We start from the raw sequence: 115,343 nt of genomic DNA on the forward strand, positions 1-115,343 counted from the left end.
TATAAAGAATTACAGCATGATTTAGGTCTCGATATACCGAAAGAAGGATACTTGAAAAGTTGGGCAAAGCAAGGTGTCTTATTATTAAATACAGTACTTACTGTCCGTGATAGTGAACCAAACTCACATAAGAATAAAGGTTGGGAAATATTTACTGACCAAATTTTAACCAAATTAAATAAACATGAAAGACCGATTATTTTTGTACTCTGGGGTAAACATGCTCAAGCAAAAGAAAAACTTTTAACAAGTGAGCATCATTTTGTATTAAAATCACATCACCCTAGTCCTCTATCAGCTAGTAGAGGTTTCTTTGGGAGTAAGCCGTTTTCAAAAATTAACGAAAAGCTTGTTGAATTTGAAATGGAACCGATTGATTGGAAGATTAAATGAAAAAGAAGTCTATAGAAAACCTTTCAAACAGTCTGAGAATCTAATTTTTACACGGTTTCTACAAAAAAAGGTTGTCCTTAGGACAACCTTTTTAATTAAGTTAAATTGGCGATTTTATGTTTTCGAAAATAAATTTCTCAACTACTTTTGCTACGCCATCTTCATTGTTAGATGAAGTTACATAATCAGCTTGTTGCTTAATTTCATCTGCTGCATTTCCCATTGCTACACCAAGACCAGCAAATTTAATCATCGGAAGATCATTGTAGCCATCACCTATTGCAATCACTTCGTCTTGTCGAATTCCTAGAATTTGAATAAGGTGATTCAAACTTTTACCTTTGTCCACTTCATTATTTGTAAGTTCTAAGAAAAAAGGCTTCGAGCGCATTACGCTAATTTTACCTTCAAGTTCTTGTTGAAGTATTTTTTCAACCTTTACTAACTTTTCAGGGTCTTCTAACATTAGAAGTTTAACAACGTCGTTTTGCACATGCTCTGTAAAACTATTTACTTCTTTTATAGCCATTCCAGTAAGTTGTCCTTCAATATCTGTATATTGATTACCTTTTTCAGTGATAATATCATTCTCAACGTATGTATGAACAAATACATCATGTTTTTTACTAAGTTCATAAAGTTCATGTGCTTGTTCTTTCGTTAATGTACATTCATATACATTATTCTTAGTGCGATAATCAGTAATGATGCCTCCGTTAAAAGAAAGAACATAGCTTCCGTATTCATGTAATAAAAGATCTTCAGCCAATTTATGCATTGCGAAGGTCGGTCTCCCGGAAGCAAGAACAACTTTTACGCCCATATCTTGGGCTTTAAGCAAAGCCTCTTTTGTGGGGGGAGAAATAACATGTTCATCTGTTAAGAGCGTGTCATCAATGTCTAATACAATCATTTTATATTCCAATGTTTTACCTCCTGAAAATTAATTATCTTAGTATACCACTGTTCAATTATAATAGTGGTTATTTTGGTTCGTATTCGCTTTCAGAAAAAAGGCATAGTATAATAAACTTTATTGGATTGTTCTAAAAAAGCTTGGTGGTGATTTATCTGAATATTAGTGTAGAAAAAGTAATTCAGCAAATTGAAAATGAATTGCTAAAGGCAAAGGCAAATACGCAAAAGCCAGGACAATTTCGTGAACGTATAGCTAGTATTCGCGCTTTATGCGAGTTAATGCTTGAAGAAGAAAGTAGTATAGAAGTTTCTAGTCATTTAAGCAGTAGTAATATTGTTCAATCAATTCCTAGTCAACCTATTCAAACTCAAATGGCTGTGATGCCTAAATATAATGAGTCAGAACAAGGTGGATCATTATTAGATTTTTAAATAGTAGGGGGATAAAGTAAGTATGAAGCTATTTTTCTTATTAGGTAGCATATCTGCATTTGTATCGATTGCATTAGGAGCATTCGGGGCTCATGGACTTGAAGGGAAGATTTCTGAAAGATCACTTCAAATTTGGCAAAAAGCTGTCCAGTATCAAATGTTTCAAACGGGAGGACTATTCGTAATTGGATTATTAATTGATAAATATGGATCAACTCCGCAATTAACTTGGGCTGGTTGGTTATCAGTCATTGGTATACTGTTATTCTCAGGAAGCTTGTACATATTAAGTACCTCTGGTATTAAAATCCTTGGTGCCATTACACCTTTGGGTGGCTTATCATTTTTAATCGCTTGGATTTTAGTAGGAATTGCAGTGATGAAATAAAAAAAGTGTTCAATAAAAGTGCGATTTGCACTATATTGAACACTTTTTTTTAAAGTTCGTAAGGAAGACCTATTTGTTCATCAAATGTAACGTAATCTAAGTAAATTGTAAGTAAGATAAACGTTTTGTTTGAATTTACATCTCTAAGTACAATATGGTCTCGACCTGCCCCCATTACATACCCGACGAAAACTTGCTGTTGATTACCAGTGAAGGTCATATAAACCGTAGCAATTTTCCCCCGATTGTATCTAAGGATATTTTCTACATATGATTGTTCAAACATTGATGGTGAGGCTACAACTTGACCTTGTTGTGTAATCATACCACCAGATGGAGCTGCAAATCCTTGTCCTTGCCCCGTTTGTTGTCCTTGTTGTGGAGCAGGTTGTGTTGCTCGATAAATATTTTGATAATATTCGAAAGGATTACTCAAAGAAAAAACCTCCTTAATATAGGCTTTAATTCATTACTAAAAGACTTTTGGACAATCTTGAGGGCTTGGTTGATAAAAACAATGCGCCTTAAATCTTCCAGCTAATTTTTGGTTGTACCATGTTGGTGGACATGATCCTGAAGGTTCAAAGAACCATAAACAGAAATTCGCAGGCCAAAAACGCTGTCCTGCTATAACTCTTCTTGCCAATTCGATATCTTGGTCACGAGCGCGCTGATAAAAATATGACTTTTGTACAGCTTCGAATCCACCAGGACTTTGATACACCATATCAGTGATACTTCTAAGTTTTTTAAAATCTAAGCAATCGCATAATACCCTATTAACACAGACATTTCCTACCATCAGCATGCCTTCTTTTCCTTCACCCTCAGCTTCAGCACGCATTAATCGAGCCAATAGTAATACCTCTTGTTCTGTATGACGAATAACAGCCATAAGAAAGCCTCCTCATCCGAATAAAATTGTGTGTATTCATAGAAGATCGGAAAGCGAGGATTGAATAGTTCGTTCACTACTGTAACTATATTAAAATTTAGAAGAACATATGACATCTTTTCCAAATGCAAAATAAAAAAACTTCTCAGTTTGAGAAGTTTTTTTGGTTTCAATTAAACATATAAGTATTTTGCAAATGCGTCTTCTTTAAGGATTGTACCTACGAAGAATGAGCCGAACACGCCGTAACGTGCACTTACTTCATCAAAGCGCATTTCGTAAATAAGTTTCTTGAATTGTAGTACATCTTCTGAGAATAAAGTTACTCCCCATTCGTAATCGTCGAATCCAACTGAACCAGTAATGATTTGTTTCACTTTTCCAGCATAACCGCGACCGATTTTACTATGACTATACATCATATCTTTACGTGCTCCAGAAGGAAGCATGTACCAGTTGTCTTCGCCTTCACGTTTTTTATCCATAGGATAGAAACAAACATATTGTGCTTTTGGTAAAGCTGGGTATAGTCTAGAGCGTACATGAGGATTTTGATATGGATCTCCATCTTCTGCGCTTAAATAATTACTTAACTCAACAACAGAAACGTATGAATATGTTGGAATCATAAATTGAGAAAGAGTAGTTTTGTTAATCTCTGTTTCAATATGTAATAATTCATCCATCGTTGGACGTAAAACCATAAACATAATGTCAGCTTTCTGACCTAAAATATTATAAATTGCATGGCTACCTTCACCAGAATCAGCTACATGATTCCATTTTGAAAATACTTGTTGAAATTCTGCGATTGCTACTTGGCGCTCATCACTACTTAATTGCTTAAAAGCATGCCAATCCATACTTCTAAAGTCATGTAAGCAATACCAGCCATCTAAAGTTTTTGCAGCTTCACTCATTTTAAATCCCCCAAACGTTATCGTATTGATTTTCTTTTATATAGCATACTACAATTAAAAGTATTTTGTAAAAACATACAAAATTATACAGTAGTCAATTTAAGTTAGAAAATTACGAATAAACTTATTTTAAATGAGAGCGCTTTAATCGGAATATTATATTTTTCATTATTGTAAAAAGGTTTTATTCTTATTATTGTACATATAAATAACCGAGATAATTTGGAGGTCACAATGAGTAATCTATTTGAAGGTATTAAACAAAAAGTAGCTGGGAAAGGGATTTCGATTGTTTTACCAGAAGGAACTGATGAAAGAATTTTATCGGCTGCTGATCGTCTTGCAAAAGAAAATGTATTAAAACCGATTTTAATTGGTGAGGTTGCTAACGTTAAAGCTAAAGCAAGTGATTTAGGATTAGCACTTGAGGGAGTAGAGATATTAGATCCAAGTACATATGAAAATATGGAAGAACTTGTTGCTTCATTCGTTGAACGTCGTAAAGGAAAAGCAACTGAGGAACAAGCACGTAAAGCATTATTAGACCCAAATTATTTTGGAACAATGCTAGTTTACTCAAACAAAGCAAACGGATTAGTTAGTGGTGCAACACATTCTACTGCAGATACTGTACGTCCAGCGCTTCAAATTATTAAGACGAAGCAAGGCGTGTCAAAAACATCTGGTGTATTCATCATGGTTCGTGACGATGAAAAGTATGTGTTTGCAGATTGTGCGATTAATATTGCTCCTAATAGTCAAGACTTAGCTGAAATTGCAATAGAGAGCGCAAAAACAGCTAAACTATTCGATATCGATCCTAAAATTGCAATGTTAAGTTTCTCAACAAAAGGATCTGCTAAATCTCCTGAAACAGAAAAAGTAGCTGAAGCAGTAAAGATTGCAAAAGAATTAGCGCCTGAATTAACGTTAGATGGCGAGTTCCAATTTGACGCAGCGTTTGTTCCTTCTGTTGCGAAAAGCAAAGCACCTGAATCAGTCATTCAAGGTGATGCAAATACATTTATTTTCCCAAGCTTAGAAGCTGGAAATATTGGATACAAAATTGCTCAACGTCTAGGTAATTTTGAAGCAATTGGCCCAATTTTACAAGGACTAAACATGCCTGTAAACGATTTATCTCGTGGCTGTAATAGTGAAGACGTATATAAACTATCAATAATTACTGCAGCACAAGCACTATAAAAAAAGAGTACCGATTGGTACTCTTTTTTATTGTTCAAAATTTACTTGTAATGCTTCTATTTCCTCATTACGATCAATCATACGTTGTAAATGATGATTATATAAATCTATCTCATCGCCTTGGAGAGAGTTCGTCACAATTGTAGGGGTTAGTTTGACCAGCGACTGAAGAAGTCTTTTCATAACCTCAGAAACTGAAAGATTAATTGATAATAATTCAGAGAGAGAGGCCATTGTATTCGGATTGATGTTTGGGTATTTAAAGTTCGTTTCTTTATTATTTATCGCAATTTCATAAAAGTCCTTAATGATTGATGCTCGCTTTGCACCACTTTCATTTATGCACAAATAGATTTGTACCGCGACACCTTTACGAATTCTGCGTTGTGAAATACCAGCAAATTTTTTACCATCTATACTTAAGTCGTATTCCCCTGGACAGTATGAACCTACAATTTCCTTTGCTTCAATACCATTTGTTACATCCTTAAACATATCTTGAATAAGTGCATACATCGTTTCGTAGCCGTCATTAATTTGTAGCTTGCGTTCGATTTCAGGAAAAAGAATTGAAATATTAAGTACACCTTCATCTAACACTACAGCTAGTCCACCAGAATTTCTAACAATCGCCTTATAACCATGCTCATTCAGAAACTTAATCCCATTTGATAAGTTTGGTAATCTAGTATCCTGTATACCAAGTACAATCGTTTGATGATGCACCCATGTACGGACTGTTGTAGGTGACTCTTGCTTTCCAATCTTCGTACAAATTGTATCATCTAATGCAAAAGATTGAATGGCTTTAAAAGAAGGTCCCAAGGTTGATCCATCTATAAAACGTATTTCATTTTGCTTTAATCGTTCTAAATGTTGATTCATTGAGTAAGCCCCTTGCTTTTTACGTTTGATTTCCTATTTTAACATGAATCATAACAAATAAAAAAAATCCTATATCAACATAATACTATCTGAATTTTTCTGTAATTTTTAAAAAATGATTGACATCATACTGTAATCCAACTTATAGTTAATACGATAATAATAATCATTATCAATTAGACCTTTCTTTTTTAGATGGAAATTTTAAATGATTTTAGTAAATGCAAACGATTTTACCTTTTACTTCAGTGAATGTTATTTGGTTAAAATCCTATTTTCAAAATATCCATTCGTGAGGAGATGTGTCTCATGATGTGCTTTATATTGTTTTCAAGTTCGGGAAGTTGAGAGAAATTTTCTACGGACAAACAAACTATTGTCAATAAACGAATTAAAGGAGAAATACAAAATGAAAAAAGTTTTATTCCCATTGGTCCTAATCCTAATACTAGTGATTAGTGCATGTAGCAATAACAGTTCGGAAAAGAAAGACAGTGCTAAAAAAGAAGAGCCAAAGACGTTTACATATGAATCAGAAACTGGTCCGGTGGAAGTTCCATCAAATCCTAAACGTGTTATCTTATTATCAGGTTTTACAGGTAATGTTCTTTCGTTAGGTGTAAATGTAGTAGGTGTGGATGTTTGGTCAAAAAATAATCCTACATTTACTGAAGAAATGAAAGATGTTGCAGAAGTATCAGACGAAAACTTAGAGAAAATCATTGAACTAAATCCAGACTTAATCATTGGATTATCAAACATTAAAAATCTTGATAAATTAAAAGAAATTGCTCCAACTGTAACTTATACATGGGGTAAACTAGATTATTTAAGTCAGCACGTTGAAATTGGTAAGCTTTTAAACAAAGAGAAGGAAGCTCAAGCTTGGGTTGATGACTTCAAAGCAAGATCTGAAAAAGCTGGTGAAGAAATTCGAGCTAAAATTGGTGAAGATGCTACAGTAACTGTTTTTGAAGCTTATGATAAACAATTATACGTTTTCGGAAATAACTGGGCACGTGGAACAGAAATTTTATATCAAGCGATGAATTTAAAAATGCCTGAAAAAGTAAAAGAAATGGCATTGAAAGATGGCTATTACGCAGTTTCAGCAGAAGTTCTTCCTGAATATGCTGGAGACTATGTAATCATTAGTAAGTATGCAGGAGCAGACATTGCATTCCAAAAAACAAACACATATAAAAACATTCCAGCTGTGAAAAATAATCATGTCTATGAAATGGAAGGAAACGGTGCTTCATTCAGTGATCCAGTAACACTTGATAAGCAACTAGAATTCTTTAAAAAATCATTTTTAGGTGAATAATAATTATTGGAGGGATTCTTATTTTAGGAATTCCTCCTTTTTAGTTTCCCCTCCATTGCATATAAAAGCTCGTACATAAAAAAATAGAGGGACTATGATTTTGGCAGTTCATAGTATCCTCTATTTATGAGAGTCTAGTTAACTTAATAGAAGGTAGACATTCTATTCAGCAATTTTTTCTAAATTTCCGTTCTTATCCATTCTAAAAGATGTTGCTGCTGGCTTCTCTTCCTCTTCAAATAATACTAATTTTCTAGCTCGATTCATGATTTTCATCATTGTTTCATAGTCTTCTTGAACCGTAGTTGCATCTGTTTCAAGTTTTTCTACTTGTCTCTGTAATTGTGTATTACGCTCTTGTAATAGAAGAATCTCTCGTTTTAACTGATCATTTTCACGAACTAAGCGTTCACTACCGATTTGATTGCTAGAGAGACCTTGTAAAAACTGAATAACATCAAACATAGTAATTGAATCTTTTCTCGTGTTATAAGATGGTACTTGATTTGAATAAGTTTTTGAAACGGTTGGTACATTCGTTTGTACATTTGAAACTACCTCTGATTGCAACACTTCATCATCAGCTGTCGTCTCATGACTTACATCGCTAAATGTATTCGTTTCAACAAAAGAACCGAACTCTTGGTCAATTTCTACACCAAATTCTAAATCTTGTTCATCATTTAAATAACGATCAAAATTACTAGATACATCAGTTTGTATATAACTAGATTCAGAAGGTGTATAAAGTAATTTCTTTTTTGCATCTTCACCTTTAGCGTGGCGAAGTTTTTCTTTACGAAATTTTTTAGCCAATTGAAGTGCTTTTTCATAATTATAACGGACTACAGCATTCCAACGAAAACCACATGCTGCGGAAGTGCGTTCTAATATATCGCCAACTTCCTCAAATGCATTTAATTGGGTACTACCTTCTCGGACATGCCTTAAAACGGTTTCTGCCAATAACAAATCGTTTTCCTCAGTCCAAGCATCTTGTCTTAATTTCATCATTGAAATTCCCCTCAACTTTCTTTAATAGTTATGCAAAGTAAATTATTTCTTAGCTGATTAATAGAAGTTTGGACAAAAAAATAGAAAACTATACAAAAAATAGTAGAATACTATTTGAGTGCAATTTGAAGTGAATACTTGCATGTCTTTTTTGGAACGAGTAAAATACTGCATAGTATGTTCAATAAAGAACAGAAGGGATTGTAAAACATGTCAAATGAATTTAGAATATGTGACGATTGCCAGGCGACTAATATTAAAACACTAGTCCCTCGCTTAAAGAGAATAGATGAAGACGCAGAAATACAAGTGGGTTGTCAATCATATTGCGGACCTGGACGCAAAAAGTCATTTTGCTTTGTCAATAATCGTCCATTATCAGCTCCAAATGAAGACGAATTGATTGTAAAGATAAAATCAAAACTAGGTAAGAATTAAACGTTCCTTCATCGCAAGGAGCGTTTTTTCATATATATCTGTTATAATGGATAAAAGTGGAAGTGTTATTTCGCGCAATTATAATGAAGAGTTTGAAGGGGGGCCAACATATGTCTTATCGTTTACAGAAGCTATATGAAGAAAAGGTTTTTAAAGATCCAGTTCATCGTTATATCCATGTTAGGGATCAAGTGATTTGGGATTTAATTGGAACGAAGGAATTCCAAAGGCTACGTAGAATAAAACAGCTAGGTACTACATATCTTACTTTTCATGGAGCAGAGCATAGTCGATTTTCTCATTCTTTAGGTGTATATGAAATTATTAGAAGAATGGTTGATGATGTATTCTCTGGAAGACCTGAGTGGAGTGAAGAAGATCGTTTATTAGCGCTTTGTGCGGGCTTGTTGCATGATGTTGGTCATGGCCCTTTTTCACATACGTTTGAAAAGATTTTTAATTTAGATCATGAAGAAATGACAAGAGAAATTATTGAAGGTTCTACAGAAATAAATAGTATTTTGCAAAGAGTTGGGGTGGACTTTCCAAAGCAAGTTTCAGAGATCATAGAAAAAACATCAACTAATAAATTAGTGACGAGTATGATATCAAGTCAAATTGATGCAGATCGAATGGATTACTTATTAAGGGATGCCTATTACACTGGTGTAAGCTATGGGAACTTTGATATGGAACGAATTTTAAGAGTTATGAGACCACGTCCAGATGGTATTGTTATCAAAAAATCTGGGATGCATGCAGTGGAGCATTATTTAATTAGTCGTTTCCAAATGTATTGGCAGGTTTATTTTCATCCAGTTTCTCGTAGTGCGGAAGCAATCTTACTTAAAATCCTACAACGTGCAAAGTATTTAAATGAAACAGGCTATCATTTTAACTACGTTCCAGTTCATTTTGGCAATCTATTTGAAGGAAACGTTGAGTTAGATGAATACTTAAAATTAGATGAATCTGTATTATTATATTACTTCCAAGTATGGCAAGAAGAGTCAGATGAAATTTTAAGTGATTTATGTCAGCGATTTTTAAATCGTCATTTGTTTAAATATGTAGATTTTCAAGATCAAATTCATTCAGAAAAACTTGTTGAGCTACATCAATTATTTTTGAAAATAGGTATTAACCCTGACTATTATTTAGTGAAGGATACAATTTCAGACGAGGCTTATGATTACTTTAGATACGGTGAGGAAGATGGGAAGAAGCCGATCCTGTTACTATTTCCTAATGGAGAGTTAAAAGAGATTTCACGTAAGTCAGAATTGGTGGACGGCATAACAGGGAAAAAGCTATCTGATTCAAAATTATATTACCCACATGATTTAATCTATAATGAACCTGATGAGACAAGAAAGAAAATAATTGAAATCATAGAAGAAATTGCAGGGGCAAAAAGTAGATAATCGTAAAAGAAAACGGAAGAAATGATTCCTTCCGTTTTCTTTTACTGTATGTAATTAAGTATTTCTATTCGTCACTAAGTCTTTTACCAGCAACTGCGTAATGATTTTTAGACATTTCTTCGATAAAAACGACAACTTTTTCGACTGGAGCACCTGTCGTTTCGCTTACAGCAGAAGTTACTTTTTCGACTAATGCTTTCTTTTGTTCTTCAGTACGACCTTCTAGCATTTTTACTGTTACATATGGCATAATTTAGACCTCCTTTTAATTGTCATTTATATTATAACTCAATGCTTGGTATCGTAACGAATTAAATCAATTCTCATTGAACAATACATCATAAAACATTAAAATATTCTAAGAAAGAGATTAATATACCATTTACTGAGAGGGGCTAATAATGGAAACATTTTTTCGATATCCTTTACAAGAATTACCACTAGTATTATTAGTTTTTGCGATTTCTTTATCAGTCCACGAATTCGCACACGCATATGTAGCCTATAAGTTTGGTGATAGCACTGCACAAAGACAAGGAAGATTAACACTTTCTCCATTAAAACACTTAGATTTATTTGGAACGATTGCAATTTTAATTTTAGGTTTTGGTTGGGCAAGACCAGTACCTGTCAATCGTAATAATTTTAAAAATCCAAGGATAGCTGGTATATTAACAACAGTAGCTGGTCCAATCAGTAATTTACTGTTAGCTACATTAGGATTAATTGTCTTCTTATGTTTAATAAAGTTTAGAGTATTTGATTCATTTCCTGATGCTTTAGTGACTACATTAAGTACATTTTTTAATATGTTCATTCAAATGAACATTGTATTGTTTGTATTTAATCTAATTCCACTACCACCACTTGATGGTTATCGAATTATTGAAGACATCGTACCAAATAATGTACGTGCGATCATGAGTCAGTACGAACAATATGGAGCTTTTGTTTTTCTAATTTTAGTTTTAACTCCTTTAGATAGATATACTATTCAACCTATATTTGGCATTGCAATACCTTCAGTATTCCACTGGATTAGTTCTATTGTTACACCTATATTTATGTAATGGATTTTAGGAGGTAGAAAAATGACTGAACAACCAAAAAAGAAATCACTAGGATTTAATATTTTAAAGAATGACTCAACGAGCGGACATGGAGGATTTGGCGTTGGCGCAATTAGCTTAGAGAACGTTTCTCCTGTCTTTATCGATATTAATGAGGACGATGTATTTGTAGATGTAGGCGCTATGCATGCACGTAGTTCAGTAGAAAAAGGAATTAAATTTCTAACGAATGAGGAAGAAGTTCCAAATGGTAAGCCATATTGGTTAGTGTGGGTAGCTTCTGAGCGCAATGAAAATGGTCCATATTATGCTGGTGTGACAGGTTGTTATATGACTGTTGACCGAGAGGCTAGAAGAGGCTATAAACTATTACCTGACCATGTTAATAAGATGGATAAGGCAATGAAACGTAAAATAATGGTAGAACATATGGATGAAAAGTCTCGTAAATTATTAGCTGGTTTCTTGAAAACTCATAATGAAGAGATGTGGAACAATTCTTCTGAACAATTAAAAACTGAACTGTTAGGATAGTCTACTTTCTGTAAATTCAAATTGGAAAATAATATAAAAAAAATTACTGAAAACGTCGAATAATCTTTTTACATTTAGGACTAAATACAGTAAACTATTAATAGCTTGGACAAAGCTAGGACTAGGACAAACAAAAGACCTTACCAATTTGGTGAGGTCTTTTGTTTTTTTATGGTAAGTACTGTGAATACCACGGTTTTTTGACTTTTTTTAACGATACTTTCTTCATACAACTATTTTTTGGTTGCGTATTTTTAAGATAATATAGGGTAACCTTTCCACTGCAGCCGTCTTTATATAAAAGACCTGTTTTTTCATCTACTGAAACCTTTACTAGATTCTTAGGAATTGCCGATTTTATTTTTTCGTCAGGTAAGTATTCCATAACTGATGCCCACATTTCTTTCGCTAAACTTTTCTCATCCTCTGTTAATTTTTTTGAATGATCATATCCAACCCAAACACCCACCACATATTTTGAATCGAAGCCGACCATCCAATTATCTGTTTTTGTTGTTCCCGTTTTACCATAATAATCCTTGGATAACTCCGGTAAAATAACAGTACCAGTAACTGGTAGATAGCTAGAAAATGTAGTATTAAACATTCCGTTCATTAATTGTTTAAGAATCATTGTTTCTTCTTTTTTTAAGACTTGTTTCCTATTTTTTGATGGTTGATAAATTAAATTTCCGAACTTAGATCTAACCTCTTTCACAAAATGTGGCGTAACATCTTTTCCACCATTAGCAATCATTGCATAAGCTCTTGTAATATCAAGCAATGTTGCTTCCTGCGTTCCAAGTGCGAGTGACGGAACTTCCTTAGTTGGTTTTGGTAAATGAAACAGGTTTTGAGTTTTCATAAATTCATCTGTTCCTATGGCTTGTTGGGTTTTTACAGCATAGATATTGTCAGAAACTGCAATGGCTTTTGCTAGAGTGATTGAATCATTGGCATATAAATTACCACTATTTTTTGGACTATATTTTGCACCGTCTTCAAATGTAAACACTGTTGGTTCACTTTTTAATTTGGTAGAGGGAGTAAAGCCGTTTACAAGTGCACTATAGTATAAAATTGGTTTGATTGTACTACCTAATTGTCTTTTTGCAGAAGTTGCGCGATTAAATAAAAGCTGACCTTGCTCACGACCGCCAATCATACTAATTATTTCACCCGACTGACTATCTAATACAATGATACTAGCTTGTAAATTAGGAATTGGTTTAATAAATTTCTCAAAGGTGCTTTCAACTTTTTTTTGAATTGAAGCATCAAAGGTAGTATAAATTGAACTGCCATTATTATTGATTGAATGTCCAAGATTCGTTGAGATTTCTTTTAGCACATTTTGTTGAAAATAGGATGTGAACAGTGAATTAGTAGAATGATTAATCGGCTTAAGGTCAATTGGCTCTTTAACCGCCTCATTTATTGTTTTTTGACCGATTACACCATTTTGTTCAAGTGCTGATAAAATACGCGCTTGACGTTTTTTAACAGATGTAAGATGAGCATATGGATCATAAGTTGAAGGGTTGGCAGGAATACTTAATAAAAAAGTCGCTTCAGCAGTAGAGAGTTGCTTACTTTCTTTCCCTAAATATGTGTTCGCAGCAGTTTCTAACCCGTAAACACCATGGCCAAAATAAATTGTGTTTAAATAAGCTTCTAATAATTTTTCTTTATCGTATGATGACTCCAACTTCATCGTAATAAATGCTTCTTTTAATTTTCTACTTAATGTTTTCTCTTGTGATAAATAGAGGTTTTTAGCTAACTGTTGAGTTATAGTGCTTGCACCTTGAGCGTAAGAACCTTTTGAAATATTAATCAGAATAGCCGATGCCAAGCGCTTTACATCAAATCCATGATGGTGAAAAAATTGCCGATCTTCGGAGACTAGAACCGTATTGACAACAATTGGAGGAACATCCGCAATTTTTAAAGTCTTTCTATTTTGAAGTAATTGCGTTTTTCCAATTAACGTAGCATTAGAATCGTAAAAGTTAGAATTTGATTCAATAAATAATGAGGGTTTGGTTGTACGGCTAGCGATTAAGTAAACACTAGTAAAAAAAATAGTACCTAAAAGGGAAATGACAGTTAATAGAATGCCTACCTTTTGCAAGAAGCGCCAGTGGTATGAATAGGTGATTGTCTGCATTTTTTCCCCTCCTTTTCGACTAGTTAATGGTTATATTCATAGTATGGTAGATTGGAAGATTTTTTATACGAGGAACTTTTCATTTTTCATAAGAAAAAATATCAATTAAATCCCCTTAAAAATCTTGCATTTCATCGAATTTACTCTATACTTTTCTTTTGTACGGCAAAAAAAGTCGTAACAACACAAATCCGATAGGAATTAGGAAGAGTGGGGATAATACGAAACATAATCAACTAGACAAAAACTACTGTGTTATGTTTCAAACTAAATCTTGATAAAGAAGGGTAGATGCATTAAATGGAATTATGGTTTACTGAAAAACAAACAAAAAACTTTGGAATTACTGCTAAAATTAATAAAACTTTACATACAGAGCAAACTGAGTTTCAGAAGCTTGACATGGTAGAGACTGAAGAATTTGGTAACATGCTTATTTTAGACGGTATGGTAATGACAACTCAAAAAGATGAGTTTGTATATCATGAAATGGTTGCTCACGTACCTTTATTTACTCACCCAAATCCAGAAAACGTTCTAGTAGTTGGTGGAGGCGATGGTGGCGTTATTCGTGAAGTATTAAAGCACCCAAGTGTAAAAAAAGCTACTTTAGTTGAAATCGATGGAAAAGTAATTGAGTACTCTAAAATTTACTTACCAGAAATCGCTGGAAAATTAGAAGACCCACGCGTTGAAGTTAAAGTTGACGATGGATTTATGCATATTGCAAACAGTGAGAACGTATATGATGTAATCATGGTTGATTCAACTGAGCCAGTTGGACCTGCAGTAAACTTATTCACTAAAGGTTTCTATGCTGGTATTTCAAAAGCATTAAAAGAAGATGGAATCTTCGTTGCTCAAACGGACAACCCTTGGTTTACACCTGAATTAATCACGCAAGTACAACGTGATGTAAGAGAAATCTTCCCAATCACACGTTTATACATTGCAAATATCCCAACATACCCAAGTGGAATGTGGACATTTACAATTGGTTCGAAAAAACACGATCCACTTGAAGTAGAAGAGAATCGTTTCTTTGATATTGAGACAAAATATTATACAAAAGAGCTACACAAAGCAGCGTTCGTTCTACCAAAATTTGTAGCTGATCTTACGAAATAAGGGGGCTGTCATATGCGTTTTGATGAGGCATATTCAGGAAATGTATTTATAAAGAGTCACCCAAGCTTTGAAGAAAGTAAAGCGGTTATCTATGGCATGCCAATGGATTGGACTGTAAGCTTTCGTCCAGGCTCTCGTTTTGGTCCTGCACGTATTCGTGAAGTATCAATCGGTTTAGAAGAATATAGTCCATATCAAGATAAGGAACTTGAAGAAGTGAAATATTTTGATGCAGGAGATATTCCACTTCCATTTGGTAATGCACAAAGAAGTCTTGATATGATCGAAGACTATATTGATGGCTTATTAGCTCAAGGGAAATTCCCATTAGGATTAGGTGGGGAGCATCTTGTTTCTTGGCCAGTAATGAAAGCAATGTATAAAAAATACCCAGATTTAGCAATCATTCATTTTGATGCACATACTGATTTACGTGATTCATATGAAGGAGAGCCACTATCTCATTCAACACCAATTAAAAAGGTTTGTAATTTAATTGGCCCAACGAATGTTTATTCTTTCGGAATTCGTTCAGGAATGAAAGAAGAATTTGAGTGGGCTAAAGAAGTGGGTATGAACTTATTTAAATTCGAGGTTCTTGAGCCGTTGAAAAAGGTTCTTCCAACACTTGCTGGTCGTCCAGTATATGTAACGATTGATATTGATGTACTTGATCCAGCTCACGCTCCTGGTACAGGAACACTTGAAGCGGGTGGTATTACATCAAAAGAAATGATCGATAGCATCTTAGCAATTGCAAATAGTGATATTAATGTAGTTGGTGCGGACTTAGTAGAGGTAGCTCCAGTATATGATCACGCTGAACAAACACAAGTTGCAGCAAGTAAATTCATCCGAGAAATGTTATTAGGATGGGTTAAATAAAACCACTTTGTGAAAGGCGATTTTTCGTTCTAAATGACGAGAAATCGCCTTTTTTATATTGTTTCCTAATTAAATTAGTGAATTGGAATTTCTGTAACAATTTTTAAATTTTCCTAATAAGTGAAACTATTTATTGATAATGATAATCATTACCTTTATAATTGAGAACGATTATTATTATCATATTTTGGGGGAAGATTGATGAAAAAAGGGGTAAGGAAATTTATTTTGACACTACATTTGGTGTGCAGTTTAGTTTTTGGACTATTTATTATTACTGTTTGCGCAACTGGTAGTGTATTAGTGTTTGGGAATCAGATTGAACATGTATTAAATCCACAATATTTTAAACCTGCAAGTAGTGAAAGAAATGTTGGAATTAAAGAAGCAGAAAAGATTTTTCTTGATAATTACGAAGGGTTTCAAATTTCAAGGTTGGATGTTCCTTCAAAATTATCAGATGTATACCATGCAAATATGTCAAAAGGACATAATGAAATTGATGCTTATATAGATCCTAGCAGTGGTAAATTATTAGGCAATTTTGATAGAGAGAAATCAATCGTATCTTTTTTTAAAGAGTTACACACACATTTATTGTTAGATGATATTGGAGAAACAATTATTGGTATAGTTGCAATTGCATTTATCCTAATTCTTATTACAGGTATTTATTTATGGTATCCAGGTATTAAAAGAATGCTTAAAAGTCTAAAAATTAAATGGAATAAAAGCCAAATGGCACGAAATCTATCATTACATAATTTCATAGGGGTCATTACTTTACCATTTTTACTTGTTGTAGCCATTACAGGAATGCTATTTCCTTTTCAAGAGAAGATTGAAGAATCTTTGAAATTGAAATTTACATCGAATTATCCTGAAGAACTTAAATCAGTTGATAACGGTAAACACCAAGTTGGATTAGATATTATTACTGATGAAATTAAAAAATTACACCCTGATGGAGAGCTATACAAGTTGAGACTTCCATCTGATAAAGATGGAGTGATAGAAGTTCAATTGAGTGATGGAAGTTATGATCCTGAAGGTAAGGGAAACACAATTGAATTCTTTGATCAATTTTCTGGAAAGCATTTAGGTACTTTTTCAAAAAATACTGAAACTGCTTACGATAAATTTTTTGTTTGGAGAGAAAGTTTACATAGAGGTACTTATGGCGGTGTTTTTGTAAAAACTATTTATGCGTTAGTTGGAATTGCTCCACTTGGACTAGGAATTACTGGTATTACGATGTGGGCTCTAAAGCGCAGAAACAAAGTTAAAAAAGTGAGAAGGCTGCAGCAAACAGCATAAAATGAATAAAACTGAATACGGATGAAAGATTTAACTACATCGGTTGAATCAGTTGATTGGAACCCGAAAGATAAATGCTCTAAAACAGTATTTATCTTTCGGGTTTTTTGAATCGATCCTAAATAATTTAAGCTATAAATCGAGCATATGTAACATTTGTATAGTAAAACAACAATTTTGTAGAAAGATAAAAATAGAAAAATATACAAAGTTAACGTTGACGTTAACGATAGGTTAGGAGTAATATAGAAAAGTGATGAATTTAAGGATTGAGTATTTACTGAAAGGGGGATTAAATAATGCAATATAAAATTGATGATGTTGCGAAAGAGTGTGGATTAACAAAGCGAGCGATTCGATATTATGAAGAAATTGGATTGATTCCTCCGCCAGATAGAAGTGAAGGTGGATTTCGCTTATATACAGATCAGCATATTGAACGTCTGAAACAAATTATGAATGTACGTGATGTGCTTGGTTTTTCTTTGCAGGAGGTACAGGAATATATTTCAATAAGTGATGCTTTCGAGGAACGACGTCTAGAATATCGAGCAGCAAAGGAAACATTAGATGATGAAAAAATAAAAGAAAAGCTTGTTGAGATCAAGCCTATTTTATCTAAACAATTAAACATGATTGATGAAAAGCTTAAGAAGATGAACGATATTCGTAACAATATGGATGATATGTACCAGAGAGTACTAAAAGCTTTAGAAAAATTTTAAATATGGGGATGAAGAAAGTTATGTCAAATTTGGCTAAGAGTAAGAACCTAAAGACAGAGTCTAAACAAAAATCTAGTCTATTAGACCAACCAAAGGCTATATGGGCAGTAGGTTTTGCGTGTATTATAGCTTTCATGGGAATAGGCTTAGTTGACCCGATTTTGCCTGCAATTGCAGAAAAAATGCATGCTTCACATAGTGATGTAACATTATTATTTACAAGCTACAATTTAGTAATGGCTTTTGCTATGTTAATTACAGGTTTTATTTCTTCTCGTATAGGAATAAAATGGACACTTCTTTTAGGAATTATGATTATTGCAGTTTTCTCAGGACTAGGTGGTAATTCTAATAGTATTTGGGAGCTAGTTTGGTTACGTGGGGGTTGGGGATTAGGAAATGCATTATTCGTAGCCACTGCGTTATCGGCAATTGTTTCATTATCTAGATCAGGTGTAGCACAATCTATTATTTTATATGAAACAGCAATCGGACTTGGTATTTCTGTAGGGCCATTATTAGGTGGAGAACTTGGATCTATCTCTTGGAGAGGACCATTTTATGGTGTAGCTTGTTTAATGGTTATCGCATTTTTATTGCTTTCCTTTATGATGCCAAAAACAAATGTAGTAAAAAATACTAAAAAAGCTTCTTTTCTTGATCCATTCCGTGCATTAAAACATAGATCACTTTTAACTTTAGGGATTACCGCATTTTTATATAATTTCGGATTCTTTACACTATTAGCATTCTCACCTTTCTTTATGGGATTAGATGAACACGGTTTAGGTTACGTATTTTTAGGATGGGGACTATTACTAGCAATTACATCTGTATTTATGGCACCAAAACTACAACAGAAGTTCGGTACACTTAAATCGATGTATGCAATGTTAACGCTTTTCGCCATTACTTTAATCATAATGGGAATAGGAACTGAAACAAATAATGTTATCATTTTCAGTGTAATTATAGCAGGAGCATTTTTAGGTAATAACAATACATTAATTACAACCGCAGTTATGCAAGCAGCACCAGTTGAAAGACCAACAGCATCAGCAGCATATAGCTTCCTACGTTTTATTGGTGGTGCAATTGCTCCTTACTTAGCAGGTAAACTAGCTGAGTGGTTCAATCCACATGTTCCATTCTATGTAGGTGGATGTTTCGTTTTACTTTCAGTTATCTTCCTATTTATGAATAAGAAACATTTAATTCATATCGATAAAGCGGAGTCAGCACATTAATTTCTAGGAAACTCTTTAGACTGTCTGCCAAACGCATGCTTTCGCCTACTTGCTGTGCTGATTACCTTCTCAGGTAAAAGTGCTCCTCATCAGGCTTTCACGCCGCGAGAGACAAGTGTTTGATAATCTAAAACTTCACAAAAAAGGTATCGAAAAGATGCCTTTTTTTTATGTAATTAAATAGAAAGTATATTTTTCAATATTTTTTTCCTCCCTATTTTATTTTTTTTATTAGATTATGCTAAAATGGGAAAAGATGATTTTTGGATGTGATTCGTTACGTTCAGTGGAAAAGGACGTGTAAAAGTGAAAGAACAGTTAGGAATTCCTGTTTCAATTGATTTTGAGACATTGATTAAAGATCCAAGTGGACGTGAAAAGATCAGTTTTCAAGCAAATGGTCTATACTATAAAAAAGATGATCTTACATACTTGTTATTTGATGAAAATCATGAGGACCGAAAAGTTAAAGCCACGATGAAAATCGGTAAAGGTGAAGTAACAATCATTCGAAATGGTGGTGTTACAATGCGCCATCTATACAAGGTCAATCAGACTACTGAAGGTACATTTTCAAATGAATTAGGTGTATTCCACACGAAAGCATATACTAAAAAATGTCAATTTCTCGTATCAGAAGGTCCATTAAAAGGTGTCCTGCAATTAGGGTATAAGTTATTTGTAGGTGACGAAAATGCTGGTTCGTATAACATTACAGTATCAATTAAGGAGGCTACGACATGAATACTTTAGAACAAGTAAAAAGTCGTTTAAAAGATGAGATAGAAGCTGCAGTATTAAAAGCAGAATTAGCAACAGAGGATCAATTGCCACAAGTAGTTTTAGAGACACCAAAAGATAAGGCTCACGGTGACTTTTCAACGAATATGGCAATGCAATTAGCTCGAGTTGCTAAAAAAGCACCGAGAATGATTGCAGAAGAATTAATAAATGCTTTTGACCAAAGTAAAGCTAGTATTAAAAAAGTAGAAATCGCTGGACCTGGTTTTATTAACTTCTATATGGATAATAGTTATCTGACAGATTTAATACCGACTATCATTGAAGCGGGACAAGGTTATGGACAAACTACTTTTGGAAACGGTGAGAAGGTTTTAGTAGAGTTTGTTTCAGCAAACCCAACTGGTGATTTACATTTAGGACATGCTCGCGGTGCTGCGTTTGGAGATTCTTTATGTAATATTTTAAATAAAGCTGGTTATAGTGTTACTCGTGAATACTACATTAACGATGCTGGAAACCAAATTAATAACCTTGCACTTTCTGTAGAAGCACGTTACATGCAAGCACTTGGTATGGAAAAAGAAATGCCTGCAGATGGTTACCATGGTGCAGATATTATTGAAATTGGTAAAACACTTGCTGCTGAATTTGGCGATCGTTATGTAAACGAGCCAGAAGAAGCTCGTTATAAATTTTTCCGTGAGTACGGTTTAAAGTTGGAAATGGAAAAATTACAACGTGACCTACGCAATTTCCGTGTAGAATTTGATGTTTGGTATTCAGAAACTTCACTATATGAAAATGGTAAAGTATTAGAGGCTCTTGCAGATTTAAAAGAGCGCGGCGAAACTTATGAAGAAGAAGGAGCAACTTGGTTCCGTTCAACAACATATGGTGATGATAAAGACCGTGTATTAATTAAAAGTGATGGCTCGTACACATATTTAACACCAGATATTGCTTATCACCGTGATAAATTAGGACGTGGAGCGGATAAATTAATTGATATACTTGGAGCAGATCACCATGGTTATATTCCTCGTATGAAAGCAGCAATCCAAGCTTTAGGATATAATGCTGACACGCTTGAAGTAGAAATTATCCAAATGGTTCAATTATACCAAGATGGTGAAAAAGTAAAAATGAGTAAACGTACAGGTAAGGCTGTTACGTTACGTGACTTAATGGAAGAAGTAGGCGTTGACGCAACTCGTTATTTCTTTGCAATGCGTGGTTGTGATTCGCATTTAGACTTTGATATGGACTTAGCTGTATCAAAATCAAATGAAAATCCAGTGTACTACTCTCAATACGCACACGCTCGCGTGTGTAGTATCCTTCGCCAAGGTGAAGAAATGGGTATTGTTTTTGATGGTTCTGCTGATTATGGACTTGTATCTTCTGAAAAAGAGTATGAGTTATTAAAGAAATTAGGAGAATTCCCAGCTGCTGTTTCTCATGCGGCATCAAAACGTTCTCCACATCATATTACAAACTATGTATTTGAATTAGCGGGTACGTTCCACAGCTTCTACAATGCAGAAAAAGTACTTGATGCAGAAAATGTTGATAAGTCGAAAGCGCGTCTTGCATTAATGAAAGCTGTTCAAGTAACACTTCAAAATGCATTAGCATTAGTTGGCGTAGCTGCTCCAGAAAAAATGTAATATTAAATAGTAAATACCATGGCCTTTAATTAGTCCATGGTATTTTTTTTATTCTTTCTTGGTATGAAATGTTAAAACAAGAGGGTAATTAAAACGTGAAATCACAGAAATAAACAATTTTTTTCATGAAATGACAAATTTATTTATTTTTTTTTATTTTGACCCCCTTAAAATGAAAACTTCCTACGAATGTATATAGTGAGATAACTAAAAGGGGAGAAAATTCATGAAAAAATTATTAGTACATACAACTGCAACGGCTTTATTATTATCACAATTAGGAATGGCAAATTCAGCTCTTGCTGATACAAACGAAACAGCATTACCAACAGATGCATTAAAACAAGAAGATCCATCTTTAGTAAAAGGTGATTTCCTTTATTTTGTTAAAACAACAGTAGAAAAAATTCAACTTTTACTAACAACTAATAAAGTAAAAGAAGCTGAATTATTAGCAGAGTTTGCTGGAGAGCGTATTCATGAAGCACGCGTTTTAATTAAAGAAGGTAAAGAGGATTTAGCGAAAGAAACAATTAAAGAAGCTGTATCAAAAATGGAAATTGCTCAAAAAGAAGTTGATGTTGAGCTTCCTGCCATGGATGACACAACAACAAGCACAGAAACAACAACAAGCACTGAAACAACAACAGGTACAGAAATAACAACAGGTACTGAAACAACAACAAGCACAGACACAACAACAGAAGATAAAGAAACTACTACAGAAGACGATAAGACTGAAGTAGAAAAAGAAACAAAGAAACTGACGAAAGAACAAAAAGAAATTGCAAAAATCCAACATCACTTAAATAATAACTTACTAGTTTTAGCAAATGTGTTAGATCAAGTTAAAAATCCTAAAGCTAAAGCTGCAATCGCTAATAATATCGAAAAAAGCTTTAATAAAATTGCTGATAAGTTAGAAAAGTTAATGAAAAAATCAGAAGGTAACGAATCAGTACTAACACCGGTAATCGAAATTAAATATCCAGAAAGCACAACTGATACTTCTAAAGAAACTACACCTGAAGTTATTACTACAATTACAAAAATTGAAGATGTAGAAGAGCAAGAGAATACTGCTGTTAAAAATGAAGTGATTGAAGAAGAAAAAACAGTAGAAAAAAATGATGAAGTTGCAGTTGTACCGACAACTACTAAAAAAGAGCATCCAAACGCTGAGAAAAAAGCTTTAAAATTAGTAGAAAAAGAAGCGAAACGAGTTAAAAAAGAAGAGAAACGTGCAGCAAAACGTGCTGAAAAAGAAGAAAAACGTGCAGCAAAAGAAGTTAAAAAAGAAGAGAAACATAACGAAAAACACGGAAATAAAGCAAACCATGAGAATCACGGGAAACACCAAGAGAAAGAAAATGGTGGTCATCACGGTAAAGATAACAAATAAGATAAATAAGTAATTAATTACCATTAACCTTTCTATAAAAATCACATGAAACATTATTAAAGATGCGATATGCTTTAGTAATGAGGTTCATTAAAACGGTGCCTAACTCATTCATTTTATATTAATGAATGAGTGGCGCCTTATGTTTTGAGAACCAATCCAGGAATTTATTGAGAGGAGATGTGGTCTTGTTACTAGCAATTTTTCAAACGCTATATAAACGAAAAGAAAAAATAGAAGATATTGTTTTAACAATCCAACAATCTTCTTCAAAAGAGTTAGATGATTTTATCGTTCAATATGAGCCATTTATTTTGAATACTACTTCTACAATTTGTGGGAGATATATTACCAAGCAAGATGATGAATATAGTATTGGCTTACATGCTTTTCACGAGGCGATCAATTTGTACTCCTATAAAAAAGGAGCATTATTTTTATCATTTGCTAAGTTAATCATTAAAAGAGAGTTAATAGATTACTTTAGAAAAGAATCTAGGCATCAGCATGTTACAGCAACGCAACTAGAATCTGATGAACTACATAATGAATATGACCTTCATGCATATGATTCATATATTAAGAATTTTGATGAATTAAACCGCAAAGAAGAGATTATTCACTTTAATGAAATGCTAAACCAGTTTGGGATATCCCTAGATAGTTTAGTAGACGTTTCACCTAAACATGAAGATACGAGAGAGCATATATTCTCAGTTGTTGAAATAATTACTTCTGATGAAGAAATGCTAACCTTACTATATAAAAAGAAAAAACTGCCTATGAATCTACTAGCAAGTAAAGTCGAACTTAGCCGTAAAACGCTCGAGAAACATAGAAAGTTTATTATTGCCATGTGCATCATTGCAGCGAATGATTATATTTATTTACAAAGTTATTTAAAAAGGGGGGACTGAAGATGAACAAAGGAATCGTTTTAAAAATAAATTCTCATTCTGTTATTGTGCTTACACCGGATGGGGAATATTTAAAATGTAAAAGATTATTGTCATCATATACAATTGGTGAAGAAATTCAGTTCCCTAACTATGCAGTCATCGTAAATAATAAAGTGAAAAAAATTATTCCTAAATTAGTCCCTGTTATGGTTGCTAGTGCCCTAATTTTAATGTCTTTTGTACTTGTAGATTTTAATAAAAAAAGAGTACTAGCAGCAGGTTATGTAAATATTGAATCTAAAGCTAAAGTTTCATTGATTCTAGATAAACAATTAAAAGTTATTTCCCTGAAAGCAAAAAATGATCAAGGGAAAAAGATCATTGCTGAGTTAAAGGACTGGGAAAAAGAATCAGTAAAAGATGTGACTGAAAAACTGATTGTTGAATTAGAGGAAAATCAGATAATTCAGCATGATGAAAAGGTTTCTATTTCAGGTTCAATGGATAAGAAATTTAGTAATGAGCAAAAGAAATTAAGTAAAGAAATAGATCATATCAAGCAAAGTAATGCTCATTTTGAAAATGAGCAACCAGTTAAAGAGGTACCAAAAAATAAAGATGCAAAAAATAAAAAAGATAAGAAGAACGGTATAAGCAAACAACCGAGTAATAAGTTTAATACTATAAAACATGAAACAAAAAATGATTCGAAAACCGTTGTGAAACAAGTGAATCAAAAGGGTAATAAGAATAAAGAAAAACAGAATCATTCAAATTCAGGTAATGGGTCTAATAAAAATCATCAAGAAAACAAAAAGCAGCAAGAAAATAAACATAACCATGATGATAAGAAGAACGACTCTTCAAAAAAAAACAAGAAAAATGATAATAGATGGCATCAGATAGGTAAAGGGAATCATCATTCAAATGATCGTAAAAAAAATGCTCAAAACCATCGTATAGATGATTCCAATAACCAGCCAGATAACAGATATAACAAAGGTCATGATCGAGGACAAAAACAAAATAAATATCGAGATGATTGCAAAAGAAAACGCTAGGAAGCTATTCCAAGCGTTTTTTTGATTTTTAAATATGTATTTCGGTGCTCCATACATTAATTGAAAAGAGAGTACTTACAATCGTTTTAAACTTCAATAGTTCCTCCATCAATTCGTTTGTAGCCTCGGATTTTTGATAAATCATCCATTAATTGTAGCAATGCAATATCCTTCTTTTTGGCTTCAATCATTATATCAATATCCTCGCCGATTGCTTTTGCTAGATCAAAAAATGGTTTGATAAAATCGATATTGATTAAATCGGAGTGAGCTCGAAATTCTTTATCTGATTTTGGAGAAGAAATATGTATTTTAGGTGTTAAGCTAGTTGATTCCCAAGTATGATAAATTTTTGGTAATAAGCTTTCTAATGGCTCTTCACAGTTATTTGCAATGTGATGATGATAGTCAAATACTAACGGGATTTTTTCTTTAACACAAATCTCAAGCGTTTCAGCGGTAGTATATGTTTTATCGTCATTTTCAAGTGTCATTTGTTTCTTAATACGAGCAGGTAGTTTTTTTATATTTTCAAAAAACCGATTGACCGCAAGCTCCTTATTTCCATAAGCACCACCAACATGAATGTTAATCACACTCTGGTTAGCTATTCCCATAGCTTCTAGAACATTATAATGATATTCCATATCTATAACTGCATTATCAGTAATATGCGGTTTATCACTTGTAAAAAGCGTAAATTGATTTGGGTGAAAGCTGACTCTTAATTGATTTTTTTTTATAAATTCTCCAATTTCTTTAAATTGGTCTAGAAAGATATTGAGATAATCAAATTCAACTTCTGGATGAGTTGCTAATGGAACCATAGAAGATGACATTCTATATAAAGGGATTTGCTGGCTTACATTATAGTGAAGTGCTCTAAATGTATTTTTAATATTTTGGGATGTAACATCCATTAATTTATCTAATCTTTCATTCTGTTCCATTGCTTTATAACGAGTTAAAGTGAGCGTTTTTGCTGGTGAACAATTATATAAAGATAATGCATGTGACACATATCCAAAGCGAATTTTCATATTTTCCACCTCAAAATTGCTTTTTTACATTAATGGAGAAAGTAGTTTAGAAATCAACTTGCGACATTTCCATAAAAATGAAGTATTTTTATAATGATCAATCGGATATGTTTTCGTGTTTTCCAAATCTTTTATAAACATTTCTTTGATTTTTAATATAAATGGTTTACTTGAAAAAATACAGCTCCACTCATCGTTAATGCATAAGCTCCTACGATCGAAATTCACTGAGCCAACGTCACATCTACAATCATCAATTAATAAAACTTTGGCATGGAAAAAGCCTTTTTGATAATGAAAAACTTTACCCCCGCCCTCTAAAATGAGTAAAAGATGAGGGAAAGAAGCTTCTTTTACAAGTCTGTGGTCTTCTTTTTCAGGAACCATAACACAAATATCGACACCACGATGAAGTGCTGCTAGTAATGAATTCATTAGCTTCTTAGTTGGTATAAAATACGGAGTTCCAATATAAATATGCTTTTCTGCATTGTCTATAAGTTCCTTGTAAAGTAATTCTATACGAGTAAAATCTGAAGAGTAAAAATGGTGTTCTGTATCCCCTTTAATGACGTCATCCGATACTTCAAATGGAAAGTAAATTCCGCCACTTCTTACCCAATCGATTAAAAATTGTGCGTGGAGGTCTCTAACACCTTCACCAGTCATTCGGATATGATAATCTCTCCAATAACCTAATACTTCGTCGAATCCTATGTATTCTTTACCGATATTAAAGCCACCAAAGTATCCTATTTTAGAATCAATCACTGTAATTTTCCGATGATTACGGTGTTGCAATCGATAAAATGTATATGGGAAGCCTGCACGTCGATTAAAAAGAAATTCTACGCCGTTTTCCTTTAATTGCTTAATTCTTTTTCGTTTGAGACCAAAGCTACCAATCCAATCAACCAACAGCTTAACTTGGCAGCCTTCCTGCGCTTTTTGTTCAAGTAAAGTGAGGAATTGTTCACTAGTATCATCATTTCGGATAATGTAAAATAGCATCGTTATACTTGATGTCGCTTCTTTGATGTCGTCTAGAAGGTGCTTGTAAAGGACATTTCCGTCAGTAATTAATTTTGTATGACTGTCTCTACTTATAAATGGACATGGTTTTTCATGTTTATGAAAAGCTTTATAGCCAAAATAAAGATCTAGACCAGCAAGGAGTATAAGCAATAGCAGTGCTATAATAATACAAATAAAAAGAAACATATGATTAAACTCCTTTATCTTGTACGTGTTGATAGTATGACCATTTAAAAAGCGGAATATGAAAAAGGGCTCATTTATCATGAAAAACTATTGACTGAATACTCATTCATTATATAATAATAGTATATATTGTCAGAATATTAATATGGTTATAAATTTTTAAAAAGTAAGCGTTTTATTTATAACCTAATTTGGGGGAGGAATACATCATGGATCACGCTCTATATTTTTTAAATGCGTTAGGGTTCGTAGCCATTACTGGTTATGCACTATATTTATTCGTTTACCTAATTACAACTAGATTAGCTTACATTAAACTTGGTAAAAAAGAAGAGTTCGAACAAAATTTCAAAGAACGTTTCGGGAAAATTTGGGTGAATGTATTTGGACAAAAAAAGCTCCTTAAAGATAAAAAAAGTGGAATCATTCACGTATTGTTCTTTTATGGATTTATTTTAGTTCAAGCTGGAGCACTTGATTTTATTTTAAGAGGGCTAATTCCGGGAGTTCATTTGCCACTTGGTCCTTTATACGGTGCATTTACGTTTTTTCAAGAAATAGTTGCCTTGTTAATATTAGTAGCAGTTATATGGGCATTCCATAGGAGATATATTGAAAAACTAGTCCGTCTTAAAAGAGGATGGAAGAATGGTTTAGTATTAATCTTTATCGGTTTATTGATGGTATCTACATTATTTGGCAATGGGATGGGGTTAATTTGGGACGGCGAAGGAGCTACATTTCATGAACCAATCGCTTCTGTAATCGCGACAATTTTTGGTGGTATTAGCGAACCATTTGCAATCTCATTCTTTTATGTAGCATGGTGGATCCATTTAATCACTCTTTTAACATTCTTAGTGTACGTACCGCAGTCAAAGCATGCGCATTTAATTGCTGGTCCTGCAAATGTATTCTTTAACCGTTTATCTAAGCCTGGAAAGCTTGAGAAAATTGATTTCGAAGATGAAACTCAAGAGACATTTGGTGTTGGTAAAATTAGTGACTTCCGACAATCACAACTAATAGATTTATATGCATGTGTAGAATGTGGACGATGTACAAATGTTTGTCCAGCAACAGGAACAGGAAAAATGTTATCTCCGATGGACTTGATATTAAAATTAAGAAATCATCTAACAGAAACAGGGGCTGTTGTAACTTCACGTGCTCCATGGGTTCCAACTGTTGCCTTTTCGAATACAAAAGGAAATCAGTTAGCATTTGCTGCGGCTGGTAAAGGACAACAAGAGTCAGCTGCGACTTTGGTAGACTATAATCCAAGTCTAATTGGAGATGTAATAACAGAAGAAGAAATCTGGGCATGTACTACTTGCCGTAACTGTGAGGATCAGTGTCCGGTAATGAATGAACATGTTGATAAAATTATTGATTTACGCCGTTATCTTGTTCTAACTGAAGGGAAAATGCAGCCAGATGCTCAGCGTGCTATGACGAATATTGAGCGCCAAGGTAATCCTTGGGGATTAAATCGTAAGGACCGCGAGAACTGGAGAGAGCTAGACGAAAGTATCCACATTCCTACAGTAAAAGAAGCTCAAAAAGCGGGCGAAGAAATTGAGTATTTATTCTGGGTTGGATCAATGGGTTCATATGATAACCGCAGTCAAAAGATTGCTTTAGCGTTTGCGAAGTTAATGAATGAAGCTGGCATTAAGTTTGCGATATTAGGTAATAAAGAGAAAAACTCTGGTGATACACCAAGACGATTAGGTCAGGAGTTCTTATTCCAAGAGCTTGCAAACAATAATATTGCTGAAATAGAAAAATCAGGAGTAAGTAAATTAGTAACGATTGATCCTCATGCTTACAACACATTTAAGAATGAGTATCCTGATTTTGGTTTATCGGTAGAGGTATATCACCACACTGAGTTATTATCTGAATGGGTAAAAGAGGGGAAATTAAAACCATTACATCAAGTTAATCAAGTCATTACTTACCATGATTCATGCTATTTAGGTCGATATAATGAAGTATATGAAGCGCCTAGAGATATCCTGCGAGCTATACCAGGAGTAACATTGGTTGAAATGGAACGTAAACGTGAAACTGGCATGTGCTGTGGTGCAGGTGGCGGATTAATGTGGATGGAAGAGCATGTTGGAAATAGAATCAATGTAACACGAACAGAGCAAGCACTAGCGGTAAGTCCGAATGTGATTGGTACAGGTTGTCCGTATTGCTTAACAATGTTATCTGATGGAACAAAAGCGAAAGAAGTGGAAGAGAAGGTTCAAACACTTGATGTAGCTGAACTATTAGAACTATCTATATTTGGTTCAAAACAAACACAAGCTTCTTAAGAAAGTTCTAAATAAATTTTAAAAATCATAAAATATTAATGGAATGGTGTACATCTCGTACACCATTTTCTTTGTTAAAAGTATGATTTTTTAAAGGATTATGACAAATGAAGGTTGAAATAGATAAAAATCTAAGGGGGTAGATTGATATGAGTAAAACAGTTATTGTCAGTGCAGTTCGTACACCAATCGGTCGTTTTGGAGGGATGTTAAAAAGTTTTAGTGCATCTGATTTAGGAGCAATTGCTATTCAAGCAGCATTAAACGAGGTAAACCATCCTTTTTCATCAATAAATGATGTTGTAATGGGAAGTGTTTTACAGGGTGGACAAGGCCAGTTACCTTCAAGGCAGGCTTTGCGCAAAGCGGGGTTACCATGGGAAACAAGAACAGAAACAATTAATAAGGTATGTGCATCAGGTATGCGAAGTGTTATGCTGTCAGATTTACTCATTCGTTCTGGAGAAAGTAAACGTGTAATAGCGGGTGGAATGGAGTCAATGAGTAATACGCCGTTTTATCAATCTACATTAAGATGGGGAAATAAATTAGGTAACACTGAATTAAAAGATGGTGTTTTGTTTGATGGACTCACTTGCTCATTTACAGGTGTTCATATGGGTACATATGGTAATAATGTTGCAAAAATCGAAGAGATCTCTCGTCAGCAGCAAGATGAATGGGCATTAAGAAGTCATTTATCTGCTGTAAATGCGATAAATACTGGTAAGTTCAAAGATGAAATCGTTTCTGTAGAAATAAAAGATAGAAAAGGCGCTATCACAAAAATAGAGGTTGATGAATGTCCTAGAGAAGATACATCAATTGAAAAATTGACAAAGCTTTCCCCTGCATTTGACCGTGATGGCACAATAACGGCAGGAAATGCGCCCGGTATTAATGATGGGGCATCTGCTCTATTATTAATGAGCGAGGATGAAGCTAAATTAAATAACTACAAGATTTTAGCTAAAATTCTTGCAACAGAATCAATAGCAGTTGAAGCACAGGATTTTCCAAGAACACCAGGTTATGTGATTCAAAAACTACTTCAAAAGACAAATAAAAAAGTTTCAGATATAAGCTTATTTGAAATCAATGAGGCTTTCGCGGCTGTTGTATTAGCAAGTGCAAAGATTGCTGACTTACCACTAGATAAAATTAATGTAAATGGTGGAGCAATCGCGCTTGGTCATCCAATTGGTTCAAGTGGAGCTAGAATTATTGTTACGCTCATACACGCTTTAAAGGCACAAGGTGGCGGACTTGGTATCGCAGCAATCTGTAGTGGTGGTGGGCAAGGCGACGCAGTGTTAATAGAGGTATAGGAGGGTTTAAAGACACTTGGTTAGAAAAGAACAGGGTAATGGGATTAGTTTTTATAGACTAATCCTAACTTCTTTCTCTTTTCGAACCTTTTTGTTTTTTAATTTTTCAAAATTCTACAAAAAATAACAAGGGATTTTGAAGTTTTTGTAGAATTATTTAATATGTAGACTGCATATTAAAGCAGAATTCAAACAATTATGGTAACGCTTACAAATTTCGACGGTATTCTTGTAATATTGGGCTTCTTAAAGTACTGAAATAAGGAAAAAAGGTAAGAGATTGTGTATAGAAGAAGGATTAATGTCTTTTTCTAATTCTTAAAATCTTTTCGCCTTAACCCTACCCTATTAATGATAATGGAGGAAGAAAAGTATGCAATTTCGTCTAAGTGAAGAACATGAAATGATTCGAAAAATGGTAAGGGATTTTGCGAAAAATGAGGTTGCACCTTCTGCAGCTGAACGTGATGAGCATGAAAAGTTTGACCGAAATATTTTTAATCAAATGGCAGAGCTTGGATTAACAGGAATTCCATTTCCAGAAGAGTATGGTGGAATCGGTAGTGATTATTTAGCATATGTTATTGCAGTTGAGGAACTGTCTAGAGTATGTGCTTCAACAGGTGTAACACTGTCTGCTCATACATCTTTAGCAAGCTGGCCTATTTATAAATTTGGAACTGAAGAACAAAAACAAAAATATTTAAAACCGCTAGCACAGGGGACAAAAATTGGTGCCTACGGTTTAACAGAACCAGGATCAGGTTCAGATGCTGGTGGAATGAGAACAACTGCCCGAAAAGAAGGAAATGAATATATATTAAATGGTTCAAAAATTTTCATTACAAATGGTGGAGAAGCAGAGATTTATGTTGTATTCGCAATTACTGATCCTACGAATAAACATGGAGTATCGGCATTTATCGTGGAAAGTGATTCACCAGGTTTTTCAGTTGGGAAGAAGGAAAGTAAATTAGGAATTCGTTCATCTCCGACAACAGAAATTATTTTTGAAGACTGCCGTATTCCAGCAGAAAATCTATTAGGTGAAGAAGGGCAAGGATTTAAGGTTGCCATGCAAACACTTGATGGAGGAAGAAATGGGATTGCAGCTCAAGCTGTTGGTATTGCACAAGGTGCATTAGATGCATCAGTTGACTACGCAAAAGAACGAGTACAATTTGGTAAGCCAATTATTGCTCAACAAGGTATTGCTTTTAAACTTGCGGATATGGCGACTGGTGTAGAGGCTGCTCGTCTATTAACCTATCAAGCTGCTTGGTTAGAGTCTAATGGGCTTCCATATGGTAAAGAGTCTGCTATGTCGAAGTTATTTGCTGGAGATACAGCAATGAAAGTGACAACTGAAGCAGTTCAAGTATTTGGTGGATATGGTTACACGAAAGATTATCCTGTGGAGCGTTTCATGCGTGATGCGAAAATTACACAGATCTATGAAGGTACTCAAGAAATTCAGAAGCTAGTAATCTCTAGAATGCTATAAGAAGTGATAAGATTCTAAATTCTTTTATGTAGTACAAAAGGTGAAATTAACTTGGTATGAGGGATGAAAAGCCTTTTACCAAGTTTTCTTTCTGAACGAGGTAATGATAATAACGGAGGCTGATTAGTATGGTAGAAAAGTATCAAGCTAAATATAAGATTCGTTTTGTAACTGCATCAAGCTTATTTGACGGTCATGATGTTTCCATCAATATGATAAGAAGATTATTGCAGGAAAATGGTGTTGAGGTTATTCATCTAGGACATAATCGTTCGGTTGAAGAAATTATAAATGCAGCGATTCAAGAAGATGTACAAGGTATCTCTATTTCATCTTACCAAGGTGGACATATGGAATACTTTAAATATATGTATGACTTACTACAAGAAAGAGGTGCTTCACACATCAAGTTATTTGGTGGTGGTGGAGGAGTTATTCTTCCTCGTGAGCAAGAAGAGTTAGAAGCATACGGTATAACAAAAATTTATTCTCCTGAAGATGGGCGAACAATGGGACTTCAAGGCATGATTAATCACATGTTACAAAGTACAGACTTCCTTCCTCCTCTAAAGGATATTGAAAATGTGCAGCAAATTACAGCTTCAAATCATAAGGAAATTGCTAGATTTATAACTTTAGCTGAAAACAAAGGTTCTCTAGATTCAAGTTTAGAAATGGCCGCTACTTTAGAAAAATCAGAAGTTAGCAATAGCGTCGTAATTGGTATGACGGGAACTGGTGGAGCAGGAAAAAGTTCATTAACAGATGAATTAGTTCGCCGTTTTATCCAAGAGTTCCCCGAGAAGACAATTGGTATCGTTTCAATCGATCCGACAAAGCGTAAAACAGGTGGGGCATTACTTGGAGATCGTATTCGAATGAATGCAATCCATCATCCTAATGTTTATATGAGAAGCTTAGCAACAAGAAACAGTCAGTCAGAAATCTCAAATGCTCTTGGCGACTCTTTAGCAATTTTAAAATCAGCAAACTTCGATGTAATTTTTGTTGAAACTAGTGGGATCGGTCAAGGGGATGCTGCAATCACTCAATTTAGTGACATTCATTTATATGTGATGACAAGTGAGTTTGGAGCGCCTTCACAATTAGAAAAAATCGATATGATTGATTTTGCTGATTTAATAGCAATCAATAAATTCGAACGTCAAGGTTCTGAGGATGCGTTACGTTTAGTTCAAAAACAATATCAACGTAGTCGTCACTTATTCCATGATGATTTAGAAACAATGCCTGTGTATGGAACGATTGCAAGTCAGTTTAATGATGCAGGAACGAATAACTTATTTTTAGCATTAACAGGTGAGATTGAGAAGAAAGTGAATAAACAATGGAAAACAACATATATTCAACCTGGAAATGTCGAAAAACAACATGTCATTATCCCAAGTAAACGTCGTTTTTATTTAAGGGAAATCGCTGAAACAGTTAGAAATTACCATCAAAATACTGAGGCAGAAGCAATTAAAGCTTCTAAGTTATATCAAATTGAAGGAACATTGAATGAAATAGAGTCATTGAATGTTGAAGATGGAAAAGGAACTTTAGTAGAGTTAAAACAGAAATTTGAAGACTCTCTAGCACCATCATCAAAACAAGCATTAAACCATTTTAAACAAATCAAAGAAGCGTATTCTCAAGATCAACTGGTACAAAAAATTCGAGATAAAGAAATTAAAGTTGAATTAACAACTAAGACTTTATCTGGAACGAAAATACCAAAAATATCTGTTCCAACTTATCGCGATTATGGTGATTTATTAAGATGGGTAGCAAAAGAAAACGTTCCTGGCTATTTTCCATTTACTGCAGGCGTATTCCCATTTAAACGTCAAGATGAAGATCCAAAGAGACAATTTGCGGGAGAAGGACCACCAAGTCGAACGAATAAACGTTTCCACTACTTATGTGAAAACGATCCTGCTAAGCGTCTAAGTACAGCATTTGACTCGGTTACGCTATATGGAGAGGATCCTGCAACACGACCAGATATTTTTGGAAAGATTGGTGAAAGTGGCGTTAGCGTATGTACATTAGATAATATGATTGAATTATATAAAGGCTTTGATTTATGTAATCCGATGACTTCTGTGTCGATGACGATTAACGGTCCTGCACCAATTATCTTAGCGATGTTTTTAAATACTGCTATTCATCAGCAAGTTGAAATAAAAGAAAAGGAACTAGGGCGAATTTTAACTGTAGAGGAATTTACAGAAGTAAAAGTAACAACATTACAAAAAGTTCGTGGAACAGTTCAAGCTGACATTCTAAAAGAAGACCAAGGTCAAAATACTTGTATTTTCTCTACAGAGTTTGCGTTAAAAATGATGGGCGACATTCAGCAATATTTTATTGATCATAAAGTTCGTAATTACTATTCAGTATCAATTTCTGGATATCATATTGCTGAAGCTGGAGCAAATCCAATATCACAGCTAGCATTTACTTTATCTAATGGATTTACTTATGTTGAATATTACTTAAGTCGTGGAATGAAAATTGATGATTTTGCACATAACCTATCATTCTTCTTTAGCAATGGATTAGATGCTGAGTATTCAGTAATTGGAAGAGTTGCGCGCCGTATTTGGGCAGTAGCGATGAAAGAGAAGTATGGTGCTTCTGAGAGAAGTCAGAAACTTAAATATCATGTTCAAACATCAGGACGCTCACTACATGCCCAAGAAATGGCGTTTAATGATATCCGAACTACATTACAAGCTTTAATGGCTTTATATGATAACTGTAACTCGCTTCATACAAACGCTTACGATGAGGCTGTTACGACGCCTACAGAAGAGTCTGTTCGACGCGCAATGGCAATCCAGCTTATTATTCAAAAAGAAAACGGATTATCAAAAAATGAAAATCCAATCCAAGGATCATTTATTATCGAGCAACTTACAGACTTAGTAGAAGAAGCAGTTTTAAAAGAGTTTGAAAGAATTAGTGACCGTGGTGGCGTATTAGGTGCGATGGAGCTTCAATATCAGCGTGGTAAGATTCAAGAAGAATCTCTATACTATGAAACGTTAAAGCATAATGGTGAACTTCCAATCATTGGTGTTAATTCATATATCAATCCGAATGAACAAATGGATTCTATTAATTCAATGGAGATTGCAAGAGCTAGTAATGACGAAAAGCAATCACAGATTGATCATGTTGCTGGTTTCCAAACGAAACATGGTTCGGAAGCAAATGCTGCATTAGAACGTTTAAAGCAAGTAGCTCGACAAAATGGAAATCTATTTGAAGAGTTAATGAATACTGTAAGAGTTGCTAGTTTAGGTCAAATAACGCAAGCACTTTATGAAGTTGGCGGACAGTATAGAAGAAATATGTAAAAACTTATTCATTAAATGGGCGTCTTTTTGACGCTCATTTATCATTTTTTCATTAAAAAATAGGGTAATATCGAAAAATATAGTCTAGGTGCTAGCATATTTAATATACTTTTGTTTATAATGAAAGATATGTATTTTATAACTAACAAGTAAAATTTATACATAATGTGATTAATTTACGTTAAAAATATTATTTTTAAAGGAGTGCTTACCTTTGAGTTTAAAGCAATACTCGGAAGAGCAATTAAAAGAATTATCGTTAATTGAATTATCATATGAATTATTCTCTGAAACAAAAGAACCGTTTTCTTTTTATGATTTAGTAGACCGCATGGCGTCAGAATTAGGTGTAACAAGAGACGAGCTTTTAGAAAAGCTTCCTCAATTTTATACTGAATTAAACATCGATGGTCGTTTTGTATGTTTAGGTGAAACTCGTTGGGGCCTACGTGCTTGGTATCCGTATGATCAAGCTGAAGAGGAAGTATTACCAGTAGCGAAACCTAAGAAGAAACGTGCTAAAAAGTTTGAAGAAGATGATGATTTTGCTGAATTTGATTCTGCAGATGATGAAGATTTTGAAGAAGATGAAGATTTAGTTGAGTTAGATGAACTAGATGATGATCTTGTTGATGACGTTGTTGATGAGTTTGATGACGAAGAAATCGATGAAGATGAAGATATAGATTTAGATGACGAAGATTTAGATTTAGAAGATGAAGAGGAAGAATTAGAAGAACTTGATGAAGAAGAAGAACTATAAGTTCTTGACTTTTAGATAGTGAATAAGTACAATTCTTATTGGGCTCTTTAAAAAAGAACGAAATATATTTGACGCTCCCTATATTATATAGGGGGCGTCTTTATTTTTTTAACGAGAAACTTGATGTATCAACCTTTTATGGATGGTTTGTTTTGTTGTTTTTAAATAGATAAATCATGTTAACCTGCATGAAATAATCCTATTTTGGACGACAATAAAGCATACATAAAAATATGTTATTAATTAAATTTTTATAAATTTAGCTTTGTATTTCTACTAAAGAAAAATAAAATTACGAATGCTAAAAAAATGAAAGGGGCTCAATTATGACAAAGTATATTTTCGTAACAGGTGGCGTAGTTTCTTCTCTTGGTAAAGGGATTGTTGCAGCATCTTTAGGACGACTATTAAAAAACAGAGGATTAAATGTAACAATTCAAAAGTTTGATCCGTATATCAACTTAGATCCAGGAACAATGAGTCCTTATCAACATGGTGAAGTTTTCGTAACAGATGACGGAGCGGAAACAGATTTAGATTTAGGTCACTATGAACGTTTCGTTGATATCAATGTAACTAAATTTAATAATGTTACGTGCGGTAAAGTGTATTCTACAGTACTTCAAAAAGAACGTCGTGGAGATTATTTAGGGGGCACAGTACAAGTTATTCCTCATATTACAAATGAAATTAAAGATAAAGTTTTCCGTGCAGGTCGCGAAACAAATGCTGATGTTGTCATTACTGAGATTGGTGGAACAGTAGGAGACATCGAATCATTACCTTTCATTGAGGCAATTCGTCAAATTAAAGGTGATGTAGGTCGAGAAAATGTAATGTACGTTCATTGTACACTTCTTCCATATATAAAAGCAGCTGGTGAATTAAAAACGAAACCAACACAACATTCTGTAAAAGAACTTCGTAGCATTGGTATTCAACCAAATGTCATCGTATTACGTTCTGAAACATCTGTACCACAAGAAATGAAAGATAAAATCGCTCAATTCTGTGATGTTGATGCAAAAGATGTAATTGAATGTGTAGATGCAGAAACACTTTACGAAATTCCATTAGCTCTACAAGCTCAAGGTTTAGATGCGATCGCTTGTGAACATTTAAAATTAAAAACAAACGAACCAGATATGACAGAATGGATTGCTTTAGTAGATAAAGTTAAAAATCTAACTAAATCAACAAAAATTGCACTTGTAGGTAAATATGTAGAATTACAAGATGCTTACATTTCTGTAGCTGAAGCATTAAAACATGCTGGTTATTCTTTTGATAGTGAAATTGAAATTAAATGGATTAACGCTGAAGAAGTTACAACGAATAATGTAAGTGAATTATTAAGTGATGTTGATGGTATCCTTGTACCTGGTGGCTTTGGTGATCGAGGAGTAGAAGGTAAAATTCTAACTGCTCAATTTGCTCGAGAAAACAACGTACCATTCTTAGGAATTTGTTTAGGAATGCAAATTGCATCTATTGAATATGCTCGTAATGTACTAGGAATGAAAGGTGCTCATTCTGCTGAAATTGATCCGACAACTAACTACCCAATCATTGACCTTTTACCTGAGCAAAAAGACGTTGAAGACTTAGGTGGAACTTTACGTTTAGGTTTATACCCATGTAAACTGATTGAAGGTACGAAGGCATATGAGGCTTATGGTGATGAAGTAGTTTACGAACGTCATCGTCATCGTTATGAGTTCAACAATGAATACCGTCAACAAATGGAACAAGCTGGATTTGTATTCTCAGGTACTAGCCCTGATGGCCGTTTAGTTGAAATTATTGAGTTACCAAATCATCCTTGGTTTGTGGCATCTCAATTCCACCCGGAATTTATTTCACGTCCAAATAGACCACAACCATTATTTAGAGACTTCGTTGGAGCTTCTTTAAATAATAAAAAATAATCTTATGAATGAAACACCCAACACTTTGATTTGTGTTGGGTGTTTTTAAATTATTCAAAATCGGCCAAAATTTCATTGATTGTTAAAAGTATGCAATGATAAATAAATAATCCTGTTAATAAAATCGGTAAACCAATACGGTCGCCTTCTTCAGTAGGTACTAATTTACGAGTTAGTTCATAATTAATAAAAATATCAGCAAGATCTGATAATGAATCATTCTCAATTACTGTAGAAACGACAACAAAGCCAATTCCGTTTTTGGTTAGTGTATTTGCAATTTGAATAACTTCTTCATCATCTGCCTGCTTCGCAAATAAGAGGACACGATCGACTGAAGATAATGATTTCATTCGGCTTTCTTCAAATAAAGGTTCAAATGATTGGGGTGTATCTTCTCCGTATTTGATTTCAGAAACGATTCCTGAAAATTCTTTTGCACCGTGTACATAAACTTTTCCTTCGCCAACAATTGCTTGTGCTAAAAAGCGAGAAGCATCTTCAAATACATCTTCTTGCTTTAATATCTTTTGAAAAACACCATTTAGTTGTGTTGTAAAAATTTTTAACATTTTGTGTACTCCCTCTTAAAAAAGTATGTGCTAACCATTATACTGTAAAGTAGGTATCGAATTAAATCATTCAAAAAGTAATAATTTATAAAAATTACGAAAAGATGCAGGAAAATAGGACTTCTAAATAGAATGTAAAAATTTAGGGGAATATGTATTTTTTGCATGTAGTCAGATCTGGTTAAGAGAGGTGGTACTAATTTTGGGAAACAAGTTATTAATTGTAGATGATCAGTACGGAATTCGTTTACTACTACATGAGATTTTCAAAAAAGAAGGTTACGAAGTTTTTCAGGCTGCCAACGGTTTTCAAGCAATCGATATTGTCATTAAAGATTGTCCCGACTTAGTAATTCTTGATATGAAAATACCAGGCATGGACGGAGTAGAAATTTTAAAACGTATTAAAGAGATTAACAAAGAGATTAAAGTTATTTTAATGACAGCTTATGGTGAATTAGACATTATTGAAGAAGCTAAAAAACTAGGAGCACTTCGATATTTTCCAAAGCCATTTGATATTGATGAAATTAAAAAAGTGGTTAGAGAACATACTTCTCAACCTCAATCTCTTCAATAACACTAGCAGATGGCAAAAGACCATCTGTTTTTTATTTACACTGCGCTTTTTGAAAGCGTTTTCGGAAATAGCGTAAAAAAACTATATATATCATACATAATTGTCTAAAATGTTAAGATAATACGAACATTAATGGATAACTGTTGTATTTTCGTATCATTTTTTGTATTCTTAGTAAGTGATAGAGGTACCTATCAAAATACATAATAAAGAACAATTTGTTGCAATCTATTCTTGTTAGTACGATTATGGGTACAAAATTTAACTTATATAAAAGATTAGAAGGAGGGCTTATCATGCCTTTAGTATCTATGACTGAAATGCTTAATAAAGCAAAAGAAGGTAAGTATGCAGTTGGTCAATATAATATCAATAACTTAGAATGGACTTATGCTATTCTTACTGCTGCTGAAAGAGAACAATCTCCAGTAATCCTTGGTGTTTCTGAGGGTGCAGCAAAGTATATGGGCGGATTTAATACTGTTGTAAAAATGGTAGAAGGTCTATTAATTGATTTAAAAGTAACTGTTCCAGTTGCAATCCATCTTGACCACGGTTCAAGCTATGACGTATGTAAAGCTGCAATCGATGCAGGTTTCACATCTGTAATGATTGATGCTTCACATGATCCATTTGAGCAAAACGTAGAAACTACTAAAAAAGTAGTTGAATATGCACACTCAAAAGGTGTTTCTGTAGAAGCTGAATTAGGTACAGTTGGTGGGCAAGAAGATCATGTTGTAGGTGACATCATCTATGCTGATCCTGCTGAGTGTAAAGAATTAGTTGAACGTACTGGTATTGATTGCCTAGCTCCTGCTTTAGGATCTGTTCACGGACCATACAAAGGTGAACCTAAATTAGGTTTCGACGAGATGGAACAGGTTGGTAAAGAAACAAATGTACCATTAGTATTACATGGTGGTACTGGAATTCCTACTGAACAAATTCAAAAAGCGATTGCTCGCGGTACTGCGAAAATCAACGTTAATACTGAAAACCAAATTGCTTTTAACAAAGCTGTTCGTGAATTCATCGCTAAAGATCAAAACCAATATGATCCTCGTAAAGTGATCGGACCTGGACGTGAAGCGATTATCGCTACTGTTACTGGTAAAATTCGTGAGTTTGGTACAAGCAACAAAGCATAATTTAAAGAGTTATCGAATGAATTATGTTATATTGAAAATAATGAAACCGTCTAAAACTATTTAGACGGTTTTCTTTTTTAGCAATTTTTTATGAGAATACTTCATAGCCTAGTAGAAGGTTTTCGAAATAAAATAGAGAATATCTTAAAACAGGTTAAAGAAACCATTAAATTATTATTGGTATACATATTGTTAGGTCTCTGAAATTTTTTATATTAAATGTAGTAATTTATAATTTAAAAATGAATGATTTACTAGTTTGGATGGAAGAAGCAATAGAGCATTAATGTATTAACGTTCAAACAAAAGACTTTACATTAGAAGTTACGTCTCGTATAAACTAAGATTAGAGAGATAGAAAATTGGAGAAAATAGGTAGACAATAATTAGGGAATTAGAAGAGATATCTTTCTTACATCTCTCCCTGTTTTCTTCTGCTCATTTAGAAGGGAGTATACTATGGAAAAGCTTGTGTTAGAAGGCGGTATACCTTTAAAAGGAACAATTCGAGTTAGTGGTGCGAAAAATAGTGCTGTAGCATTAATTCCTGCAACAATTTTAGCAAGTTCACCTGTAACACTTGAAGGGGTTCCTTCTATTTCTGATGTACAAACTTTATGCGACCTGTTAGAGGAAATTGGTGGTCAAGTAGAGATGTCAGATGAAAAGATTATAATTGATCCATCAAATATGGTCGCAATGCCACTTCCTAGTGGAAAGGTTAAAAAACTACGTGCTTCTTATTATTTAATGGGGGCAATGTTAGGTAGATTTAAACAAGCAGTTATTGGTTTGCCAGGAGGATGTTATCTAGGTCCAAGACCAATCGACCAACATATAAAAGGTTTTGAAGCACTTGGTGCAAAAGTAACGAACGAACAAGGTGCAATTTATTTACGAGCAGAAGAATTAAAGGGAGCTCGAATTTACTTAGATGTAGTAAGTGTAGGGGCAACAATCAATATCATGTTAGCAGCGGTGCTAGCAAATGGTAGAACAGTTATAGAAAATGCTGCAAAAGAGCCTGAAATTGTAGACGTAGCAACATTATTAACAAGCATGGGTGCGAAAATCAAAGGTGCAGGTACGGATGTAATTCGAATAGATGGAGTAGAATCACTTTCTGGATGTACACATACAATTATCCCAGATAGAATTGAAGCAGGAACATATGCTATTTTAGCAGCTGCAACAGTTCAAGAAGGCGATAGCGTTGTTGTTGATAATGTCATTCCACATCATTTAGAATCTCTTATTGCGAAAATGAGAGAAATGAATATCCAAATTGATACAAATGATGACCAGATTATTGTAACTGGGACAAGTAAAGTTTTGAAAGCAGTTGATATTAAGACATTAGTATATCCTGGTTTTCCTACAGATTTACAGCAGCCTTTTTCTGTCTTATTAACTAAAGCTAATGGGACTGCAGTTATAACAGATACAATTTACGGTGCTCGATTTAAACATATCGATGAACTGAGACGAATGAGCGCTACAATCAAGGTTGAAGGTAGCACTGCAATTATATCTGGACCAACTTCACTACAAGGCGGTCGAGTGAAAGCAAGTGACTTAAGAGCCGGTGCCGCTTTGGTTATCGCTGGTTTGATTGCTGATGGAAAAACAGAGCTTACTGGTTTAGAGCATGTAGATCGTGGATATGAAGATTTAGTAGAAAAACTATTAGGCCTAGGTGCCAATGTATGGCGTGTTCAATTAACGCAGCAAGAGGTAGAGCAACTAAAAAATGCATAATGAATGGTTTTATTTAAGCTTCATTTTAATTTAATCAGACGGATACATAGTTTTCGTTGTATAATGATGACGGAAAGCTCTTACAGTTTCAAAATAAAAGTTAAAAAGAAAGCATGCTCTTTTCATGGATCGTTTTATCACATAGAGTTTGCTAGTGCGACTTCGCATTTCATCAAAGGGGGAGTTTGAAGTGGAAAGAAGTTTATCAATGGAGTTAGTTCGTGTTACAGAGGCTGCTGCACTTGCTTCAGCAAAATGGATGGGTCTTGGTAAGAAAGATGAAGCAGATGATGCTGCAACAACAGCAATGCGTGACGTATTTGATACGATTCCAATGAAAGGTACAGTTGTGATTGGAGAAGGAGAAATGGACGAGGCTCCAATGCTTTACATTGGTGAAAAGCTTGGAAATGGCTATGGACCAAGAGTAGACGTGGCAGTTGATCCTTTAGAAGGCACAAATATCGTAGCTTCAGGTGGGTGGAATGCATTAGCAGTTATCGCAATTGCAGATCATGGTAATTTATTGCATGCTCCAGATATGTACATGGAAAAAATTGCAGTAGGTCCTGAAGCAGTAGGGAAAATCGACATTAATGCAACAGTGCTTGAGAACTTAACTGCTGTGGCAAATGCTAAAGGTAAAAACATTAATGAAGTAGTAGCAACAGTTTTAAATAGACCTCGTCACGAAAAGTTAATTGAAGAAATTCGCGCAGCTGGTGCTCGAATCAAATTAATTAATGACGGAGATGTAGCGGGAGCAATTAACACAGCTTTTGATCACACTGGTGTAGATATATTATTTGGTAGCGGCGGCGCGCCTGAAGGGGTAATCTCAGCCGTTGCATTAAAATGTTTAGGTGGAGAACTTCAAGGAAAGTTATTACCACAAAATGAAGAAGAAATTGCTCGCTGTAAACGAATGGGTATAGAAGACCCAGACCGTGTATTATATATGGATGACCTAGTAAAAGGTGATGACGCGATCTTTGCTGCAACAGGTGTTACAGACGGTGAACTACTAAAAGGTGTTCAATACAAAGGGAATGTAGGAACAACTCATTCACTAGTAATGCGTGCTAAATCAGGCACAGTGCGCTTTGTAGACGGTCGTCACAGCCTAAACAAAAAACCTAACTTAGTTATAAAGTAAGGAACTTTTTAAATATAAAATTAGAAGTTGGTTGTAACGAAAGATTGCATGAATCTGATGGGATATGAGGCTTAGGCTCACGCCCCATGGAAAGCGAGCAACCTGGAACGGAGATCAACATACTTCTTTTATCAGATATATACATTTAAGAATATATTAGAATAACAACTCTTTCCTTTATTTCCCACAGGAAAGAGTTGTTAATTTATTAGATAGAAAAATAGTTGGCATAAAAAACCCTTTCGAATTATAATCTCAATAGATAGTAAACCTATTGATTCTAATTACTTAGAATATTTTTAGGGGAAAAGGTTACACTAAAGAATAAGTTACTTTATGTAAGTTTCCTTCAAAAAACCTTCTAAATAACCTTCCGAATTAAGATAATCCTTATATGATTGAATAAAAGTAAAGAGTGGTGTTGTATGAGTTTAACAATCTCTGCATTAGAAAACATGAAGTTAAAAGATTTGTATGAACATGCGAAAGTAATGAAGATTTCGTATTACAGCAAATTGACAAAAAAAGAATTAATATTTGCCATCTTAAAAGCACAGGCAGAAAAAGATGGATTATTATTCATGGAAGGTGTACTAGAAATCATTCCTTCTGAAGGATATGGATTTTTAAGACCAATCAATTATTCACCAAGTTCAGAAGACATTTATATTTCTGCATCTCAAATTAGAAGATTTGATATGCGTAACGGTGATAAAGTTTCTGGAAAAGTACGTCCACCAAAAGAAAACGAAAGATATTTTGGTTTACTACAAGTGGAAGCGGTTAATGGTGATGATCCTGAAAACGCAAAAGAGCGCGTTCACTTCCCTGGACTAACTGCATTATATCCAAATAGACAAATGAAGCTTGAAACAACTCCAGCGAAGTTTTCAACTCGTATTATTGATATGATTGCCCCGGTAGGATTCGGTCAACGTGGTTTAATTGTTGCTCCACCAAAAGCAGGTAAAACAGAACTATTAAAAGAAATTGCAAATAGTATTACAACAAATCATCCGGAAGCAGAATTAATTGTATTACTTATTGATGAACGTCCAGAGGAAGTAACGGATATTGAACGTTCGGTTAAAGGTGATGTTGTTAGCTCAACTTTTGATGAAACACCTGATAGCCATATTAAAGTAGCTGAGTTAGTTCTTGAACGTGCTATGAGATTAGTAGAACATAAGAAAGATGTTATCATTCTTATGGATAGTATTACTCGTCTAGCTCGTGCATACAACTTAGTCATTCCACCAAGTGGTCGTACATTATCTGGAGGTATTGACCCAGCTGCATTCCACCGTCCAAAACGCTTTTTTGGTGCAGCACGTAATATTGAAGAAGGTGGTAGCTTAACAATTCTAGCTACGGCATTAATAGACACAGGTTCACGTATGGATGATGTGATCTATGAGGAATTTAAAGGAACTGGGAACATGGAGCTGCATTTAGATCGTTCTCTAGCTGAACGTAGAATATTCCCAGCTATCGATATACGTAGATCTGGAACACGTAAAGAGGATCTACTAATCCCTAAAGATCATTTAGACAAGTTATGGCTAATGAGAAAAACTATGTCAGATATACCTGATTTTGTTGAAAGATATTTTAGAATGCTTCGTCAAACAAAAACAAATGAAGAATTCTTCAATACGATGACAGAAGAAAGTAAAAAAACACCAGTCACTAATAAATAGTTGGTAGATATAGGCATCCTTACTGAAAAATAGTGGGTTGCATTCTCCCGGGTTAGTTGCTATAATTTCATTTGTATGTTAAATGTAAATTATGTGGTATACACATGATTTGATAACTCTGATTTCAAGGATTTCAGGGCGGAAGGAGATGAAAAACATGAAAGCAAATATTCATCCTGATTACAAGAAAGTCGTGTTTATGGATATTAACACTGGCTTCAAGTTCTTAAGCGGATCTACAAAATATTCTAGCGAAACAATCGAATGGGAAGATGGTAACACTTACCCTCTTATCAAAGTTGAGGTTTCTTCTGATTCTCACCCATTCTACACTGGTCGTCAGAAATTTGCTAACGCTGCAGGACGTGTTGAACGTTTCAACAAAAAATACGGTCTTAAGTCTTAAGGTAATAAAGATGAAAAGCAGGCGAGTTATTGCTACTTTGCCTGCTTTTTTTACGCATTTATAGTCCTTTAACATAATAATTTAATTCATAAAAAGAATTTTTATATAAATAAATTGAATACTTACATGAAACATCTTAAAGATAAAAAATAATGTAATTAGACATAGAACTGATTTAGAAAGGTGAGACTCTTAATGTTTATGATGAGAAAAAATGGTTGGATAGAGATGATTTGCGGGAGTATGTTTTCTGGTAAATCAGAGGAGTTGATCCGCCGTGTTCGTCGTACACAGTTTGCTAAACAAAGTTGTGTAACATTTAAACCATCGATTGATAACAGATATAGTGAAGTTGAAGTTGTGTCTCACACAGGTATGAAGGTACCTGCTTATGCATTAACACACTCATCTCAAATTCTTAAGTATGTAACAGATGAGGTTGAGGTTGTAGCAATAGATGAAATTCAATTTTTTGATGATGAAATATTTAACGTTGTTCAGCAATTAGCCAATATGGGTAAAAGAGTAATTTGCGCAGGCCTTGATCAGGATTTTAGAGGGTTACCATTCGGAAAGGTACCTGAAATTATGTCCATTGCTGAGCATGTAACAAAATTAAATGCAGTATGTGCGGTTTGTAGTTCACCTGCAAGTAGAACACAAAGATTAATTAATGGTAAGCCGGCTTTATTTGAGGACCCTATTATTTTAGTAGGAGCATCTGAATCTTATGAGCCAAGATGTCGCCACTGTCACGAAGTACCTACAAATTCTCATCGAACAGAACCAGCATTCCAAAATCAAAACGATTAAGTTTGATCTTTCTCTATCTTATTTGTTATTTAATATGATTATTTGATAAATAGTCTTAAAAAGATAATGATTGGTTAGAAAATTGAGCATCCTTTAGTGAAAATCTACAAATATTATAAAGTAACTATATTAAGACGAAAATGTCGAGGTGAAAGTTATGTTTGATCGATTGCAAGCAGTAGAAGATCGCTATGATAAATTAAATGAATTACTAAGTGATCCTGAAATAATAAACGATTCAAAGAAGTTACGTGAATACTCTAAAGAGCAGTCAGATATTCAAGAAACAGTTGATGCATATCGTCAGTACAAATCTGTAAAAGAACAGATTAAAGACGCAAAAGCAATGCTTGAAGATAAGCTTGATGCTGATATGCGTGAAATGGTAAAAGAAGAATTAAATGAACTTGAAGCAGAATCAAAAGAGCTTGAAGAACAATTAAAGATATTACTAATTCCAAAGGATCCTAACGATGATAAAAACGTTATCGTTGAGATTCGTGGTGCAGCGGGTGGAGATGAGGCAGCATTATTCGCCGCGACACTATACCGTATGTACAGCCGATTTGCAGAGGTAAATGGTTGGAAAACAGAAATTATTGAAGGTAACTACACTGAATTAGGTGGCTTTAAAGAGGTTATCTTTATGATTAATGGTAAAGGTGCGTTTTCGAAGTTGAAATTTGAAAATGGAGCTCACCGAGTTCAACGTGTACCTGAAACGGAATCAGGTGGACGTATTCATACTTCTACGGCAACTGTTGCTGTTTTACCAGAAGCTGAAGAAGTTGAAATTGAAATCCATGATAAAGATATTCGTGTAGATACATTTGCTTCAAGTGGACCTGGAGGACAATCAGTAAATACGACGATGTCCGCAGTTCGTTTAACGCATATTCCTACAAATACGGTTGTATCATGTCAGGATGAAAAGTCACAAATTAAAAATAAAGAAAAAAGCGATGAAGGTTCTTCGTGCAAGAGTTTATGATAAATTCCAACGAGAAATTCAAGCAGAGTACGATCAAAACCGTAAACAAGCTGTTGGAACGGGTGATCGTTCTGAACGTATTCGTACTTATAACTACCCACAAAACCGTGTTACTGACCACAGAATTGGTTTAACAATTCAAAAGCTTGATCAAATCGTCGAAGGTAAGATTGACGAAATTATTAATGCACTTATTATGGATGATCAAGCAAAAAGAATGGAACAAAGTCAATAATGACAACAAAGATATACGAAGCCCTAAAATGGGCTTCTCTTTTTTTACAAAGACACGGACGAGATGAAAATGTGGGCGAAATAGCATTAAAGCATATTTTAGATTACAACCGAACGCAATTATTGAGTAATATGAGAGAAGATTTAAAAGATGAGCATTGGTTGCAATTTCAAGAATTGGTACAAAAACATATTGAAGGTGAACCAATTCAGTATTTAATTGGATACGAATATTTTTATGGTAGAAAATTTATTGTAAATAATGAAGTGTTAATTCCGAGGCCTGAAACTGAAGAATTAGTTGAAGGTGTCCTTGAACGTATTCATAAACTCTGGGACCGAACAGATCATTTAGAGCTTGTTGATGTAGGTACCGGTAGTGGAGCAATTGCTATTTCACTGGCTCTTGAAAATCCACAACTTACAGTTCATACTGTTGATATTGCGGAGGAATCAATTGAGGTTGCTAAGCAAAACGCACTTCATTTAGGGGCGAATGTTAATTTTCTTCATAATGATTTGTTAAATTATTTTATAGATGAAAACAAAAAAGTCGATATTGTCGTTTCGAATCCTCCATATATACCTCACCAGGATTGGTTGCAATTAGATGAGGTTGTAAAGGAGCATGAGCCATATCGCGCGCTAGTTGGCGGTGAAGATGGACTTGATTTTTATCGTCGATTTGCAACGGATTTACCTAAGGTTTTAAATCATAAAGCATTAGTCGCTTTTGAAGTAGGAATTGGTCAAGGAGAACCTGTTGCAAAGATATTGAGAAACATCTTTAATCATGCACAAGTTGAAGTTGTCTTTGATATTAATGGCAAAGATCGTATGGTATATATGATGAAATGAATTACTAAACTTACATTTTAATGATTTCGTTTAGAAAGTTGAGTGAGTATATGACAAGTTTAAATGGCTGGATTGTTTACAATGGGCATGTTACGTCCTCAAAATTTATGGATTTATTCTTTAATTTGCAAGATATTTGTGCAAGTAAAGGTCTAAATACAAAATTAGTAAAGCATCATGAGCTGGTCCCTGTTATTGAAAAGGGTAAGCCAATTTTAAAAGGAATATACAGTGAAGAAAAGCCAGATTTTATTATATACTGGGACAAAGATACAGCTTTAGCTCGTCATTTAGAGATTATGGGATTTAAGGTATATAATTCTGCATTAGCTATTAAAAACTGTGATAATAAGTCATTAACATATCAAATTTTATCTGAATATGAAGTGCCAATGCCAAAAACGATTAATGCTCCATTAGTCTATCCAAGCTGTAAAGTTACAGACTACTCTTTTTATGATGTCGTTGAGCAAGAATTAGGTTATCCATTTGTCCTAAAAGAATCATATGGTTCTTTTGGGATGCAAGTGTATTTAATCCATAATCGCGAAGAATTTCTTAAAAAAGTAGATGAATTACAATATGTCCCGCATCTTTACCAAGAGTTTATTGAATCTAGTAAAGGTAGAGATATGCGTCTATATGTCGTTGGAGATCGTGTAGTTGCATCTATGCTCCGTAGTTCTGATACAGATTTTCGTGCTAATGCTGAGTTAGGTGGGGAGGCATTTGCATACGAGCCGACAGAGTATCAAAAAGAACTTGCACTAAGATGTGCAAAAATTTTAGGAGTAGACTTTGCTGGCATTGACCTATTGTTTGGTGAAAATGACAAGGCGATAGTTTGTGAAGTAAACTCTAATGCTCACATGAAAGCAATCATGAAATGTACTGGAATTAATGTTGCAGAGCTCATTATTGACTATATTAAAAATGATTTAATCAAACCTAAGAAGAAATCTATTAGGCATGCAATAAGTTTAGATACAAAAAAATAGAATAGTAGTGTTTAAGAATTTATCATTTTGTCTAAACTGTTTCCTAGAGGGATGGTGGAGATAAAATGAGAAGATATAAAGCGAAATCAAAAATGAAAACTACTTATAAAATAATTTCTTTATTTATTATATTATTAATCAGTTCGTCTGTTTTAGTGCCACTTCAAGATACAAACGCAAAGGGTAATGAAATGGTTGTTATTCCTAAGAAGGCGGTACGTTTACGAATTCTAGCAAATAGTGATTCTAGTGGAGATCAGGCATTAAAACGTAAAGTAAGAGATGAAGTTAATGCTCAGATTAATACTTGGGTAAAGGATTTGACTAGCTTTGAAGAAGGACAAAAAGTCATTCAAAGCCATATTCCAGATTTAGAGAAAACAGTCCAACGCGTTTTAAAAGAAGAAGGTTCTAAGCAAACATTTACGATTACGTATTCTAAAAAAGTAAAGTTTCCAACAAAGCTATACGGTAGTTTTTTGTACCCAGCAGGTGACTATGAAGCTGTATTAATTAAACTAGGTGCTGGACAAGGTGCAAACTGGTGGTGTGTATTATTTCCTCCATTATGTTTCTTAGATTTTTCAAATGGTGATGCAACTGTTGATTCCCTTCAAACACAACAAAACGTTGAAAAGGAAACAATGATTGAAGAACCAGAGGAAGGTAAAGGATTTTCATATTTAAAAGAAGAATCTAACGAAAAAGAGCAGTCTACTGAAGTTGAATCTAGTATTAAAGAAGAATCGACTGAAGAAACTGTAGAGGTAGCTGCAGTACCGACAATGGAACAAGAAGAAGATATTAAAGTCGAAAGCTTTTTTGTCCACATGTTCAAACAATTATTTTAGTTCTAGACATCTCCCTATGTGCATAAGTTATTACAAGCATATTAGGGAGGTTCTTTCATGAAAATAAGATCATCTTTACCATCAGATTTTGAAACGATTTTTTCTTTTTTAGGACAAGCTGGACTTTCTACAAATGGACTTCAAGAACAACAGGAATCCTTTTTTATATTGGAGGACGAGGTAGGAACAGCTCAGGCTGTCATTGGTTATGAACAGTATAAAAATGAAGCACTATTAAGATCATTAGTAGTTGCACCTACCATTTATTCACAGCATATGGTAGTCTTTTTACAAAGTGTTCTTGATAAACTAAAAGAGGAAATGATCTCTCATGTTTATTTGTTAACTAAACAAAATGTTGTTCAGGATTTATTCCTTTTATTAGGATTTCAACCGACAGATGAGGAAGATGTTTCGCTTCATATTAAAGAAATGGAACATTATCAAAATACAATTAAGAATGAATATGTATTAGTATATCAAAAAGAACTATACACAAAGTTGTCCACAAATTAGCAAGTTTTATCCACAATTTGTGGATAAGACTTGCTTTTCATTCATTTTGTATTGTCTAAATTTGTAATATATACACTAATATTCACTTTTAAGCGAGGTGTTAATCATGGAAACGAAATGTTGGAATGTGGATAATTCTGTGAATAAAGATAAAATTTACCCACAGATTGTGGATGCAGCCAAAATATTGCAGCTTGGACAAGTTGTTGCTTTCCCAACGGAAACAGTTTATGGATTAGGAGCAAATGCTTTTTCAGATGAGGCAGTTCAACTGATTTTTCAAGCAAAAGGAAGACCCAGTGATAATCCGTTAATCGTACATATAGCAAACAATAATCAGCTAGATGAATTAATTGAAGAAATTCCAGAAGGTGCAAAAAAGTTAATGGAGGCTTTTTGGCCAGGTCCATTAACGATTATCTTAAAAAGTAAAAAGCAAGTTTCCAAATTTGTAACTGCAGGTTTATCCACAGTTGGGGTTAGAATGCCGGATCATCCGGTTGCGCTTGCTTTAATTGAAGCAAGTGGTTTACCAATTGCCGCCCCAAGTGCAAATACTTCTGGTAAGCCAAGTCCAACTTCAGCAAAGCATGTATTTGAAGACTTAAATGGTCGGATTGCAGGTATTGTTGATGGTGGAAGTACTGGAGTAGGATTAGAATCCACAGTTATTGATTGCTCACAAGAAGTATTCACTATTCTTAGACCTGGCAGTATTACGCCAGAAATGATAAAAAAAGTTGTTTCAAATGTAGAGGTTGATCCTGCAACCGTGAACGAAACTGAAGCGCCGAAGTCTCCAGGAATGAAGTACAAACATTATGCGCCAGATGCTCAAATGCACCTTGTAAATGGGAGTATGGAGTTTATACACAAACTTATACACAATGCTAAGTCAGAAGGAAAAAAGGTAGGTATACTAACAACAGAAGAAAACATTAACCAATATAAAGCTGATGTTGTACTTGCTTGTGGAATACGAGAAGACTTAACGACTGTTGCTGCAGCTCTTTATGATTGTATTCGTCAATTTAATGAAGAGAATGTGGATATTATTTTTTGTGAATCTTTCCCTTACGAAGGAATTGGAATTGCAATAATGAATCGATTATGGAAAGCTTGTGGACATTCTATCATTACGGAGTAAAAAGCGTAATTTCAATAAAAATGAATTAAATTTATTAATATCCCTCATATGATTGGTAGGACTTGCATATCTTTTAATAGCAAGTCCTAGGAGGGGAAGCATGAGTAGCACATTAATCGAAGAAATGATTACATTAACGATAATGGGATCTGCACTAGGTTTAGATGCGTTCTCTGTTGGATTAGGTATGGGTGTCATTCAACTAAAATTTAGGCAAATCTTAAATATAGGTTTTGTTATTGGACTATTTCATGTCATTATGCCTCTTTTAGGGATGATTATTGGATATGAACTATCAGATAAATTTGGAAGAATATCAGTACTGCTTGGTGGTGTATTGTTACTAGGAATCGGATTCCATATGATATATTCCACGCTATTTGGTAAGGAAGAAAATAAATTTTCTCCAACTGGAATTGGATTATTGCTCTTTGCCTTTAGCGTAAGTGTTGATAGTTTTTCAGTTGGGATCAGCCTTGGGACATTTGGTGCGAAAACATGGTTAACGATTCTGCTCTTTGGTATTATAAGTACAATTTTAACGTGGGCAGGCTTACTACTTGGTAGAAGGGTAGAGCAGGAACTAGGGAAGTTTGGTGAATTACTAGGTGGTTCTGTTTTGCTTTTATTTGGGCTTAAATTATTATTTTTTTCTACATAATGAATGATAAAAGGATGGTGCTACTGAATAACATTAGCTCCATCCTTTTATCTATTTATTGGACATAGTATAAAACAAGCAATAAGATTTGATACTTATGGGGAATAATGGTTTATTATTAAATAGAGATTGAAATGATAAGCAAACGATGTAAATTCAAATGTGTAAATAACGTGTAAGATATATTCATGAAAGTAAATGAAAGTGAGGAAGTTTATGAAAAACATATTGTTTATATGTACAGGGAATACTTGCAGAAGTCCAATGGCAGAAGCACTTCTAAATCATTATGGGAATGATGCGCATCGAGCACAATCCGCGGGTGTCTTTGCAATGCCTGGTGAGCCAGCTTCTAAGCATGCAATTACTGCGGTGAGCAATAAGGGTATATCAATAAATCATACCTCAAAACAAGTGACAGAGGATTTATTAAATTGGTCATCGCATGTATTAACAATGACTGCTAATCATAAACAGTTCTTAGTCTCGAAATATCCTAACTATGAAGAAAAAATATTTACATTACATGAGTATGCGAACGGAAATCATAGAGAAATTTCGGATCCGTATGGAGGTTCATTAATGAAATATGAAAATACATTGAATGAACTAGAAGGATTAATAAAGAAAATTGTAAATAAAAATGATAAAGATTGACTGATTAAAAGCATAATTAGTATCCCATATTTTGAACATAATAGTGTAATATAGAAGTGAAATATATTTAATGGTAAAAAGTAGTATAGAACATGAAGTCAATACGGGGGTAACTGTCATATGAAAGTAGCAATAGCATCTGATCACGGTGGAATTAACATACGCCAGGAAATTATGAATTTAATGGATGAAATGGGTATTGAATATAAGGATTTCGGTTGTGAATGTGGTACATCTGTGGATTATCCTGATTATGCTTTTCCAGTTGCTAAAATGGTTGCAAGTGGTGAAGTTGACCGCGGTATCTTAGTTTGCGGAACAGGTATTGGGATGTCAATTGCAGCAAATAAGGTTGAAGGCATTCGATGTGCATTAGTACACGATACTTTTAGTGCGAAAGCAACTAGAGAGCATAATAATAGTAATATGCTAGCGATGGGCGAACGAGTAATTGGACCGGGGTTAGCTAGAGATATAGCAAAAATTTGGTTAACAACTGAATTTGAGGGCGGACGTCACGAAAATCGAGTAAATAAAATTAAAGAATACGAAAAACAAATGTAATGAAATAAAACAAACCAGCCGTTAATCCGAAAAAGCTTTTGAAGATTATCGGTTTTTTTTATTCAAAAAATCAATAAACCTTAATGGTTGGAGGATTAACATATGATGGAAGAATTGAGTTTAGTAAAGCAACAAATGACAACGCTATTATCTGAGCTTAAGGAACAAGTTACATTAACTAGTGAACATATTTTGGTGATTGGTTGTAGTACGAGTGAGGTAAGTGGGAAAAAAATTGGCACATCTGGAACAATGGAGGTTGCAAAAGTATTATTCGAAACAATTAAAGCGTTTCAGAATGATACTGGAGTACAATTGGCATTTCAATGCTGTGAACATTTAAATAGAGCACTTGTTGTTCAAAAAGCTACGGCAAAACAGCAGTCATTAGAGGAAGTTACCGTAACTCCTGTTCGAACAGCAGGTGGTGCCCTAGCTTCTTATGCTTATAGAAACCTAGAAAATGCTGTAATAGTAGAGTTTATTAAAGCCGATGCTGGAATTGATATTGGCGATACATTAATTGGAATGCATTTAAAACATGTTGCAGTTCCATTAAGAACAAGTATAAAAGAAGTTGGACAAGCTCATATTTCTGTAGCGAAAACTCGTCCAAAATTAATAGGGGGAGAAAGAGCGATCTATTCCCTTGAAGAAGAAATTAATTTGTAATAGATAGTGAAAGAGGATTTAAGAACATCTAGGACGAAATGTTATATAGAATCAAAGATAAAAGATTTATTTCTATTGAAAATCATGGTAAGATATAATGGAATTCGGTCGTTTTTTCGAATGATATTGTTAATTTATACTTATAATGTTCGTGTTTTATTAAAAGGGGGATGTAGCCATGGAAAACTTAAAAAAGCAAGATCCATCATTGTATGAAGCAATTCAATTAGAATTAGGAAGACAACGTTCTAAAATTGAATTAATTGCTTCAGAAAACTTTGTAAGTGAAGCAGTTATGGAAGCACAAGGTTCAGTATTAACGAATAAATATGCTGAAGGTTACCCAAGTAAACGTTATTATGGTGGTTGCGAATACGTAGACATCGCTGAGAATATTGCTAGAGACCGTGCAAAAGAAATTTTTGGCGCAGAGCATGTAAATGTACAACCTCATTCAGGTGCTCAAGCAAATATGGCAGTTTATTTCACGATTTTAAAACATGGTGATACAGTATTAGGTATGAATTTATCACATGGTGGACATTTAACTCATGGAAGTCCTGTAAACTTTAGTGGACTTCAATATAACTTCGTTGAGTACGGAGTAGATCCAGAAACTCAAGTTATTAATTATGAAGATGTATTAGAAAAAGCTCGCGAGCATAAGCCAAAGCTAATTGTAGCAGGTGCAAGTGCATATCCAAGAGCGATCGACTTTAAAAAATTCCGTGAAATCGCTGATGAAGTAGGAGCGTTACTAATGGTTGATATGGCACATATCGCTGGTTTAGTAGCTGCTGGACTTCATCAAAATCCAGTACCTTTTGCTGACTTTGTTACAACGACAACTCATAAAACTTTACGTGGTCCACGTGGTGGAATGATTTTATGTAAAGAAGAGTATGCAAAAGCAATTGATAAATCAATTTTCCCTGGTATTCAAGGTGGACCATTAATGCACGTAATTGCTTCAAAAGCAGTAGCATTTGGTGAAGCTTTACAAGAAGACTTTAAAGTGTATGCTCAAGCGATCGTTGATAATGCGAACCGTTTAGCTGAAGCATTAAAAGCACAAGGAATCCAATTAGTATCTGGTGGTACTGACAATCATTTAATCTTAATTGATGTTCGTTCATTAGAATTAACTGGAAAAGTTGCAGAACATGTATTAGATGAAGTGGGTATTACTTGTAACAAAAATACAATTCCATTTGATCCAGCTAGTCCATTTGTAACAAGTGGAATTCGTATCGGTACAGCTGCAGTTACGTCTCGTGGATTTACACTAGAAGACATGGATGAAATAGCTTCTATTATTGCAGATACACTAAAAAATCATGAAAATGAAGAAGTACTTGAAACTTCACGCAAACGCGTTGAAGCATTATCAAGTAAATACGTATTATATCCTGCATATTAATCAATCAAAGTAGCCATTTATAGTGGCTACTTTTTTTATTTCGAATAGTAGGAATTGTACAATTTTAGACACAATAAGTTCAATATAATTTGTGAAACATTTCACAAATTGAGGGTTAAATTAGTTAAAATATAAATGTAATCATAAATAAATAAAATTGACGGAGGGGAAGTATATGTTTATTAATTTTTTAAGAACAAATAATATAGCGGCCGGTGTTTTAACGGTGCTTCGTCTATACTTGGGCTATTCTTGGATAACTGCAGGTTGGGGTAAATTAACTGGTGAGGGATTTGATGCGACAGGATTTCTAAAAGGAGCAATTGGTAGTGCGACTGGCGAGCATCCAGCAGTACAAACGTGGTGGGCTGACTTTTTAACTAGTTTTGCTTTACCGAATATAGATTTATTTAACTTCTTAGTACCAATTGGAGAATTTGCTGTAGGTCTTGGATTAATTCTTGGATGTTTTACAAAAACAGCGATGTTCTTTGGGTTAGTTATGAATTTCGCATTCTTATTTAGTGGAACGACAAGTACGAATCCACAACTAGTTTTATTAGGAATCTTTATTATTATTGCAGGTACAAATGCTGGTAAATTTGGTCTAGATACTTTTGTTGGTAAATATATTAATACAAAATTTCCTAATTTAAACACAAAAAATAATCAAATGATCTAAAGTGTTTGGAACTTATAAGTCAGTTGGCATATAAAAATGAAAAATATCTCTTTAAAGTATTCTAAGGATTTAACACTTTAAAGAGATATTTTCATTGTCTTATACTATTCTGATATACTTTTGAACATGTTAATAGGGACTGTATTTTGTAAAAGTGGCAAATGAAATGAAAACGATTTTAAGATGTGACTTGAATTATTTAAACTCTTTCGGTATTCTTTTTAAAGATAATATATTACTAAGTCTTTGCAAGGAGCGATATTAATGAGTAAAGTATACGTTTTTGATCATCCGTTAATTCAGCATAAAGTTACACTTATTCGTAGTAAAGATACGGGAACAAAAGAATTTCGTGCATTAGTAGATGAAGTTGCAGGGTTAATGGCATTTGAAATTACTAGAGATCTTCCATTACAAGAAGTTGAAATTCAAACACCAGTTGCAACTGCAAAATCAAAGGTAATCGCAGGTAAAAAATTAGGAATTGTTCCTATTTTACGTGCAGGTCTAGGAATGGTCGACGGATTCCTTCAACTTGTGCCTGCAGCAAAAGTTGGACACGTTGGCTTATATCGTGATCCAGAAACATTAAAGCCTGTTGAATATTATGTTAAACTTCCTACGGATGTAGAAGAACGTGATTTCATTGTAATCGATCCAATGTTAGCTACAGGTGGATCTGCTGTTGAGGCGATTAACTCATTAAAAACACGCGGTGCTAAAAACATTAAGTTTATGTGCTTAATTGCTGCTCCAGAAGGTGTTGAAATATTACAACAAGCACATCCTGATGTAGATATTTACATAGCTGCACTTGATGAAAAGTTAAACGATCATGGTTACATCGTACCTGGATTAGGGGACGCAGGAGATCGTTTATTTGGTACGAAATAACTAACGTAGCCCTGCCCGTCAAAGGCAAGCTTTTTAGCGTTGGTTCACATGCATACGGTGCTCATTACCTATTAGGGTAACTTCGCACCTCAAAAGACAAGTCGTTTCAATTAGTAAATAAAATGGGCTTTCCTTCATGGAAAGCTTTTTTATTTTATTAGTTTGAAAAAACTCTCAAAGAACAATGTTGGTATAAATTAAAATTAGAGTTATAATAATTAAAAATTTGTTTCGGAAATTGCTTTGGTTAAAAAGGGGATTAAAGTGGGATGTCACTAGAAAAACAGCGTTTAATAATAGATGCAGCAAGATTATATTACGATTCTGATTTTAGTCAACAAGAGATCGCCAATACTTTAGGTATCTCTCGTCCAACTGTTTCAAGATTACTTCAGCAAGCAAAGGAACTTGGTTATGTTCGGATCGAAATTATTGACCCACTAGAGGATAATCATGATTTAGCAAAAGAGTTAAAGAAAAAATATAATCTACAATCAGTCGAGGTTTGTTATTCTCCAATTGATGATTACAGTGAAGTCACACAGATTATTACAAAAAAAGCTGCAGATGTACTCGGTGATTATGTGAATGACGGTGATATTGTAGGGGTTACTTGGGGAACCACGATGTATCACATTGCTAAAAAATTAGAGAAAAAATCTGTAAAAGGTGTAGAAGTTATTCAGTTAAATGGTGGAATTAGTTATTCAAAAACGAATACATATGCATCTGAGACAGTAAACATGTTCGCTGAGGCGTTTAATACAATTCCTAGATATTTACCTTTACCAGTCATTTTTGATAATCCACAAGTAAAAGAAATGGTTGAATCAGACCGTCATATAGAAAGGTTAATTGAGCTTGGTAAACAATCGAATATAGGAATATTTACAGTCGGTACTGTAAAAAAAGACGCGTTGTTATTTAGAGTTGGATACTTTAATGAGGAAGAAGAACAGAATATACAAACTTATGCAGTAGGAGATATATGCTCACGTTTTTTTGATAACAATGGACAAATCTATTCAAATTTACTAAATAGCAGAACAATCGGTATTGAATTAGATGAGTTAAGGAATAAGGAAAAGTCCATTCTAGTGGCTGGTGGGGAGAAAAAAACTGATGCGATTAACGGCGCATTAGTTGGTAAATACGCTAATATATTAATTACAGATCAATTTACTGCTAAGCGATTATTAGAAATAAATAATGAATAAAAACCTATATTTTTTTAGTTGAAAGACTAATGAAATATAGGTTTTTTTATAGGAAAAACTAACCATGAACATAAGTTCAATTTATGTTTTACAAAATTTCACGAAGGTGATATAGTAAAACCATATTCAATAAGTTATTCAATAATGTGTTAAAAGTAGGGAATGACATTTTCATTTCCATTAAATTATAAAAATTAATTGAGGAGTGACCCGAATGAGTTACGCAAATTTAGTTGACCATACGTTATTACGTGCAGATGCAAGAAAAGAAGAGATTACAAAATTAGCTGAGGAAGCTAAAGAATTTAGCTTTGCTTCTGTATGTGTTAATCCTACATGGGTTTCATATGCTAGTGAATTATTAAAGGAATCAACTGTAAAAGTTTGTACAGTTATTGGTTTCCCTTTAGGTGCAAACACTCCTGAAGTAAAAGCATTTGAAACAAAGAATGCTATTGAAAATGGTGCAGATGAAGTTGATATGGTAATTAACATTGCAGCATTAAAAGATAACAATAACGAATTAGTTGAAAGAGACATTCGTGCGGTTGTTGAAGCTGCTAAAGGTAAAGCTTTAGTGAAAGTTATTATTGAAACTTGCTTATTAACAGACGAAGAAAAAGTTAGAGCTTGTGAATTATCAGTTAAAGCCGGAGCTGACTTCGTGAAGACATCTACTGGATTCTCAACTGGTGGAGCAACTGTTGAAGACGTAGCATTAATGCGTAAAACTGTTGGTGCAAACGTAGGAGTAAAAGCTTCTGGTGGAGTTCGCAACTTAAAAGATCTTGAAAATGTGGTATCTGTTGGTGCAACTCGTATTGGTACTAGCTCAGGCGTTAAGATTGTTCAAGGTGAAGAATCAAACACAGCTTATTAATATTAATTTCTAAATTTATTTAATTTACAAAAAAGTGTGTGGGTTATTGCTCTTTCTGAAATTCATTGTTAATATGTAAAAGCGAAGACAAAACTCACACACTTTTAAATGAATTGCCAAATTATTCATTAGAGGTGATAAAGAGATGAATACACAATCTTTAATAAATGAAGCTATCAAAGCAAGAGAAAATGCATATGCTCCTTACTCTAAATTTAAAGTAGGCGCAGCAATTTTGATGAATGATCAAACAGTGTTTACTGGTTGTAATGTTGAAAACGCTTCATACGGTCTTACAAATTGTGCTGAGAGAACAGCCATTTTTAGTGCAGTAGCTAATGGTAAAGGATCAGGTAAAATTGAAGCGATAGCAATTGTCGGTGATACAGAGGGACCAGTTTCTCCATGTGGCGCATGCAGACAAGTTATTGCTGAATTTAGTGATGAAAACACGAAAGTATTTTTAACAAACTTAAAAGGTGACGTCGCTGAAACAACAATTAACCAGTTATTACCAGGATTATTTAGCTCGAAAGATTTAGAAGTTTAATATATAGTAGATTAATAGTTGTCTGACATCTAACAAGCGTATTACTTGTCTGACATCTAACAAGTTTAAAACTGTGTACGTTTTGAAAGCGCTTATATAAAAATTAAAAATCTCGGGGGAGAGTAACATGAAATACATTATCGCACTTATTGGGCTATTAGTTGTATTTGGACTAGCTTTTATTGCTAGTAGCGATCGTAAAAACATCAAATATCGTCCAGTAGTAATCATGGTAGTTATTCAAATCGTTTTAGCTTTCTTATTATTAAATACAAATGTTGGTTTATTCTTAATTAAGGGTATATCAAATGGTTTCGGTAAATTATTAGAATATGCTGCTGAAGGTGTTAATTTCGTATTTGGCGGACTAGCAAATGATGGAGCGTTTCCTTTCTTCACAAATGTATTATTACCAATCGTTTTTATTTCTGCGTTAATTGGTATTTTACAATTTACAAAAGTTCTACCATTCATCATTAAATACATTGGTTTAATCTTAAGTAAGATTAATGGAATGGGTAAATTAGAGTCTTATAATGCTGTTGCTTCAGCTATTTTAGGACAATCTGAGGTTTTCATATCAGTTAAGAAACAATTGGGACATTTACCTAAAAATCGTCTTTACACATTATGTGCTTCAGCAATGTCAACTGTATCTATGTCAATCGTTGGTGCTTACATGACAATGATCGAGCCAAAATATGTTGTAACTGCTATTGTTTTAAATTTATTTGGTGGTTTTATTATTTCATCAATTATTAATCCTTACACTGTAACTGCTGAAGAGGATATTTTAGAAGTTCAAGAAGAAGAAAAACAAACATTCTTTGAAATGCTTGGCGAATATATTTTAGATGGATTTAAAGTAGCAATTATTGTTGCGGCAATGTTAATTGGTTTTGTTGCAATCATTGGAGCGGTTAATAATATCTTTGATATGATTTTTGGTATCTCATTCCAAGGAATTCTTGGTTATGTATTTGCTCCATTTGCGTTCATTATGGGTGTACCGTTTAAAGAAGCTGTTTCTGCAGGTAGTATTATGGCTACTAAATTAGTGTCAAACGAGTTCGTAGCTATGATGGATCTTGGTAAACAAGCAAAAGAATTTAGCCCACGTACATTAGGAATCGTTTCTGTATTCTTAGTATCATTTGCTAACTTCTCTTCAATCGGTATTATCGCAGGTGCGGTTAAAGGTTTACATGAAAAACAAGGTAATGTTGTTGCTCGTTTCGGTCTTAAATTATTATTCGGTGCAACATTAGTAAGTGTATTAACAGCGATTATCGTAGGTATCGTTTTAAATTAAATTTATCCAAGCGTTTGATTTTATATCAAGCGCTTGTACTTTTTTTCAGTTAAATCATATTTCTAGGAGGGTTGAGTTTAATAAGATCGTTTCTTTCTTATTAGATGAATCGCTATGGCAACTGTAGGATTACTTTTATCTGGTGCGACGCTATTTTTAAATAGTCTTGTATTATTAAATAAAGCTGATGCAAAAAGTGCATCACTTTTAAATATATTTGTTGGTGCATTACAAGTAATCATTCCTTTATATTTAATAACGAATATGGGGGATGGCAAGTGGGAATTATATAATCTAGCTTGTATTTTTTTCTTTGGAATTACTTATTTATATAATGGTTTTACTAATTTAAAAGGTTTTAGTGCTACTGGCTTAGGTTGGTTTTCACTTTGGGTTTCAATTATGTCTGTTTTATATGCATTAGTAAGCTTTATACTTATTCATGATATCGTGAACGGATTGTTGTGGGTTCTTTGGGCTTACTTATGGTACTTATTCTTTGCAGGCATAGTGTTAGGAAAGAAAATTGAAAGATATACAGGTATTGTCGCTATGATTCAATCTTGGATTACAATTACACTTCCTGCGTTCTTAATGATACTAGGTGTATGGCAAAATGAAGTTGTTACGAAAACTTGGATTGTTATTTTAGGCGCAGCAGTTTTATACTTTGTAATGAATGAAGTGAAATCTATTGTTAAACAGAAAAGATTTCAACTATTTAACCAGGCTGAATTAAAAAACTAATGAAGTGTTTCAAATATATATGTAGCTTGTAGACTAACTTTTAGGGATTAACCCGTTAAGTTAGTCTTTTTTTATTTTCTTGGTTAAACGATAATTCATAACCAATTGAGATAATGATAGATTTCTATTGATAATGCTCGCAAATCGTTCAAGTGTTGAACTGTTAAAATTATGAGTAGAAATTTATGTTTTCTTTAGAGAAAATTTCCTTTTTATACATGAATGAAGGAGTAGTGAGAAATGATATAGGAAAATAAATGTCTAAAAAGGAGAAAGTTCATTGAATGAAAAAGTATTATTTTAAAATAATTATATGTCTAGTTTTCTTCCTTGTTCCAATGAAAAATTATGCTGTTTTGGCAAATGATCAGCAGAAAAAAGTAGCGTTATTCTCGATTAAGGATGGGATGCTAACGCAAGCGCTAAAGTATATGGGAAAATATTACCCTGATATAAAGGTGAGGCAAAAGTTTACAGAAACATATTATGGATTTTCCGTATCTGGCTCACTGGAGGAACTGTCTCAAATAGCAAAGATGCCTTTAGTAAATGATTTTCATTTCGTCACTACCTACAAAGCACATGTGGAGGAAAGCATTCCTTTTATCGGTGCAGATGAAGCAGAGAATTATAAAGATCAACGTGGAAGAATCATTACGGGTGAAGGAATAAAAGTCGGCATAATTGATACTGGTGTTGATTATCGACACCCAGATTTAAAATCAAATTATAGTGGCGGATACGATACGATCGATCAAGATAAAGATCCGATGGAGACAAGGCTTGAAGAAAGAAGTACATTCCACGGAACTCATGTTGCAGGAGTAATTGCGGCTAACGGTAAAAGAAAAGGTGTAGCACCAAAGGCGCAAATCTATGCATATCGAGCACTAGGACCAGGTGGAGTAGGAACATCAGAAACGGTATTGGCAGCAATCGAACGCGCGGTAAAGGATAAGGTCGACATTATAAACTTATCTCTTGGCAACGAAGTGAACGGACCGGATTGGCCAACGAGTATTGCTTTAAATAAAGCAGTAGAAAAAGGCGTGCTTGCAATAACTGCAGCAGGAAACTCTGGCCCCGGATTATGGACAGTTGGGTCACCTGCCACTGCAGCAAAAGCTCTATCAGTTGGTGCGAGTTATCCACCTTTGTATTTCCCGTCTATTCATATTAAAGAAAAAGAACAAATTATTACCCCAATGATCGGATCTTCAAAGTGGGCAAGGGATTTAGAAGGTAAAATCGTTTTTAAAAAGTACGGAGATAAGAGTGAAATGAAGAGAGTTCGAAATAAATTCGTATTGTTAGAAAGAGGGAAACTTACATTTACGGATAAGGTTAAAAATGCAGAAGCAGCGGGTGCGAAAGCAGTTATCGTCTTTAATAATGTGGATGGTGATTTTGTAGGACAAATAAAAGGAAATACAAAAATACCTGCTGCTACTGTCTCAAGAAAAGTAGGATTAGCGATTCAAAAAGAAATAGAAAAGGGTAAAACGATTGCGACGACCGGGCAAGAAAAAAAGGTCGATGTGTTAGCGGATTTTAGTTCAAGAGGTCCAGTTACTGGGACATGGCAAATGAAACCAGATCTAGTTGCGCCTGGTGTGCAAATTAAAAGTACAATTCCCGGAGGTTATTTATCATTACAGGGCACGAGTATGGCTAGCCCACATGTTGCAGGTGCAGCAGCTTTACTCAAACAATTACATCCTAATTGGAGTATGGATGATTTAAAAAGCGTCCTTGTAAATACGGCGACACCATTATATAAGAATAATAAAACAATCTATCATTCATATGAACAAGGTGCCGGTAGATTGGATATTGATAAAGCTTTAGAAACTGAAACAACACTTTATCCTACCTCTTTATCTTTGGGGGTAACTAAGAAAGCGAGTGCTCCAATAGAGAAGGTCTTCACTGTTAGGGTTTCTAATAAATCAAATAAAGAAAAACAAGTAATGACGATAAATAATCAACAAGTTAACGGAATAAAATGGGTATTACCAAAACCTTTCACTATTCCAGCAAACACTTCTAAGTCCATCAAGCTCCATGCAACAGTGGACACAAAGGTTTTAAAAGATGGATTCTATGACGGTGCAATTACAATTAGTACGCCAGATGAAAGATTAAGAATGCCTTACTTATTGCTTCAAGGAGAACCGAATTTCCCGACTGTAATGGGATTTCACTTTGGTAGGGTGAAAGGAAAAGGTAAAGGTAGTTATAAATATGAATTATATTTACCGAGTAAAGTTGAGGAATTCAAAATTGCTGTGTTTGAAGCAGAGACATTTCGTTTGATAGATGTAATTGATCAACAAAAGAACAGTGAGCGTGGAATTATAAAGAAGGAGTTGGTATTAAAGAACTTTCCAAAAAGTGGCATTTACAAGTTTGTGATCTTTTATAAACGTAAACAATATGAGAGTGCAACTGAATCTTATGTAAATGTTTCTAAAATATATGTAGAAGACTAAAAATTGGTAAGCTATTTTTAATAGTTTTTTAATTTAAGTAATTGACACATTTTTGTAACATATTGTATGCTTAACATGAATGTTTAAAAGGGTTTTTATTGAATGTAAACCCTTTCTATTTAAATATTTTGAATATGTGAACATTTTGTGAACTTAGCTTTAATGTGGAGATTTTAATAAATATTTGTTGTATCATAAACCATGATAAGAATTTTGGCAATTTTTTGGGAAAGAATGAAAATTGACGAGTGGAGGGATTGGCTATGAAAAACAACAATCAACATCCTCTTAAAGCAATGGCACTCATGTCTTCCATTCTAGCTCAACTTGTTGGATCTATTCTAATAGGAATCTTTCTCGGAAGATGGATTGACACATATTTTGATTGGCCTGTTCCAGTATTTATGATAATCGGATTATTATTAGGATTATTCACTGGTATCTACGGCACACTTAAGCTAATTAAGCAATTTACTCCAGGGGACTAGTTACATGCAAAAAGAACATTTTAGACGTTTCGCACGAGATATGTTATACATTACTGCCCTTGCAGTTTTAGGATGGGCATTTACCGATTATAAAACAATCTTTACAGGTTATATTCTCGGTATCGTAACTAGCTTTTACTGTATATGGATTCTACACAGAAAGATAAATACCTTTTTTGATCGAGTTTTAAAGCAACAAAAAGTTCGTTCACTTGGTACTGTAATTTGTCTTTCAGCGGTGGCTCTAGCTATGGTCATCGCCCTTCGGTATGACGATTTTGTCAATATACCGGCATTAACGGTGGGACTAATGACAGGACATCTTGTCATTATGATAAATTTTGCATTACAACATACGTCTTTTGCAAGGAAGAGAGGTGAATAAATTGGAACACGGTACAATTCCATTACATTATTTTGGTTTAGATTTTACTTTAACAAATGTTCTGATGACAACTGTTGCTGCAGTAATTGTTTTTATCATCGCAGTTACATGTGCTAGAAGTCTTAAACTACGTCCATCTGGAAAGCAAAACTTTTTAGAATGGGTAATAGATTTCGTTAAAAACATTATCAACAGTACAATGGATTGGGAAACTGGTGGTCGCTTCCTTACATTAGGTGTGACATTACTTATGTACATATTTGTTTCAAATATGTTAGGCCTTCCATTCGATATTTCTATCGATGGAAAATCAGTTTGGAAATCACCTACATCTGACCCAGTTATTACGTTATCTTTAGCAATCTTTATTGTTGGGTTATCACATTATTATGGTATTAAAATGAGAGGCTTTAAGGCTTATGGAAAAGGATTTTTCCAGCCGATGGGATTCTTATTTCCACTAAAGATTATTGAGGAATTAGCTAATACGTTAACGCTAGGTCTTCGTCTTTACGGGAACATTTTTGCAGGTGAGATTTTATTAGGTTTACTTGCAACAATGGGAACACATGCTTATGCAACAAGTGCAGGAGAGGGTATTCTTTGGACAATCGCTGCAGCAGTACCAATGCTAGTATGGCAAGGTTTCTCTGTTTTCGTTGGTTCAATCCAAGCGTTTATCTTCGTAATGTTAACAATGGTTTACCTGTCACATAAAGTGGCGGACGAGCATTAATTGCTCATTAAATTAGTTAGTTCGTTAAAATTAAAATAAAAATATATTTCTTAGGTATAAGAAGGAGGAAATTTAAAATGGCTTTAATCGCAGCGGCAATCGCAATAGGTTTAGGTGCACTAGGTGCAGGTATTGGTAACGGTTTAATTGTATCACGTACAGTAGAAGGTGTTGCTCGTCAACCAGAATTACGTTCAACTCTTCAAACTTTAATGTTCATCGGGGTTGCATTAGTTGAGGCACTTCCAATCATCGCAGTAGTTATCGCTTTCATGGCTTTCGGTAAAGCGTAAGATTATACAATTATTTAAAAATGGCGAAGTTTGTGTTCACATTTACTTCGCCTTTCCTTTATGACACTCGTTATAAAGATTCCTTTTGAAAGTTAAGTTCGGTCAGTTAGAGACTCGAACTATGTTATAAAGAAAAAATCTATTAAATGAAACCCTTGAAGGGAGTGAAGGCTTGTGTTAAACGGATCATTATTCGTATTAGCTGAAGCAGGGCATGGCGGAGTACCTTGGGGCAATGTCGTGTATCAATTAGTAATCTTCTTAATTTTACTTGCTCTTTTACGTAAGTATGCATTAGGACCAGTAATGGGAATTATGAAACAACGTGAAGATCACATCGCTAATCAATTAGATTCAGCTGAAAAAAGTAATGCTGAAGCAATGAAACTAGTTGAAGAGCAAAAGCAAGAGTTAGTTGCAGCTCGTACAGAAGCTCGTGAGCTTCTTGAGAAAGCTAGAAAACAAGCTGATGTTCAACGTGAAGAAATCGTTGCAGCAGCAAAAGCTGAAGCTGAAAACATGAAAGAAAGCGCTAAGCGTGAAATTACTCGTGAAAAAGAGCTTGCAGTACAATCAGTTCAACAACAAGTGGCTTCATTATCTGTATTAATTGCTTCTAAAGTACTTGAAAAAGAAGTGAAGTCTGAAGACGCATCTGCTATTTTTGATCAATATCTTAAAGAAGTAGGCGAAGCGAAATGAGTAACGAATTAGTTGCAAAACGCTATGCAAACGCTCTTTTTGAATTAGCAACAGAACAAAATTTAGTAGAAACAGTTGAACATGACTTACAAATTGTAAAAAAGGAATATGTAGAAAACAATGAATTACACAAGTTTCTACAACATCCTGGAATCACAAAAGAAAGCAAAAAGTCTGTATTAAATGAGACATTTGCTTCAATCTCTGAAACTGTACTTAACCTAGTTTGCTTACTAGTTGATCGCCAACGTTTAAGCATCATTCCAAACTTAGTAACTGAGTATGTGAATATTGCGAATCAAAATCGTAATATTGCAGATGCAACTGTTTACTCTGTAACGGCAATGACTTCTGAAGAACTAGAAAAAATCGGAGCTCTATTCGCTTCGAAATTAGGTAAAAATTCTATACGAATCAAAAACGAAATTGATTCATCATTAATTGGTGGTTACAAAGTTCGTGTTGGAAATCGTATTTTTGACGGCAGCTTAAAAAATAAGCTTGTACGTATTGAACGTGAATTAATCGCAAAATAGTTTGTAGATAGGGGTGAAATGCATGAGCATCAAAGCTGAAGAAATCAGTGCGCTGATTAAAAAGCAAATCGAAAATTACCAAACTGAAATAGAAGTTAGTGATGTTGGTACAGTTATCCAAGTTGGTGACGGTATCGCTCGTGCTCATGGTCTTGACCAATGTATGTCTGGAGAGCTAGTTGAGTTCTCTAACGGCGTTATGGGACTAGCACAAAACTTAGAAGAAAACAACGTAGGTATTATCATCTTAGGACCTTACACAGGTATTAAAGAAGGCGACGAAGTTCGTCGTACTGGACGCATCATGCAAGTTCCAGTTGGTGAAGCATTAGTAGGACGTGTAGTAAACTCATTAGGTCAACCAGTTGATGGATTAGGCCCAATTGAAACAACTAAAACTCGTCCAATCGAAAACGCAGCACCAGGCGTAATGGCACGTAAATCAGTACATGAGCCATTACAAACAGGTATCAAAGCGATCGACGCTCTTGTACCAATCGGACGTGGACAACGTGAGTTAATTATCGGTGACCGTCAAACTGGTAAAACAGCAGTTGCTATCGATACAATTCTTAACCAAGCTGACCAAGACATGATCTGTATCTATGTTGCGATCGGACAAAAAGAATCAACAGTTCGTGGACTTGTTGAAACTTTACGTAAGCATGGCGCTTTAGATTACACAATCGTTGTAACTGCACCTGCTTCATCTCCAGCTCCAATGTTATACTTAGCTCCTTTCGCTGGTGTAACAATGGGTGAAGAGTTTATGTACAATGGTAAACACGTATTAGTAGTATACGATGATTTATCTAAACAAGCGGTAGCTTACCGTGAGCTTTCATTACTATTAAAACGTCCTCCAGGCCGTGAAGCATATCCAGGGGATGTATTCTACTTACACTCTCGCTTATTAGAGCGTGCAGCTAAGTTAAATGATGAGTTAGGTGGCGGTTCATTAACTGCATTACCATTCATCGAAACACAAGCTGGTGATATCTCAGCTTATATTCCAACAAACGTAATCTCGATTACTGACGGACAAATCTTCTTACAGTCTGACTTATTCTTCTCTGGCGTACGTCCAGCGATTAACGCAGGTCTTTCTGTATCACGTGTTGGTGGTTCAGCGCAAACAAAAGCGATGAAATCAGTAGCAGGTACGCTACGTCTTGACTTAGCGTCATTCCGTGAGCTTGAAGCATTTGCTGCGTTCGGTTCTGACTTAGATAAAGCTACGCAAGCTAAACTTAACCGTGGTGCTCGTACAGTTGAAATCTTAAAACAAGGTTTACACAAACCTTTAAAAGTAGAAAAACAAGTAGTTAGTCTTTATGCTCTAACACGTGGTCACTTAGACAGCGTTCCAGTTGAAGACATTACTCGTTTTGAAGAAGAAATGTTATCTTGGATGGATTCAAATGCTAAAGGTCTTTTAGATGCTATTCGTACAACTGGTAAATTACCAAACGAAGCTGACCTTAACGCTGCGATCGAAAGCTTTAAAAAGAACTTTGTTGCTTCTAAATAAGAAAGCAATTTAAATAACTGATATTGAAGGAACGAGCTTTAGCTCGTCCTTCCTTTAACTGTTTACCAAAAGGTGGTGAAAACCTGTGGCATCATTACGCGATATAAAAACGAAAATTAATTCAACAAAAAAGACAAGCCAAATCACAAAAGCGATGGAGATGGTTTCTGCTGCGAAATTAAACCGTGCTGACCAAAATGCTAAGCAATTTGTTCCTTATATGGAAAAAATGCAAGAAGTAGTTGGTAGCATAGCAAAAGGTGTAAACAGTAGACATCCGATGCTTGTAACTCGTCCTGTTAAAAAGACTGGTTATATTGTTATCACTTCAGACCGTGGTTTAGCTGGTGCATTCAATAGTAATGTATTACGTGCTGTAACAAATACAATTAAAGAGCGTCATCGTTCAAATGATGAGTTTGCTGTTATTGTATTAGGACGTGTTGGACGTGATTACTTTAATCGTTTAGGTTATCCAATCGTTGAAGAGGTTCTAGGTATTCCTGATCAACCTTCATTCGATGACATTCAAAAATTTGCTAATCGTACAGTTCAAATGTACTCTGATGGCATTTTTGATGAGCTATACTTATCTTACAACCATTTCGTAAGCAAGATTTCTCAAGAAGTTACTGAGAAAAAGCTTTTACCTTTAACAGATATTGACACAGGTAAAGCTACAACTAATTACGAATTTGAACCTTCTGATGATGAAATCTTAGAAGTTTTACTGCCACAATACGCAGAAAGCTTAATCTACGGTGCATTATTAGATAGTAAAGCAAGTGAACATGCTTCTCGTATGACGGCTATGAAAAGTGCGACTGATAATGCGAAAGAAGTTATTAGTAAGCTTACTCTTCACTATAACCGTGCACGTCAAGCTGCAATTACACAAGAAATTACTGAGATTGTCGGCGGTGCAGCAGCATTAGGTTAATTCTGCCTTCAATGACATATAAATCGTTCGGCTTTTAAGGAAACAATGCTAGGAGGAAAAGCGATGAGCAATGGTATTATTACTCAGGTATTAGGACCAGTAGTAGACGTTAAGTTCGAAAACGGCCAATTACCACAAATTTATCATGCGTTACGTGTTCGTCAAGAAGCGGGCAGCGCAAATGAAGTTAACATTGATTTAACATTAGAAGTTGCTCTTCACTTAGGTGACGATACTGTTCGTACAGTTGCAATGGCTTCAACTGATGGATTAGTACGTGGAATGGAAGCAGTTAACACAGCTAAACCAATTTCGGTTCCAGTTGGTGACGCTACATTAGGACGCGTATTCAATGTATTAGGTGACAACATTGACTTAGACGAAGAATTAGGGGAAGACGTTCGTCGTGACCCAATTCACCGTCAAGCACCTAAATTTGAAGAATTAACTACAAAAGTAGAAATCCTTGAAACTGGTATCAAAGTAGTAGACTTATTAGCTCCTTATATCAAAGGTGGTAAAATCGGTCTATTCGGTGGTGCGGGTGTAGGTAAAACTGTATTAATTCAAGAATTAATCAACAACATCGCACAAGAGCACGGCGGTATTTCAGTATTCGCTGGTGTAGGTGAGCGTACTCGTGAAGGTAACGACTTATACCACGAAATGAAAGACTCAGGCGTTATCAAGAAAACAGCGATGGTATTCGGACAAATGAATGAGCCACCTGGAGCACGTCAACGTGTTGCATTAACTGGTTTAACAATGGCTGAATATTTCCGTGATGAGCAAGGACAAGACGTGTTATTCTTTATCGATAACATCTTCCGTTTCACTCAAGCAGGTTCAGAGGTTTCTGCCCTATTAGGTCGTATGCCTTCTGCGGTAGGTTACCAACCAACTCTTGCTACTGAAATGGGTCAATTACAAGAGCGTATTACTTCAACAAACAAAGGTTCTGTAACTTCGATTCAAGCGATTTACGTACCAGCCGATGACTATACGGATCCAGCACCAGCTACAGCGTTCGCTCACTTAGATGCAACAACTAACTTAGAGCGTCGTTTATCTGAGATGGGTATTTACCCAGCGGTAGATCCATTAGCATCTACATCTCGTGCGTTAAACCCAGAAATCGTTGGAGCTGAGCACTATGAAGTAGCTCGTCAAGTTCAATCAACATTACAACGTTATAGAGAACTTCAAGATATCATCGCAATCTTAGGTATGGATGAGTTATCAGAAGAAGATAAATTAGTCGTAGCTCGTGCTCGTCGTATTCAATTCTTCTTATCTCAAAACTTCCACGTTGCGGAGCAATTCACTGGACAAAAAGGTTCTTACGTACCAGTTAAAGAAACTGTAAGTGGATTCAAAGAGATCTTAGAAGGTAAATATGATACTCTTCCTGAAGATGCATTCCGTTTAGTTGGACGCATTGAAGAAGTAGTAGAAAAAGCAAAAACACTAGTATAATATTTGTCTAATTGAAATCTCGTTCTTTCATCGATTGATAATAAGAACTTGATTTGCTCACAAAGCTAGACAGGAGGAGTTAACTATGAAGACAATGAAAGTCAGTATCGTCACTCCTAATGGACCGGCTTATGAAGGCGAAACAGAATTCGTTAGCACGAAAGCAACTAGCGGTGAGCTTGGTATTTTACCTGGACACATTTCAACTGTGGCACCGTTAGCAACAGCACCTGTTAAAATTAAAACACCAACTGGAACTGATTTTGTTGCAGTTAGTGGCGGATTCATTGAAATTCGACCTGAAGCCGTTACAATATTGGCTCAATCTGCTGAAGCATCAACTGAAATTAATGTTGAGCGTGCAGTAGAAGCAAAAAAACGTGCAGAACAACGTTTACAAGAAAAACGTCCTGACATAGACATCAAACGTGCGGAACTTGCTTTACATAAAGCAATGAACCGTCTGAATGTAGCACAATATAAGTAATTTTTATAAAAAAGAGGGCCCTTACAGGGCTCTTTTTTTTATTGGTTTGATGTAAGTTATAATAGTTTCTGACTACTTAATCTCTCATCATAAACAACTCCCTCTTTTTTCTCATCATCACATGAATGTACTCAGATTTTTTTCGACAATTGCTTTTATTGAGTAAGTTGTGGAAATGTTGATAACTTTCTGTGGATTTGTGGATAACTTTTATATTGATATAAAAATTTGATAAACATCCTAATTTATTTAATGACACTGTTAATTTTATTTGATGATTTTAGCTAAATACACTAAGAGTATTAAAAGAGAATAGTTGGTTCGAGAGTAATTGGAATGGAAATTAACATGCTTACTAAACAAAGCCTATATAAAAACTACATTTTACTTATAAGCTAATACAATTTTTTAGATTTGAGCATCGTGCATTTTGTTTTTTAAAAATACTATTCAAATTTAGAATAATTCTTAATTATTATCGACACGTTTTTGTCACATTTGTTATAATGGATACGATTACAAAACTGAATTATAAAAATTAATGAAAAATACATTATATTTATAATAAACATATAATGTAGAGCTCTGTAGTAAGGGGAGGGACAAGTTTCGTGAATGCTTATTTAAATAACTATGTGATTGTTGCTGTGTTTTTAATTATAGGAATTGCACTTCCGGTTGTTGCACTTTCCATTATCGGAAAAATATTAAGACCACATGCACCAACTGAAGCGAAGAAAACGACTTATGAAAGTGGTATCGAACCATTCCATGATGCAAAAGTACGTTTTCATGCTGGTTATTATATTTTCGCACTACTTTTCGTAATATTTGATGTTGAAACTGTTTTCTTATATCCGTGGGCAGTTGCATTTGATCAATTAGGATTCTTTGCTTTTGTAGAAATGATCATCTTTATTCTTATGCTACTACTTGGACTTATTTATGCTTGGAAGAAGAAGGTGTTGAAATGGTTATGAAGCTAGATGGAATTTCTGTTGCTGAAATGGAAGAACTTCAAAAGAATATTTTTTTCACAACTCTTGAAGAAGTGAAAGCTTGGGCAAGAAGTAACTCGTTATGGCCATTAACATTCGGGTTAGCTTGTTGTGCGATTGAAATGATGGGTGTAGGATCATCTCATTATGACTTGGACCGTTTTGGTTCGTTTTTTCGAACATCTCCTCGTCAATCAGATGTAATGATTGTTTCAGGTACTGTTACAAAGAAAATGGCACCTATTGTGAAACGACTTTATGATCAAATGCCAGAACCGAAATGGGTTATTGCTATGGGCTCATGTGCAACAGCTGGTGGACCATATATTAATTCGTATGCAGTAGTAAAAGGTGTCGATCAAATTATTCCTGTAGATGTATATATACCAGGATGTCCTCCGAATCCGGCAGCTCTAATTTATGGTATCAATAAATTAAAAGAGAAAATTCGTTACGAAGCTAAGACTGGGAAGCAGGTGACGAATAAATGAGTAAGGAAAAATCAAAAGAACAATTAAAGAAAGAAGCTGTAGAGAAAGCAAAAGAAGCAGCCCGTCGTAAAATGGAACAACTAAAGGCTGAAAAAGAAGCAGCTGATGGAGCGATTCCATCGACAGATACTTCGGAAGTATCAGATGAGGATAAAGCGAAAACACTTGCTGAAGCAAAAGCGAAAGCAGTAGCAGAGGCAAAGGCAAAAGCGGCTGAAATAGCGAAACAAAAAGCAAAAGAGGCAGTTGAAACGAGCGTTGAAGAAAAAAGTGAAGCGCTTACAAACGATTCTTTAGAAGAAGATAAAGAAAAAGCTCTAGCATTAGCAAAGGCAAAAGCAGTAGCAGCTGCAAAAGCAAAGGCGGCAGCACTAGCAAAACAAAAAGCTTTAGAAGCTTCGGGATCTAATGAAAGCTCGACCGAAACGAAAAATACAGAGTCTACATTAGAAGGTTCAGATGAAGATAAAGCGAAAGCCTTAGCGGCAGCGAAGGCAAAAGCGGTAGCGGCTGCAAAAGCAAAGGCGGCAGCATTAGCAAAACAAAAAGCAAGTGGTGAAGAAGAATCACCATCAGAAGGTACGGATGATGAAAAGGCGAAAGCAATCGCAGCAGCTAAAGCAAAAGCAGTCGCAGCAGCGAAGGCGAAAGCAGCAGCACTAGCGAAACAAAAAGCAGCAGGTGGCGGTGAAGCGGCTCCTGTAGAGGGATCCGATGATGAAGCAGCAAAAGCTAAAGCAAAGGCGATTGCAATCGCAAAGGCAAAAGCAGCAGCTGCAGCGAAAGCCAAAGGAAAAACAGATGGTGACGCTAATGCGCCAGTTGAAGAGGCAAAACCTTCTCACAACCAGCCTTTACTTGATGAAGTCAAAGCTTTAATAGAAAAAGAATTTGGAACTGAGGTTATTGAGGAAGCATCAATCAATACCCTTTCTAAGCATGATCTTACATTTACACTTAAAAGAGATGCTTATTATAAAGTAGCTAAATTCTTAAAATATAATGAGCAACTTGAATTCACGTATTTATCAGGATTACATGGAACGGATTTTGTGGAATACATGGAAGTTTATTCTTACATATATTCGTATAAGCGTAAGCATGGTATTGCTTTAAAGGTAAAAGCAGATCGTGAACAACCAGTAGTTGATAGTATAGCGACGATTTGGGAAGGTGCAAACTGGCCTGAACGTGAAACATATGACTTACTAGGTATTGAGTTCGTAGGACATCCGAAGTTAGAACGTATTTTATTACCTGAAACTTGGGTTGGATATCCGTTAAGAAAAGATTACGTACAATTTGACGAGGGGGTGTAAGATTAGCCATGATACGTACGGAAGAAATGCTATTAAATGTTGGTCCTCAGCATCCTAGTACACACGGTGTATTTCGTCTTGTGTTAAAGATAGATGGAGAGATCATTAAAGAAGCAACTCCAGTCATCGGTTATCTACACCGAGGCACTGAAAAAATCGCTGAAAATCTTCAATATACACAAATCATTCCATATACAGACCGATTGGATTATCTTTCTGCTATGACAAATAACTATGTCATTTGCCATGCAGTAGAAACAATGATGGATATTAAGGTTCCAGATCGAGCAGAATACTTACGCGTTATTTCAATGGAATTAGGAAGAATTGCGAGTCACTTAGTTTGGTGGGGTACAAACCTTCTAGATATTGGTGCAGTTAGTCCATTTCTATATGCATTCCGCGAACGCGAAATGATCATCAATCTATTAAATGAGCTTTGTGGAGCTAGATTAACATTTAACTACATGCGAGTTGGTGGAGTGAAATGGGATGCTCCAGAGGGATGGATTGAAAAGGTAGAAGAGTTTATTCCATATATGAGAGAGCAGTTAAAGGGTTATCATGATCTTGTTTCTGGAAATGAAATCTTTATTAATCGTGTAAAAGGCGTTGGTACTTATACACAAGAAGAGGCTATTAATTATTCATTAAGTGGTGCAAACCTTCGTTGTACTGGTATAAAATATGACCTTCGTAAAGATGCACCATATTCGATTTACGATCGTTTCGACTTTGATGTACCAGTTGGAACTGTAGGCGATGCATGGGACCGCTATATGTGTAGAATGCTAGAGATTGAAGAATCACTGAAAATTTTAGAACAAGCCGTTGCACAGTTCCCTGAAGAAGGAGATATTTTAGCGAAAGTACCTAAAATCATTAAAGCTCCTAAAGGTGAAGGCTATGTAAGAATTGAATCTCCTCGTGGAGAAATTGGTTGCTACATCGCTAGTGATGGCAAAAAAGAACCATATCGTTTGAAGTTTAGACGACCATCTTTCTATAACTTACAAATCCTTCCGAAACTATTAGAGGGTGAAAACATAGCAAACTTAATTACTATTTTAGGTGGTATTGATATTGTACTTGGGGAGGTAGACGGTTAATGATTGAAAATCTACTACAGAGTACACCGACTTGGATCAATTTTCTCGTTTATTTAGGTTTAGGCGTTATTTTTCTATTTGTTGTTTTAGGGTTCGTAACCTTTGGAATTCTATCAGAACGTAAAGTTATGGGTTTTATGCAAGGACGTATTGGTCCAAACCAAGTAGGTGGAAAATACGGGTTACTTCAAACAGTAGCGGATGTTTTAAAACTTTTACTGAAAGAAGATACAATTCCGAAAGCAGCAGATAAGCCTTTATTCTTACTTGCACCAATTATTGCTTTTGCTCCTGCATTTATGGTTTTAGCAACTTTACCATTTACAGAGAACTTACAATTTGCAGATATTGGCGTCGGCTTACTTTATTATATTGCAGTTTCTGGTTTAACAACTGTAGGTGTTGTTACAGCAGGTTGGGCATCAAATAATAAATATTCACTTATTGGTGGTATGCGTGCTGCAGCACAAATGATTTCTTATGAAATTCCACTTGTAATGAGTGTTCTAGGCGTTATTTTGTTAACAGGAAGCTTAAATTTAAATGATATCGTCAATGCACAAGATAATGTATGGTTTATCGTTACTCAACCAATTGCATTTATCGTATTCTTAATTGCTGCAGTGGCAGAATTAAATCGTACACCATTTGACTTACCAGAAGCAGAATCTGAGTTAGTCGCAGGTTATCATACGGAGTTCTCAGGTTTCCGATGGGCATTCTTTATGTTATCTGAGTATGTTTACTTCTTTGCAATGTGTTCATTAATAACAGTTCTATTTTTAGGTGGATGGAAACCAATTGTGTTCTTAGATTTTATTCCAGGTGCAGTTTGGTTCTCATTAAAATTTAGTGCGGTACTATACTTATTAATTTGGTTCCGTGTAACGTTCCCACGTTTAAGAGCTGACCAATTAATGGAGTTCGGTTGGAAAGTACTATTACCAGTTTCATTAGCAAATATCGTTATTACAGCTTTAGTGAAAAGCTTATTCTACTAAACTAGAAGACCAATCTAAAGGGGTGTGAGTCATGATTGGGTTAGTAAAAGGATTAAAATATACGCTTCAAAACTTAACGCGCGAGAAAGTAACATATGATTATCCAAATCAATCGATTCCGTTACCAGATCGTTTTCGTGGAATTCAAAAGTTTTATCCAGAAAAATGTATCGTTTGTAACCAATGTTCAGCAATTTGTCCAACAGACTGTATTACATTAACTGGTAAAAAACATCCAGATCCTACGAAAAAAGGAAAAATTATCGACACATATGATATCAATTTTGAAATTTGTATCTTATGTGATTTATGTACAGAGGTTTGTCCTACTGAAGCAATCATTATGACAAACAACTTTGAACTAGCTGAATATTCACGTGATGAATTATTTAAAGATTTACAATGGCTTGATGAAAATGACCAAAACATTCGAAAGGAGAATAAAGCATGAGTGGTTTTGTAGTTGCTTTTTTTCTTCTTTCTCTGGCAGCAATTTTAGGTGGCGTAATGATGTTAAATTCAACGAAAGTTATGCATATGATGCTTTCACTTGTTTTGACATTCATTAGCATTGCAGGAATTTACGTTCTTCTATCTGCGGAGTTTGTAGCCGTTGTACAAATATTAATCTACTCAGGTGCAATTACCATTCTAATGATTTTCGGAATCATGTTAACAAAGCATGATGTTGAAAGTGAAAAGCCAAAAAGAAATTGGCGCAATATTGCTTCATTGATTGGCGTTGTAGCATTTGGAGTAGTTATATTTTTAGGAATAAATGGACTTTCAATAGATAGTCAAGACGTAGATTTAGCAACAAATAATACGAAAAATATTGGTTTACAATTATTTTCGAATTACGTTGTACCATTTGAAGTAATGTCTGTTTTATTATTAATCGCTTTAGTTGGTGCGATTATTTTAGCAAAATCTGATGATTCAAAAGAGGAGGGTACGAAGGAATGAGTTCAGTTCCAATTAATGCTTATCTTCTTTTAGCTCTAATTTTATTTTGTATCGGATTGTACGGTGCATTAACGAAACGTAATACAGTAATCGTATTAATTTGTATCGAGTTAATGTTAAATGCAGCAAACATTAATTTAGTTGCATTTAGTAAATTAGGTGTTACACCTTCATTAACTGGACAAATTTTCTCATTATTTACAATTTCAGTAGCGGCTGCTGAAGCAGCTGTTGGCGTTGCAATACTAATTGCTTGGTATCGTCATCGTCAAACTGTCAATATCGATGAAGCTGATTCATTGAAAAGATAACAAGGAGGTGGAATTTGATGATGCAGTATGCTTGGCTAGTTCCGGTACTTCCTCTAATTTCTTTTCTAATCCTTATATTAGCAGGTACAAAAGGTAAGAAAAGTAGTGGGATATTAGGGGCAGCTTTAACAGGAATCTCATTCATCATCTCCTTGTTCGTCTTATTTGACCGTCTACAAGGGGAAACAGTACAAGAATTATATACTTGGTTAACTATTGGTAATATTGAAGTACATGTGGGATATGTAGTCAATGCACTGAATGCATTAATGTTAGTAATCGTAACGTTTGTCAGTACATTAGTTCATATCTATTCCACAGCATATATGGAAGACGATGATCGTATAACTGTATTCTTTGCCTACCTTGGGTTATTTACATTTGCGATGTTAGCACTTGTCATATCACCTAGTATTCTACAACTTTATATTTTCTGGGAATTAGTAGGATTAGGATCATTCTTACTAGTAGGTTTCTACTTTTATAAAGAAGAAGCGAAGGCAGCAGCAAAAAAAGCGTTCATTATGACTAGAATAGGGGACGTTGGCTTATTCATTGGGATGGTACTTTTATTCTGGAAAACAAAGAGCTTTGATTTTGAACAAATCTTTAAAGTAATCCAAGAAGGACAAGTAAGTACAGGAATGTTGACACTAATTGCCATATTAATCTTTATTGGGGCAATGGGTAAATCTGGTCAATTCCCACTTCACACTTGGCTACCGGATGCAATGGAAGGTCCTACACCAGTTTCAGCTTTAATTCACGCAGCAACAATGGTAGCTGCAGGGGTTTACTTAGTTGCAACTTCTTATCCAATATTTATTGCAAGTGAAACAGCTTTAACTGTTGTGGCAGTTGTTGGTGGATTTACAGCAATATTTGCAGCAAGTATCGGTTTAGTTCAAAGAGATATAAAACGAGTATTAGCTTATTCTACTGTAAGTCAATTAGGATATATGATGCTTGCACTTGGAGTAGGTGGTTATACAGCAAGTATTTTCCACTTAACAACGCATGCTTTCTTCAAAGCATTATTGTTCTTAGCAGCAGGAAGTGTAATCCATGCTGTTCATACACAAGACATTTTTAAAATGGGTGGACTACGTCAGAAAATGAAATGGACGTCTACTTTATTCTTAATCGGTACATTAGCGATTACAGGTGTTCCTTTACTATCAGGCTTCTTTAGTAAAGATGAAATTTTAGCTGCGGCTTGGTCGAATGGACATTATGTATTATTCATGATTGCACTAACAGCAGCATTTTTCACATCATTTTATATGTTCCGTTTATTTTTCTTAGTTTTCACTGGGGAAGAAAAAACAAAAGGTGCCCACGAGTCGCCAATGTCAATGGTTATTCCAATGTCATTATTAGGTGTACTTGCAATATTTGCAGGGTATATTAATACACCATTCTTTGGCCGATATTTAAATGAGTTTTTACTTGAGGATGTACCATTTACAATAACAGAGCATAGTCATGAACCAATTTGGATTATGATTGTTGCAACGTTAGTATCACTTGCAGGTATTACGCTTGCTTATTCAATGTACGGTAGCAAAGCAAAGAAATCAGATCAAGAAGAAAACGGGTTATTCTATGAAATTCTTCTTAACAAATACTATGTTGATGAGCTATATAACGTAACGATTGTAAAAGGAATGTTTGCAATTGGTCATGTGATGTATGCGATTGAACGATTTGTCATTGAGGGAATTGCGACTGTCGTAAAAGGAATTGTGAGTACAGTTGGTAGTATCGGTTCTCGACTTCAAAGTGGCCAAGTCCAAACATATGGATTCATTACATTGTTAGGTCTAGCTCTTATTTTATTAACATTAGTTGTGACAGGGGGGTACAACTTATGATGAGTTCTCAATTTTTATTATGGGTTGTTTTCTCACCTCTATTAGGTTTACTACTTGTAACGTTTGCGCCAAAGACTTCTTACAAGCTTTGGGCGCTTGCAACAGCGGTTCTAACGTTTGTATTAACAGCAATCACATATATTGCTGGACAAAATCATTCTAATTTACAAGATTGGAATATTTCATACGAATGGTTTTCATTTGGGAAATTCTTTGCAGAGTCAACTAGATTATTTGAAGTTAAATTTGAACTTGGTGTAGATGGATTATCATTAGTAATGATCTTACTTACAGGTGTCATCTCACTAATCTCTGTCATCGCAGGTTATTCAATTAATAAAGGTTCAAGAAGCTTTTATCAATTGTTATTTATCCTACAAGTGGGTATGTATGGCGTATTTGCTTCTCAAAATTTAGTATTATTCTTCTTATTTTTTGAATTAACGCTTGTACCAATGTTCTTCTTAATCGGAAGATGGGGCCGTTTTGACAGCGAGCGAGCTGGTTACCAATTTTTAATCTACAACGGATTAGGATCAGCATTCTTATTATTCGTTATCGCTGTATTATTCGCTCGAACAGGCACTACAAATTATGCTGATTTAGCTAATATCATACCGGTTGGTTACGATACAATTAGCCCAATATCAGAAAACCTAAAAATGGGACTGCTGGTTTGTTTATTAATTGCTTTTGCAATCAAATTACCATTATTCCCGTTCCATCGTTGGATGGTGAATGTGCATACACAGGCAAATCCTGCTGTTGTTATTATTCACGCAGGTATCCTATTAAAAATCGGAACGTATGGTTTAATTCGTTTTGCATTAGGAATTTTCCCAGACCAATTTGATAAAATGTCAGTAGCTCTTGCAATTATAGGTGTCGTAAATTTACTTTATGGAGCTTATATTGCATTAACTCAAAAAGATTTGCGTTCAGTATTAGCATATTCAAGTTTTTCACATATGGGGATTGTCATTATCGGATTAGCAGCAATGAATAGTGCTGGAATTCAAGGGGCAATTTTCCAATCTGTTTCACACGGTTTAATAGCGGCACTTCTATTCTTACTTGTTGGTATGTTAGAAAATCGTGGAGATACAACTAGTTTTGATAAAATTAGCGGATTGGCTAAATCGACGCCAAGATTGGCAGGATTATTGTTATTCGGTGGTATGGCTTCACTAGGATTACCTGGTTTATCAGGCTTTGTTGGAGAATGGCTATCGTTTGTAGGGTTATTCCAAAGTCATAAGATTATTGCAGCTGTAGGTACTTTAGGAATTATTTTAACAGCGGCTTATATTTTAAGAGCAATTCTTGCACTAAGCTTTGGAAAAAATAGTGAATTCGTTTCATCATTTACTGATTTATCAAAACGTGAAACAATCGCGTCGGTAATTTTAGTCATTGCGATTATAGGGCTTGGAGTATATCCTGCTCTTGTAAATGACATGATTTTATCATCAGTGGACTTTATCATTCAAGGGATTAGAGGTGTATAGAAGATGACATGGAAAGCATTATCTGAATTTCAATGGGAATCAATGGGTCCAGAGATCATTCTAATAGCTGCCGCACTTCTTCTATTAGTTCTTGAACTGGTATTGCCTAAAAATGTAAGTCGTAAAGTAATCGGTTGGGTAGGATTAATTAGTGTTGTAGCAGCATTTGTATGGCTAATCACACTATATAATCATGAACCAGTCAATTTATTATTTGGCACATTCAAACTTGATTCATTTTCACTTGTTTTTAAAACAATTTTATTAATTGGTGCAATTTTAGTATTATTACTAGCTTTAGGAGATCATACAATCTCTGAGCAGTCAGAATACTACACATTATTTATTACTGCATTAATTGGAACTATGTATATGGCTTCAAGCAGTGATTTAATCACGTTGTTTGTTGGATTAGAGCTTCTTTCAATTTCTTCTTATATTTTAGTAGGAATTCAAAAAAGAACGAGAAGGATCTTCAGAGGCTGCACTTAAATATGTAATCAACGGTGGTATTTCAACTGCTATTACATTATTCGGCTTAAGCTATACTTATGGCCTAACTGGTACGACAAACATCACAGAGATGAATCTAGCCCTTTCTCAGGGGGTAGCTAGTAGTAATGAGTTTTTATTAATCATTGCATTCGTATTAGTATTTGTTGGCTTGTCATTCAAATTAGCATCTGTACCGTTCCATATGTGGGCACCAGATGTTTATGAAGGAGCACCAACACCTGTAACAGCATTTTTAGCAACAGTTTCAAAAACTGGCGGTTTTATCATTGTGCTACGTATTTTCTTATCAATTTTCGCAGGCGCATTACTGATGGAAGAGCAAAAATCAGTATTTGAACTAATGCAGCCTTTTGTTGGCGTATTAGCTGCACTTTCGATGATTATTGGAAATACGATTGCTTTAAAACAAGATAATTTAAAACGTATGCTAGCATACTCAGGTATCGCGCATGGCGGTTATATACTTGTTGCATTTTTAAGTATTTCACCATTTATGTTTGAAAGTATTTGGTTCTACTTATTGGCCTATACATTCATGACAATGGGGATTTTAACAATCGTATATAATGTACAACAGCAAAGAGGTTCTGACTCGCTTACAGCCTTTGCGGGACTTGTTAAAACAAATCCTTATCTAGCTATTGCAATGACAATTTTTGTTTTGTCATTAGCGGGAATACCGTTAACTTCAGGTTTCATCGGAAAATTAAATATCTTTATGGGGGCTTTTGTTCCAGTTAAAGGATTTTACGTACTTGGTGGAATTTTACTATTAACGACAGTGATCTCTTATTTTTACTACTTTGGCATTTTACAAAATGTGTTCTTCAGAAGTGGAGAAGAACGTCCAGTTGTTCTGCCAAAAACGCATATCCTTGTTGTAATCATTTGTGTTATCATGACTGTTGCACTTGGAATCAAACCATCTTTAGCTTATGATGTATTCCATCAGTTTGAAATTGTAAAAGATTTCTTTCAAGCTTAAAATGAATGTAATATGGATGAAAGTGTAGGGTACCTCCTACACTTTTTCTTTTTAGTTTATCGAAAAAGGAGGCAAAATGATGAAAACATTACTTGGCACAGAAGCTTTATTAGCTATTATTGTCAATTTAATATTCATTATTTTAACTTGGTGGGCATTAACAGCAATTAAGTGGGAAAGTATTATGAAAAAAGGACATGTTCCCCAAATTCGACTATTTATGGTCCTCTTAACAATCACAATTTCTTCATCTGTAAGTAGTTTTTTCTTAAATTATTTACAGTATGCAAAAGACCTCACATTTTTGTTGAAATAATTTGTCAGAAGTTGTGTTACGATACATCGTATAAACCCCTCTCTACCTGTGAAAAATGAAAGTAGGAGAGGGGATTTTTTATGAAAAAAATATTCTATTTATTATTAATCACAATTAGTGTTGCATCAGTAATGTTCTTTAATATAAATAAAATCGGTATGGCAGAGTCGGGAGTAGGCCAATTAAATCGTTTTGCAGATGTATTAAATAAAAAAGACATTTCTATTACAAGTTGGAATTTATATGCAAGAGAAGCTAAAATAAATACTTCGGCAACTGAAGTAATGAAGAAGTATAAAAATAATTTTAAAAATTTAAAATGGTCTATAGATAAAGAAAAAAATAAAATAATTGGTGTATCCAATCATACTTTTGTCACAGAAAGACTTGTCGTTACATCTACTAGTGACAATAGTAGTTATGTTATTTATGAATTAACTGGGACTAAATGGGACCAACGAACTGAAAAAGAAACCAAAAATCTAATTGATCAATCACTGGAAAATATTTTTAACGAAGAACCTACTTTTTTTACTTGTATTAAAGGGACAATGGGTGGTAAACTTGAAGGTGTTTTGCAGGGTATAAAAAATGATTTTTTGGAGACGTTTAAAGCAACAAAAATTGAAGAAATAAAAGAAGGGGCATTCGTCTCTGTCTCAGCATATACTGAACAGTGGAATGACGCTCTGGTTGCAAATGGCAAAAAAATTAATTTACAAATTGCAATTCGTGAAAACAATGTTGATGAATCAAAAACAATTATTATTGGAACACCGATTATAACAGTAGAATATTGATAGATCTATTTTAGGACACGGAGGGGAAAAGCTTGGATAAAATCATTGTCCGTGGCGGGAAACAGCTTCAAGGCACTGTACGTGTAGAAGGTGCAAAAAATGCTGTCTTACCAGTTCTTGCTGCAGCGCTACTAGCTAGTGAAGGAAAAAATATAATTCATGACGTACCAACTCTATCTGATGTTTACACGATTAACGAAGTTCTTCGTAATTTAAATACAGAAGTTGAGTTCACAAACAATACAGTAACAGTTGATGCTTCAAAAGATTTACATGTTGAAGCACCATTTGAATATGTTCGTAAAATGCGAGCATCTATTCTTGTAATGGGACCACTATTAGCGAGGAACGGTCATGCTCGTGTGGCATTACCTGGTGGTTGCGCAATCGGTTCTAGACCAATTGAACAACATTTAAAGGGATTTGAGGCAATGGGTGCTCAAATTACGGTTGGAAATGGTTTTGTTGAAGCAAAATCTAATGGCCGTTTAAAAGGAGCTAAAATCTATTTAGATTTCCCAAGTGTTGGTGCAACTGAAAATATTATGTCTGCAGCTTCTTTAGCTGAAGGTACAACAGTAATTGAAAATGCTGCAAAAGAACCAGAAATCGTTGATCTTGCTAACTTTATCAACTCAATGGGTGGAAAAGTTCGTGGTGCAGGTACAGGTACAATTCGTATTGAAGGAGTACCAACATTATTTGGTACAACTCATCATATTATTCCAGACCGTGTAGAAGCGGGAACATTTATGGTTGCAGCTGCTATTACAAATGGTAATGTTTTAATTGAAAATGCAGTTCCAGAACATTTAAGCTCAGTTGTAGCGAAAATGCGTGAAATGGGTGTTACAATTATCGAGGAAGAAGAAGGTCTTCGAGTGATTGGAACGGATAATTTAAAACCTGTAGACATAAAAACAATGCCTCACCCAGGCTTCCCAACAGATATGCAATCTCAAATGATGGCACTTCTATTAAGAGCTAATGGAACAGGCATGATCACTGAAACAGTATTTGAAAATCGTTTCATGCACGTTGAAGAATTCAGACGCATGAATGCAAACATAAAAATTGAAGGTCGTTCTACAATTATCCATGGACCAAACAATCTACAAGGAGCAGAAGTAGCTGCAACTGATTTACGTGCTGCTGCATCATTAATCCTTGCTGGACTTGTAGTTGACGGCTATACTCGTGTAACAGAATTAAAACACTTAGATCGTGGATATGTAAACTTCCATGAAAAGCTTGCTGCACTTGGAGCGGACATTGAACGTGTAAACGAACCAAGCACAGCAATTGAAGAAGAAACACTGAAGGACTTACAAGCGTAAAACTAAAAAACAATGATGAAATGCCTGGCACTATGTGTTTCCCCACATGGAGTCGGGCATTTTTTATTACATGCGAATGGAATAATGGCGAAAAAGAATGTAGTTATTTGCATGTAAACTTTAATCAACTTTCTACTATACAGTTATAGGCAAAAATCCTATAAAATATTCTAAAAATAATGAAAAAGAATAATATTTACATACTAACAACTTGCGAAAATTGTTCTAAATGCTTGTCCATCTTCATAAATTAGCTCTAGAACGGCAATTAGATGTAAATTGCCAGGGAATGCTTTTTGGAAATGGATAGGAGGAAAAAGATGAAATCATTTAAAACATTAATTACTGCAGGATTAACAACATGCTCAGTCGTAATTATTTTACCAACATTGCTAGTTCTTCCGTTTCATAGCCAGACGGATGGTAAATTAACAGATCAATTACAGTACAATGCGAATCAAGTGGAGGCAGCTAGTAAAAATAAAAATGAACTAGTAGAGATAGCGGTTTATCGAACTAAAACGAAAAAAGTTGAAAAGCTTCCAATTGAAGAATATGTTTTAGGGGTTGTAGCATCAGAAATGCCTGCTATATTTGAGCCTGAAGCATTAAAGGCGCAGAGCTTAAGTGCAAGGACATTTATCGTTAAACGATTAGAAGAGGGTACTGAATTAGATGAAGGTGGGATTGTAAATGATACAGTCCAATTCCAAGTATTCCAGGATCGCGACGATTTAAAAAAGAAGTATGGAGCGGATTATGATTGGAAAATAAAGAAGCTTGAGGATGCTGTAAAAGCTACAGAAGGTCAAATATTAACATACGATGGACAACCTATCACAGCATCATTCTTCTCCTCAAGTAATGGTTATACGGAGAATTCCGAAGAATACTGGAAGAATAGTCTACCATACTTAAAAAGTGTTGCTAGTCCATGGGATTCTGTAGCACCAAATTATATAGCCAAAAAGTCGTTTTCTGTAAAAGAGTTCGAATCAAAACTAGGAATTAAGTCTTACCTCTAAATCTAGTGTTGGAAAAGTCATCTCTAGAACAAAAAGTAATAGAGTAGAACAAGTAGCATTTGGTAAGACCATACTAACAGGAAAAGAAATTCGAGAAAAATTAGAGCTGCGATCAACAGACTTTTCATGGGAAAGAAAAGATGACCAAATCATCATCACAACAAAGGGATATGGTCATGGGGTTGGAATGAGCCAGTACGGTGCAAATGAAATGGCAAAACAAGGAAAGCTATATGATGAAATTGTAAAGTACTATTATAAAGATATATCTATTACATCGTTAAACAAAAAAGACTTTGCAGAACTAAGTGAAGCAGCAAAGAAATAACAGAGTAGATAATTGCGGTATGGAATGTATTTTATTTAGATCGTAATCAGACTCCTGTTTGTATTTTGGGGCGGTTAATTGTTGATTTTAGCTAAATCCCATTAAGTGCATGAAAAGTAAATAACTAGTTCGAGAGTAATTGGAATGGAAGGTGCGAAGACTCCTATGAGAGATGCGGGAAACTTGAGACCCCTTAGGCCAAGTAAGGTAGGCATGCTAAAACCACGACGTCCTGTCGTAACACATGCATGATCCACATCGTGTGGACCCGAGGCTCAGGGTCTCGCCCCATGGAAAGCGAAGTACCTGGAATGGAAATCAGCATCTTTTTTTAACAGAGCATTTGTTTTAAAAGTTTGATTACTCCCAATAACAGAGCCAAAACAAAAAAACAGACCACCATAGGTCTGTTTTTTTGTTAGGCAAGTCATTGATGATATAACTTCATTACTGCTTATTTGCATATTTGTAATAGAAATAACCAACAAAAGGTCGTACTTTAATTCCTGTGACTGATTCCTTTTGAAGGTATACATAGCCGGCTTGATAGATTGGTTCGATGACTGCATCATTTAATAAGATGTCTTCAGCTTTATGAAGCAATTCAAGGCGTTCTGTTTCATTCTGAATGCTAACTGTATTCGCCTTAAGTAATACAGTCGTCATATTGTTTATTACTGTAATTTAGTACGTTTAAAGCCGATTTAGACGTAAATAGTTCTAAATAAGTTGTTGGGTCAGGATAATCTGCTCCCCATGTATCTAAAGATAAATCATAATCGCCTTGTTGGCGTAATTCAAACTTTTGTTGAGCGGGCTGTACAATAATATCAACAGTTAGCCCTTGTAAATTCGTTTCTAGTTGAGACTTAATGTACTCACCTATTTTACGAGACGTATTACTATCATTAACTAATAATGAAAGTGAAACATTAGATTTTCCACTTTCTGAAAGAGCTTCTTTAAAAAGTGATTTCGCTTTTGATAGTTCAATTGATGATGAATGTTTTGTAGAACTGACAAAATCATTTCCTTTTGAATCCTTTACAAGTCCTTTCGGTATAATTCGATCAGTAGGGATTGAGCCATCGTTTAATAACACATTACTAATATCTTCTTTATTGAATGCATTTGAAATTGCTGTTCGTACCTTAGTATTAGCTAATAATGGATTTTGTTGATTAAAGCTTATATAAGAAATAATTGGCATTGCTAATTTTTGTAATTCACTATTGTCTTTAAAGCGATCAATTACACTTGAATCAATAATTGCTTGATCAAGCTCGCCAGTTTCATATAAATTTACCGCAGTTGTTGTTTCTTTCATGACCTTAACTTCAATCTCATTTACCTTTACATTCTTTTTATCATAGTATTGATTATTTTTTTTCATTGAAAATCCAGAACCATGATCCCAACTATTAACAACATAAGGTCCATTATATAAAGTTGTGTTCGCCTCTAAACCGTATTTATTGCCTTGTGCTTTAACGAATTTTTCGTTTAAAGGGAAATACATAGGTAAACTTGTTAATTGGATAAAATACGGAATCGCACGCTCTAATTTTATTTCAAGTGTTTGATCATCTAAGGCAGTCACACCAAGTTTTTCCACAGGAAGCTTTCCTTGATTAATTTCTTGGGCGTTTTCAATATCATATAAGTCGTAAGCAAATTGTGCTTTTGTTTTTGGATCAATTGCTCTTTTCATTGCAAAAACAAAATCTTGAGCAGTTACTTTTTCGCCATTTGAATATTTGGCATCTCTTAATGTAAATGTATAAACCTTGCCATCCTCACTTACTTTATGAGATTTAGCGGCTGCAGGTACATACTCACCTTTATCATTAGGCATATATAGACCTTCCATGACACTATTTAATGCATTTAATGAAGGGCCATCTAAAGCAAGTGAGCTATCAAGACTTACGATATCGGAAGTATCCATTAATCGTAGCGTCTGATCTTTAGATGTATTTTGAACTTGAGTTCCTTTGTTGCTACATGCTGTTAATGTCAGCGAAAGTAATATTGTGAAAGTAATAAAGCTCTTTTTATTGAATAACATGTGTAATCTCTCCTTTTTTGGACACAAAAAAGAGTCCTCGCCTTATAAAAAGGACGAGGACTCCCGTGGTGCCACCTTAATTTAGTCTAATACCGATTAGACTCACTTTGCAGTATCAAAACAAATGGATCTGAACTACTTGTGACATACAAAAAGCAGTATCGAAACATAAGTTTGAATACCTGTCTCTTTTATCGGTGAGACGTCCGCCAAAGCCTACTGCACAGTTTGTGGTTCGGTTTGGCTGCTCAGAAGCCCATTCAAAAATATGTCCGTACTGACTCGCACCAACCGTCAGCTCTCTGAAACATTCATATAGTCTACTCTTCTTCATCATTGCAGAAATATATTATAAATAGAATTTAGAAGTTAAATTTATCGATCTAGCCATTTTTAAAATGTCTAACAAGCTTGTAGTGTGATTATATTTTGAATAAAAATAAAATGCAAGAAAAATATTCTTCCATTTTCATATTTACATAAATATAGTTATCCACAAAAGTTGTGTATAACTAGTATGAATCTGTGTATAACTAGGCAACAATTGTTAATATTTAACGGTTATATTGTGGATTAGATGGTAGTATTTTGAAAAATAAGAATTTTGTCGAATTAAAATTTTCTAAATTGCGTATATAATTTCTGGAATCTGTTGACAATGATTGCAGAGGTGATAAGGATGAGAGAGGAACAAAACAAAAAAACTTCTCAAAAAGTTGTGAAAATGTTAAGAAAGCGTTGGGTAGTACCAGCAATTTATTTAGTGAGTGCAGCAGTCATTTTAACAGGTGCGTTATGGTATCAGTATAGTAATGCTCCTACTCCAACAAAACAAACTGGAACAGCAATTGACACAAATGAGCCAGATGCAGTACCAGTAACAAAAACAGAAGAAAAACTATCATATCCTGTTGCAAAGGATACGACAGTTCAAGTGAAGAGTCATTTTTATGATGATTCAGCTTCAAAGGATCAACAACAACAATCTTTAATTCTAGTGGATGGTTCAACTTACGCAATCAACACAGGAATGGATTTAGTTGATAAGAGTGGTAAGGAATTTGGTGTAACAGCTGCATTAAGTGGTACAGTAACAAAAGCACAAAAAGATGCTGAATTAGGTTATGTGGTTGAAGTAGATAATGGAAATGGTTTAGTTTCTTACTACCAAAGCTTAAAATCAATCAGTGTTGAAGAAGGTTCTAAAGTAACACAAGGACAAGCTTTAGGTGTTGCTGGAACATCATTAATCGGTAAAGAAAATGGCATTCATGTTCATTTTGAATTACGTAAAGATGGTGTAGCAATTAACCCTGAGAAATATCAAGGTCAAGATGTATCTGCAATTATCAATGCTGAAAATACAAAAAGTGAAGCAAAAGATTCAGATACAATGAATACATCTGGAAACGTTTCTGATACAGAATCAGATGAAGAAAACTCTGGTTCTACAGACGAGAATACTGACTCAAACTAAATTAAAGAATGATTTATAAGCAATTCACAAAGTGCCCAACACAGGGGATTCAGATCCCATATGTGTTGGGCGCTTGTTTTTTTCTGACAATTGTGCATAGTTATAAGTCTTTGCTAATACAATGTTATAAACCCATCAAAGAGGTGTTTGAGGTGAGGGATCGTGGATTTTCTACCTAGTCAAAATAAATGTACCTCAGCAGGTCAGTCAGAGCAGGAAAAAGAGCAGCTTAGTCAGTCAAAACGAGTCTCATTTCACGCTTCTCACATCCAATTCGAGGAGGAGAGTAGTGTGCACGATTACATCAAAGAGAGAACAATCAAGATAGGGAAATATATCGTGGAGACGAAGAAAACAGTACGTGTAATTGCAAAAGAATTTGGTGTGTCAAAAAGTACAGTACACAAAGATTTAACAGAACGCCTTCCGGAAATTAATCCAGATTTGGCAAATGAGGTAAAAGAAATATTAGATTATCACAAATCAATTCGTCATTTACGCGGTGGAGAAGCAACAAAGCAAAAGTATCAAAAAGAAGACGTTGAAAAGGTTATAAAATAGGGATTGGCGAGCCTTGAAAACAAAATTAGAAATATTTAACCTCCTGTTCACAATAAATTAATTACTAAAAGCAGTCTTTTATGGTAAAATTATATTTTGGTATAACACGTATTCGGAACTGCTCATGAGTATAGTGAATAAGGAGGAGCCAAAAAGAATGTTTTCTAAGGATATCGGGATAGATCTTGGTACAGCCAATGTCTTAATACATGTAAAAGGTAAAGGAATCGTTTTAAACGAGCCTTCTGTAGTTGCAATTGAACGTAATAGCGGAAAAGTGTTAGCAGTAGGTGAAGAAGCAAGCCGCATGGTAGGTCGTACACCTGGTAATATTGTTGCAATTCGTCCGTTAAAAGACGGTGTTATTGCTGACTTTGATATTACAGAAGCAATGCTACGTTATTTTATTAATAAATTAGATGTAAAAGGGTTTATGTCAAAACCGCGTATTTTGATTTGTTGTCCGACAAACATTACGTCTGTTGAACAAAAAGCGATTCGTGAAGCTGCTGAAAAAAGCGGTGGGAAACAAGTTTATTTAGAAGAAGAACCAAAAGTTGCGGCAATTGGAGCTGGAATGGATATATTCCAACCAAGCGGTAACATGGTAATTGATATTGGCGGTGGGACAACCGATATTGCTGTATTGTCTATGGGAGATATCGTCACCGCCTCTTCAATTAAAATGGCAGGGGACAAGTTTGATATGGAGATTTTAAACTATATTAAACGTGAGTATAAACTGCTAATTGGTGAGCGTACTGCTGAACAAATTAAAATTGAAGTAGGAACAGTTTTCCCAGGTGCACGAAATGAATCAATTGATATTCGTGGACGTGATATGGTAACTGGTCTACCTCGTACAATTACTGTGTATTCTGATGAAATTCAACGTGCTTTAAGTGAACCAGTTTACTTAATTGTACAAGCTGCAAAAACTGTTTTAGAACGTACACCACCAGAGTTATCTGCTGATATTATTGATCGTGGAGTTATCTTAACAGGTGGTGGAGCACTTCTTCATGGTATTGATACATTACTAGCTGAAGAATTAAAAGTTCCAGTTTTTATTGCTGAAGATCCAATGCAATGTGTAGCGGTAGGTACTGGTATCATGCTTGAAAACATCGATAAAATTCCTAGTCGTTATTTAAAATAATATATTCTAAAATCTCGGGCCTATGCTCGAGATTTTTTTTGAGAAATAATCCACGACCATAATCTCCCTCATATAAAATTCCTTTTCTAGTTGTTATAAAGAAATGACTTTATCCATTACAAGTTTATTATTATTAATTATATTTAGATTTTATTGATAAGAAACGCGCGAATCAAATCGGAAAAGCTATTCTTAAAAAGAAATTAATTGAAGACTACTACGTTTATTAATTAATATACAGTCTGAATCATACCGATTATCTTTTAAAAATCTCAAGCAATTTTGCTTGAGATTTTTTTATTTGAATTGTAATTCCTATGTTTGAGTTTTGTAAAAAATAGATGAACTTGAAGGTAGTTAAATATCAAATAAAGAAGGGATATATGTAAAGTTTTTCTGAGTTAGAAATTGTAAAGTTTGGTTGAATGATCTGTAAATTAGTGATGTTGTGGGTAACGAGTTCATAAATTTAAGTACCAAATACAACTCGAGGATTGAACTGTGGTAAAACATACTTTATTGGGGAGCGAACGTAAATGAAGGTAAGAAAGGCAATTATTCCTGCTGCTGGACTAGGAACACGATTTTTACCTGCAACTAAAGCGATGCCAAAGGAAATGTTACCAATTGTGAATAAACCAACCATTCAATATATTGTTGAGGAGGCAGTCAAATCAGGAATCGAAGAAATCTTAATCGTTACCGGTAAGGGTAAACGTGCAATAGAGGATCATTTCGATTATGCATTTGAGTTAGAGCACCGGTTATTACAAAATAAAAAATATGATTTATTGGAACAAGTTGAACATACTTCCTCAATGGCAGATTTGTATTATTTACGTCAAAAAGAACCAAAGGGTTTAGGGCATGCCATTTTATGTGCCAAAAACTTCGTAGGAGATGAGCCGTTCGCAGTGTTACTTGGTGATGATGTAACAACAGGGAGGGTCCCATGTACATATCAGTTGATCCAGCAATATGAAAAGGTAAATTCACCTGTCATCGGTGTAAAGCAAGTACCAAAAAAAGATATCAGTCGTTACGGCATGGTTGAGAGTTTTGAAGATTTAGGTAATCTATACAAAATAAATCATTTGATTGAAAAACCACCTGTTGGTACAACCACTTCAAGTTTAGCAATTATGGGAAGATATGTTTTAACAGCAGATATCTTTAATGTACTGGAAGAAACAGCTTATGGAGTGAATGGTGAATTGCAGCTTACCGATGCTTTAGTTGGATTAAATAAATTTAACCATATTTACGCTTACGAATTCGAGGGTGAGCGTTACGACGTTGGTGAGCCTTTAGGGTTAATCAAAACATCAATTAAGTTTGCGATGGAAAGTCATGAATTTAAAAACGACTTAATTCAATATCTTGAAGAAGTAGTAAGTCAAAACAGGAATCAAAAAACAGTTCAAATTGATTAATGATATAGGATGGGGATGGGGCATGAAGCAAATTATTGTTGCTGGTACAGGTTACGTTGGTCTTGCCACGGGTGTTTCATTTGCGACAATTGGTTTTAAGGTAACATGCGTTGATATTGATAAAAATAAAATCAATTTACTTCAAAAAGGTATTTGTCCTATTTATGAACCAGGCCTACAAGAAGCTTTATTAGAGAGTATCATGCAAGAGCGCATTGATTTTACGACAAATTTGAATCAGGCTTATCGTAAAGCGGATGTCATCTTTATTGCAGTAGGTACCCCAGAATTACCAGATGGTACAGCCAATCTAACATATTTAAAAGAAGTGGCAAAAGATATAGCAATGAATGCTTCAAAAGATCTAGTCGTGGTCATAAAAAGTACTGTACCTGTTGGGACGAATGAGGTTGTAAAACAAATTTTGAAAGAATTTGCTCATCCTAAACTCAAAATTGATGTTGTATCAAACCCTGAATTTTTAAGAGAAGGGTCAGCATTACACGATATTTTCCACGGAGATCGTATTGTCATCGGCGCAGATCATCCTCAGTCTGCATCTTACGTATCGGAATTATATAAGTCATTCAACCTGCCAATATTCGTAACAAGTGTTCGAAGTGCTGAAATGATTAAATATGCTTCTAATGCTTTTTTAGCAACAAAAATTAGTTTTATAAATGAAATTTCTTCAATTTGTGAAGCGGTCGGTGCTGATGTTGAACAAGTTGCTCATGGAATGGGTCTTGACCGACGTATAGGATCTCAATTTTTAAATGCAGGTATTGGATTTGGAGGATCTTGTTTTCCTAAGGATACTTCAGCATTGGTAAAAAGCTCGGCATTGAAAGGATTAGAATTAAAACTACTTAAATCAGTCATTGATATAAATGATTATCAGCAATTGAAATTATATGAATTAGCAAAACTATATTTTGGCTCATTGAAAGATAAACGAATAGCTATTTTAGGAGCTAGCTTTAAACCAAATACAAATGATATTCGCCATGCACCTTCTATTGCTTTGATCAAAGAGTTTTTAAAAGTCGGAGCTATAATAACTGTATATGATCCAATCGCTCTACCAGAAGTAAACAGAGAGTTTGGAGATTCAGTGAAGTATTCCAATGATTTATATGAAGCAATTTCGAATCAAGATGCCGGACTAATCGTAACTGAATGGAATGAAATTGTTCAAGCAGAACTTAGCCAATTTGAAACAAGAATGAAGCAGCCACTCATATTTGATGGACGAAATTGTTTTAATTTAGAGGAAGTTCAAAATACAAATATACAATATTATTCAATCGGCCGAAAACCAGTTAATGTCAATTTGCAAATTGCACAGAAGCTATAGTACACAGTCGAAAAAAATATTGAACCCTTGTTACATCAACATGTAGCAAGGGTTATTTTTATGCCAAAAAGTATAATTTAAGCCTGTTGTAAATTCGTTTGGTTAGAAATCAATACATGAAATGAAAGAATTTGGAAAAAGTATAGAAATATAAAGCCATAAAAATTATGGACGGTGGTAACTAATGTTTAATTATAAAGAAACCAATAGTGCAGCAACTAATAAAAAAATACCTTTTCAAAATAATATATCTCGTTCCTTAAGTAAGGATATTTTAGAAAATATAAAACGAATTAAGGAAGATTTTGGCGACAGTTCTGATTTGATTATAAGACATGAATCACTTGGGGAAGGGATGCAGTATTCTTTTGCAGTAATTCATATTGATGGAATTTCGAATGAGCAATTGGTCAATGAAGGTATCGTTGATAAAATCGTAAAAATTAATACAGAAAAAGAAACATACTTGTCTTTATCAGATTTAGAAAATGGTTTAAAGAGTATCATCTCTGTTTCTAGTTTAAAATCTCAATCAAGTTATACGAATCTCTTATCAGCGCTACTCCTTGGTGACACAATCATTCTTTTAGATCATGATACGAACTTCTTAGTTGCGTGTACGAAAATGGTTCAATCTAGAAGTATTTCGGAACCTTCTACTCAAACAGTTATTAGAGGTCCAAAAGATAGCTTCACGGAGAGCTTACGTACTAACACTTCGCTTATTCGAAATCGGATCCAACATCCAGCTCTTCGTATTGAATCAATGAAAATAGGTGAAATCACAAGAACAGATGTTGAAATCATGTATATAAAAGGTGTTGTTGACGAGAATTTATTAAAGGAAGTAAATCATCGTTTAGAGGCAATAAATGTTGATGAAATCCTTGAGTCAAGTTATATCGAAAATTATATACAAAATGACCAAAAGACGATTTTTCCAACAATGCTACATACAGAACGACCAGATGCTGTAGTCGGGAATTTACTTGAAGGTCGAATAGCCATCTTTACAGCGGGTACTCCGTTTGTATTAGTGTTACCTGCGACTTTTACACAATTTTTTCAATCACCAGAAGACTACTATCAAAGCTCTTATATTGGAACATTCTTAAGGGTTTTACGCTATATGTCTTTCTGGGTTGCCTTATTTGCACCTGCAATATTTATTGCAATTACTTCCTTTCACCAGGCGGTTATTCCAACTGTATTATTAGTAAGTTTAGCTGCACAACGGGAAGGTGTTCCCTTACCTGCCATAGTTGAAGCAATTGGGATGGAAATGGTTTTTGAAGTATTGCGAGAAGCTGGTATTCGAATGCCTAGAGCGGTTGGTCAGGCATTATCTATTGTAGGGGCCTTGATTTTAGGGCAAGCCGCAGTTCAAGCTGGATTCGTATCGGCATCAATGGTAATTATTGTGTCAATCACTGCCATTGCAAGTTTTACAATTCCTTACTACAACATGTCGATTGCAGCGAGGATTCTAAGGTTTATATTATTAATAGCAGCAGCTTATATAGGATTGTTTGGCATATTAATTGGTGGATTAATTATTTTGATGCATATGTGTAGCTTACGTTCTTTTGGGGAGCCTTATTTTGCGCCTTTCGCACCGTTTCGTTTAAGTAGTCAGAAGGATACAATTTTAGTTGTTCCTTCCCAAGGTAATACAAAAACAATTAAAGAACAAAGTAATGGGGAATAAACAATGAAAAAGAAAATTTGTATAATCGTTCTTATTGTCATTCTACTGTTAAGCGGATGTTCAAACTATAGAGAATTAAATGGATTATCAATTGTTGTCGCAATGGGCTTAGATTATATACCTAAAACAAAAGAGTATGAAATGATTGTTCAAATCATTAACCCAAATGCAATTGCTACCCAAACAGGTGCCCAAGGAATTCCAATTATTTCTTTAGTCGAAACGGGTAGAACAATTTCAGAAGCAGCCCGTAAAGTGACAAAAAGAGTTTCAAGGCCAAATATTTATTCTCATGTTGCACTTGTAGCTATTGGTGAAACCTTGGCTAGAGAGGAATCTTTAAATTGGATTTTTGATGTATTTGAGAGGGATTCGAAAATTCGTGTAAATATTCCGGTTATTATTGCAAGGGGAGATAGTGTTTATAGAGTAATAAATAACTTACCACCACTTGATAAACTTCCTGCAAAATCAATTACAGGGAAAATACAAAATACCTCCAATCTGTTAGGTGAAAATCATGAAACGCAGATGCGTGAAGTCATTGCATCTATCTCAAGTCCAGGACGTGAACCAACCATTAACGGTGTAACGTTAGTAAATGAATCACCAGAATCTGAGTCTTTAGCGAATACTGAAAAAGTAAAATCAACGTATGCAGCTATAAACGGAATGGGTGTATTTAGAAAAGGAAAATTAGTTGGGTGGCTTGAGGGCCCACCAGCAAGATCAGTCCAATTTGTAGATAATTTAATTAAAGAAACAAATCTTCAAGTTCAATGTAAAAAACAAAAATATGATTCAATGGAATTGACTCGCGTGAAAACGAAAACAGATGTAAAAATGAAAAAAGGAATACCGAATATTCATATAAAAGTAAAGTCGATCGGGCATATTGATGAAGTGCTATGTAATGATGACTTTGATAAGGCTAAGACGCTTAATAAATATGAAAAAAATAGTGAAAAAGTTGTTAGACAAATGATTTTAGACGGCTTAACTCAAGCACAGAAACTTGGTGGCGATGTTTTTGGATTTGGTGAAAAACTTCATATAAGTGATCCAAAGGCCTTCAAAAAACATGAAAAAGATTGGAATAAAGTATTTCAGAAAGCAAAGTTCAAAGTAACTGTAGACGTACAAATCAACAATGTAGGTATGAGAAAGCGAACATACCCATATTAAAAAGAAGGTAATAAGATGAACCGTAAATTATCTATAAGTGGCTTTCAATTTTTTTGTATGATCGTTTTATTTGAAATTGGAAGTTCATCTTTAATTGGTTTGGCAACAGATGCAAAGCAAGACGCTTGGATCAGCTTAATTATTGCATTTTTCATGGGCTGTCTGTTGTTTTATATTTATATTAAATTATATGAAATGTACCCGGACTTACCGTTTACTCACTATATCCAAAAAATTTTAGGAAAATATGCAGGAATACTCCTTGCTTTAATTTATACTATTTACTTTATTTATATTGCTGGTCGAGTTCTGCGTGATTTTGAGGAGTTATTAGTCATTTCACTTTACAACGCAACATCACTGATATCAATTGGCATACTAATGAGTTTTTTAGTTATGTATGCTGTATATAAAGGATTTGAAACATTTGGAAGAGTGAATGAATTTTCGTTTTATATAATCATGTTAATTATCTTAGTAGTAGTAGGATTTGAGCTTGTTGGAAAGTTATTTCACATCAATAATTTAAGACCAGTTTTAGAAGATGGATGGAAACCAGTTTTACAAGCTGCTTTCCCATTAACCGTAACATTTCCTTTTGGTGAAATTATTACGTTAACTATGCTGATGCCACATTTACGAAAACCTGAGATCGCAATAAAGGTTGGTATGCCTGCGATGATATTTGCAGGATTTTTACTCACAACCTTGACACTTATTAACATAACGATTTTAGGAGTGGATGTATTAGAAAGGACAACTTATCCTATTTTAACAGCAGTAAGTTATATAAACATTGCTAATTTCATTCAAAGGCTTGATTCATTAATTGTAATCGTCATGGTTTTAGGTGGATTTATAAAAGTTGCTGTCTTCTTTTTTTGTGCAGTAATCGGTGCATCTGATTTATTCAGGGTGAAGAAAAGAGATGTTTTAACCTACCCAATTGCAGTTATCATCGTTGTCAGTTCGGTTTGGATGGCTCCTAATTACTTAGAACATTATAAAGAAGGATTAGATGTTGTTCCATACTATTTACATGTCCCACTTCAAATTATTATTCCAATTGCTTTGCTAGTGATTGCAATCATACAGAAAAAAGGTAATGAAAAAAACAGCTTAGAGAATAACTAAGCTGTTTTTTGATGATTTTTTAGCTAGTTGAATTTTGTGGGTTTTTTGCTCGGTTTTGCATTTTTCTCTTATTAATAAATTTAAGAACTGCATTTGCGACTGCAAATGGAACAGTAAATAAAAAGATCACCACATAATCCTCGCCAACCAATTCCGTTTTACTAACTATGACATAGCTCCACATTTCAGAAAAACTTGTGCCCTGAATTAAATCAATACCCGCGAGTAAACCCATTGTTAATACGAATAAACATAAAAATACGAAAAATATTTTCAATATATCAACTCCCTGTCAAAACGAAGCAATTCTATGACATTTATTATTTTGGTTGATTAGGGAAAGATTATGCGAAAAGTTAAAGAAAGTCCGACAATAATCGCGCTTTTTATTCTGAAAATTTAGTATATAATTAATGAGGGCGTAAAAAGGGGGATTTAAGTTGTTACAAATTTTTAAAAACCGTAATTTCTTATGGTTATTTTTAGCAAATTTCACTTCTCAGCTAGGATCCGTAGTAGGTATGACAGCATTTATGCTTTATTTATTAAGAAAATTTTCTAATCAACCGTCATATGCGACGATAACGGAATTAATGTATACTTTACCGATGCTTTTTTTGTTTTTCTTAGTAGGTGTATTTGCAGATCGGTTAAATCGTAAGAAAATTGCTATGTACTGTGATTATATAAGTGCTTTTTTATCAGTTATATTATTAATGACAATCATGCAAGATTGGATTTTTATATCATTCTGTATTCTCTTTTTAAGAAGTGGAGTATCGAAATTTTTCCAACCTGCACAGTCTTCTCTATTACAAGGGATTTTAACAGAGGATCAATATGCAACCTCTGCAGGTTTAAATCAACTAGTTAGTAGTTTATTTATGCTATTTGGTGGAGCGATAGGAACAATTGTATTTTGGAAACTGGGAGTAGAAGCTGCTATTATCATTGATACGATATCATTTATCCTTTCTGGGCTGCTTATCCAAATAGCCAAACTCTCGAAAGAAATTACAAATCCTAATGGTCACCATACTTTAAAAGACTTGAAGTTTTCATTAGTCCTAAAGGATTTTAAAGAAGGAATTGTATACATTTTAAATCACTCATTACTAAGGTCTCTTTTATCAGGATTTTTCTTATTCGGTGTCATTAATGGAGGATTTTCAGTTATGCCTTCATTCATCTTAAAATACAAACTAGCTCCTGATAACTATGAAGAATTACTAATCTATATTGGTGTTGCATTTGGTACAGGTGTCTTGCTTGGAAGCATTGTCGGATCAATGCTAGCTAAGAAGATGCAACTTCAAAATATGATCATCATCGGACTTATTATATCTGGACTATGTGTCATTGCAGGAGGATTCTCAACGTCACCACTTGCTTACATTCTATGGCAATTCATTATTGGACTAATATTACCAATCGTAAATATTGGAATTGGAGGTTGGTTCCCTAAAATTGTTGAAAAGCGGATGATGGGAAGAGTTCAAGGTTGGATTCAACCAATTATACTATTATCTCAAAGTATTACATTAGGCTTAATTGCACTATTTTATCCAGCTATTTTAAAGATTGAATGGTTACATGCAATTGTCGGATTAAGTTTATCAATAGTTGGTGTGTATTATTTCCTTGTGTTACCTAAGTATATGAAAACTGATATGAGTAATGCGGCTGTAGAAACTGAAAGGTCAGTTTCGCAATAATCAATATAGCAATAGCTTGTAACTTTAAGTTAGTTACAGGCTATTTTTTATCGTTAAATATTCACCTTTATATAACTGATAAAGTAGATTCATGCCAAAAAACTAGTCCTTTTTTTGTATATCTTTTTTCATATTAATAACCAAATATTTACTATCAGTGATTTTTGATACAAAGCTACTATTTTACATCAGAAAACATTTTTCGACATAAGCTATTTGGACCATTCAAATAATTTCGATAAGGTATATAATAGAGTTGATGAAATTTATCAAATTTTGCGTATCTTATATACAATGACTCAATGTTCGATTAAAAAATGCACTATTTAAAGTAAAAATAGATTTGTACGAATTGAAAGATATATATGTTATCAATTATTGTGGAGTGTCATTTGGTTTCAAATATTGAAGCTAAATAGATAGAGAGGGGTAGCTTAATGCTAAGAGGTTTTTATGCAGCGGCATCAGGTATGATCACACAGCAAAGAGTAACAGAATACTTGACCAACAATATAGCAAATGCTAATACGCCTGGTTATAAAGGAGAACAAGCTTCTTTACGTTCTTTTCCAGAATTATTAATGAAAAGAATGAACACAGAAGATATTCCAGGTAAAAATATTAGTCAAAATGGTCCAACCTTAGGTGGATTGAATACTGGGGTATACATGCAAGAAACACTACCAAAGTTTACACAAGGTGATCTTCAACAAACAAATAAATCTACAGATCTAGCGATTCAAGAGCGTGTTATTCCATTTAATACGGCTGCTAAAACAAAAGGAGCCCTATTTTTTGAGCTTCGAAATCCAGATGGAACGGTTCGCTATACTAGAAACGGGAATTTTACGCTAGATCAACAAGGTTATTTAACAACGAATAATGGCTTTTATGTTTTAGGTGAAAATAATCAACGTATTCAAGTTCAATCTTCTGATTTCAAAATGCTTGAAGATGGAACGATTATTGATAATGGACGTAACGCAGGTAAATTAAAAGTCGCATTTTCTGATAACCCAAACACATTAGTGAAAGAAGGCGAAGGGCTATTCAAAACGACAAGTGGACAAGCACTTCCGACAGCTTCTGGGAATAACCGAATTGCTTTTTCTGTTAATCAAGGATTTATCGAACGTTCAAATGTTGATGTAACACAGACATACACTGAACTTATGTCAGCATATCGTAGCTTTGAAGCTAACCAAAAGGTGCTACAAGCATATGATCGAAGCATGGAAAAAGCTGCAAATGAGATTGGAAGCTTAAGATAAACAAAGTAAATAAAAAATGTTTATTGAATGGTTTAGGGTCGATCTATAACAAAATTAGACTGATTATTAAGAACAAACAATATAAAGACAATGTTACGAAAACAGCCAAAAATAAATTGAGGAGGGAAATTCTATGAATCGTATGCTAACAATTGCATCTAATACAATGGGGCAATTACAGAGCCAATTAGATGTAATTAGTAATAATATCTCTAATGTAAACACAGTAGGGTATAAACGTCGTGATACAAACTTTAGTGAAATGCTTACTCAACAGTATGATAATCAAACTCGTTATGATCAAGAGGTGGGTCGAAACACGCCTTTTGGAGTTCGTTATGGAGTAGGTGCAAAACTTGCTCATACAGCACTACAATTGGACGCTGGTGCAATTCAACGTACGGAACGAAAGCTTGATGTAGCTTTAGTTCAAAAAAATCAATTTTTCCAAGTGAATGTGACTGAAAATGGTCGAACGGAAACTAGATATACAAGAGACGGATCATTTCAATTATTACCAATAAACGGTGATGGTTCTAAATTACAGCTTTCTACGAGTGAAGGACACCCTGTACTAGGTACGAATGGTCCGATTATTGTGGACGGAAACGCAAAGGACTTTTCTTTTAATGAAACTGGTGGTCTGACAGTAACAAATCAAAATGGAACAAGAACGAATTATCAACTTGCCGTAGTTAATGTTTTGAAGCCACAAAACTTTGAAAGTGCAGGCAGTAATTTGTTTCGTATTTCCCCAGCAGCAACTGCTGGACAAACAGTCCGACCAATTAATGCAAACCAAGTAAGTACGATGGGTGGCGCGCTAGAGCAATCAAATGTCGATTTAGCGACATCAATGACTGACTTAACCATTACCCAAAAAGCTTATCAATTCAGCTCTCGTGCGATCACAATGGCTGATGAAATGAGCGGTTTAATTAATGGATTGCGTTAAATAATAAAATAAGATAGTATATTACTTATAAAAAATAGAAGCTGGTCTTAAGACTTGCTTCTTTTTTGTACGAATTAGTCAAATGAATCTAGGAGGAGTAATAAATGTTAGATATCCAAGCAATTAAAGAGATTATTCCACATCGTTATCCATTTTTGTTAGTTGATCGAATTGTAGAGCTTGAAGAAGGAAAGCGTGCAATTGGTTTAAAAAATGTAACAGCAAATGAAGAATTTTTTAATGGCCATTTTCCAGAATTTCCTGTAATGCCAGGAGTATTAATAGTTGAAGCTCTTGCACAAGTTGGGGCAGTTGCTGCACTTAGCTTAGAGCAAAATAAAGGTAGACTTGCACTATTTGCTGGTATTGATAATTGTCGATTTAAAAAGCAAGTAGTACCAGGTGATACACTTAGACTTGAAGTTGAACTTGTGAAAATGCGCGGACCGATTGGTAAAGGTAAAGGCGTAGCAACAGTTGACGGTCAAGTTGCATGTGAAGTTGAATTAACATTTGCATTAAAGTAAGAACATATTTCTTGCCTTACCAGTTATTTCAAAAAAACGATTCTTGATTTTGCCATACCACGTGTAAATTGTAGAATAATTTAAATTATTTTGTTGTAATTCGTCTTTTTATGGTATTATAACAATGTTATCAAAAAATACACCTTAGAGAATTTACAAAAATTTTAAAACGGGGGTATGTACATCATGCTCAAAGATTTACCACGTGGTACGAAAGTTAGCATTACCAACTCTATCAAAACTGCTTTTGAATTATATATGAGGAACTTAGAGTGGGATTTAGAAGCGTATAGCTGGGATGATTTCTTAGCTGAGTGGAAAAGTTACAATGAGCAACACGCTTCATGGCAATCAACTGTTGAAGATTCAATCTTGAATAGTGAACAGTTTCACCAAGAATTAGCTACAAAAATGAACGCAGATATTACAAAAATTTTGAATGATGATCCTACAGAAGATCAAATTCAACAAATCGAGCAACTAGTAAAAGAGCTAAAAGTGGAAGACCCATCTTACTCTTGTAAACTGGAAGCTAAATATCATATCGAACGCCTTCAAGAAATGCAATCGGTATAATAAGTAAAAAACAGACCTGTCTAGTGGTCTGTTTTTTATTTTGTTTAATATTAAGAAATAAAGCGATTAAATTATATATTGATAAAACAATAAATAATCACAAGGTATGATTACTAATTTTTAAATAGGAGATAGATTTACTGGCATTGTTATAGCAAGCAATCATTATTGTTGATACTGAAGATTAGTTCTCTTTCGTGAGTTAAATACAATAAGAAAGGCGCCATTAGGATTCAAATTGTAGAATTATTCTATTTAAGATTATCACTTTTTTATTTTATTGTTTTAAGTAGTTATTTTAGAATGCACTTAAGATAAAGTATAAGGTTGCAACGGAAGGCAGTTCGACTCCTGAGGGAATAGCGGGAAGGCTGAGACCCCGCAGGCGGGCCGAGGAGGCTCAAGCTCACGCCCCACGGAAAATGAGCAGCCTGGAGTGGAAATCAACGCAATCCTCTATTTAAAACAATAAAATAGGGAGCCACATGTCGACAGCCCCCTAAATGTCATTCCTTTTTATTTAACTTATTTAACATATTAAACACCCAATAGATCTGCTAACTCATCCATTGATAGTTCAGTAATCCATTGTTCGCTTGTAATAATCGTATCGTTTAATGATTGTTTACGTTGTAGCATTTCATCAATTTTTTCTTCTAGTGTACCAATCGTTACGAACTTATGGACCTGTACGAACTTTGTTTGTCCGATTCGGTAAGCCCGGTCTGTCGCTTGATTTTCAACTGCTGGATTCCACCAACGATCAAAGTGCATTACATGGTTTGCAGCTGTTAAATTTAATCCAGTTCCACCTGCTTTTAGTGAAAGGATAAATATCTTCACTTCACCATTTTGAAAACGATTAATCATTTGGTCGCGAGCTGTTTTTGGTACACTACCATTTAAGAAAAGTACTTCTTCTCCAAATTTTGATTGGATAGCTTCTTTTAACATATCACCCATTCTGACATATTGAGTAAAGATTAGACAGCTTTCATTTTGTTCTAAAATCGGATCAATTAATTCAAACAGTCTTTCAACCTTGCTTGAACGATCTTCAAATTCGACAAGTTGTGATTCTTTCAAAAATAATGAAGGATGATCACAAATTTGTTTCAGTTTATTTAACATCCACAAAATACGACCGCGTCTTTCAATACCACTTAAAGTATCGATTTGCTTTAAACTATCCTGAACGACTTGTTCATATAAAGCCGCTTGTTCAACAGACAATGGACATAGCATTTTTTGCTCTTGCTTTGGTGGTAAATTTAGGGCTACATCCTCATCCTGCTTTGTTCGTCGGAGTAAGAAAGGTGCGATTAATCGATGAACTGCACTTATTTTTTCCTCATCACGATCTTTTTCAATTGGATTGACATAATTTCCAACAAATCGATTTAAAGTACCTAGATAACCTCTATTGATAAAATCAAAGATTGTCCATAGCTCTGTTAAGCGATTTTCCATTGGCGTACCAGTTAATGCAATACGATGCTCGGCTTTTAATCCACGAACTGCTCGAGATTGTTTCGTCGATGGATTTTTTATATTTTGAGCCTCATCTAAAATGATACTTTTCCATGCATATTGCTTAAGGTCTTCGTAATCCAGCACACTTAAAGCATAAGAAGTAATGACGATATCAACGTCTCTGACAATTGAAAGAAGGTCAGAACCTTTTAGTCGATTTCCACCGTAATGAACATGAATGGTTAAATCAGGATAAAAAGTTTCAATTTCACGTTTCCAGTTATTGATCACCGATGTAGGGCAAACGATTAAAGAGGCACCGCGTTGTTCCTCGTGCTCTTTTCTATATGCTAAATATGCAATCGATTGGATGGTTTTTCCAAGCCCCATGTCATCTGCAAGTAATGCGCCGAATCCCGTGTTTTTTAAATGAATAAGCCATTCAAATCCTTTTTGCTGATATGCTCGTAAAGTTGCTTGCAGTCCATGTGGCTTTATTAACTCAGGAACATCATTAATTGATGTAAGGCGTTTAGTTAATTCGCGGAAAACATCATCAACTTCAATTTCAACTTCAGCAAACGGTGAATTTTCATCCTCCACTTTTTCAGAACCTTGAAGTAATTCGTGTTGCAGAACTTCATGGAATCGTAAGCCCTGCTTTTCTGCTTTTTCCATCATTTTCTTCATTCGTGCAATAAAGGCTGGGTCGAGTGCAATCCATTGTCCATTAAATTGAATTAATCTTCGTTGGTTTTCAACAAATTGCTGGAACTGTTGTTCAGAAAGCTCCATTCCATTTGTAGAGATTCGCCAATTAAAATCAACCAGTGTTTCCATATTGAAGAATGAATTTCCTGTAGGCTTACCTTTTACGCTTGCTTTTAGTGTCATTTTGTTTTGTTTTAAAGCCTGCCACCAACTTGGCAACAGTACTTGGATATTTGCTGAGAGTACCTTTTCACTATCTTCCGTCAAAAATGTCCAAGCATCTTGCTCAGAAAGAATATTTCTCGGTTGATTGTCTTCAATTAAAGTAGGAACAAGTAATCCAACACCCTGAAATGTGCGATCCAAATATTCAGCATATGATGAATGCTTACTATGGAGGGATGGATGTCCGCTATATTCATATGGTTTGATCGCTTTTCGCTCATCTATTAAATATGTACGTAAATGCCAATCATCATGTTCACTCATCGGTTCTTCAAGTACTAAGCGAATTGAGAATGGAACATCATCATCTCTAAGTCCGATTTTCACATGCCAGTCATCCTCATCAATACTATGAGTAAGCTGTTGTTTTAAGTAAGTAGGATTATGATATAGACCTCTTGCAATCTCCCATTTTTTTGAGTGAATTGACCCAACCTCAAACTGTTGCTTAATTGCTGCAGATACTAATTCCTGTACAGTAGGCTCCAAAAGCTCTGTACCATCGATTCTCCATAATTCATTTCCGGCTTGATAATGAGCAAAACTTGGGGAAACCTGCCCTTCATGAAAAGAAGGATAAAGATGCGAAATAATTTGATGAAATTCCTTTGCTTCATCAAGATAAGTTACTTCTACTAAAGAATTCTCATGATGTTCTTTGAAAAAAGTAAGTGCCTCAATAGGAGTTAATAGAATTCCCTCAATCTGTCCAACTCGACTCGATTGTAGTAAAGTCCCATAGTATGAAGGTACATGCCACTGAAACAATAGATGCTTCCATACGCTTACCGGTAAAATGCCACCGTGACTTTGCATCCCATAAATGAGTAGTCCTTTATTCTCTACCCATTTTACCGCAACACTAAGATTTGCTAGTCGCTTCATTGACTAATTTTCCTTTCCTTAATTCCTCTTGAAGTGCACGTAAACGAATAAATTGAGATTCAATATAATGAATATAATCATTCCATTCATCGATACGCTTTAATTTCTTGTAATTAGTTTTCAGTTTCTTTAAATATCGAACTGCTAATTTATAATTAGAACGACCCTTTAGCTCAATATAATATAGAACCATATGATGATAAATTGGAAGAACAGATTGTGGGTCATGTTTATGTGCTTCCTGTAAATCATGTTTATCTATTTGTTCAGGCTGATACGAATATAAATACATTTGTAATTCAGTCCAACGCTTATACTCCTGATTATGCATTAAATAATCTGTATACTGCATCTCGCTATAAGGAAGAAGCGCTTGGTAAACGACTTCTAAGCCAGCCGTTTGATTTGTATAGAAGCTATTGTATTCATAATGTGATAGAAAATGTTTTGCAAAAGTGCTCTTTGCATATTCATCATTTCCATGTTGGAGATAGTGTAGTAGCATTTCGTAATATAAAGGTAAAAATTTTGAAAGACGTTCAGTTTCATTATTTTTTCGTAAGCTTTCAATCCAATAAGTAAAGCTATATAAAGTACGTTCATTCTCACTATATTTTTTCAAAATGGCTAGCATGTCATCATCATTTTTTAATAAAAAGTGAAACTGAGCCATTCCTAGGTCAACATAATAATCCTCTGGTAGTTTCGATAATTCTTCTAAATCTTGGTGTAATTTCTTCTGATGATTCAATAACTCCTTATATACATGACGAAAAGAATTATATCTCGGTATTAAACAAAGCTTTCGATCAAACAGTAAAGATTTTAGCTGTTGTCTAAGCACATCCTCATATTGATGTGAAACAGAACCACCAGTAATATTATGCAACTGTCTACTTACTGCCTCTATTTGATTTTCAAGCATTGTCATTTCTCTTGGTAATTGGGCATTATCATAGACCGTACTTTGAATTTCAATTTGATTCACCATTTTATTCATCGTGAATATGGCTGCTAGAAGCTGGTACTGTAGTTTTTCCTTTTCTTGCCGAGGCTGTTGATTTAACAATCCATGATAAAAACGTTCGTATAAAGGGTAAACAAAATAAACATCTTGGTAAAATGATGTTCTTTGTTGTTCTATATACTCCTTATATTTCTGTTCAAATAAATCAACAGTTTCCTTTGGTTTATCTTCCTGAATGATATTCATCTGATCTAGCAATTGTCGACCCGTCATAATATTTGGGATACTTTTCAAAGTCGACTGCTTAAATTTCCTCAAGATATCTCCGACCAATGAAAATGATGCTGCTGCATAGCATAAAAGTGCAATTTGATGTTGGCATGGAGGTGCTTCGTAACAATCACATCCATTTTGATCATGATTATTTATATGTAATATTGGTAAATGAATTTGATCTGCTTCTTCTACCACTCCGACAATTCTACCGTCTCTGACTGAAACATTATAAACTTGTCCTTGTCGATAAAGCTGTAAACCACTTTCAACAAGCTCCGCATCTCTCATATTTTGTGGAGAAAGCTTAGAAAAAAGCGAGTATGAGAGTTCATAAATCACATCTTTATTTAAATCACGTTGAAGCATTCTCTGCCTCCTAACTCGTAACATTCTTAATGGTAATTATACCCTAAACAGATACGTTTCACATAGTTGAAAAGGAAAAAGTATCAGTTCAATCATTTCATATGAAGAAAACAGAAAAAAATGAGTTAATAGAAGTGAAAAAAGTAGGATTCAATAGAATATTGACTATTGATGCTGCTTTTTTTGTAAATTACTGGTGTATTTAAATAAATAGTAAACAACTTGTAATATATCTGTAACATAAGGAAGAAAAAAACATGATATTATCGAATTATCAGATAAATTGGTATATAAAGTAGAAACATACATGTCTAGGAGTGAAAAGAATGAAAAAAGGTTTTATACTACTTTCAGTAATTTTCCTATTCCTAGTTGGACAACCTCTAAGTAAAACATCAGCCGCAACTATGGATGGTAATGATATAGTAAATGAAGCAAAACAACATATAGGTGTAGATTATGTTTATGGAGGCACAACTCCAAATGGATTTGACTGCTCAGGATTTACTCGTTATGTATACAAGGAAGCAGTGGGAATTAGTTTACCACGTTCTTCTTCAGATCAATACGAGGTTGGTAAATCTGTATCTAAAGATGATTTAGAGCCAGGCGATCTAGTGTTTTTCAGCAATACATACAAATCTGGTATTTCACATGCTGGAATTTATGTAGGAAATAATAAATTCATCAGTGCTTCTAGTAGTAAAGGAATCAAAATTGACTCTCTAAGTGGAGGTTATTGGGGACCTAAATATACTGGAGCTAAAAGAATCATAAAGTAAAAGAATAATAGATATATAAATAAGCTCCCTATCCAGGGGGCTTTTCGTTTTTAACAGACAACTTTGTAATTGACTAACTAGAGAGGTGAAACGTTTTGAAAAAGTTATTTATAAGTTTTATTGTTTTTTTCTTAACATTTAACATGGTTAAGGATGTATTTGCGGAAGCTTCCAATGATCTAGTGGCTCCAGAAAAATGGGTGGTTACATTAGAAGCAACTGAACTAACAGTACAAAATGTAGAAACTGGAGAGATATCAACTGTACAAATTCCAACGAATCAATTATTAAAGGTTGAAAAAGAAGATACTGAAGTATTTTTTGTACAATACAACGAAACTTTAGGGTTCTGTTCTAAAAAGTAAAGTACGTGATGCTACATTATGGGAGATCTATCCAACTGAAAAAGTTTTTAAAGTCATGGCAAATACAAATCTATTACTAAATGAAAATGGTAAGTTAGTAAATAAAGGGATTGTAAAGAGTAATACTTTATTTGAAAAAATAGGTGAAAAAGATCAATACCTTATTATTCAATACTTAAATACAACTGCTTATATTGAAAAAAATAATACAGTTCCAGTACCAGGTGGGAAAATATCTGTGCCCACTATTTCAATTAAAGCTGTTAAAATAAAGGTTGGAATGACGAAACGAGCTACAAAAATTGTAAATGCAGTAAATAAATCAAACATCATAGCAGAGATTCCGGCTAGTCAAAGGATAGACATTAAAGGGGAATATGATTCCTTTTATGTAGTAAAAGTTGGTGGGAATACTGGATTCATTACGAAAACCAATATTTCTCTCAAGACCAATAATTATGTGAATCCATCAGGTGACTATAGCTATAATGAAATGATTGCGGATTTACAAGAATTAAATGCATGGTATCCTTCAATTACAAAGTTAGAAATCATTGGCAAATCTGTTGATGGACGAAATCTTTATTCGATTAAACTTGGAACGGGTAAAGAAGAGATTAGTTTAAATGCTTCTCACCATGCCCGTGAGCATATGACAACAAATGTGTTAATGGAAATGCTTGATCAATATGCGAATGCTTATGAAAAAAATGCAAAAATAAATGGCTATGATGTAAAAAAACTATTAACAAGAACATCTATTTACTTTGTACCAATGGTGAACCCTGACGGGGTTATGTTAGTACAAGAGGGTGCAAATAGTGCTAAAAACCCAAGCCAAGTCATTAAATTAAATAATGGAAGCAAGAACTTTAATGCTTGGAAAGCAAATATTCGAGGCGTTGACCTAAATCGTCAATATCCAGCAAATTGGAGTAAAATTAGTGGAAATAAACCTAAACCTGGACCGGATAACCATAAAGGTAGTAAACCTTTAAGTGAACCAGAGGTAAAGGCTTTATATGATTTTACGAATAAACATAACTTTAAAAATACAGTCGCATACCATTCTTCTGGTAATATTATTTTTTGGCACTATAATCAAAAAGGTAGTCAGTTTACGAGAGATAAGGCGATCGCTACTAAAATTTCAAAACAAACAGGTTATAGCCTAGTTGCACCTGCTAAAGGTGGAGGAGGCGGTTATAAAGATTGGTACGTTGCAATAAAAAAACGCCCAGGATTTACAATCGAAATCTCTCCATATGTAGGAAATAAACCTGTACCACATTCTTACTTCAATAGTATTATGAAGAAAAACTTACCAATTGGATTAATATTGGCCGCAGAACCTGCTAAATAAGGGTTTTATAAAGTCCTATATTAAAATAAAGGACTTTATTTTTTAAAAATTAGAACACAATTTGTTTTTCAGTAAAATCTGTGATACAATAACTACATACTTAATAAGAATTGGTTAATTCAATTCATGTGTTAAAAGGGACGAATTTTCATCCTGTTATAATGTGTGTATTTTTTCTTAACAATACTCATTAAGTGTAAAAAAAACAGGATATATGGAGGTTCGCATTATGAACACAGGTACAGTAAAATGGTTTAACGCAGAAAAAGGTTTTGGATTCATCGCAGTTGAAGGTGGAGACGATGTATTCGTACATTTCTCAGCTATCCAAGGCGAAGGTTTCAAATCTCTTGAAGAAGGCCAAAAAGTAAGCTTTGAGATCACTCAAGGTAACCGTGGCGCTCAAGCTGAAAACGTAGTTAAATTATAATTCTCACTTATGAGATGAAAGACTGTTAGCAATTTTGCTAACAGTCTTTTTTTGTCTTTTTATGAATTCCAAATAGATTGTTGTTTTAAACTGTAAGTTAAGCTACAAAGAATAGAAGCCCCTATAAGTGTAGTGTGACCAAGTTTAACAAGCGTAAAACAGATAAATAAAAAAAGAGCTAAAATCAGCTCTTTTTTTCATTTATTTTAATGCTTCATTAATAAATTCAGTCGCTTCAAGTTGAGAGATACCTTTAATCAAACTTAATTCTCCTACAAACATTCTTTTTGCAGTGTCGAGCATTTCTTTCTCACTTGGGTTTAATGGTTTTTCTTTACTTTGTAATGTTAAATCACGTACAACTTGTGCACCAGCTAGTAATTCACCTGATTTAAGTTTTTTCATATTTACATCATACTTTTGTTTCCACGATAAAGAGTCGTCTGGATGACCATTTGAAAAATCATCTAATACAGTTTCTAAGTGGTCGTGATCTTCTACTAATCGTATTTTCGTTCTTGAAACATTCCCTTTAGGGATCATTAACTTCATATTACTGGAAGGCATATGGATAATGTAATATTGCTGTGTTACACCCTGTATGACCTTTTCTTCAATGGAATCAATCACTGCAGCTCCTTGCATGGGATAAATTATTTGATCGCCAATTTTGAACAATGTATCCACCTCCGAAAAACCTATGATAAATCAAGTATAACATTGTTTAACGAAATAACAAAATTTTTATAATATCATTTAAAAAGTAAGACTGTCAATAAAAAACATGTATAATTTTAGTCTTTTTTGGGAAAAAGATGAACATGTCGAATGGTCGTGGACATAATATGGAGGGAGAGATTGTCGGAAAGGAGGTTGTTCATGAATTATCGTGTTGTATTATTTTGTGTCGCAGTATTAACTTTTTTTTCATCGACAGGATGCAGTGAACAAAGGGTTCTAGAAAAATTACCTGAGAGTGTTTTAGAGAATTTACCAGATGGCGTAATGTTAACAGCTGCAGAGTTATCCTACGAACCTTTTCTAGCAAATGAAATTGGTAAGCAATTGACTGAACATCAAGGTGTCGCTGAACCACTTTATACAGAAATGCATGAGCGGTTAAGCGATTATGAATTAGTTTCATTAACATCTGGAAAAATCGGTTTTTCAGCAATTGCTCTTAAAAATACGAAAGACAATAGTCTTTTATTTGCATTTAGTGGATTAAGGAAAATAAATTTACAAGATATATATCAGAGATTAATTGGTTTTGATTCACCCGAAAATGCTTCACCCGTAGTTGTTGATACACAAGCACAGCAAGCATATAAATGGGTAAAGCAAATCTTAAATAAAAAAGAAAATGCTGGTGCGAGTGTTTATGTAACTGGACACTCATTTGGGGGTTATTTGGCACAGTATATAGGCTATCAACTAGTGCAGGATGAAAAAATGAAAGACCACTCATTTGTACAAGGAGTTACATTTAATTCACTTGGGGTCTTATTAGATAATGGAACTAAAAAACTTCATACGAAAACCGAAAAGATTCAAACACTATTCAAACCAATTTTTACAAATTATATTGTAAAAGGTGATCCTCTAGACTACGCTAGTAAGACATTTTTTGAAGAAATTACAGGATACTCACTGCAACATCTAGGAAACGTAAATTATATTACAGTAGATGAAAACTATAAAAAGTCCTTGCAAGCTTTGGAGAAAACAAGGGATTTATGGACAAAAGCGAAGCAATTAAAACCTCTGTATCCATACCATGATTTAGCTGGTTTTGAGACTAATTTCTGGACGGCACAGTAGTAATATTTGGAAATATCAAAAACAGTAAAGGCTATTATCTTTAACGGTAATAGCTTTTTTATTTGTCATACCTCCTAAATAAAGAAGGATGAAATAAATAACTATACTAGTATTTTAATTATTCAAAATAATAAAAATATTAGTAGACTGCTATTTCTTTATCATATACAATCTACTTAGTTGGTATATTCTAGCAATTAATGAACATTTGGGAGTGATTGATTAGTATGAAAAGAAAATTTTCTAAACGTAATGTACTAATGACATCTTTGTCAGCAGCTTTAGTAGCATCTGCCTTAACACCTTCAGTAATTAGTGCTAAATCAGTGAAAGAACCAAAATTAACAGTTAAAAAAGTAACTGCAGTGAATACAAAAACAGTAGTTGTAGAATTTAACAAAGCAGTAGATAAAAAGTCTGCGCTAAAAGTGAACAGTTATTCATTTGCTAAAAACAGTGGGATTACAGTAACGAAGGTTACATTGTCTGGAAATAAAGCACTTTTAACAATTAAAGGTGTTGAAAAAAGAACTGCATCATTTACTACAAATCTAACAGTTTCAAAAGTAAAAGATAATAAAGGCAAAGTTATGGCTACGACGAAAGTAAATGTTAGCTTTAAAATTGCTGCAAAAGCTGTAACACTTACAAAAGTACAAACACTTGATATGAATAAAAATGGTAAGTTAGATGCTGTTACAGTGCAATTTTCAGAGCTTGTATCTGGCGTAGATAAAGCTGACTTTAATGTAGAAGGTTACACGGTAACAAACGCTGCTTCTAAAGGATTAGTGACAACGCTTACACTTGAAGAGCAAGCTACAAGTGATTTAACTGCTAAACCAGCAGTAACATTTGTAGGTGAAGTGAAGGATGGCTCAGGTCATGCTGTTAAATCAATTAAATCAACTCAAACAACAGCTGGATTTATTGCTGTAAATTTAGGTGGTACAAGTTTAGCATTTAACACTGAGCAAGAGTTCATTGTAAATGCAAAGCTTCCTGAAACATTTACAAGACCAACAGGTTCACAGCTTAAATTTAAAGT

109 protein-coding genes, 3 pseudogenes and 1 other annotated feature (2 of these 113 running past the window's edge) are annotated in these 115,343 nt (G+C 34.4%); of the genes and pseudogenes, 95 read left to right on the plus strand and 17 right to left on the minus strand.

What is annotated here, in order from left to right; all coding sequences use genetic code 11:
• A protein-coding gene (locus ABID96_RS00505) for a uracil-DNA glycosylase (protein WP_377896501.1) crosses the window boundary here: on the plus strand, nucleotides 1–393 show its 3' portion. The gene continues 276 nt to the left of window position 1, outside the view; 393 of the gene's 669 nt are visible here — the last part of the coding sequence; its start codon lies beyond the left edge, outside the window; the stop codon is at nucleotides 391–393.
• 100 nt (nucleotides 394–493) lie between these two features.
• Here the strand turns inward: ABID96_RS00505 and ABID96_RS00510 are convergent, their stop codons facing one another.
• The gene (locus ABID96_RS00510; protein WP_088001510.1) at nucleotides 494–1,318 is read right to left on the minus strand and encodes a Cof-type HAD-IIB family hydrolase; all 825 of its coding nucleotides are present in this window, start codon (nucleotides 1,316–1,318) and stop codon (nucleotides 494–496) included.
• A 137-nt stretch (nucleotides 1,319–1,455) separates the two neighbouring features.
• Between ABID96_RS00510 and ABID96_RS00515 the strand changes: the two genes are divergently transcribed.
• Both ABID96_RS00515 and ABID96_RS00520 read left to right on the plus strand, forming a co-directional pair.
• Nucleotides 1,456–1,743 (plus strand): YwdI family protein, encoded by a 288-nt coding sequence (locus ABID96_RS00515; protein ID WP_192603606.1) that lies wholly within the window; start codon nucleotides 1,456–1,458, stop codon nucleotides 1,741–1,743.
• A 22-nt stretch (nucleotides 1,744–1,765) separates the two neighbouring features.
• The gene (locus ABID96_RS00520; protein ID WP_088001506.1) at nucleotides 1,766–2,131 is read left to right on the plus strand and encodes a DUF423 domain-containing protein; all 366 of its coding nucleotides are present in this window, start codon (nucleotides 1,766–1,768) and stop codon (nucleotides 2,129–2,131) included.
• 49 nt (nucleotides 2,132–2,180) lie between these two features.
• On the opposite strand, the gene gerQ is transcribed toward ABID96_RS00520, so the two are convergent.
• The 3 genes from gerQ to hemQ all read right to left on the minus strand — a co-directional run bounded on the left by gerQ (nucleotide 2,181) and on the right by hemQ (nucleotide 3,946).
• Entirely contained in the window at nucleotides 2,181–2,567 is a 387-nt protein-coding gene (gene gerQ / locus ABID96_RS00525; protein WP_377896502.1) for a spore coat protein GerQ, read from the minus strand.
• Between the two features lie 36 nt (nucleotides 2,568–2,603).
• Nucleotides 2,604–3,026 carry a cell wall hydrolase gene (locus ABID96_RS00530; RefSeq protein WP_088001504.1) on the minus strand — a complete coding sequence of 141 codons (423 nt, stop codon included), beginning with the start codon at nucleotides 3,024–3,026 and terminating at the stop codon, nucleotides 2,604–2,606.
• 173 nt (nucleotides 3,027–3,199) lie between these two features.
• Nucleotides 3,200–3,946 carry a hydrogen peroxide-dependent heme synthase gene (hemQ, locus tag ABID96_RS00535; protein WP_088001502.1) on the minus strand — a complete coding sequence of 249 codons (747 nt, stop codon included), beginning with the start codon at nucleotides 3,944–3,946 and terminating at the stop codon, nucleotides 3,200–3,202.
• 234 nt (nucleotides 3,947–4,180) lie between these two features.
• Here hemQ and pta point away from each other — a divergent pair, with 234 nt between their 5' ends.
• Nucleotides 4,181–5,152 (plus strand): phosphate acetyltransferase, encoded by a 972-nt coding sequence (gene pta / locus ABID96_RS00540; RefSeq protein ID WP_088001499.1) that lies wholly within the window; start codon nucleotides 4,181–4,183, stop codon nucleotides 5,150–5,152.
• Nucleotides 5,153–5,179: 27 nt separating this feature from the next.
• Here pta and lipL read toward each other — a convergent pair whose 3' ends face one another.
• On the minus strand, nucleotides 5,180–6,037 hold the full coding sequence (lipL, locus tag ABID96_RS00545; protein WP_192603605.1) for an octanoyl-[GcvH]:protein N-octanoyltransferase: 858 nt from the start codon (nucleotides 6,035–6,037) through the stop codon (nucleotides 5,180–5,182).
• 409 nt (nucleotides 6,038–6,446) lie between these two features.
• On the opposite strand from lipL, the gene ABID96_RS00550 reads away from it, so the two are divergent.
• Nucleotides 6,447–7,364, plus strand: coding sequence for an iron-hydroxamate ABC transporter substrate-binding protein (locus ABID96_RS00550; protein ID WP_192603604.1), 918 nt, complete (start codon nucleotides 6,447–6,449; stop codon nucleotides 7,362–7,364).
• 162 nt (nucleotides 7,365–7,526) lie between these two features.
• Here ABID96_RS00550 and ABID96_RS00555 read toward each other — a convergent pair whose 3' ends face one another.
• Nucleotides 7,527–8,375 carry an RsfA family transcriptional regulator gene (locus ABID96_RS00555; RefSeq protein WP_192603700.1) on the minus strand — a complete coding sequence of 283 codons (849 nt, stop codon included), beginning with the start codon at nucleotides 8,373–8,375 and terminating at the stop codon, nucleotides 7,527–7,529.
• Between the two features lie 213 nt (nucleotides 8,376–8,588).
• Here ABID96_RS00555 and ABID96_RS00560 point away from each other — a divergent pair, with 213 nt between their 5' ends.
• Entirely contained in the window at nucleotides 8,589–8,816 is a 228-nt protein-coding gene (locus ABID96_RS00560) for a YuzB family protein (RefSeq protein ID WP_088001493.1), read from the plus strand.
• Nucleotides 8,817–8,926: 110 nt separating this feature from the next.
• Nucleotides 8,927–10,240 (plus strand): HD domain-containing protein, encoded by a 1,314-nt coding sequence (locus ABID96_RS00565; protein WP_192603603.1) that lies wholly within the window; start codon nucleotides 8,927–8,929, stop codon nucleotides 10,238–10,240.
• 64 nt (nucleotides 10,241–10,304) lie between these two features.
• Here ABID96_RS00565 and ABID96_RS00570 read toward each other — a convergent pair whose 3' ends face one another.
• Nucleotides 10,305–10,490, minus strand: a complete 186-nt coding sequence (locus ABID96_RS00570) for a 2-hydroxymuconate tautomerase (RefSeq protein WP_088001489.1) — start codon at nucleotides 10,488–10,490, stop codon at nucleotides 10,305–10,307.
• Nucleotides 10,491–10,641: 151 nt separating this feature from the next.
• On the opposite strand from ABID96_RS00570, the gene ABID96_RS00575 reads away from it, so the two are divergent.
• Both ABID96_RS00575 and ABID96_RS00580 read left to right on the plus strand, forming a co-directional pair.
• Nucleotides 10,642–11,310, plus strand: a complete 669-nt coding sequence (locus tag ABID96_RS00575; RefSeq protein ID WP_192603602.1) for a site-2 protease family protein — start codon at nucleotides 10,642–10,644, stop codon at nucleotides 11,308–11,310.
• 21 nt (nucleotides 11,311–11,331) lie between these two features.
• Entirely contained in the window at nucleotides 11,332–11,844 is a 513-nt protein-coding gene (locus tag ABID96_RS00580) for a YwhD family protein (RefSeq protein WP_192603601.1), read from the plus strand.
• A 169-nt stretch (nucleotides 11,845–12,013) separates the two neighbouring features.
• On the opposite strand, the gene ABID96_RS00585 is transcribed toward ABID96_RS00580, so the two are convergent.
• Complete coding sequence (locus ABID96_RS00585) at nucleotides 12,014–14,014, minus strand: transglycosylase domain-containing protein (protein ID WP_192603600.1); 2,001 nt, start codon at nucleotides 14,012–14,014, stop codon at nucleotides 12,014–12,016.
• Between the two features lie 300 nt (nucleotides 14,015–14,314).
• Between ABID96_RS00585 and speE the strand changes: the two genes are divergently transcribed.
• From speE to ABID96_RS00635, 10 genes are all read left to right on the plus strand, one after another.
• Entirely contained in the window at nucleotides 14,315–15,142 is an 828-nt protein-coding gene (gene speE / locus ABID96_RS00590; protein ID WP_025671010.1) for a spermidine synthase, read from the plus strand.
• Between the two features lie 12 nt (nucleotides 15,143–15,154).
• A complete protein-coding gene (gene speB / locus ABID96_RS00595) occupies nucleotides 15,155–16,027 on the plus strand; it encodes an agmatinase (protein ID WP_088001479.1) in 873 nt (290 codons plus the stop codon).
• A 201-nt stretch (nucleotides 16,028–16,228) separates the two neighbouring features.
• A complete protein-coding gene (locus ABID96_RS00600) occupies nucleotides 16,229–17,344 on the plus strand; it encodes a PepSY-associated TM helix domain-containing protein (RefSeq protein ID WP_192603599.1) in 1,116 nt (371 codons plus the stop codon).
• A gap of 299 nt (nucleotides 17,345–17,643) precedes the next feature.
• Nucleotides 17,644–18,069 (plus strand): MerR family transcriptional regulator, encoded by a 426-nt coding sequence (locus tag ABID96_RS00605; protein WP_377896508.1) that lies wholly within the window; start codon nucleotides 17,644–17,646, stop codon nucleotides 18,067–18,069.
• Nucleotides 18,070–18,089: 20 nt separating this feature from the next.
• Complete coding sequence (locus ABID96_RS00610) at nucleotides 18,090–19,316, plus strand: MFS transporter (protein ID WP_192603598.1); 1,227 nt, start codon at nucleotides 18,090–18,092, stop codon at nucleotides 19,314–19,316.
• A gap of 306 nt (nucleotides 19,317–19,622) precedes the next feature.
• Entirely contained in the window at nucleotides 19,623–20,060 is a 438-nt protein-coding gene (locus tag ABID96_RS00615; RefSeq protein WP_088001472.1) for a YwiB family protein, read from the plus strand.
• Nucleotides 20,057–21,727: an arginine--tRNA ligase gene (argS, locus tag ABID96_RS00620; RefSeq protein ID WP_192603597.1), complete on the plus strand. Its 1,671-nt coding sequence runs from the start codon at nucleotides 20,057–20,059 to the stop codon at nucleotides 21,725–21,727. Before ABID96_RS00615 ends, argS begins: the two co-directional genes overlap by 4 nt.
• 226 nt (nucleotides 21,728–21,953) lie before the next feature.
• Complete coding sequence (locus ABID96_RS00625; RefSeq protein ID WP_192603596.1) at nucleotides 21,954–23,129, plus strand: DUF5667 domain-containing protein; 1,176 nt, start codon at nucleotides 21,954–21,956, stop codon at nucleotides 23,127–23,129.
• Nucleotides 23,130–23,317: 188 nt separating this feature from the next.
• Nucleotides 23,318–24,046, plus strand: a complete 729-nt coding sequence (sigI, locus tag ABID96_RS00630; RefSeq protein WP_377896511.1) for an RNA polymerase sigma-I factor — start codon at nucleotides 23,318–23,320, stop codon at nucleotides 24,044–24,046.
• Between the two features lie 2 nt (nucleotides 24,047–24,048).
• A complete protein-coding gene (locus tag ABID96_RS00635) occupies nucleotides 24,049–25,089 on the plus strand; it encodes an anti-sigma factor domain-containing protein (RefSeq protein WP_192603594.1) in 1,041 nt (346 codons plus the stop codon).
• An 86-nt stretch (nucleotides 25,090–25,175) separates the two neighbouring features.
• Here ABID96_RS00635 and uvsE read toward each other — a convergent pair whose 3' ends face one another.
• Together uvsE and cls are read right to left on the minus strand one after the other, a co-directional pair.
• Nucleotides 25,176–26,129 (minus strand): UV DNA damage repair endonuclease UvsE, encoded by a 954-nt coding sequence (uvsE, locus tag ABID96_RS00640; RefSeq protein ID WP_192603593.1) that lies wholly within the window; start codon nucleotides 26,127–26,129, stop codon nucleotides 25,176–25,178.
• 24 nt (nucleotides 26,130–26,153) lie between these two features.
• Nucleotides 26,154–27,350 (minus strand): cardiolipin synthase, encoded by a 1,197-nt coding sequence (cls, locus tag ABID96_RS00645; protein ID WP_192603592.1) that lies wholly within the window; start codon nucleotides 27,348–27,350, stop codon nucleotides 26,154–26,156.
• Nucleotides 27,351–27,559: 209 nt separating this feature from the next.
• Here cls and ABID96_RS00650 point away from each other — a divergent pair, with 209 nt between their 5' ends.
• The 6 genes from ABID96_RS00650 to ABID96_RS00675 all read left to right on the plus strand — a co-directional run bounded on the left by ABID96_RS00650 (nucleotide 27,560) and on the right by ABID96_RS00675 (nucleotide 38,568).
• Entirely contained in the window at nucleotides 27,560–29,677 is a 2,118-nt protein-coding gene (locus ABID96_RS00650) for a (Fe-S)-binding protein (protein ID WP_192603591.1), read from the plus strand.
• Between the two features lie 149 nt (nucleotides 29,678–29,826).
• Nucleotides 29,827–31,005: an acetyl-CoA C-acetyltransferase gene (locus tag ABID96_RS00655; protein WP_192603590.1), complete on the plus strand. Its 1,179-nt coding sequence runs from the start codon at nucleotides 29,827–29,829 to the stop codon at nucleotides 31,003–31,005.
• A gap of 373 nt (nucleotides 31,006–31,378) precedes the next feature.
• A complete protein-coding gene (locus tag ABID96_RS00660) occupies nucleotides 31,379–32,509 on the plus strand; it encodes an acyl-CoA dehydrogenase (RefSeq protein ID WP_088001454.1) in 1,131 nt (376 codons plus the stop codon).
• A 128-nt stretch (nucleotides 32,510–32,637) separates the two neighbouring features.
• Nucleotides 32,638–35,877, plus strand: a complete 3,240-nt coding sequence (gene icmF / locus ABID96_RS00665; protein WP_192603589.1) for a fused isobutyryl-CoA mutase/GTPase IcmF — start codon at nucleotides 32,638–32,640, stop codon at nucleotides 35,875–35,877.
• A 214-nt stretch (nucleotides 35,878–36,091) separates the two neighbouring features.
• Nucleotides 36,092–36,640: a DNA-directed RNA polymerase subunit delta gene (rpoE, locus tag ABID96_RS00670; RefSeq protein ID WP_192603588.1), complete on the plus strand. Its 549-nt coding sequence runs from the start codon at nucleotides 36,092–36,094 to the stop codon at nucleotides 36,638–36,640.
• 326 nt (nucleotides 36,641–36,966) lie between these two features.
• Nucleotides 36,967–38,568: a CTP synthase gene (locus ABID96_RS00675; protein WP_192603587.1), complete on the plus strand. Its 1,602-nt coding sequence runs from the start codon at nucleotides 36,967–36,969 to the stop codon at nucleotides 38,566–38,568.
• 50 nt (nucleotides 38,569–38,618) lie between these two features.
• Here ABID96_RS00675 and ABID96_RS00680 read toward each other — a convergent pair whose 3' ends face one another.
• A complete protein-coding gene (locus ABID96_RS00680; RefSeq protein WP_192603586.1) occupies nucleotides 38,619–39,140 on the minus strand; it encodes a DUF2529 family protein in 522 nt (173 codons plus the stop codon).
• Between the two features lie 202 nt (nucleotides 39,141–39,342).
• Here ABID96_RS00680 and ABID96_RS00685 point away from each other — a divergent pair, with 202 nt between their 5' ends.
• The 51 genes and pseudogenes from ABID96_RS00685 (at nucleotide 39,343) to spoIID (ending at nucleotide 87,505) form a co-directional block, all read left to right on the plus strand.
• Nucleotides 39,343–39,720 carry a response regulator gene (locus ABID96_RS00685; protein WP_088001444.1) on the plus strand — a complete coding sequence of 126 codons (378 nt, stop codon included), beginning with the start codon at nucleotides 39,343–39,345 and terminating at the stop codon, nucleotides 39,718–39,720.
• Between the two features lie 296 nt (nucleotides 39,721–40,016).
• Complete coding sequence (locus ABID96_RS00690; protein WP_088001442.1) at nucleotides 40,017–40,871, plus strand: class II fructose-bisphosphate aldolase; 855 nt, start codon at nucleotides 40,017–40,019, stop codon at nucleotides 40,869–40,871.
• A gap of 459 nt (nucleotides 40,872–41,330) precedes the next feature.
• On the plus strand, nucleotides 41,331–42,629 hold the full coding sequence (locus ABID96_RS00695; RefSeq protein ID WP_192603585.1) for a UDP-N-acetylglucosamine 1-carboxyvinyltransferase: 1,299 nt from the start codon (nucleotides 41,331–41,333) through the stop codon (nucleotides 42,627–42,629).
• Between the two features lie 190 nt (nucleotides 42,630–42,819).
• Nucleotides 42,820–43,785: a class II fructose-bisphosphatase gene (gene glpX / locus ABID96_RS00700; RefSeq protein ID WP_088001438.1), complete on the plus strand. Its 966-nt coding sequence runs from the start codon at nucleotides 42,820–42,822 to the stop codon at nucleotides 43,783–43,785.
• A gap of 425 nt (nucleotides 43,786–44,210) precedes the next feature.
• Entirely contained in the window at nucleotides 44,211–45,485 is a 1,275-nt protein-coding gene (gene rho, locus ABID96_RS00705) for a transcription termination factor Rho (protein WP_088001436.1), read from the plus strand.
• A 157-nt stretch (nucleotides 45,486–45,642) separates the two neighbouring features.
• A complete protein-coding gene (locus ABID96_RS00710) occupies nucleotides 45,643–45,891 on the plus strand; it encodes a type B 50S ribosomal protein L31 (protein ID WP_088001434.1) in 249 nt (82 codons plus the stop codon).
• Nucleotides 45,892–46,086: 195 nt separating this feature from the next.
• Nucleotides 46,087–46,704, plus strand: coding sequence for a thymidine kinase (locus ABID96_RS00715; protein ID WP_088001432.1), 618 nt, complete (start codon nucleotides 46,087–46,089; stop codon nucleotides 46,702–46,704).
• 157 nt (nucleotides 46,705–46,861) lie between these two features.
• Nucleotides 46,862–47,930 (plus strand): annotated as a pseudogene (prfA, locus tag ABID96_RS00720) (peptide chain release factor 1).
• Nucleotides 47,930–48,787: a peptide chain release factor N(5)-glutamine methyltransferase gene (gene prmC / locus ABID96_RS00725; RefSeq protein ID WP_192603584.1), complete on the plus strand. Its 858-nt coding sequence runs from the start codon at nucleotides 47,930–47,932 to the stop codon at nucleotides 48,785–48,787. The pseudogene prfA and the gene prmC overlap by 1 nt, the downstream one beginning before the upstream one ends.
• A gap of 50 nt (nucleotides 48,788–48,837) precedes the next feature.
• A complete protein-coding gene (locus ABID96_RS00730; protein WP_192603583.1) occupies nucleotides 48,838–49,785 on the plus strand; it encodes an ATP-grasp domain-containing protein in 948 nt (315 codons plus the stop codon).
• 65 nt (nucleotides 49,786–49,850) lie between these two features.
• Complete coding sequence (gene spoIIR, locus ABID96_RS00735) at nucleotides 49,851–50,636, plus strand: stage II sporulation protein R (protein ID WP_483300370.1); 786 nt, start codon at nucleotides 49,851–49,853, stop codon at nucleotides 50,634–50,636.
• Between the two features lie 57 nt (nucleotides 50,637–50,693).
• Entirely contained in the window at nucleotides 50,694–51,152 is a 459-nt protein-coding gene (locus tag ABID96_RS00740; protein ID WP_192603582.1) for a GNAT family N-acetyltransferase, read from the plus strand.
• A 106-nt stretch (nucleotides 51,153–51,258) separates the two neighbouring features.
• Nucleotides 51,259–52,299, plus strand: coding sequence for an L-threonylcarbamoyladenylate synthase (locus ABID96_RS00745; RefSeq protein WP_192603581.1), 1,041 nt, complete (start codon nucleotides 51,259–51,261; stop codon nucleotides 52,297–52,299).
• A gap of 100 nt (nucleotides 52,300–52,399) precedes the next feature.
• Nucleotides 52,400–52,960, plus strand: coding sequence for a manganese efflux pump MntP (locus ABID96_RS00750; RefSeq protein ID WP_192603580.1), 561 nt, complete (start codon nucleotides 52,400–52,402; stop codon nucleotides 52,958–52,960).
• Nucleotides 52,961–53,176: 216 nt separating this feature from the next.
• Complete coding sequence (locus ABID96_RS00755) at nucleotides 53,177–53,617, plus strand: low molecular weight protein arginine phosphatase (RefSeq protein WP_192603579.1); 441 nt, start codon at nucleotides 53,177–53,179, stop codon at nucleotides 53,615–53,617.
• 120 nt (nucleotides 53,618–53,737) lie between these two features.
• Complete coding sequence (gene rpiB, locus ABID96_RS00760; protein WP_192603578.1) at nucleotides 53,738–54,181, plus strand: ribose 5-phosphate isomerase B; 444 nt, start codon at nucleotides 53,738–53,740, stop codon at nucleotides 54,179–54,181.
• 105 nt (nucleotides 54,182–54,286) lie between these two features.
• On the plus strand, nucleotides 54,287–54,853 hold the full coding sequence (locus ABID96_RS00765; RefSeq protein ID WP_192603697.1) for a TIGR01440 family protein: 567 nt from the start codon (nucleotides 54,287–54,289) through the stop codon (nucleotides 54,851–54,853).
• A gap of 178 nt (nucleotides 54,854–55,031) precedes the next feature.
• The gene (glyA, locus tag ABID96_RS00770) at nucleotides 55,032–56,273 is read left to right on the plus strand and encodes a serine hydroxymethyltransferase (RefSeq protein ID WP_192603577.1); all 1,242 of its coding nucleotides are present in this window, start codon (nucleotides 55,032–55,034) and stop codon (nucleotides 56,271–56,273) included.
• 175 nt (nucleotides 56,274–56,448) lie between these two features.
• A complete protein-coding gene (locus ABID96_RS00775; RefSeq protein WP_192603576.1) occupies nucleotides 56,449–56,955 on the plus strand; it encodes a DoxX family protein in 507 nt (168 codons plus the stop codon).
• A gap of 264 nt (nucleotides 56,956–57,219) precedes the next feature.
• Nucleotides 57,220–57,849 carry a uracil phosphoribosyltransferase gene (upp, locus tag ABID96_RS00780; RefSeq protein ID WP_088001407.1) on the plus strand — a complete coding sequence of 210 codons (630 nt, stop codon included), beginning with the start codon at nucleotides 57,220–57,222 and terminating at the stop codon, nucleotides 57,847–57,849.
• Nucleotides 57,850–58,118: 269 nt separating this feature from the next.
• Nucleotides 58,119–59,066, plus strand: coding sequence for a DNA-binding transcriptional repressor DeoR (locus ABID96_RS00785; protein WP_192603575.1), 948 nt, complete (start codon nucleotides 58,119–58,121; stop codon nucleotides 59,064–59,066).
• A 214-nt stretch (nucleotides 59,067–59,280) separates the two neighbouring features.
• Nucleotides 59,281–59,946 carry a deoxyribose-phosphate aldolase gene (gene deoC, locus ABID96_RS00790; RefSeq protein WP_088001403.1) on the plus strand — a complete coding sequence of 222 codons (666 nt, stop codon included), beginning with the start codon at nucleotides 59,281–59,283 and terminating at the stop codon, nucleotides 59,944–59,946.
• Nucleotides 59,947–60,091: 145 nt separating this feature from the next.
• A complete protein-coding gene (locus ABID96_RS00795) occupies nucleotides 60,092–60,496 on the plus strand; it encodes a cytidine deaminase (protein ID WP_088001401.1) in 405 nt (134 codons plus the stop codon).
• 127 nt (nucleotides 60,497–60,623) lie between these two features.
• Entirely contained in the window at nucleotides 60,624–61,808 is a 1,185-nt protein-coding gene (locus ABID96_RS00800; protein WP_088001399.1) for a NupC/NupG family nucleoside CNT transporter, read from the plus strand.
• Nucleotides 61,809–61,922: 114 nt separating this feature from the next.
• Nucleotides 61,923–62,555: an AmiS/UreI family transporter gene (locus ABID96_RS00805; protein ID WP_192603574.1), complete on the plus strand. Its 633-nt coding sequence runs from the start codon at nucleotides 61,923–61,925 to the stop codon at nucleotides 62,553–62,555.
• A gap of 284 nt (nucleotides 62,556–62,839) precedes the next feature.
• Nucleotides 62,840–65,047: a S8 family serine peptidase gene (locus ABID96_RS00810; RefSeq protein ID WP_192603573.1), complete on the plus strand. Its 2,208-nt coding sequence runs from the start codon at nucleotides 62,840–62,842 to the stop codon at nucleotides 65,045–65,047.
• Nucleotides 65,048–65,310: 263 nt separating this feature from the next.
• Entirely contained in the window at nucleotides 65,311–65,535 is a 225-nt protein-coding gene (locus ABID96_RS00815) for an AtpZ/AtpI family protein (RefSeq protein ID WP_088001393.1), read from the plus strand.
• A gap of 4 nt (nucleotides 65,536–65,539) precedes the next feature.
• Nucleotides 65,540–65,920 (plus strand): ATP synthase subunit I, encoded by a 381-nt coding sequence (locus ABID96_RS00820; protein WP_088001391.1) that lies wholly within the window; start codon nucleotides 65,540–65,542, stop codon nucleotides 65,918–65,920.
• 1 nt (nucleotide 65,921) lies between these two features.
• On the plus strand, nucleotides 65,922–66,656 hold the full coding sequence (gene atpB / locus ABID96_RS00825; RefSeq protein WP_192603572.1) for a F0F1 ATP synthase subunit A: 735 nt from the start codon (nucleotides 65,922–65,924) through the stop codon (nucleotides 66,654–66,656).
• A 77-nt stretch (nucleotides 66,657–66,733) separates the two neighbouring features.
• Complete coding sequence (gene atpE, locus ABID96_RS00830) at nucleotides 66,734–66,949, plus strand: F0F1 ATP synthase subunit C (protein ID WP_025568599.1); 216 nt, start codon at nucleotides 66,734–66,736, stop codon at nucleotides 66,947–66,949.
• Nucleotides 66,950–67,123: 174 nt separating this feature from the next.
• A complete protein-coding gene (gene atpF / locus ABID96_RS00835; protein WP_192603571.1) occupies nucleotides 67,124–67,651 on the plus strand; it encodes a F0F1 ATP synthase subunit B in 528 nt (175 codons plus the stop codon).
• Nucleotides 67,648–68,187 (plus strand): F0F1 ATP synthase subunit delta, encoded by a 540-nt coding sequence (locus ABID96_RS00840; protein ID WP_192603570.1) that lies wholly within the window; start codon nucleotides 67,648–67,650, stop codon nucleotides 68,185–68,187. Before atpF ends, ABID96_RS00840 begins: the two co-directional genes overlap by 4 nt.
• Before the next feature lie 22 nt (nucleotides 68,188–68,209).
• On the plus strand, nucleotides 68,210–69,718 hold the full coding sequence (gene atpA / locus ABID96_RS00845; protein WP_088001383.1) for a F0F1 ATP synthase subunit alpha: 1,509 nt from the start codon (nucleotides 68,210–68,212) through the stop codon (nucleotides 69,716–69,718).
• A gap of 85 nt (nucleotides 69,719–69,803) precedes the next feature.
• Nucleotides 69,804–70,658 carry an ATP synthase F1 subunit gamma gene (atpG, locus tag ABID96_RS00850; protein WP_088001381.1) on the plus strand — a complete coding sequence of 285 codons (855 nt, stop codon included), beginning with the start codon at nucleotides 69,804–69,806 and terminating at the stop codon, nucleotides 70,656–70,658.
• Between the two features lie 63 nt (nucleotides 70,659–70,721).
• Entirely contained in the window at nucleotides 70,722–72,134 is a 1,413-nt protein-coding gene (atpD, locus tag ABID96_RS00855) for a F0F1 ATP synthase subunit beta (protein WP_088001378.1), read from the plus strand.
• A gap of 85 nt (nucleotides 72,135–72,219) precedes the next feature.
• Complete coding sequence (locus ABID96_RS00860) at nucleotides 72,220–72,621, plus strand: F0F1 ATP synthase subunit epsilon (protein ID WP_192603569.1); 402 nt, start codon at nucleotides 72,220–72,222, stop codon at nucleotides 72,619–72,621.
• 611 nt (nucleotides 72,622–73,232) lie between these two features.
• Complete coding sequence (locus ABID96_RS00865) at nucleotides 73,233–73,601, plus strand: NADH-quinone oxidoreductase subunit A (RefSeq protein WP_088001374.1); 369 nt, start codon at nucleotides 73,233–73,235, stop codon at nucleotides 73,599–73,601.
• Nucleotides 73,592–74,110, plus strand: a complete 519-nt coding sequence (locus ABID96_RS00870; protein ID WP_088001372.1) for a NuoB/complex I 20 kDa subunit family protein — start codon at nucleotides 73,592–73,594, stop codon at nucleotides 74,108–74,110. Before ABID96_RS00865 ends, ABID96_RS00870 begins: the two co-directional genes overlap by 10 nt.
• Entirely contained in the window at nucleotides 74,107–75,429 is a 1,323-nt protein-coding gene (locus ABID96_RS00875) for an NADH-quinone oxidoreductase subunit C (protein WP_192603568.1), read from the plus strand. Before ABID96_RS00870 ends, ABID96_RS00875 begins: the two co-directional genes overlap by 4 nt.
• An 8-nt stretch (nucleotides 75,430–75,437) precedes the next feature.
• Nucleotides 75,438–76,538, plus strand: coding sequence for an NADH-quinone oxidoreductase subunit D (locus ABID96_RS00880; RefSeq protein WP_192603567.1), 1,101 nt, complete (start codon nucleotides 75,438–75,440; stop codon nucleotides 76,536–76,538).
• Nucleotides 76,538–77,539: an NADH-quinone oxidoreductase subunit NuoH gene (gene nuoH / locus ABID96_RS00885; RefSeq protein ID WP_088001366.1), complete on the plus strand. Its 1,002-nt coding sequence runs from the start codon at nucleotides 76,538–76,540 to the stop codon at nucleotides 77,537–77,539. Before ABID96_RS00880 ends, nuoH begins: the two co-directional genes overlap by 1 nt.
• Nucleotides 77,540–77,570: 31 nt before the next feature.
• Nucleotides 77,571–77,990: an NADH-quinone oxidoreductase subunit NuoI gene (nuoI, locus tag ABID96_RS00890; RefSeq protein WP_088001364.1), complete on the plus strand. Its 420-nt coding sequence runs from the start codon at nucleotides 77,571–77,573 to the stop codon at nucleotides 77,988–77,990.
• Nucleotides 77,987–78,505 carry an NADH-quinone oxidoreductase subunit J gene (locus ABID96_RS00895; protein ID WP_088001362.1) on the plus strand — a complete coding sequence of 173 codons (519 nt, stop codon included), beginning with the start codon at nucleotides 77,987–77,989 and terminating at the stop codon, nucleotides 78,503–78,505. The genes nuoI and ABID96_RS00895 overlap by 4 nt, the downstream gene beginning before the upstream one ends.
• A complete protein-coding gene (gene nuoK, locus ABID96_RS00900; protein WP_088001360.1) occupies nucleotides 78,502–78,816 on the plus strand; it encodes an NADH-quinone oxidoreductase subunit NuoK in 315 nt (104 codons plus the stop codon). The genes ABID96_RS00895 and nuoK overlap by 4 nt, the downstream gene beginning before the upstream one ends.
• Nucleotides 78,817–78,833: 17 nt before the next feature.
• A complete protein-coding gene (gene nuoL / locus ABID96_RS00905) occupies nucleotides 78,834–80,690 on the plus strand; it encodes an NADH-quinone oxidoreductase subunit L (protein WP_192603566.1) in 1,857 nt (618 codons plus the stop codon).
• Nucleotides 80,690–82,198 (plus strand): complex I subunit 4 family protein, encoded by a 1,509-nt coding sequence (locus tag ABID96_RS00910; protein WP_192603696.1) that lies wholly within the window; start codon nucleotides 80,690–80,692, stop codon nucleotides 82,196–82,198. The genes nuoL and ABID96_RS00910 overlap by 1 nt, the downstream gene beginning before the upstream one ends.
• A gap of 3 nt (nucleotides 82,199–82,201) precedes the next feature.
• Nucleotides 82,202–83,699 (plus strand): annotated as a pseudogene (gene nuoN, locus ABID96_RS00915) (NADH-quinone oxidoreductase subunit NuoN).
• Between the two features lie 79 nt (nucleotides 83,700–83,778).
• A complete protein-coding gene (locus tag ABID96_RS00920) occupies nucleotides 83,779–84,015 on the plus strand; it encodes a DUF1146 family protein (protein WP_192603564.1) in 237 nt (78 codons plus the stop codon).
• 80 nt (nucleotides 84,016–84,095) lie between these two features.
• Complete coding sequence (locus tag ABID96_RS00925; protein ID WP_192603563.1) at nucleotides 84,096–84,815, plus strand: YwmB family TATA-box binding protein; 720 nt, start codon at nucleotides 84,096–84,098, stop codon at nucleotides 84,813–84,815.
• A 32-nt stretch (nucleotides 84,816–84,847) separates the two neighbouring features.
• A complete protein-coding gene (murA, locus tag ABID96_RS00930) occupies nucleotides 84,848–86,152 on the plus strand; it encodes a UDP-N-acetylglucosamine 1-carboxyvinyltransferase (protein ID WP_192603562.1) in 1,305 nt (434 codons plus the stop codon).
• 320 nt (nucleotides 86,153–86,472) lie between these two features.
• A pseudogene (gene spoIID / locus ABID96_RS00935) lies at nucleotides 86,473–87,505 on the plus strand (stage II sporulation protein D).
• 447 nt (nucleotides 87,506–87,952) lie between these two features.
• Here the strand turns inward: spoIID and ABID96_RS00940 are convergent.
• Both ABID96_RS00940 and ABID96_RS00945 read right to left on the minus strand, forming a co-directional pair.
• Complete coding sequence (locus ABID96_RS00940; protein ID WP_377896522.1) at nucleotides 87,953–88,171, minus strand: hypothetical protein; 219 nt, start codon at nucleotides 88,169–88,171, stop codon at nucleotides 87,953–87,955.
• On the minus strand, nucleotides 88,152–89,573 hold the full coding sequence (locus ABID96_RS00945) for a peptide ABC transporter substrate-binding protein (protein WP_377896524.1): 1,422 nt from the start codon (nucleotides 89,571–89,573) through the stop codon (nucleotides 88,152–88,154). The genes ABID96_RS00940 and ABID96_RS00945 overlap by 20 nt, the downstream gene beginning before the upstream one ends.
• Before the next feature lie 46 nt (nucleotides 89,574–89,619).
• Nucleotides 89,620–89,919, minus strand: a binding site (T-box leader).
• A gap of 333 nt (nucleotides 89,920–90,252) precedes the next feature.
• On the opposite strand from ABID96_RS00945, the gene spoIIQ reads away from it, so the two are divergent.
• From spoIIQ to ABID96_RS00985, 8 genes are all read left to right on the plus strand, one after another.
• Nucleotides 90,253–91,050, plus strand: a complete 798-nt coding sequence (gene spoIIQ / locus ABID96_RS00950; RefSeq protein WP_192603559.1) for a stage II sporulation protein SpoIIQ — start codon at nucleotides 90,253–90,255, stop codon at nucleotides 91,048–91,050.
• A gap of 291 nt (nucleotides 91,051–91,341) precedes the next feature.
• Nucleotides 91,342–91,611, plus strand: a complete 270-nt coding sequence (gene spoIIID, locus ABID96_RS00955; RefSeq protein WP_088001342.1) for a sporulation transcriptional regulator SpoIIID — start codon at nucleotides 91,342–91,344, stop codon at nucleotides 91,609–91,611.
• Nucleotides 91,612–91,768: 157 nt separating this feature from the next.
• Nucleotides 91,769–92,770 (plus strand): rod shape-determining protein, encoded by a 1,002-nt coding sequence (gene mreB / locus ABID96_RS00960; RefSeq protein WP_088001340.1) that lies wholly within the window; start codon nucleotides 91,769–91,771, stop codon nucleotides 92,768–92,770.
• Nucleotides 92,771–93,306: 536 nt separating this feature from the next.
• The gene (gene galU, locus ABID96_RS00965; RefSeq protein WP_192603558.1) at nucleotides 93,307–94,203 is read left to right on the plus strand and encodes a UTP--glucose-1-phosphate uridylyltransferase GalU; all 897 of its coding nucleotides are present in this window, start codon (nucleotides 93,307–93,309) and stop codon (nucleotides 94,201–94,203) included.
• A gap of 22 nt (nucleotides 94,204–94,225) precedes the next feature.
• Entirely contained in the window at nucleotides 94,226–95,560 is a 1,335-nt protein-coding gene (locus ABID96_RS00970) for a UDP-glucose dehydrogenase family protein (protein ID WP_192603557.1), read from the plus strand.
• A gap of 184 nt (nucleotides 95,561–95,744) precedes the next feature.
• On the plus strand, nucleotides 95,745–97,268 hold the full coding sequence (locus ABID96_RS00975) for a spore germination protein (RefSeq protein WP_192603556.1): 1,524 nt from the start codon (nucleotides 95,745–95,747) through the stop codon (nucleotides 97,266–97,268).
• A 3-nt stretch (nucleotides 97,269–97,271) separates the two neighbouring features.
• A complete protein-coding gene (locus ABID96_RS00980; RefSeq protein WP_192603555.1) occupies nucleotides 97,272–98,453 on the plus strand; it encodes a Ger(x)C family spore germination protein in 1,182 nt (393 codons plus the stop codon).
• A gap of 15 nt (nucleotides 98,454–98,468) precedes the next feature.
• Complete coding sequence (locus tag ABID96_RS00985; RefSeq protein ID WP_192603554.1) at nucleotides 98,469–99,587, plus strand: GerAB/ArcD/ProY family transporter; 1,119 nt, start codon at nucleotides 98,469–98,471, stop codon at nucleotides 99,585–99,587.
• 19 nt (nucleotides 99,588–99,606) lie between these two features.
• Here the strand turns inward: ABID96_RS00985 and ABID96_RS00990 are convergent, their stop codons facing one another.
• Complete coding sequence (locus ABID96_RS00990) at nucleotides 99,607–99,864, minus strand: YczF family membrane protein (RefSeq protein WP_192603553.1); 258 nt, start codon at nucleotides 99,862–99,864, stop codon at nucleotides 99,607–99,609.
• Nucleotides 99,865–100,027: 163 nt separating this feature from the next.
• Between ABID96_RS00990 and ABID96_RS00995 the strand changes: the two genes are divergently transcribed.
• The 5 genes from ABID96_RS00995 (at nucleotide 100,028) to ABID96_RS01015 (ending at nucleotide 104,631) form a co-directional block, all read left to right on the plus strand.
• Complete coding sequence (locus ABID96_RS00995) at nucleotides 100,028–101,302, plus strand: MFS transporter (RefSeq protein ID WP_192603552.1); 1,275 nt, start codon at nucleotides 100,028–100,030, stop codon at nucleotides 101,300–101,302.
• Nucleotides 101,303–101,739: 437 nt separating this feature from the next.
• Nucleotides 101,740–102,573 (plus strand): flagellar hook-basal body protein, encoded by an 834-nt coding sequence (locus ABID96_RS01000; RefSeq protein WP_192603551.1) that lies wholly within the window; start codon nucleotides 101,740–101,742, stop codon nucleotides 102,571–102,573.
• A 133-nt stretch (nucleotides 102,574–102,706) separates the two neighbouring features.
• Nucleotides 102,707–103,528, plus strand: coding sequence for a flagellar hook-basal body protein (locus ABID96_RS01005; protein ID WP_192603550.1), 822 nt, complete (start codon nucleotides 102,707–102,709; stop codon nucleotides 103,526–103,528).
• 104 nt (nucleotides 103,529–103,632) lie between these two features.
• On the plus strand, nucleotides 103,633–104,055 hold the full coding sequence (gene fabZ, locus ABID96_RS01010) for a 3-hydroxyacyl-ACP dehydratase FabZ (RefSeq protein ID WP_088001322.1): 423 nt from the start codon (nucleotides 103,633–103,635) through the stop codon (nucleotides 104,053–104,055).
• A 186-nt stretch (nucleotides 104,056–104,241) separates the two neighbouring features.
• Complete coding sequence (locus ABID96_RS01015; RefSeq protein ID WP_192603549.1) at nucleotides 104,242–104,631, plus strand: hypothetical protein; 390 nt, start codon at nucleotides 104,242–104,244, stop codon at nucleotides 104,629–104,631.
• A gap of 537 nt (nucleotides 104,632–105,168) precedes the next feature.
• On the opposite strand, the gene ABID96_RS01020 is transcribed toward ABID96_RS01015, so the two are convergent.
• Nucleotides 105,169–107,925, minus strand: coding sequence for a DEAD/DEAH box helicase (locus ABID96_RS01020; RefSeq protein ID WP_192603548.1), 2,757 nt, complete (start codon nucleotides 107,923–107,925; stop codon nucleotides 105,169–105,171).
• Nucleotides 107,903–109,534: a hypothetical protein gene (locus ABID96_RS01025; RefSeq protein ID WP_192603547.1), complete on the minus strand. Its 1,632-nt coding sequence runs from the start codon at nucleotides 109,532–109,534 to the stop codon at nucleotides 107,903–107,905. The genes ABID96_RS01020 and ABID96_RS01025 overlap by 23 nt, the downstream gene beginning before the upstream one ends.
• 326 nt (nucleotides 109,535–109,860) lie before the next feature.
• On the opposite strand from ABID96_RS01025, the gene ABID96_RS01030 reads away from it, so the two are divergent.
• The 4 genes from ABID96_RS01030 to ABID96_RS01045 all read left to right on the plus strand — a co-directional run bounded on the left by ABID96_RS01030 (nucleotide 109,861) and on the right by ABID96_RS01045 (nucleotide 112,474).
• Nucleotides 109,861–110,316: a C40 family peptidase gene (locus tag ABID96_RS01030; RefSeq protein WP_192603546.1), complete on the plus strand. Its 456-nt coding sequence runs from the start codon at nucleotides 109,861–109,863 to the stop codon at nucleotides 110,314–110,316.
• Nucleotides 110,317–110,411: 95 nt separating this feature from the next.
• Entirely contained in the window at nucleotides 110,412–110,681 is a 270-nt protein-coding gene (locus ABID96_RS01035; protein WP_377896527.1) for a hypothetical protein, read from the plus strand.
• A gap of 55 nt (nucleotides 110,682–110,736) precedes the next feature.
• Nucleotides 110,737–112,044: a M14 family metallopeptidase gene (locus ABID96_RS01040; protein WP_377896529.1), complete on the plus strand. Its 1,308-nt coding sequence runs from the start codon at nucleotides 110,737–110,739 to the stop codon at nucleotides 112,042–112,044.
• 229 nt (nucleotides 112,045–112,273) lie between these two features.
• Entirely contained in the window at nucleotides 112,274–112,474 is a 201-nt protein-coding gene (locus ABID96_RS01045) for a cold-shock protein (protein WP_056469390.1), read from the plus strand.
• A 201-nt stretch (nucleotides 112,475–112,675) separates the two neighbouring features.
• Here the strand turns inward: ABID96_RS01045 and ABID96_RS01050 are convergent, their stop codons facing one another.
• Nucleotides 112,676–113,161 (minus strand): CarD family transcriptional regulator, encoded by a 486-nt coding sequence (locus tag ABID96_RS01050; protein WP_235821518.1) that lies wholly within the window; start codon nucleotides 113,159–113,161, stop codon nucleotides 112,676–112,678.
• 192 nt (nucleotides 113,162–113,353) lie between these two features.
• On the opposite strand from ABID96_RS01050, the gene ABID96_RS01055 reads away from it, so the two are divergent.
• Together ABID96_RS01055 and ABID96_RS01060 are read left to right on the plus strand one after the other, a co-directional pair.
• Entirely contained in the window at nucleotides 113,354–114,295 is a 942-nt protein-coding gene (locus ABID96_RS01055) for a lipase family protein (RefSeq protein ID WP_192603544.1), read from the plus strand.
• A 227-nt stretch (nucleotides 114,296–114,522) separates the two neighbouring features.
• A protein-coding gene (locus tag ABID96_RS01060; protein ID WP_192603543.1) for a hypothetical protein crosses the window boundary here: on the plus strand, nucleotides 114,523–115,343 show its 5' portion. The gene runs 286 nt beyond the window's last position; the window shows 821 of its 1,107 coding nt (coding positions 1–821); its start codon is at nucleotides 114,523–114,525; its stop codon lies off the right edge, out of view.

Origin of the sequence: Gottfriedia sp. OAE603, from assembly GCF_040543965.1 — a bacterium.
Taxonomy (GTDB): Bacteria; Bacillota; Bacilli; order Bacillales; family Bacillaceae_G; genus Gottfriedia; species Gottfriedia solisilvae.

Excerpts from the sequence above, each read along its gene's own strand:
- ABID96_RS00520 (WP_088001506.1), top strand. The coding sequence starts at position 1,766 with ATGAAGCTATTTTTCTTATTAGGTAGCATATCTGCATTTGTATCGATT.
- ABID96_RS00530 (WP_088001504.1), bottom strand. The coding sequence starts at position 3,026 with ATGGCTGTTATTCGTCATACAGAACAAGAGGTATTACTATTGGCTCGA.
- hemQ (WP_088001502.1), bottom strand. The coding sequence starts at position 3,946 with ATGAGTGAAGCTGCAAAAACTTTAGATGGCTGGTATTGCTTACATGAC.
- pta (WP_088001499.1), top strand. The coding sequence starts at position 4,181 with ATGAGTAATCTATTTGAAGGTATTAAACAAAAAGTAGCTGGGAAAGGG.
- lipL (WP_192603605.1), bottom strand. The coding sequence starts at position 6,037 with ATGAATCAACATTTAGAACGATTAAAGCAAAATGAAATACGTTTTATA.
- ABID96_RS00550 (WP_192603604.1), top strand. The coding sequence starts at position 6,447 with ATGAAAAAAGTTTTATTCCCATTGGTCCTAATCCTAATACTAGTGATT.
- ABID96_RS00555 (WP_192603700.1), bottom strand. The coding sequence starts at position 8,375 with ATGAAATTAAGACAAGATGCTTGGACTGAGGAAAACGATTTGTTATTG.
- ABID96_RS00560 (WP_088001493.1), top strand. The coding sequence starts at position 8,589 with ATGTCAAATGAATTTAGAATATGTGACGATTGCCAGGCGACTAATATT.
- ABID96_RS00565 (WP_192603603.1), top strand. The coding sequence starts at position 8,927 with ATGTCTTATCGTTTACAGAAGCTATATGAAGAAAAGGTTTTTAAAGAT.
- ABID96_RS00570 (WP_088001489.1), bottom strand. The coding sequence starts at position 10,490 with ATGCCATATGTAACAGTAAAAATGCTAGAAGGTCGTACTGAAGAACAA.
- ABID96_RS00575 (WP_192603602.1), top strand. The coding sequence starts at position 10,642 with ATGGAAACATTTTTTCGATATCCTTTACAAGAATTACCACTAGTATTA.
- ABID96_RS00580 (WP_192603601.1), top strand. The coding sequence starts at position 11,332 with ATGACTGAACAACCAAAAAAGAAATCACTAGGATTTAATATTTTAAAG.
- ABID96_RS00585 (WP_192603600.1), bottom strand. The coding sequence starts at position 14,014 with ATGCAGACAATCACCTATTCATACCACTGGCGCTTCTTGCAAAAGGTA.
- speE (WP_025671010.1), top strand. The coding sequence starts at position 14,315 with ATGGAATTATGGTTTACTGAAAAACAAACAAAAAACTTTGGAATTACT.
- speB (WP_088001479.1), top strand. The coding sequence starts at position 15,155 with ATGCGTTTTGATGAGGCATATTCAGGAAATGTATTTATAAAGAGTCAC.
- ABID96_RS00600 (WP_192603599.1), top strand. The coding sequence starts at position 16,229 with ATGAAAAAAGGGGTAAGGAAATTTATTTTGACACTACATTTGGTGTGC.
- ABID96_RS00605 (WP_377896508.1), top strand. The coding sequence starts at position 17,644 with ATGCAATATAAAATTGATGATGTTGCGAAAGAGTGTGGATTAACAAAG.
- ABID96_RS00610 (WP_192603598.1), top strand. The coding sequence starts at position 18,090 with ATGTCAAATTTGGCTAAGAGTAAGAACCTAAAGACAGAGTCTAAACAA.
- argS (WP_192603597.1), top strand. The coding sequence starts at position 20,057 with ATGAATACTTTAGAACAAGTAAAAAGTCGTTTAAAAGATGAGATAGAA.
- ABID96_RS00625 (WP_192603596.1), top strand. The coding sequence starts at position 21,954 with ATGAAAAAATTATTAGTACATACAACTGCAACGGCTTTATTATTATCA.
- ABID96_RS00635 (WP_192603594.1), top strand. The coding sequence starts at position 24,049 with ATGAACAAAGGAATCGTTTTAAAAATAAATTCTCATTCTGTTATTGTG.
- uvsE (WP_192603593.1), bottom strand. The coding sequence starts at position 26,129 with ATGAAAATTCGCTTTGGATATGTGTCACATGCATTATCTTTATATAAT.
- cls (WP_192603592.1), bottom strand. The coding sequence starts at position 27,350 with ATGTTTCTTTTTATTTGTATTATTATAGCACTGCTATTGCTTATACTC.
- ABID96_RS00650 (WP_192603591.1), top strand. The coding sequence starts at position 27,560 with ATGGATCACGCTCTATATTTTTTAAATGCGTTAGGGTTCGTAGCCATT.
- ABID96_RS00655 (WP_192603590.1), top strand. The coding sequence starts at position 29,827 with ATGAGTAAAACAGTTATTGTCAGTGCAGTTCGTACACCAATCGGTCGT.
- ABID96_RS00660 (WP_088001454.1), top strand. The coding sequence starts at position 31,379 with ATGCAATTTCGTCTAAGTGAAGAACATGAAATGATTCGAAAAATGGTA.
- icmF (WP_192603589.1), top strand. The coding sequence starts at position 32,638 with ATGGTAGAAAAGTATCAAGCTAAATATAAGATTCGTTTTGTAACTGCA.
- ABID96_RS00675 (WP_192603587.1), top strand. The coding sequence starts at position 36,967 with ATGACAAAGTATATTTTCGTAACAGGTGGCGTAGTTTCTTCTCTTGGT.
- ABID96_RS00680 (WP_192603586.1), bottom strand. The coding sequence starts at position 39,140 with ATGTTAAAAATTTTTACAACACAACTAAATGGTGTTTTTCAAAAGATA.
- ABID96_RS00690 (WP_088001442.1), top strand. The coding sequence starts at position 40,017 with ATGCCTTTAGTATCTATGACTGAAATGCTTAATAAAGCAAAAGAAGGT.
- ABID96_RS00695 (WP_192603585.1), top strand. The coding sequence starts at position 41,331 with ATGGAAAAGCTTGTGTTAGAAGGCGGTATACCTTTAAAAGGAACAATT.
- rho (WP_088001436.1), top strand. The coding sequence starts at position 44,211 with ATGAGTTTAACAATCTCTGCATTAGAAAACATGAAGTTAAAAGATTTG.
- ABID96_RS00710 (WP_088001434.1), top strand. The coding sequence starts at position 45,643 with ATGAAAGCAAATATTCATCCTGATTACAAGAAAGTCGTGTTTATGGAT.
- ABID96_RS00715 (WP_088001432.1), top strand. The coding sequence starts at position 46,087 with ATGTTTATGATGAGAAAAAATGGTTGGATAGAGATGATTTGCGGGAGT.
- prmC (WP_192603584.1), top strand. The coding sequence starts at position 47,930 with ATGACAACAAAGATATACGAAGCCCTAAAATGGGCTTCTCTTTTTTTA.
- ABID96_RS00730 (WP_192603583.1), top strand. The coding sequence starts at position 48,838 with ATGACAAGTTTAAATGGCTGGATTGTTTACAATGGGCATGTTACGTCC.
- spoIIR (WP_483300370.1), top strand. The coding sequence starts at position 49,851 with ATGAGAAGATATAAAGCGAAATCAAAAATGAAAACTACTTATAAAATA.
- ABID96_RS00740 (WP_192603582.1), top strand. The coding sequence starts at position 50,694 with ATGAAAATAAGATCATCTTTACCATCAGATTTTGAAACGATTTTTTCT.
- ABID96_RS00745 (WP_192603581.1), top strand. The coding sequence starts at position 51,259 with ATGGAAACGAAATGTTGGAATGTGGATAATTCTGTGAATAAAGATAAA.
- ABID96_RS00750 (WP_192603580.1), top strand. The coding sequence starts at position 52,400 with ATGAGTAGCACATTAATCGAAGAAATGATTACATTAACGATAATGGGA.
- ABID96_RS00755 (WP_192603579.1), top strand. The coding sequence starts at position 53,177 with ATGAAAAACATATTGTTTATATGTACAGGGAATACTTGCAGAAGTCCA.
- rpiB (WP_192603578.1), top strand. The coding sequence starts at position 53,738 with ATGAAAGTAGCAATAGCATCTGATCACGGTGGAATTAACATACGCCAG.
- ABID96_RS00765 (WP_192603697.1), top strand. The coding sequence starts at position 54,287 with ATGGAAGAATTGAGTTTAGTAAAGCAACAAATGACAACGCTATTATCT.
- glyA (WP_192603577.1), top strand. The coding sequence starts at position 55,032 with ATGGAAAACTTAAAAAAGCAAGATCCATCATTGTATGAAGCAATTCAA.
- ABID96_RS00775 (WP_192603576.1), top strand. The coding sequence starts at position 56,449 with ATGTTTATTAATTTTTTAAGAACAAATAATATAGCGGCCGGTGTTTTA.
- upp (WP_088001407.1), top strand. The coding sequence starts at position 57,220 with ATGAGTAAAGTATACGTTTTTGATCATCCGTTAATTCAGCATAAAGTT.
- ABID96_RS00785 (WP_192603575.1), top strand. The coding sequence starts at position 58,119 with ATGTCACTAGAAAAACAGCGTTTAATAATAGATGCAGCAAGATTATAT.
- deoC (WP_088001403.1), top strand. The coding sequence starts at position 59,281 with ATGAGTTACGCAAATTTAGTTGACCATACGTTATTACGTGCAGATGCA.
- ABID96_RS00795 (WP_088001401.1), top strand. The coding sequence starts at position 60,092 with ATGAATACACAATCTTTAATAAATGAAGCTATCAAAGCAAGAGAAAAT.
- ABID96_RS00800 (WP_088001399.1), top strand. The coding sequence starts at position 60,624 with ATGAAATACATTATCGCACTTATTGGGCTATTAGTTGTATTTGGACTA.
- ABID96_RS00805 (WP_192603574.1), top strand. The coding sequence starts at position 61,923 with ATGGCAACTGTAGGATTACTTTTATCTGGTGCGACGCTATTTTTAAAT.
- ABID96_RS00810 (WP_192603573.1), top strand. The coding sequence starts at position 62,840 with ATGAAAAAGTATTATTTTAAAATAATTATATGTCTAGTTTTCTTCCTT.
- ABID96_RS00815 (WP_088001393.1), top strand. The coding sequence starts at position 65,311 with ATGAAAAACAACAATCAACATCCTCTTAAAGCAATGGCACTCATGTCT.
- ABID96_RS00820 (WP_088001391.1), top strand. The coding sequence starts at position 65,540 with ATGCAAAAAGAACATTTTAGACGTTTCGCACGAGATATGTTATACATT.
- atpE (WP_025568599.1), top strand. The coding sequence starts at position 66,734 with ATGGCTTTAATCGCAGCGGCAATCGCAATAGGTTTAGGTGCACTAGGT.
- ABID96_RS00840 (WP_192603570.1), top strand. The coding sequence starts at position 67,648 with ATGAGTAACGAATTAGTTGCAAAACGCTATGCAAACGCTCTTTTTGAA.
- atpA (WP_088001383.1), top strand. The coding sequence starts at position 68,210 with ATGAGCATCAAAGCTGAAGAAATCAGTGCGCTGATTAAAAAGCAAATC.
- atpD (WP_088001378.1), top strand. The coding sequence starts at position 70,722 with ATGAGCAATGGTATTATTACTCAGGTATTAGGACCAGTAGTAGACGTT.
- ABID96_RS00860 (WP_192603569.1), top strand. The coding sequence starts at position 72,220 with ATGAAGACAATGAAAGTCAGTATCGTCACTCCTAATGGACCGGCTTAT.
- ABID96_RS00870 (WP_088001372.1), top strand. The coding sequence starts at position 73,592 with ATGGTTATGAAGCTAGATGGAATTTCTGTTGCTGAAATGGAAGAACTT.
- ABID96_RS00875 (WP_192603568.1), top strand. The coding sequence starts at position 74,107 with ATGAGTAAGGAAAAATCAAAAGAACAATTAAAGAAAGAAGCTGTAGAG.
- ABID96_RS00880 (WP_192603567.1), top strand. The coding sequence starts at position 75,438 with ATGATACGTACGGAAGAAATGCTATTAAATGTTGGTCCTCAGCATCCT.
- nuoH (WP_088001366.1), top strand. The coding sequence starts at position 76,538 with ATGATTGAAAATCTACTACAGAGTACACCGACTTGGATCAATTTTCTC.
- nuoI (WP_088001364.1), top strand. The coding sequence starts at position 77,571 with ATGATTGGGTTAGTAAAAGGATTAAAATATACGCTTCAAAACTTAACG.
- ABID96_RS00895 (WP_088001362.1), top strand. The coding sequence starts at position 77,987 with ATGAGTGGTTTTGTAGTTGCTTTTTTTCTTCTTTCTCTGGCAGCAATT.
- nuoK (WP_088001360.1), top strand. The coding sequence starts at position 78,502 with ATGAGTTCAGTTCCAATTAATGCTTATCTTCTTTTAGCTCTAATTTTA.
- nuoL (WP_192603566.1), top strand. The coding sequence starts at position 78,834 with ATGATGCAGTATGCTTGGCTAGTTCCGGTACTTCCTCTAATTTCTTTT.
- ABID96_RS00910 (WP_192603696.1), top strand. The coding sequence starts at position 80,690 with ATGAGTTCTCAATTTTTATTATGGGTTGTTTTCTCACCTCTATTAGGT.
- ABID96_RS00920 (WP_192603564.1), top strand. The coding sequence starts at position 83,779 with ATGAAAACATTACTTGGCACAGAAGCTTTATTAGCTATTATTGTCAAT.
- ABID96_RS00925 (WP_192603563.1), top strand. The coding sequence starts at position 84,096 with ATGAAAAAAATATTCTATTTATTATTAATCACAATTAGTGTTGCATCA.
- ABID96_RS00940 (WP_377896522.1), bottom strand. The coding sequence starts at position 88,171 with ATGACGACTGTATTACTTAAGGCGAATACAGTTAGCATTCAGAATGAA.
- ABID96_RS00945 (WP_377896524.1), bottom strand. The coding sequence starts at position 89,573 with ATGTTATTCAATAAAAAGAGCTTTATTACTTTCACAATATTACTTTCG.
- spoIIQ (WP_192603559.1), top strand. The coding sequence starts at position 90,253 with ATGAGAGAGGAACAAAACAAAAAAACTTCTCAAAAAGTTGTGAAAATG.
- mreB (WP_088001340.1), top strand. The coding sequence starts at position 91,769 with ATGTTTTCTAAGGATATCGGGATAGATCTTGGTACAGCCAATGTCTTA.
- galU (WP_192603558.1), top strand. The coding sequence starts at position 93,307 with ATGAAGGTAAGAAAGGCAATTATTCCTGCTGCTGGACTAGGAACACGA.
- ABID96_RS00970 (WP_192603557.1), top strand. The coding sequence starts at position 94,226 with ATGAAGCAAATTATTGTTGCTGGTACAGGTTACGTTGGTCTTGCCACG.
- ABID96_RS00975 (WP_192603556.1), top strand. The coding sequence starts at position 95,745 with ATGTTTAATTATAAAGAAACCAATAGTGCAGCAACTAATAAAAAAATA.
- ABID96_RS00980 (WP_192603555.1), top strand. The coding sequence starts at position 97,272 with ATGAAAAAGAAAATTTGTATAATCGTTCTTATTGTCATTCTACTGTTA.
- ABID96_RS00985 (WP_192603554.1), top strand. The coding sequence starts at position 98,469 with ATGAACCGTAAATTATCTATAAGTGGCTTTCAATTTTTTTGTATGATC.
- ABID96_RS01000 (WP_192603551.1), top strand. The coding sequence starts at position 101,740 with ATGCTAAGAGGTTTTTATGCAGCGGCATCAGGTATGATCACACAGCAA.
- ABID96_RS01005 (WP_192603550.1), top strand. The coding sequence starts at position 102,707 with ATGAATCGTATGCTAACAATTGCATCTAATACAATGGGGCAATTACAG.
- fabZ (WP_088001322.1), top strand. The coding sequence starts at position 103,633 with ATGTTAGATATCCAAGCAATTAAAGAGATTATTCCACATCGTTATCCA.
- ABID96_RS01015 (WP_192603549.1), top strand. The coding sequence starts at position 104,242 with ATGCTCAAAGATTTACCACGTGGTACGAAAGTTAGCATTACCAACTCT.
- ABID96_RS01020 (WP_192603548.1), bottom strand. The coding sequence starts at position 107,925 with ATGAAGCGACTAGCAAATCTTAGTGTTGCGGTAAAATGGGTAGAGAAT.
- ABID96_RS01025 (WP_192603547.1), bottom strand. The coding sequence starts at position 109,534 with ATGCTTCAACGTGATTTAAATAAAGATGTGATTTATGAACTCTCATAC.
- ABID96_RS01030 (WP_192603546.1), top strand. The coding sequence starts at position 109,861 with ATGAAAAAAGGTTTTATACTACTTTCAGTAATTTTCCTATTCCTAGTT.
- ABID96_RS01040 (WP_377896529.1), top strand. The coding sequence starts at position 110,737 with ATGGCAAATACAAATCTATTACTAAATGAAAATGGTAAGTTAGTAAAT.
- ABID96_RS01045 (WP_056469390.1), top strand. The coding sequence starts at position 112,274 with ATGAACACAGGTACAGTAAAATGGTTTAACGCAGAAAAAGGTTTTGGA.
- ABID96_RS01055 (WP_192603544.1), top strand. The coding sequence starts at position 113,354 with ATGAATTATCGTGTTGTATTATTTTGTGTCGCAGTATTAACTTTTTTT.